Annotated in this window: 93 protein-coding genes, 1 pseudogene and 1 riboswitch (2 of these 95 running past the window's edge); of the genes and pseudogenes, 34 read left to right on the forward strand and 60 right to left on the reverse strand. The window is 33.0% G+C overall.

Translation table 11 applies throughout. The annotated features are described in order from the left end of the window. From ACYSNV_RS05500 to ACYSNV_RS05520, 5 genes are all read right to left on the reverse strand, one after another. Nucleotides 1–90, reverse strand: partial view of a DNA-3-methyladenine glycosylase I gene (locus ACYSNV_RS05500; protein ID WP_461761560.1) — the 5' end (the start) only. Its footprint begins 438 nt before the window's first position; only the first 90 of its 528 coding nucleotides appear in the window; it begins with the start codon at nt 88–90; its stop codon lies beyond the left edge, outside the window. A 2-nt stretch (nt 91–92) separates the two neighbouring features. Then, the gene (locus ACYSNV_RS05505; RefSeq protein WP_461761561.1) at nt 93–491 is read right to left on the reverse strand and encodes a hypothetical protein; all 399 of its coding nucleotides are present in this window, start codon (nt 489–491) and stop codon (nt 93–95) included. Between the two features lie 192 nt (nt 492–683). Next, nucleotides 684–2,087, reverse strand: coding sequence for a dihydrolipoyl dehydrogenase (gene lpdA, locus ACYSNV_RS05510; protein ID WP_461761562.1), 1,404 nt, complete (start codon nt 2,085–2,087; stop codon nt 684–686). A gap of 110 nt (nt 2,088–2,197) precedes the next feature. Further along, complete coding sequence (locus ACYSNV_RS05515) at nt 2,198–3,076, reverse strand: diacylglycerol/lipid kinase family protein (protein WP_461761563.1); 879 nt, start codon at nt 3,074–3,076, stop codon at nt 2,198–2,200. A gap of 134 nt (nt 3,077–3,210) precedes the next feature. Next, nucleotides 3,211–3,522 carry a rhodanese-like domain-containing protein gene (locus tag ACYSNV_RS05520; RefSeq protein ID WP_461761564.1) on the reverse strand — a complete coding sequence of 104 codons (312 nt, stop codon included), beginning with the start codon at nt 3,520–3,522 and terminating at the stop codon, nt 3,211–3,213. Nucleotides 3,523–3,644: 122 nt separating this feature from the next. Here ACYSNV_RS05520 and ACYSNV_RS05525 point away from each other — a divergent pair, with 122 nt between their 5' ends. Continuing rightward, a complete protein-coding gene (locus ACYSNV_RS05525; protein ID WP_461761565.1) occupies nt 3,645–4,307 on the forward strand; it encodes a thiamine diphosphokinase in 663 nt (220 codons plus the stop codon). A gap of 69 nt (nt 4,308–4,376) precedes the next feature. Here the strand turns inward: ACYSNV_RS05525 and ACYSNV_RS05530 are convergent, their stop codons facing one another. The 4 genes from ACYSNV_RS05530 to rocD all read right to left on the reverse strand — a co-directional run bounded on the left by ACYSNV_RS05530 (nt 4,377) and on the right by rocD (nt 7,685). Further along, the gene (locus ACYSNV_RS05530) at nt 4,377–4,958 is read right to left on the reverse strand and encodes a hypothetical protein (protein WP_461761566.1); all 582 of its coding nucleotides are present in this window, start codon (nt 4,956–4,958) and stop codon (nt 4,377–4,379) included. Between the two features lie 40 nt (nt 4,959–4,998). Then, nucleotides 4,999–5,538, reverse strand: coding sequence for a hypothetical protein (locus tag ACYSNV_RS05535; protein WP_461761567.1), 540 nt, complete (start codon nt 5,536–5,538; stop codon nt 4,999–5,001). Nucleotides 5,539–5,545: 7 nt separating this feature from the next. Then, nucleotides 5,546–6,163 (reverse strand): bifunctional nicotinamidase/pyrazinamidase, encoded by a 618-nt coding sequence (pncA, locus tag ACYSNV_RS05540; RefSeq protein WP_461761568.1) that lies wholly within the window; start codon nt 6,161–6,163, stop codon nt 5,546–5,548. A gap of 280 nt (nt 6,164–6,443) precedes the next feature. Beyond that, on the reverse strand, nt 6,444–7,685 hold the full coding sequence (rocD, locus tag ACYSNV_RS05545; RefSeq protein ID WP_461761735.1) for an ornithine--oxo-acid transaminase: 1,242 nt from the start codon (nt 7,683–7,685) through the stop codon (nt 6,444–6,446). A gap of 344 nt (nt 7,686–8,029) precedes the next feature. Between rocD and rlmD the strand changes: the two genes are divergently transcribed. After that, nucleotides 8,030–9,442: a 23S rRNA (uracil(1939)-C(5))-methyltransferase RlmD gene (gene rlmD, locus ACYSNV_RS05550; RefSeq protein ID WP_461761569.1), complete on the forward strand. Its 1,413-nt coding sequence runs from the start codon at nt 8,030–8,032 to the stop codon at nt 9,440–9,442. Nucleotides 9,443–9,498: 56 nt separating this feature from the next. On the opposite strand, the gene ACYSNV_RS05555 is transcribed toward rlmD, so the two are convergent. Next, a complete protein-coding gene (locus tag ACYSNV_RS05555; RefSeq protein ID WP_461761570.1) occupies nt 9,499–10,632 on the reverse strand; it encodes an aspartyl protease family protein in 1,134 nt (377 codons plus the stop codon). 368 nt (nt 10,633–11,000) lie between these two features. Between ACYSNV_RS05555 and ACYSNV_RS05560 the strand changes: the two genes are divergently transcribed. Continuing rightward, a complete protein-coding gene (locus ACYSNV_RS05560) occupies nt 11,001–11,516 on the forward strand; it encodes a DUF6452 family protein (protein ID WP_461761571.1) in 516 nt (171 codons plus the stop codon). Then, the gene (locus ACYSNV_RS05565; RefSeq protein ID WP_461761572.1) at nt 11,470–12,345 is read left to right on the forward strand and encodes a DUF6048 family protein; all 876 of its coding nucleotides are present in this window, start codon (nt 11,470–11,472) and stop codon (nt 12,343–12,345) included. The genes ACYSNV_RS05560 and ACYSNV_RS05565 overlap by 47 nt, the downstream gene beginning before the upstream one ends. Before the next feature lie 832 nt (nt 12,346–13,177). On the opposite strand, the gene fabG is transcribed toward ACYSNV_RS05565, so the two are convergent. Both fabG and ACYSNV_RS05575 read right to left on the reverse strand, forming a co-directional pair. Beyond that, on the reverse strand, nt 13,178–13,924 hold the full coding sequence (gene fabG, locus ACYSNV_RS05570) for a 3-oxoacyl-[acyl-carrier-protein] reductase (RefSeq protein ID WP_461761573.1): 747 nt from the start codon (nt 13,922–13,924) through the stop codon (nt 13,178–13,180). A 70-nt stretch (nt 13,925–13,994) separates the two neighbouring features. Further along, on the reverse strand, nt 13,995–15,287 hold the full coding sequence (locus tag ACYSNV_RS05575) for a Na+/H+ antiporter NhaC family protein (protein ID WP_461761574.1): 1,293 nt from the start codon (nt 15,285–15,287) through the stop codon (nt 13,995–13,997). Nucleotides 15,288–15,352: 65 nt separating this feature from the next. Further along, nucleotides 15,353–15,453: riboswitch (SAM-I-IV-variant riboswitch) on the reverse strand. Between the two features lie 142 nt (nt 15,454–15,595). Here ACYSNV_RS05575 and ACYSNV_RS05580 point away from each other — a divergent pair. Continuing rightward, nucleotides 15,596–16,090 carry a hypothetical protein gene (locus ACYSNV_RS05580; protein WP_461761736.1) on the forward strand — a complete coding sequence of 165 codons (495 nt, stop codon included), beginning with the start codon at nt 15,596–15,598 and terminating at the stop codon, nt 16,088–16,090. Between the two features lie 188 nt (nt 16,091–16,278). On the opposite strand, the gene ACYSNV_RS05585 is transcribed toward ACYSNV_RS05580, so the two are convergent. The 4 genes from ACYSNV_RS05585 to ACYSNV_RS05600 all read right to left on the reverse strand — a co-directional run bounded on the left by ACYSNV_RS05585 (nt 16,279) and on the right by ACYSNV_RS05600 (nt 20,969). Beyond that, nucleotides 16,279–18,060: an ABC transporter ATP-binding protein gene (locus tag ACYSNV_RS05585; protein WP_461761575.1), complete on the reverse strand. Its 1,782-nt coding sequence runs from the start codon at nt 18,058–18,060 to the stop codon at nt 16,279–16,281. Between the two features lie 333 nt (nt 18,061–18,393). Beyond that, the gene (locus tag ACYSNV_RS05590; protein ID WP_461761576.1) at nt 18,394–18,921 is read right to left on the reverse strand and encodes a GDYXXLXY domain-containing protein; all 528 of its coding nucleotides are present in this window, start codon (nt 18,919–18,921) and stop codon (nt 18,394–18,396) included. Then, nucleotides 18,881–19,993: a DUF4401 domain-containing protein gene (locus ACYSNV_RS05595; protein ID WP_461761577.1), complete on the reverse strand. Its 1,113-nt coding sequence runs from the start codon at nt 19,991–19,993 to the stop codon at nt 18,881–18,883. The genes ACYSNV_RS05590 and ACYSNV_RS05595 overlap by 41 nt, the downstream gene beginning before the upstream one ends. Beyond that, complete coding sequence (locus ACYSNV_RS05600) at nt 19,983–20,969, reverse strand: DUF2157 domain-containing protein (RefSeq protein WP_461761578.1); 987 nt, start codon at nt 20,967–20,969, stop codon at nt 19,983–19,985. Before ACYSNV_RS05600 ends, ACYSNV_RS05595 begins: the two co-directional genes overlap by 11 nt. Before the next feature lie 211 nt (nt 20,970–21,180). Here ACYSNV_RS05600 and ACYSNV_RS05605 point away from each other — a divergent pair, with 211 nt between their 5' ends. Next, a complete protein-coding gene (locus ACYSNV_RS05605; RefSeq protein ID WP_461761579.1) occupies nt 21,181–22,431 on the forward strand; it encodes a cation:proton antiporter in 1,251 nt (416 codons plus the stop codon). Between the two features lie 179 nt (nt 22,432–22,610). Here ACYSNV_RS05605 and bcp read toward each other — a convergent pair whose 3' ends face one another. Beyond that, the gene (gene bcp, locus ACYSNV_RS05610) at nt 22,611–23,072 is read right to left on the reverse strand and encodes a thioredoxin-dependent thiol peroxidase (RefSeq protein WP_461761580.1); all 462 of its coding nucleotides are present in this window, start codon (nt 23,070–23,072) and stop codon (nt 22,611–22,613) included. Between the two features lie 177 nt (nt 23,073–23,249). Between bcp and ACYSNV_RS05615 the strand changes: the two genes are divergently transcribed. Continuing rightward, nucleotides 23,250–23,348 carry a 30S ribosomal protein THX gene (locus ACYSNV_RS05615; protein ID WP_461761581.1) on the forward strand — a complete coding sequence of 33 codons (99 nt, stop codon included), beginning with the start codon at nt 23,250–23,252 and terminating at the stop codon, nt 23,346–23,348. A 54-nt stretch (nt 23,349–23,402) separates the two neighbouring features. Here ACYSNV_RS05615 and ACYSNV_RS05620 read toward each other — a convergent pair whose 3' ends face one another. Further along, on the reverse strand, nt 23,403–24,815 hold the full coding sequence (locus tag ACYSNV_RS05620) for a serine hydrolase (protein ID WP_461761582.1): 1,413 nt from the start codon (nt 24,813–24,815) through the stop codon (nt 23,403–23,405). 195 nt (nt 24,816–25,010) lie between these two features. Between ACYSNV_RS05620 and ACYSNV_RS05625 the strand changes: the two genes are divergently transcribed. Further along, nucleotides 25,011–25,685: an endonuclease III domain-containing protein gene (locus ACYSNV_RS05625; RefSeq protein ID WP_461761583.1), complete on the forward strand. Its 675-nt coding sequence runs from the start codon at nt 25,011–25,013 to the stop codon at nt 25,683–25,685. Nucleotides 25,686–25,729: 44 nt separating this feature from the next. Here the strand turns inward: ACYSNV_RS05625 and ACYSNV_RS05630 are convergent, their stop codons facing one another. Both ACYSNV_RS05630 and ACYSNV_RS05635 read right to left on the reverse strand, forming a co-directional pair. Continuing rightward, entirely contained in the window at nt 25,730–25,879 is a 150-nt protein-coding gene (locus ACYSNV_RS05630; protein WP_461761584.1) for a hypothetical protein, read from the reverse strand. A 48-nt stretch (nt 25,880–25,927) separates the two neighbouring features. Then, nucleotides 25,928–26,515: an RNA polymerase sigma factor gene (locus ACYSNV_RS05635; RefSeq protein WP_461761585.1), complete on the reverse strand. Its 588-nt coding sequence runs from the start codon at nt 26,513–26,515 to the stop codon at nt 25,928–25,930. Nucleotides 26,516–26,946: 431 nt separating this feature from the next. On the opposite strand from ACYSNV_RS05635, the gene uvrA reads away from it, so the two are divergent. After that, nucleotides 26,947–29,766 carry an excinuclease ABC subunit UvrA gene (gene uvrA, locus ACYSNV_RS05640; RefSeq protein WP_461761586.1) on the forward strand — a complete coding sequence of 940 codons (2,820 nt, stop codon included), beginning with the start codon at nt 26,947–26,949 and terminating at the stop codon, nt 29,764–29,766. Between the two features lie 427 nt (nt 29,767–30,193). On the opposite strand, the gene ACYSNV_RS05645 is transcribed toward uvrA, so the two are convergent. From ACYSNV_RS05645 to ACYSNV_RS05660, 4 genes are all read right to left on the reverse strand, one after another. Continuing rightward, a complete protein-coding gene (locus ACYSNV_RS05645; protein ID WP_461761587.1) occupies nt 30,194–31,492 on the reverse strand; it encodes a glycosyltransferase family protein in 1,299 nt (432 codons plus the stop codon). Then, nucleotides 31,493–33,928 (reverse strand): YfhO family protein, encoded by a 2,436-nt coding sequence (locus ACYSNV_RS05650; RefSeq protein WP_461761588.1) that lies wholly within the window; start codon nt 33,926–33,928, stop codon nt 31,493–31,495. Nucleotides 33,929–34,140: 212 nt separating this feature from the next. Continuing rightward, a complete protein-coding gene (locus ACYSNV_RS05655; RefSeq protein WP_461761589.1) occupies nt 34,141–34,428 on the reverse strand; it encodes a DUF4834 family protein in 288 nt (95 codons plus the stop codon). Between the two features lie 110 nt (nt 34,429–34,538). After that, nucleotides 34,539–34,913 (reverse strand): rhodanese-like domain-containing protein, encoded by a 375-nt coding sequence (locus ACYSNV_RS05660; protein ID WP_461761590.1) that lies wholly within the window; start codon nt 34,911–34,913, stop codon nt 34,539–34,541. A 100-nt stretch (nt 34,914–35,013) separates the two neighbouring features. Between ACYSNV_RS05660 and hemN the strand changes: the two genes are divergently transcribed. Together hemN and ACYSNV_RS05670 are read left to right on the forward strand one after the other, a co-directional pair. Next, nucleotides 35,014–36,369, forward strand: a complete 1,356-nt coding sequence (gene hemN / locus ACYSNV_RS05665) for an oxygen-independent coproporphyrinogen III oxidase (protein ID WP_461761591.1) — start codon at nt 35,014–35,016, stop codon at nt 36,367–36,369. 11 nt (nt 36,370–36,380) lie between these two features. Beyond that, nucleotides 36,381–36,578 carry a hypothetical protein gene (locus ACYSNV_RS05670; protein WP_461761592.1) on the forward strand — a complete coding sequence of 66 codons (198 nt, stop codon included), beginning with the start codon at nt 36,381–36,383 and terminating at the stop codon, nt 36,576–36,578. A gap of 38 nt (nt 36,579–36,616) precedes the next feature. On the opposite strand, the gene ACYSNV_RS05675 is transcribed toward ACYSNV_RS05670, so the two are convergent. From ACYSNV_RS05675 to aroB, 9 genes and pseudogenes are all read right to left on the reverse strand, one after another. Further along, entirely contained in the window at nt 36,617–37,543 is a 927-nt protein-coding gene (locus tag ACYSNV_RS05675; RefSeq protein WP_461761593.1) for a phospholipase A, read from the reverse strand. A 17-nt stretch (nt 37,544–37,560) separates the two neighbouring features. Then, a complete protein-coding gene (locus tag ACYSNV_RS05680; RefSeq protein ID WP_461761594.1) occupies nt 37,561–40,209 on the reverse strand; it encodes a DNA gyrase/topoisomerase IV subunit A in 2,649 nt (882 codons plus the stop codon). A 2-nt stretch (nt 40,210–40,211) separates the two neighbouring features. Beyond that, the gene (locus tag ACYSNV_RS05685; protein WP_461761595.1) at nt 40,212–42,065 is read right to left on the reverse strand and encodes a DNA topoisomerase IV subunit B; all 1,854 of its coding nucleotides are present in this window, start codon (nt 42,063–42,065) and stop codon (nt 40,212–40,214) included. A gap of 86 nt (nt 42,066–42,151) precedes the next feature. Beyond that, entirely contained in the window at nt 42,152–43,021 is an 870-nt protein-coding gene (locus tag ACYSNV_RS05690) for a YihY/virulence factor BrkB family protein (protein WP_461761596.1), read from the reverse strand. Nucleotides 43,022–43,337: 316 nt separating this feature from the next. Next, on the reverse strand, nt 43,338–44,432 hold the full coding sequence (gene ychF, locus ACYSNV_RS05695) for a redox-regulated ATPase YchF (protein WP_461761597.1): 1,095 nt from the start codon (nt 44,430–44,432) through the stop codon (nt 43,338–43,340). A gap of 133 nt (nt 44,433–44,565) precedes the next feature. Next, a pseudogene (locus ACYSNV_RS05700) lies at nt 44,566–44,859 on the reverse strand (hypothetical protein); the annotation flags it as partial. 93 nt (nt 44,860–44,952) lie between these two features. Further along, the gene (locus ACYSNV_RS05705) at nt 44,953–45,927 is read right to left on the reverse strand and encodes a deoxyhypusine synthase family protein (protein WP_461761598.1); all 975 of its coding nucleotides are present in this window, start codon (nt 45,925–45,927) and stop codon (nt 44,953–44,955) included. A 65-nt stretch (nt 45,928–45,992) separates the two neighbouring features. After that, nucleotides 45,993–47,393, reverse strand: a complete 1,401-nt coding sequence (locus ACYSNV_RS05710) for a type III PLP-dependent enzyme domain-containing protein (RefSeq protein ID WP_461761599.1) — start codon at nt 47,391–47,393, stop codon at nt 45,993–45,995. Between the two features lie 303 nt (nt 47,394–47,696). After that, nucleotides 47,697–48,764 (reverse strand): 3-dehydroquinate synthase, encoded by a 1,068-nt coding sequence (gene aroB / locus ACYSNV_RS05715; protein WP_461761600.1) that lies wholly within the window; start codon nt 48,762–48,764, stop codon nt 47,697–47,699. Nucleotides 48,765–49,122: 358 nt separating this feature from the next. Here aroB and ACYSNV_RS05720 point away from each other — a divergent pair, with 358 nt between their 5' ends. Further along, complete coding sequence (locus tag ACYSNV_RS05720) at nt 49,123–50,295, forward strand: proline dehydrogenase family protein (RefSeq protein ID WP_461761601.1); 1,173 nt, start codon at nt 49,123–49,125, stop codon at nt 50,293–50,295. A 103-nt stretch (nt 50,296–50,398) separates the two neighbouring features. On the opposite strand, the gene ACYSNV_RS05725 is transcribed toward ACYSNV_RS05720, so the two are convergent. After that, entirely contained in the window at nt 50,399–51,067 is a 669-nt protein-coding gene (locus ACYSNV_RS05725) for a uracil-DNA glycosylase (protein ID WP_461761602.1), read from the reverse strand. 49 nt (nt 51,068–51,116) lie between these two features. After that, complete coding sequence (locus ACYSNV_RS05730; protein WP_461761603.1) at nt 51,117–51,755, reverse strand: helix-turn-helix domain-containing protein; 639 nt, start codon at nt 51,753–51,755, stop codon at nt 51,117–51,119. 481 nt (nt 51,756–52,236) lie between these two features. Between ACYSNV_RS05730 and ACYSNV_RS05735 the strand changes: the two genes are divergently transcribed. The 4 genes from ACYSNV_RS05735 (at nt 52,237) to ACYSNV_RS05750 (ending at nt 59,196) form a co-directional block, all read left to right on the forward strand. Beyond that, the gene (locus ACYSNV_RS05735) at nt 52,237–53,073 is read left to right on the forward strand and encodes an META domain-containing protein (RefSeq protein WP_461761604.1); all 837 of its coding nucleotides are present in this window, start codon (nt 52,237–52,239) and stop codon (nt 53,071–53,073) included. Nucleotides 53,074–53,705: 632 nt separating this feature from the next. Continuing rightward, complete coding sequence (locus ACYSNV_RS05740; RefSeq protein WP_461761605.1) at nt 53,706–54,977, forward strand: TolC family protein; 1,272 nt, start codon at nt 53,706–53,708, stop codon at nt 54,975–54,977. 19 nt (nt 54,978–54,996) lie between these two features. Beyond that, on the forward strand, nt 54,997–56,091 hold the full coding sequence (locus ACYSNV_RS05745; protein ID WP_461761606.1) for an efflux RND transporter periplasmic adaptor subunit: 1,095 nt from the start codon (nt 54,997–54,999) through the stop codon (nt 56,089–56,091). A 12-nt stretch (nt 56,092–56,103) separates the two neighbouring features. Continuing rightward, nucleotides 56,104–59,196 carry an efflux RND transporter permease subunit gene (locus ACYSNV_RS05750; RefSeq protein WP_461761607.1) on the forward strand — a complete coding sequence of 1,031 codons (3,093 nt, stop codon included), beginning with the start codon at nt 56,104–56,106 and terminating at the stop codon, nt 59,194–59,196. A 92-nt stretch (nt 59,197–59,288) separates the two neighbouring features. Here ACYSNV_RS05750 and ACYSNV_RS05755 read toward each other — a convergent pair whose 3' ends face one another. The 4 genes from ACYSNV_RS05755 to ACYSNV_RS05770 all read right to left on the reverse strand — a co-directional run bounded on the left by ACYSNV_RS05755 (nt 59,289) and on the right by ACYSNV_RS05770 (nt 63,966). Further along, on the reverse strand, nt 59,289–60,062 hold the full coding sequence (locus tag ACYSNV_RS05755) for a hypothetical protein (RefSeq protein WP_461761608.1): 774 nt from the start codon (nt 60,060–60,062) through the stop codon (nt 59,289–59,291). Nucleotides 60,063–60,229: 167 nt separating this feature from the next. Further along, complete coding sequence (locus ACYSNV_RS05760; RefSeq protein WP_461761609.1) at nt 60,230–62,416, reverse strand: glutamine synthetase III family protein; 2,187 nt, start codon at nt 62,414–62,416, stop codon at nt 60,230–60,232. Between the two features lie 208 nt (nt 62,417–62,624). After that, a complete protein-coding gene (locus ACYSNV_RS05765; RefSeq protein ID WP_461761610.1) occupies nt 62,625–63,245 on the reverse strand; it encodes a hypothetical protein in 621 nt (206 codons plus the stop codon). Nucleotides 63,246–63,330: 85 nt separating this feature from the next. After that, entirely contained in the window at nt 63,331–63,966 is a 636-nt protein-coding gene (locus tag ACYSNV_RS05770; protein WP_461761611.1) for an HdeD family acid-resistance protein, read from the reverse strand. Between the two features lie 125 nt (nt 63,967–64,091). Between ACYSNV_RS05770 and ACYSNV_RS05775 the strand changes: the two genes are divergently transcribed. Continuing rightward, entirely contained in the window at nt 64,092–65,189 is a 1,098-nt protein-coding gene (locus tag ACYSNV_RS05775; RefSeq protein WP_461761612.1) for a lipase family protein, read from the forward strand. Between the two features lie 430 nt (nt 65,190–65,619). Here the strand turns inward: ACYSNV_RS05775 and ACYSNV_RS05780 are convergent, their stop codons facing one another. Beyond that, a complete protein-coding gene (locus ACYSNV_RS05780; RefSeq protein ID WP_461761613.1) occupies nt 65,620–69,054 on the reverse strand; it encodes a methylmalonyl-CoA mutase family protein in 3,435 nt (1,144 codons plus the stop codon). Nucleotides 69,055–69,465: 411 nt separating this feature from the next. Between ACYSNV_RS05780 and ACYSNV_RS05785 the strand changes: the two genes are divergently transcribed. Continuing rightward, complete coding sequence (locus ACYSNV_RS05785) at nt 69,466–70,320, forward strand: hypothetical protein (protein ID WP_461761614.1); 855 nt, start codon at nt 69,466–69,468, stop codon at nt 70,318–70,320. Nucleotides 70,321–70,368: 48 nt separating this feature from the next. Here the strand turns inward: ACYSNV_RS05785 and ACYSNV_RS05790 are convergent, their stop codons facing one another. From ACYSNV_RS05790 to ACYSNV_RS05805, 4 genes are all read right to left on the reverse strand, one after another. Further along, nucleotides 70,369–72,147, reverse strand: a complete 1,779-nt coding sequence (locus tag ACYSNV_RS05790) for an aminopeptidase P family protein (RefSeq protein ID WP_461761615.1) — start codon at nt 72,145–72,147, stop codon at nt 70,369–70,371. 111 nt (nt 72,148–72,258) lie between these two features. After that, complete coding sequence (locus tag ACYSNV_RS05795; protein ID WP_461761616.1) at nt 72,259–73,350, reverse strand: hypothetical protein; 1,092 nt, start codon at nt 73,348–73,350, stop codon at nt 72,259–72,261. A gap of 112 nt (nt 73,351–73,462) precedes the next feature. After that, the gene (locus tag ACYSNV_RS05800) at nt 73,463–74,158 is read right to left on the reverse strand and encodes a sterol desaturase family protein (RefSeq protein WP_461761617.1); all 696 of its coding nucleotides are present in this window, start codon (nt 74,156–74,158) and stop codon (nt 73,463–73,465) included. A 13-nt stretch (nt 74,159–74,171) separates the two neighbouring features. Next, a complete protein-coding gene (locus tag ACYSNV_RS05805; protein ID WP_461761618.1) occupies nt 74,172–75,707 on the reverse strand; it encodes a SulP family inorganic anion transporter in 1,536 nt (511 codons plus the stop codon). Between the two features lie 286 nt (nt 75,708–75,993). Here ACYSNV_RS05805 and ACYSNV_RS05810 point away from each other — a divergent pair, with 286 nt between their 5' ends. Both ACYSNV_RS05810 and ACYSNV_RS05815 read left to right on the forward strand, forming a co-directional pair. Beyond that, nucleotides 75,994–76,839, forward strand: a complete 846-nt coding sequence (locus tag ACYSNV_RS05810) for an EamA family transporter (protein WP_461761619.1) — start codon at nt 75,994–75,996, stop codon at nt 76,837–76,839. A gap of 595 nt (nt 76,840–77,434) precedes the next feature. Then, nucleotides 77,435–78,010 (forward strand): hypothetical protein, encoded by a 576-nt coding sequence (locus ACYSNV_RS05815; protein WP_461761620.1) that lies wholly within the window; start codon nt 77,435–77,437, stop codon nt 78,008–78,010. A gap of 38 nt (nt 78,011–78,048) precedes the next feature. Here ACYSNV_RS05815 and ACYSNV_RS05820 read toward each other — a convergent pair whose 3' ends face one another. Then, nucleotides 78,049–78,597, reverse strand: a complete 549-nt coding sequence (locus ACYSNV_RS05820; protein ID WP_461761621.1) for a hypothetical protein — start codon at nt 78,595–78,597, stop codon at nt 78,049–78,051. Between the two features lie 249 nt (nt 78,598–78,846). Here ACYSNV_RS05820 and ACYSNV_RS05825 point away from each other — a divergent pair, with 249 nt between their 5' ends. The 6 genes from ACYSNV_RS05825 to ACYSNV_RS05850 all read left to right on the forward strand — a co-directional run bounded on the left by ACYSNV_RS05825 (nt 78,847) and on the right by ACYSNV_RS05850 (nt 84,127). Beyond that, on the forward strand, nt 78,847–79,071 hold the full coding sequence (locus ACYSNV_RS05825; RefSeq protein ID WP_461761622.1) for a hypothetical protein: 225 nt from the start codon (nt 78,847–78,849) through the stop codon (nt 79,069–79,071). A 387-nt stretch (nt 79,072–79,458) separates the two neighbouring features. Further along, on the forward strand, nt 79,459–80,130 hold the full coding sequence (folE, locus tag ACYSNV_RS05830; protein ID WP_461761623.1) for a GTP cyclohydrolase I FolE: 672 nt from the start codon (nt 79,459–79,461) through the stop codon (nt 80,128–80,130). A gap of 23 nt (nt 80,131–80,153) precedes the next feature. Continuing rightward, nucleotides 80,154–81,632 (forward strand): cysteine--tRNA ligase, encoded by a 1,479-nt coding sequence (gene cysS, locus ACYSNV_RS05835; RefSeq protein WP_461761624.1) that lies wholly within the window; start codon nt 80,154–80,156, stop codon nt 81,630–81,632. Between the two features lie 48 nt (nt 81,633–81,680). Next, nucleotides 81,681–81,905 (forward strand): membrane protein insertion efficiency factor YidD, encoded by a 225-nt coding sequence (yidD, locus tag ACYSNV_RS05840; protein ID WP_461761625.1) that lies wholly within the window; start codon nt 81,681–81,683, stop codon nt 81,903–81,905. A gap of 62 nt (nt 81,906–81,967) precedes the next feature. Then, nucleotides 81,968–82,894, forward strand: coding sequence for a prolipoprotein diacylglyceryl transferase (gene lgt, locus ACYSNV_RS05845; RefSeq protein WP_461761626.1), 927 nt, complete (start codon nt 81,968–81,970; stop codon nt 82,892–82,894). 543 nt (nt 82,895–83,437) lie between these two features. After that, entirely contained in the window at nt 83,438–84,127 is a 690-nt protein-coding gene (locus tag ACYSNV_RS05850) for an HAD family hydrolase (protein ID WP_461761627.1), read from the forward strand. Between the two features lie 711 nt (nt 84,128–84,838). Here the strand turns inward: ACYSNV_RS05850 and secDF are convergent. From secDF to ACYSNV_RS05890, 8 genes are all read right to left on the reverse strand, one after another. Next, nucleotides 84,839–87,829 carry a protein translocase subunit SecDF gene (secDF, locus tag ACYSNV_RS05855; protein WP_461761628.1) on the reverse strand — a complete coding sequence of 997 codons (2,991 nt, stop codon included), beginning with the start codon at nt 87,827–87,829 and terminating at the stop codon, nt 84,839–84,841. A gap of 136 nt (nt 87,830–87,965) precedes the next feature. Then, entirely contained in the window at nt 87,966–88,901 is a 936-nt protein-coding gene (locus ACYSNV_RS05860) for a malate dehydrogenase (RefSeq protein WP_461761629.1), read from the reverse strand. An 80-nt stretch (nt 88,902–88,981) separates the two neighbouring features. Next, nucleotides 88,982–90,922, reverse strand: coding sequence for a DNA topoisomerase (ATP-hydrolyzing) subunit B (gene gyrB, locus ACYSNV_RS05865; protein WP_461761630.1), 1,941 nt, complete (start codon nt 90,920–90,922; stop codon nt 88,982–88,984). A 171-nt stretch (nt 90,923–91,093) separates the two neighbouring features. Beyond that, nucleotides 91,094–91,543, reverse strand: coding sequence for a hypothetical protein (locus ACYSNV_RS05870; RefSeq protein WP_461761631.1), 450 nt, complete (start codon nt 91,541–91,543; stop codon nt 91,094–91,096). A gap of 132 nt (nt 91,544–91,675) precedes the next feature. Then, on the reverse strand, nt 91,676–93,490 hold the full coding sequence (locus tag ACYSNV_RS05875; protein WP_461761632.1) for a TonB-dependent receptor domain-containing protein: 1,815 nt from the start codon (nt 93,488–93,490) through the stop codon (nt 91,676–91,678). Between the two features lie 23 nt (nt 93,491–93,513). Continuing rightward, the gene (locus ACYSNV_RS05880; protein ID WP_461761633.1) at nt 93,514–96,540 is read right to left on the reverse strand and encodes a tetratricopeptide repeat protein; all 3,027 of its coding nucleotides are present in this window, start codon (nt 96,538–96,540) and stop codon (nt 93,514–93,516) included. A 128-nt stretch (nt 96,541–96,668) separates the two neighbouring features. Beyond that, the gene (locus ACYSNV_RS05885) at nt 96,669–97,370 is read right to left on the reverse strand and encodes an LrgB family protein (protein WP_461761634.1); all 702 of its coding nucleotides are present in this window, start codon (nt 97,368–97,370) and stop codon (nt 96,669–96,671) included. Beyond that, the gene (locus ACYSNV_RS05890) at nt 97,367–97,711 is read right to left on the reverse strand and encodes a CidA/LrgA family protein (RefSeq protein ID WP_461761635.1); all 345 of its coding nucleotides are present in this window, start codon (nt 97,709–97,711) and stop codon (nt 97,367–97,369) included. Before ACYSNV_RS05890 ends, ACYSNV_RS05885 begins: the two co-directional genes overlap by 4 nt. A 537-nt stretch (nt 97,712–98,248) precedes the next feature. Here ACYSNV_RS05890 and ACYSNV_RS05895 point away from each other — a divergent pair. The 5 genes from ACYSNV_RS05895 to rplT all read left to right on the forward strand — a co-directional run bounded on the left by ACYSNV_RS05895 (nt 98,249) and on the right by rplT (nt 102,450). Next, a complete protein-coding gene (locus ACYSNV_RS05895) occupies nt 98,249–98,932 on the forward strand; it encodes a cell division ATP-binding protein FtsE (RefSeq protein WP_461761636.1) in 684 nt (227 codons plus the stop codon). Between the two features lie 241 nt (nt 98,933–99,173). Continuing rightward, a complete protein-coding gene (gene thrS, locus ACYSNV_RS05900; RefSeq protein WP_461761637.1) occupies nt 99,174–101,126 on the forward strand; it encodes a threonine--tRNA ligase in 1,953 nt (650 codons plus the stop codon). Nucleotides 101,127–101,171: 45 nt separating this feature from the next. Continuing rightward, a complete protein-coding gene (gene infC, locus ACYSNV_RS05905) occupies nt 101,172–101,729 on the forward strand; it encodes a translation initiation factor IF-3 (protein ID WP_461761737.1) in 558 nt (185 codons plus the stop codon). A gap of 59 nt (nt 101,730–101,788) precedes the next feature. Continuing rightward, entirely contained in the window at nt 101,789–101,986 is a 198-nt protein-coding gene (gene rpmI, locus ACYSNV_RS05910; protein WP_461761638.1) for a 50S ribosomal protein L35, read from the forward strand. A gap of 119 nt (nt 101,987–102,105) precedes the next feature. Next, the gene (gene rplT / locus ACYSNV_RS05915) at nt 102,106–102,450 is read left to right on the forward strand and encodes a 50S ribosomal protein L20 (protein ID WP_461761639.1); all 345 of its coding nucleotides are present in this window, start codon (nt 102,106–102,108) and stop codon (nt 102,448–102,450) included. A 73-nt stretch (nt 102,451–102,523) separates the two neighbouring features. On the opposite strand, the gene ACYSNV_RS05920 is transcribed toward rplT, so the two are convergent. Further along, nucleotides 102,524–103,360 carry a transporter gene (locus tag ACYSNV_RS05920; protein ID WP_461761640.1) on the reverse strand — a complete coding sequence of 279 codons (837 nt, stop codon included), beginning with the start codon at nt 103,358–103,360 and terminating at the stop codon, nt 102,524–102,526. A 208-nt stretch (nt 103,361–103,568) separates the two neighbouring features. Between ACYSNV_RS05920 and ACYSNV_RS05925 the strand changes: the two genes are divergently transcribed. After that, entirely contained in the window at nt 103,569–104,186 is a 618-nt protein-coding gene (locus tag ACYSNV_RS05925) for a methyltransferase domain-containing protein (protein WP_461761641.1), read from the forward strand. Nucleotides 104,187–104,899: 713 nt separating this feature from the next. Here ACYSNV_RS05925 and ACYSNV_RS05930 read toward each other — a convergent pair. From ACYSNV_RS05930 to ACYSNV_RS05950, 5 genes are all read right to left on the reverse strand, one after another. Further along, on the reverse strand, nt 104,900–106,657 hold the full coding sequence (locus tag ACYSNV_RS05930; protein ID WP_461761642.1) for an autotransporter outer membrane beta-barrel domain-containing protein: 1,758 nt from the start codon (nt 106,655–106,657) through the stop codon (nt 104,900–104,902). 1,029 nt (nt 106,658–107,686) lie between these two features. Further along, nucleotides 107,687–108,376: a potassium channel family protein gene (locus tag ACYSNV_RS05935; RefSeq protein WP_461761643.1), complete on the reverse strand. Its 690-nt coding sequence runs from the start codon at nt 108,374–108,376 to the stop codon at nt 107,687–107,689. Nucleotides 108,377–108,383: 7 nt separating this feature from the next. Next, nucleotides 108,384–110,120 carry a TrkH family potassium uptake protein gene (locus ACYSNV_RS05940; RefSeq protein WP_461761644.1) on the reverse strand — a complete coding sequence of 579 codons (1,737 nt, stop codon included), beginning with the start codon at nt 110,118–110,120 and terminating at the stop codon, nt 108,384–108,386. A 359-nt stretch (nt 110,121–110,479) separates the two neighbouring features. Continuing rightward, nucleotides 110,480–110,692, reverse strand: a complete 213-nt coding sequence (locus tag ACYSNV_RS05945; protein ID WP_461761645.1) for a hypothetical protein — start codon at nt 110,690–110,692, stop codon at nt 110,480–110,482. Further along, on the reverse strand, nt 110,673–111,287 hold the full coding sequence (locus ACYSNV_RS05950) for a class I SAM-dependent methyltransferase (protein ID WP_461761646.1): 615 nt from the start codon (nt 111,285–111,287) through the stop codon (nt 110,673–110,675). Before ACYSNV_RS05950 ends, ACYSNV_RS05945 begins: the two co-directional genes overlap by 20 nt. A gap of 430 nt (nt 111,288–111,717) precedes the next feature. On the opposite strand from ACYSNV_RS05950, the gene ACYSNV_RS05955 reads away from it, so the two are divergent. Both ACYSNV_RS05955 and ACYSNV_RS05960 read left to right on the forward strand, forming a co-directional pair. Further along, nucleotides 111,718–111,924: a hypothetical protein gene (locus ACYSNV_RS05955; RefSeq protein ID WP_461761647.1), complete on the forward strand. Its 207-nt coding sequence runs from the start codon at nt 111,718–111,720 to the stop codon at nt 111,922–111,924. 285 nt (nt 111,925–112,209) lie between these two features. Further along, nucleotides 112,210–113,526 carry a DEAD/DEAH box helicase gene (locus ACYSNV_RS05960; protein ID WP_461761648.1) on the forward strand — a complete coding sequence of 439 codons (1,317 nt, stop codon included), beginning with the start codon at nt 112,210–112,212 and terminating at the stop codon, nt 113,524–113,526. 630 nt (nt 113,527–114,156) lie between these two features. Here the strand turns inward: ACYSNV_RS05960 and ACYSNV_RS05965 are convergent. Next, on the reverse strand, nt 114,157–115,343 hold the 3' portion of the coding sequence (locus ACYSNV_RS05965) for a tetratricopeptide repeat protein (protein ID WP_461761649.1). Its footprint extends 316 nt past the window's final position; only the last 1,187 of its 1,503 coding nucleotides appear in the window; its start codon lies beyond the right edge, outside the window — the gene reads right to left on this strand; the stop codon is at nt 114,157–114,159.

Consider the following 115,343-nt stretch of genomic DNA (forward strand, 5'->3'; position numbering starts at 1 on the left):
TATCTCAAAGCCATACTCACAGTCATGATAATATTTATTGGGATCTTTGGTTTGGGAATCTAAAGTAGCCACAAAATCACAGTAGGTCATTTTTAAAGAATTCTAATTTTTGCATTATTAATTACTTTACGGAACTCTTCTCTAGCCTTAGGGTTTTTTAAGCCATAAACATCTCTTGTTTTTCCGTTATTAAGCTTAATTACAGCCTTAGTAGCTAAAGCTTTTGGCATTTTTACATATTTTATCTGAAACTTCTCAATTTTACTTATAGATGTATTAATAAAGAAATTTTTATATACCAGATAGCTAAAAACAGCCACTATAATAAAAAATAAATAATCCAGCTCTGTAAGATTTGCATAATCCATAATAGTAATCTTACCTATAGAAAGCAATAAAATGGCCACAGACATAATTCGGCTACTTTGTAAACGAGACTTGTAATTATCTGTAATATCTAATTCTTTAGTTTGGTTATTAAATGTAATCATATAAAAAGGCTTTGTTATACGTACAAATCTACTAATAAAACTAAAACAATATAGCCAATACTTTGTTAGATTATCTAATACATATATAATTTTATTGGTAACTGTTTATGTTAATCTATATCCTTGCTTATCTAATTAAAAAAGGGCTAGAAACATATCTAGCCCTTTGTATATTTAGTTATAATTAAAAAATTAAACGTGTAATGCTCTATTATCTGTAGCTGCTAAAGCCGCTTCTTTTATTGCCTCTGCAAATGTTGGGTGAGCATGAGACATTCTAGAGATATCCTCTGCCGATGCTCTGAATTCCATTGCTGTTACAGCCTCTGCAATTAAATCCGCAGCACGAGCTCCAACCATATGTACTCCTAAAACTTCATCGGTATTTTTATCGGCTAATATTTTCACAAATCCATTAGTATCGGCACTTGCTCTAGCACGACCTAAGGCTTTAAAAGGGAAGTTTCCAACTTTGTAATCTACCCCTTCTGCTTTTAATTGCTCCTCTGTTTTTCCAACCGCAGCAACCTCTGGCCATGTGTAAACAACCCCAGGAATTAAATTATAATCAATATGTGGTTTTTGACCCGCTAGATGCTCAGCAACTAAAACTCCTTCTTCTTCTGCTTTATGTGCAAGCATTGCTCCTCTTACTACATCTCCAATTGCATAGATATTAGCAGCACTTGTTTGTAACTGGTCATTTACCTCAACTTGTCCTCTTTCTGTTAATTTAACCCCAGCAGCCTCAGCGTTTAATCCCTGTGTGTAAGCACGACGACCAACTGCTACTAAAGCATAGTCTCCCTCAAGGGTAACTAATTCTCCTTTTTTATCCTCTGCGGTTACCTTCACTAGATCTCCTTGTCTTTCTACACCTTGAACTTTGTGAGATAAGTAGAATTTCATTCCTTGTTTCTTAAGTACTTTTGTCAATTCTTTTGATACAGCACCATCCATAGTAGGTAAAATTCTATCTGCATATTCAACCACAGAAACCTTAGCTCCTAAACGTAAATACACCTGACCTAATTCAAGTCCGATTACTCCACCACCAATAATAATTAAATGATTTGGAACCTCTGGTAACTCTAAAGCTTCTGTTGAAGTAATGATACGTTGTTTATCTAATTTAATAAAAGGTAAACTACTTGGTTTACTTCCAGTGGCGATAATTGTATATTTTGCTTGAATTTTCTCTACTGAACCATCATTTTTAGTAACATTTAAAGTAGTTGCGTTTTCAAATGAACCAACTCCCTGAAAAACTGTAATTTGGTTTTTGTCCATTAAATACTTAACCCCACCACATGTTTGATCAACAACCGCTTGTTTTCTAGCAATCATTTTAGCTAAGTCTACTTTTACATCGCCACCAATTTCAATTCCATGTTCTGCAAAATGCGCCATTTCTTCAACAAGATGAGAAGAAGCCAATAAAGCTTTTGATGGAATACATCCTACGTTAAGACAAGTTCCCCCCAAAGTAGAATACTTTTCGATAATTGCTGTTTTAAATCCTAATTGTGCACAACGAATTGCCGACACATATCCACCAGGTCCTGAACCAATTACTACTACGTCAAATGAATTCATAATATTTTTTTATTTTTTTATGTTGTTATTATCTAAAATACAAAGTTACACTTTTTTACAAAATTCCCTTTAAAAACCCTTTAAACTTTAGGCTTAAGAACAATTTAGCTTTAACAAATTACCTTCAGAGCTCCAGGATGTACTTGAATTTTAAAAACATTTGTATCAAATTCGTAAAATTCCCCATCTAATTGCAAACCATTTTTTTGTTTATCTAATACTTCGACCTGAATTTGATCGGTTTGTAGATAATCTGTTTTCCTAAATTTATTTGTTTTTTTCAATAAAACATAGATTCCAAAAGTAAGTTGTTTCCATAAACTTATCTTAGGAACCATTAAATAGTCTAACAATCCATCGTTTAAGCTAGCCAAAGGAGTTAAACTCATCTTATATCCCATTTCATTAGAGTTTGAAATAAAAAGTAACAAGGGATTCACTAGTTTTGTTTGCCCATTATAACTTACTCGCATTTGTTTAGCTTTATAATGTTTGGCCGATTCTAAAGCAGCTTTAATATAAGAGGATAATTTTCTTTTGCCTGACTTCTCATAATTAGCAATAATAGTGGCATCTATACCAAAGCCCATATTACTAAAAAAATACTCCCCATTAACAGAGCCTACATCCATTTTAAAAACACTTCCCTTTGCAATATGCTCCAATGCTTTTGGGATATCTTTAGGGATACACAAATTAGAGGCCAATCCATTTCCTGAACCAACAGGAACTATGGCAAACTCAATTTGTTTATCTATTAACTCAGTTGCCACCTCGTGAATGGTACCATCTCCTCCACAGGCCACAATAATATCTGCCTGTTGCTCAATGGCCAAATGCGTTAAAGCTATAGCATGCTTTTTATACTGGGTATAACTCACATTAATTTGATATAAATCAGAATTGAAATAGATTTTTATCAAATCTAAAGTAATTTTATGCTTGGCATTACCAGAGATAGGGTTTACAATAAAATGAATTTTTCTCATATCTATTAAAGATCGGAATATGTTGAGGTTTGTAACACATATGTTTTAACAAAGCCAAGGATGCTAGAAATAAAAATAATAATTAAGCTCTGGCATCCTTGAAAAACAAATGTTTATCTTTTAAAACAGCTATTTTACAGAGTCGTTGGCCCTTCCCATTCGGTAATTCCCCCAAGTAGGTTATAGGTATTATCAAATCCAAGTTGCCCCATTAACAAACAAGCTTGATTACTTCTGCCCCCTGATTTACAATACACATAATAGGATTTTGTTTTATCTAATTGTTCCAATTGATCTAAAAACTCTTGACCTAGATAAATATCAATATTAATTGCATTAGGAATAGCTTTTTCTTGTACTTCTTCACTTGTGCGAACATCAAGAATCACTGCATTTTGGTCTTGATTGTATTGTTCCCACCATTGTTCTTGTGATAAATTCATCATTGTATTGTTTTTTGTTAAAGCCCAAAGATAATGCTATTCTTGCTACAAGCATTAATAATTGAAAAAAAATGCTGTATTATCTACTGGTTTTATTTATTTTGTAAAAAACTAAATTCATCCCTATGTCATCACATCATATTGTTCGAGATGATCAAGAACCAGCATTAATTATTGCCAATGGAGCAGCTTGTTCCATAGAACTTTTAAATCAAATCTTAGAATGGTCCCCTTTAGTGGTTGTATTAGACTCGGCTATGCAAAGAGTCATGGAGTTAGGCATCAAAGTGGATGTCCTTTTAGGCGATTTTGATCGCGATTTTGATCCTAATTTTTACTTAGAAAAGCAGTATCCTTTAGAGATTGTAATTGCCCAGGATCAAAACCTTACTGACTTAGAGAAAGCTTTAGATTATTTAATAAAAAGAAAAATTCCTAGTGTTAACATAGTTTGGGCTACTGGAAAAAGGGCCGATCATACCATAAACAACATGGCCAATATGGTGCGATTTAAAGACCAAATAAAAATGGTGATGTTAGATGATCATTCAAAAATATTCCCTTTAGGTCCCACGTATAAAAAATGGTATGAAAAAGACACTATATTATCTTTAATCCCTATTACTGAAGTACAGGGAATAACAAGTTCAAACTTGCGGTATCCTTTAAATAATAGCTGCTTAAAATTAGGGTATCAAAACGGCACAAGTAATAGTGTACTTGAAGATGGTATTGTTTGTATTACCCATAAAAATGGTGATTTACTTTTAATTGAAGCTAACGATTAAATTAATCCCATAAAAAAGAGTCAACTAGTACTAGTTGACTCTTTTTTTGTATAAAGCGATTATTCTTTGTTATTTCCCTAAGAAAATTTGGAATCCTACAGCTATTCCAAGACCACTTTGAGATTCAGCATTAGCTAAATTACTTTTACTGTAATTATACCCAATCATCCCCTCTAAAGCTACGTTCTTACTTACAAAGTGTGAGTATCCAGCGTTAACTCCAAAGGCAAAAGATGTCTCACTTTTGTCATTCCCTTTTTGATCAAATCCAGAAATACCAATTGCACCTTGTCCAAAGAAACGTCCTGTTTCACTAGATCCTTCCGGGAAGTAATATCTGGCAAAAGGCATTACGCTATAATTCCAAATATTTTTACCTCCATCTACAGTTTGAAAACCAGCTCCGATTTGCGCACCAACAGCAACACCATCTGCTACAAAGTACCCTGCGTTTGGCAAGATGTTGATGTTAAAGCTTTTTTGTTCAAAACTGTATCCCATCGAACCAATAGCGGTACCAACCATCCAGTTTCCTTTTTGAATTGGTGTTGTCCCTACCTTTTCAGATAATTTTGGTTTTTCAACATGTTGTGCATTAGAGGTAAAAATACCTCCTACTAATAATGCTGCTAATAATGTAATCTTTTTCATAGTATATTTAATTTTAATTAAATTCATTTTTAGCTCTATGCTATGGGCTTAATAACTTTTTTTTAATACTCACAAACTCCTCATTACTATAAATGAGTTGATTTATAATAAAGTCTTTTGCTTTTTGATAATCCATATGCTCTAAGTGTTTGTACCAAGAATCATCTTGTATTATCTGTTTAATTTTTGCTATTCGTTTACTTGTTTGACTAGCATTCCTAAATAGCATATCGCCTTGTGTAATTTGCTGCTTGTGCGCAAAATCAACACTTTGATTCTCTGGATTATATATTATAGCAAATAGATCTGATTTCTCATCATTTGGATAAAAATCCACCCATTTTGCATAACCTAGAAAAAACCCCTTGTTATTTTTATCCTCTTTTATAAGTCTCCATCTGCAATTGGCAGCTCTTCCCCAATGGTCAGAATACCTAGCCAATCCTTGCTCATCAAAATAATAAGCACTTCCGGTTTGACTCTTGTAATCAGGTGTTTTATCTTTTATAAAGGACTGATCAATAAGTTTCCAATCACAAAAAGTGTGTTTAAAAAAATTGAATCTATTGTATTTTTTCATTTTTATGTTAATCAAGAAAAAGACTTTGCTGGCTTTTTACGATTTCTACATTTGCGTTTTTTAAACTTTGGTAAACCTCTTGCAAAGTCTGTTGACTTATTGCCTTGCTTGCAAAGTCCAAAAAATAAGTTTTAATCTTTGCCTTGGCCGCGTCCATACAACTATAATAAACGCAATAATCAGCTGCCAACCCACATACATAAAGTTCGGTAACGTTCATGTGCTGTAAATAACCTAATAACCCAGTGCTTTGCAAATGTCCATTATCAAAAAAAGCGCTATAAGAATCTATCTGCGGATTCATTCCTTTTCTAAAAATGGCACTCACTAAACGTGAATCCCATTTAGGGCTAAACTCTGCTCCTGGAGTGTTTTGCACACAGTGATCGGGCCATAACACTTGATTAAGTCCATTTAAATCTATTTGTTCAAAGAGCTTTTTACCCTGATGTGCACTTGCAAAACTTTGATGTGTTTTTGGATGCCAATCTTGGGAGGCTATAACCAAATCAAATTTTGTTTGAATTTGATTTATAATAGGTATAATACTATCTGAATCCTTTACTTGCAACGCTCCACCTGGTAAGAAATCATTTTGTAAATCCACTACTAATAGTGCTTTCATATATAATATACTAAATAACTTATTAAAATATAATTGCTTTTTTGGTTAAAAAACTGCCTATTTATTTCATAACGAAAATACAAAAAAACTAACAGTTAAAAAAAAAATTACTGAGTTATTTTCACCTGCCTACCTATATTAAGAATAATTTATCATAAAAAATAGGTTAACCACATAGATTTAAATAATTATTAACAAATGTTTAATTAGGTTACATTTATATCAAAAAAAACCCTTTATCAAAAAATAAAGGGTTTTTTTTAAATTATTTTGGTTTTGTTTATTTTTCAAATTCTTTAAGAGTTTTAATTATAATCTGCACACATTCCAGCAATTGTTCTTTTGTTATAACCAGCGGGGGTGCAAATCTAATTATATTTCCATGGGTTGGTTTGGCTAATAGACCATTATCTCTTAGTGCCAAACATATATTCCATGCGGTTTGACTATCTGGCGAATCATTAATAACAATAGCATTTAAAAGTCCTTTTCCTCGAACTAAACTACAAATGGTACTACTATCAATGTACTTTTGTAATTCTTGTCTAAATAAGTCTCCAAGTTCTTGTGCATTTTGGGCTAGATTTTCTGAAATAACAACATCAAGAGCTGCAGTTGCAATAGCCGCTGACATTGGATTTCCACCAAAAGTAGAACCATGTTGACCTGGTTTGATGACTCCCATTATAGTATTATTTGCCAACACAGCTGAAATTGGATATGCTCCCCCAGATAAAGCTTTCCCTAAAATTAAAATATCAGGATGAACATCCTCGTGATCAACGGCCAACATTTTACCTGTTCGAGCAATACCGGTTTGTACCTCATCGGCTATGAAAAGAATATTATACTTCTCACACAATGCTTTGGCTTTACTAAGGTATCCTGGTTCAGGCACGTAAACTCCAGCCTCTCCTTGAATTGGTTCAACCAAAAATCCTGCTATACTATTATGGTGTTGTTCAAACACTTTTTCCAGCTCTTGTAAATTATCATAATCTACTTTTAAGAACCCTTTTGTAAATGGTCCGAAATCATTCCTAGCATCGGGATCATTTGAAAAGGAAATAATAGTGGTTGTTCGACCGTGAAAGTTATTTTCACATACCACAATTTGCGCTTGATTTTCCGGAATCCCTTTGCATTGATAGCCCCATTTTCTAGCAATCTTTAAAGCCGTTTCCACAGCCTCAGCGCCAGAATTCATAGGAAGTACTTTATCGTAACCAAAAAGCTCGGTAATTTTTTTCTCGTAAGGACCTAATTTATCATTGTAAAACGCTCTAGAGGTTAAACTAAGGGTGTTTGCTTGTTCCACCACAGCCTGGATAATCTTAGGGTGAGAATGCCCTTGGTTTACCGCTGAGTACGCCGACAAGAAATCGAAATACTTCTTACCCTCTACATCCCACACATACACACCTTTTCCTTTGGTAAGAACCACAGGTAGAGGATGATAGTTATGAGCTCCATATTTATTTTCTAAATCGATTATTTGTTGTGAATTCATGTCCATTGTCATGTTTTGTTTTGTTTTTGCTAGGTTATCAGCCACTAAGATACTGCTTTTTGTCAAAAACAGCACCTTTTATATGGGTTATCTTAGCTCTGAACACATTTTCAAGTAAGATATTTAATGAATTTTAAAAGAATTTACATGCCCTAATATGGCAAGAAACTATAGCTTACTTACCGTGATTGGTTAGGGGGTATAAAAGTCTTTGGTTTATTTAAATTAGATTTAATATAAATTATATTGCGAAAAACAACAACGCACTAACAATCAATAAAATACAAGTTATTTTGATTGTTTATTTTTATTTTATCCCTCTACAATAATATCAAAAATAAGATTACTTTTGCCCTATGAGTAGAAAGAAAACAGAAAGAATCGTATTTCAAAACGTAGAAGTCCTTGATGCAGGTGCAAAAGGCGTTTCGGTAGCTAAAGCTCCAGATGGCAAGGTAATTTTTATTACCAATGTAGTTCCGGGAGATGTGGTTGATGTGCAAACTGTTAAAAAGCGTAAGGCGTTTTATGAAGGTAAGCCCATTAAAATCCACAAACTTTCTCCACATAGAATACAACCCGTATGTGAGCACTTTGGAGCTTGTGGGGGGTGTAAGTGGCAAAACATGGATTACAGTCAGCAATTATTTTATAAAAACCAAGAGGTTTACAACAACTTAAAACGTTTAGGGAAAATTGAACTTCCGGAGTTTGAACCTATTTTAGGATCGGAAAAAACATTTTTTTACCGCAATAAAATGGAGTTCTCCTTCTCTAATGCACGTTGGTTAACTCCTGAAGAAATTCAAAGTGGCCAACCAATCGGACAGGAAAATGCTTTAGGATTTCATATTCCTCGCATGTGGGATAAAATCTTGGATATCAACAAGTGTTATTTGCAACAAGATCCTTCTAATGCAATTAGAAACGCAATTAGAGACTTTGCAAATAAAAATAACTTATCTTTCTTTAATCCAAGAGAGCAACATGGCCTACTTCGAACTTTAATGATTCGTACGGCCTCCACTGGGGAGATTATGGTTATGATTCAATTCTTTGAAGACGATGCCCCAAAAAGAGAACTACTTTTAGATTACATTAAACAGGAGTTTCCACAGATAACTTCCTTACAATACGTAATTAATGGTAAGGCTAATGATACCATATATGACCAAGAGGTTATTTTATACCATGGTAGAGATTATATCTTAGAGCAAATGGAAGGTTTACAATTTAGTGTAAATGCTAAATCATTTTATCAAACCAATTCCGATCAGGCCTATGAGTTATATAAAATCACAAGAGATTATGCTGATTTAACAGGTAACGAACTAGTATATGATTTATATACTGGAACAGGAACCATTGCCCAATTTGTTAGTAAAAAAGCGGGGAAGGTTATTGGAGTTGAGGCCGTTCCTGAAGCTATTGAGGATGCCAAATTAAATGCAAAAAGAAATAACATAACCAATTGTGAATTCTTTGTCGGGGACATGAAAAATGTTTTCAACGATGAGTTTATTCAAACACATGGACATCCAGATGTTATTATCACAGACCCACCACGAGATGGTATGCATAAAGATGTGGTGGAAATGATTTTAAAAATCGCACCCAACCGTGTGGTTTACGTTAGTTGTAACTCAGCTACCCAGGCTAGAGACCTTGCTTTATTAGATCAAAAATATAAAGTAATTCGAGTTCGTCCGGTGGATATGTTCCCACAAACACATCATGTGGAGAATGTAGTTTTATTAGAATTAAAATAACTTTAAGCCATAAAAAAATCCTTTGTAATAATTTACAAAGGATTTTTTTTACTTATTTATTTGGGGGTTATTTGCATTTCTTGACCATTTCTATAGATAGTTAAAACTGGTGGAGTTTGTAGATTTCGAAAATAAATTCGGTAATCACACAAATCTTTCATTGCAATGCCATCAATTTCTAATACTACATCCCCTAATTGTAGATCTTTTTGATTTTCTGATATTGCAGCAATTGTATAATATCCTTGTAAAAAAGCAATCCCGAAATTCATCTTTTCTAAAGTAGAGACCGGTTGTTTAAAATCTTTTATGGGTTTTAAAAATAGCTGGGCTTTTCGAGGTATGTAAACCAAGTGAAACTGCTTGATAAACTCTACTCCTAATTGACTCACATGAGCCTTGGGCGTGAAGTTTACCTCTTGATTTTCCAAAACTATATTTTGCATCTTTATCGTTTGATTATCGGAAATAAAAGTTTGACTAAGCCGATCATCCACCCCAAAGGCTCCCACGCTACCTATACCAACATATTTATTAAAGTCTATGGTGGCTAAATAATCAACCACTTGCCTATCTACTCCCAAGGAAATATATCCTGTGTCCCCAGTATCCAGTAAAAAATCTTTTTTAACACCAGCTATTTCCATGGGGATATAAATACGGTTTTGATTACTTTTATTGGCATTTTTAATCATAACAAAGCCATCTTGTTGTAGCTCTTTGGCCAAATGTGGCTCCGGATCTTTTAGTATTATTTTCTTATTCACCGGATCAATCTCTAGGACTCGATCTCGGTATACCAAATTCCCTAGTATACCGTCAATTTGATAACAATCAAAAATAGGATCCTGTAACATAGGAAAACTCTCTAGATCGGTAAAGTATAGGTTATAAAATGTATAATTACCTACCTTTAAACTATCCACTTTTAAAGTTTGTATTTCCTGAATTACATTATTGGCATCAACGGCCTGTATTTGACTACTATCCTTATAGGTATCTAATAAACTTTTTCGCACCGCTAGTCCGTCCCATCCTGTATCAAAAATAAAATTCATTGGCTTCCCATTTACATGAAGGTTTACAATCATCCACCCAGCTTTATCCTGGTATGGAATCTCAATGGTTTGAGCCCAAGTGGTCAAGGGAATTAATATAAATAAATAGAGAACATATCGAAATCTTGCCATTTTTTTTATTATTGTTTATAGTCCTAATTTAATGCATTTTTTCTCCATTAATTCTTTTTTTAAGATATAGCTTGTTGTTTTTTAACAATTTAAAAAAAACACTACCTATTTCACCTTTATTCAAGGGATTTACCCATCAGATTAATGGACTGATTTACACTATCTATATTTGTAGGATTTAATAACATCGGGATATGAGGGTTTTTAAGACTATTTGTTTTGTTGGCTATGTTAATATTTTTATAAAACCTCTAGATAGTCTACTCTAAGGACCACTTTGGTATTGTAAAGGGCAAGTTTTTTAAAAACTTATGAATTAGTTTTAGTATTTTTGAGCCTTAATACATATAGCTCAATAAATCGCTTCTATGAAAAAAACATTATTTGCAGCTCTTATTCTTGGTATTTCTTGCTTTGTAGTAAGTAGTTGTGAGAAAGATGATATCTGTTCACAAGAGGAACCAACAACCCCGAGTTTGGTGGTTGAATTCTTTGATTATTTAGATCAAGAGGTCCCTAATAACGGATTGGTTCGCGCCTATGTGGTGGGTGAGCCCGATCATATTATACAGAGCAACTCCAATAAAATCATTCTTCCCTTGCGTTTAGATGCCTCTACCACTTCATGGGTTTTAGAGATTAGCAAGCAAGACCAAGACCAGGTAAGTGTTTTTAAAGACACTTTAAGCTTTGCCTACCAGGTCCACACCAAGTATTTAAACAAAGCATGTGGTTATGTTTCTACTTTTTCTTTAAATCAAGATGGCAGTTCCCCTTTATTAAATGGTAAAAAACAAAGCACCGGAAATTGGATTAAACAATATCAGACTCAAAAAAATGAAATTACAGATCAAAACGAAGCACATCTTAAAATCTTTTATTAGCCTTGGTTTATTCCTTGCAACGAGCATAAGCGCTGTTGGTCAACAAGTTGAAATTCAAACCCAGAAGGAAATACTTCCTGAGTCGGATTCTAAAAAGCAATTCATAACGGTTTACCCACAACGTTATGGATTAAATGTTGGTATTGATCTTTATCGCTTAACCCGTTCGATGTATGATAAGAGCTACAATGGCTTTGAATTAGTTGGTGATTATAGATTAACTAAAAACTGGTACCTAGCCGCGGAGATTGGAAATGAGAAAAGCACAAGAAATAATAATACTTTTGGTTATAGCGCCTCGGGTAGTTTTATAAAACTAGGAGCCAATTTTAATTTATATGAAAACTGGTTAAATGCCGAGGATCAAATCTATATCGGGTTTCGTTATGGATTTAGTAATTTCTCCCAAACATTAGACTGGTATAAAATATATACAACCGATCCTTATTTTCCTAGTCAGCGTATTGATGCCAATAAAAAGTATTCGGGTTTATCCGCTCATTGGGTAGAATTTGTTACTGGAATTCAAACGCGCTTATTTAACAATGTTTTTATGGGCTTTAGCCTTCGTTTAAACGGCTTATTAACCCAAAAACAACCACAAGACTTTGAAAACTTATATATACCAGGGTTTAACAAAAAACACAGTGGTTCTATAGGTGTTGGTTTTAATTATACCCTAACTTATTTTATACCATTGTATAAATCTAAAATTAAAAAGCCAGTCGAGGTTCCTTTTGTGGAACCAAAATACGATTTACAAGGTAATGAGATACAGGCTCAAGAGATACAGTACATTGAAAATAACAAAAAACAAATAAAGCAATAAAAGCAATTATTTCACAAAATAAAACATGTGATAGATATAAAAGCGAAAGGGTAAAAAGCCAATCACATAGCTGTTAATCTTTTGCATAAAAAAAGACTATCTTTAGACAAGCCCCAAAAAGTAAGACCCTTTTTGGGGCTTTTTTATGCAGAAAAAACATACTATTATATCTTTATACTATCTTGGTAACTATATTCTAAAAAGGGAGTTATCACCTAGATAAACTTTTGCTAGAGTAGAATTAAGTATGAGAATTAAATCTAACATTTTTCATTAAACTTGACAAGACCTAGAAAAAAATAGGCCTTACAAAGAATTTGCAATGACAAAATTTTGATAAAAGATTCAATGACACATTTTTAAATAATAAAAATCGGCCATAAATAAGTACCTTTAAAATTAGATCATCTAAAAAATTGAATGTTATGGTTTACAACAAGCCAAAAACAAAAATCCCCAATAATTACAAAGCCAAGAAGGCCCTAGGGATAAACTAGAGTAATTACGACATTCTCCCAGGCTCACTTATAGGGGTTATTATTACCATACCAAGGGGTTAACTTTTTTGGATAAACATTGGTAGATTAGCTAACGCACCTTTAATTAAAACAAGAGGCTTTTGTTGGAAATAAAAAGAGTGGTATAACTACCAGAAAATAGCTAAAAACACCTATAAAATAACTTAATAACCAACCAGTAGAAATTAATTTAAACAAAATGAGCCCGGTAGAATACCGAGCTCATTTTATTTAAAAGACTTTTTAACTTTTTTCCAATTTTTTGGTCTGAGTCTAGAATTATCTTTTTTATATGGATAGATAAGTATCTAATTTTAAGTCAACATACCACCGTCTACGTTAATTACCTGACCTGTGATATACAAGGACATATCACTTGCTAAAAACACACAAGTATTAGCGATATCCTCAGGTGTACCACCACGTTTTAATGGAATCGCGTCTGTCCAAGCTTTAACTACATCTTGTCCAAGTTTTCCGGTCATTTCTGTTTCAATAAATCCAGGAGCTACCACATTACAACGAATATTTCTTGAGCCCAATTCCAAGGCAATACTCTTAGAGAAACCTATTACACCTGCTTTTGATGCCGCATAATTTGCTTGTCCTGCATTTCCTTTAACCCCAACAACACTACTCATATTAATAATCGAACCTTTACGGTTTTTAAGCATAGTACGTTGAACTGCCTTTGTCATGTTAAATACAGACTTTAAGTTAACCTGTATCACACTATCGAAATCTGCCTCACTCATGCGCATTAACAAATTATCTTTGGTGATTCCCGCATTGTTAACCAAGATATCAATATTTCCAAATTCCTTTAAAATTTGCTCTGTTAACTCTTGGGCTGCGTCAAAATCTGCTGCATTGGATTGATACCCTTTAGCCTTTACACCTAAAGCAATTAATTCTTGTTCTAACTCTAGAGCTGCCGCAGCAGAAGAGCTATAAGTAAATGCTACATCTGCACCTTGCTTTGCAAATGCCAATGCTACTCCTCTACCGATTCCTCTAGTTGCTCCGGTGATAATAGCTATTTTACCTTCTAATAATTTCATCTGTAAATTCAATTTTAATTTTTGAACCAATCGCAAATATAGTCAATTTGTATTTTGTTTGACTTTAAATTTAGTTGGTTTGTGGATATTTTCGTATAAATAACATAAATACAACGGTTACAACCAATAAAATTCCGATATAAAAACTGTTTACAAGTAAATCTAAGTAACCTAATTTGCCATTTGTAAAACTCAATAAAATCAATACTTGTGCGCCATATGGTAAGATTCCTTGCACAACACAGGCAAAAATATCTAAAATAGAGGCTACATTTGGTTTATTTAACTTATAGGTCTGTGTAATGTCTTTGGAAAGATTTCCCGCCATTAAAATTGCCACTGTGTTATTGGCCATACAAAGATTAATGGAACTAACCAACACAGCGATACCATATTCAGCATTTCTAGGGGTTTTAATTATTTCATGCATCTTTTTCAAAAGCCACTTAATCCCCCCTTGTTGCTCCACTAGTGCAGCTAAGGCCCCGGTTAACATGGAAAGTAAAAATATGTCTGTCATGGAGGTAAAACCACTATAAATAATATTGGTCAATTCAATTACATCAAAGTTCACTTGTAAAAGTCCGATTAATCCAGCTAGAATAATACCAACTACCAAAGCCACAAATACTTGAACTCCTAATAAAGCTAAAACAATAATAACCACATAGGGTATAATCACCCAATAATTAGAATTTTGTGTCAAAACCAGATCCATCTCTGGGCTAGCCTGTGATTGAAATAATAAGACCAAAATAGTTAAAAATGCGGCAGGCATCGCATACTTTAAGTTGGCTCGGAACTTATCGCGCATATTACATCCAATGGTTTGTGTTGCGGTAATAGTAGTATCGGAAATAATCGATAAATTATCTCCAAACATACTCCCCCCTAGTAAAGCACCACATAAAAGTCCCATGGGCATATTGGTTTTTTCAGCCAATGCCACCACTATGGGGCCAAGTGCTACAATGCTACCCACAGAGGTACCTATGGATAGGGATAAAAAACAAGCAATCACAAATACCCCTAGAGCTAAGAATTTTGCCGGAATCACACTTAATCCTAAATCAACCATTGCATCTACTCCACCAATTGCTGAGGTCACCCCGGCAAAGGCCCCGGCTAGAAGGTAGATCAAACACATTGTTATAATTCTACTATCTCCACACCCTTGTACAAGGGCAATGATTTTTTGATCGATTGGAGTTTTACGATAGATTACAAATGCCGAAATAATGGCCAAACTCATGGCAATGGGCGCTGGAAATTTATAGAAATCTTTTAAAAAGATACCAGCTCCTAGAAAAATTGCTACGAAAATAAAAAATGGGATGAAAGAATAAAACTTACTTTGACTCATTTGTTTTTAAAAATATATGTATTAATTAACAGCTTTTGAAAACAATGAGAAAACTTCTAATTTAGGAATGCAACATTGTTTCCATCGCTGGCTTATCATTTTAAGCACCTTGCTTGTTGATGCAGGTTGCTATTCTCTGATAAAAGAGAAATTCTGGATAATAGAGGGCAAATATATTTATTGTTTTCCACAAAGACAAAACCAATGGCATTGTTTTTGAATGTTTTACCTTTTAGAGCTAAAACTTTAACTTTTTACCTATTATTTAAAGACTTAGCTTTGTCTAAAATTAATGCTTTTATACTATGATTAGAAAAAACTTTTTCGCTGCAATATTGTCCTTAGGGGCCGTATTTACTGCTTTTGCACAATCTTCTGACAAAAACGCAATTGGACTGCGTTTTGGGGGAAACAGCGGACTAGGAACAGAGATTTCTTACCAACGAAAACTACAGGCTAACAACCGTTTAGAATTAGGTTTAGGATGGAAGAACAAAAGAGATACCGATGCTTTTAAGCTAACAGGTATTTATCAGTGGATGTGGAACTTAGACCATGGATTTAAATGGTACGCAGGTCCTGGAGCTGCTATTGGAACTTGGAATTATAGCGAATCTGTAAAAGGACACAGATACTCGGATAACGGTACTTTTGTATTACTTACCGGTAGTGTTGGATTAGAGTACACTTTTGATATTCCGCTTCAAATTGCTGTGGATGTTCGTCCAGAACTTTATTTAAATGACAGTTACCGCGATGGACTTCATTTAGATCTTGGTTTAGCCTTACGCTATAAGTTCTAAACAAATCCTTTTAAACAAAATTTGTTAACACCTTATAAACAAAACCCTTGCTAAAAAATCAGCAAGGGTTTTTTTATTTATAACTAGTCTTACCTGGTCCATATCAGATAAATAATCACCTATTTGTTTGTTTGTTTTTAAATTTATTTGAAAGGTTAGTTTGTTTGGTTTAAAAAAGAAAAAAATGCTTAATGATTGATGGTTTGGGTGATTTTCTGTAAATTTAAACTAGTAGCCATTGCACTAAAAATATCATAATACACCCCTTGATTGTGGTATAAATCCTCATGTCGTCCAGTCTCTACCACTTTTCCCTTTTGCATAACTATGATTTGTTGTGCATCTAAAATCTGCGAGATACTATGTGAAATAATAATTACGGTACGATTTTTCTTTATTGCGTCTAAACTCTTTTTTATCTCTTGCGTTGCTATGGCATCTAGACTGGCTGTTGGTTCATCTAAAAAGATAATAGCAGGATCTTTTAAAAACAATCTAGCAATAGCGATACGTTGCATTTGTCCACCTGATAAATCTCTAGCATCCGAATCATACCCAAGGGGGAGGTCCATAATTTGATCGTGTATATAAGCATCTTTGGCAGCTTGAACAATGCGCTGTTTGTTTGCCAAAGGGTCTCCGTAGGCAATATTTTCTAAAATTGATCCTTGAAAAATATGATTTTTTTGAAGCACAATTCCAATATGTTTTCGCAAATACGTTGTGTTATAATCTGCAAGATCCACCCCGTCTAGAAATATCTGCCCTTTTTGTGGCGCATAGAATTTATCCAACAGATTAATTACCGTACTCTTACCCGCACCACTTAATCCAACTAAGGCAGTGGTTTGATTTGGTTTAATATCCATAGAGATATTTTTCAGTGCTTGGGTATGATTGGGATAACTAAAACTAACCTCTTTAATTTGCAGGTGTCCATAAATATGTTGGGGTTTATAATCTCCTGAATTCTCCACTTGATCGTGGGCTTGAATAATCTCGAAAAAACCTTCACTGTAAATCATCGCATCGTTTACATCATCATAAATACGATGTAATTGCCTAATTGGGGCAGTAACGTTGTTAAAAAGTAGCACAACAAACATAATAGAGCCTATACCCATTTTACCTTGTAACACAAAGTAGCAGCTCACCAAAACAATGGCAACCAAGCCGAATTGTTCCACGAAACCTTTGGCCGCGTCAAAGACAAAACTAGTTTTGCGAATCTCTAACTGATTTTGGGTCATTTGCAGTTGAATCTGCTTATGTCTGTTGGATTCTAATTTTTCTCTTACAAAGCTTTTTATAACAACAATAGAATTTATCAAGGTAATGATACTATTGTTTTTATTCTCCCTGTAACTTCGCATCTTTCTTCGAAATCCTTGCAATTTATTGGCCTGAAACTGACTAATATAAAAATACAAAGGCACAGTTGCTGTGGAAACAAGACCAATTACCCAATTAAATCGAAATAAGATAAAAAGGGCTACCGCTGCATTTAAAAAAAGAGGAAGAATCTCTATAAAGAAGTTCTGTACCAATCTAGTTATACTACTAATCCCTTGGTCAATTCTGGTTTGTAACTTACCTGTATCACTGGAGTCTTGACTAAAAAAAGCCATTTTGTAGGTTAAGATACGATCCACTACAGTTTGTGAAATATCTCTAGAGATAAATATGCGCAGTTTTTCCGCATAAAATCGCTGACCAAAACCTATAAAAGCATTTGCTACTTCTTTTAAGATAAGTAAAACACTACATATTAATAGCATTTTAAAACCCCAGTTACTTGTTTTACTTTGATCAATCACCAGACTTAATCCATCGATCATATATCCAATGACAAAAGCATTTACCTGTACCACTAAAGAACCTACTCCGGTTAGAATCAATGTGGCTAAAACCAATTTTCTATACGGATAGACATATGGTCTTATTTGATTTAAAATAGTCTTTAAATTCATAAAGACAAAGATAATTTATAATTGGAAAATACAAATTGACCTAGATTAACAGTAAATAATTACTTCAAGTATTTTACTTGGTATTTTATTAATTTATGTTATATTTTTAACTACATTTATACCTGTTAATCTAAAAAATAGTATTTTTTGATACTATTTTATTTATTTGTGTTTTTTATAAAAATAAGTTAAACGTTTTTTTTATGTTTTATCTGGTTATCTGTAAGAACAAAACGGTAAGTTTTGTAATTTTAAGAACGTCCGAGAAATTTTGCGCCTAGAGAGTTAATTTTTTTTAAAAATCTACTTCGAAAAGATTTTATATAATTTTCATCAGGGAATTTTGTTTAAATCCTGGTCATACAGACCTATTAATACGCTATTGCCTTTGTTATCTATTGCAAGAGCTCCATATTTTGCTTTTTCATATAGTTCAGCTTTTGTTTCTTGAAAAAAGAAACTCTCCGCCCCGATATTAAATAGGCCTTGATTAAAGTTATAATACTTTAAGAGGTAGTTATCTGGGGGTAAATCACTTTTATCTCTAGGATACAAACCAAGTAATGTTGCCACCCCTAGAGAATCTACTTTTATTTGTAAATATCCATTTTTCGATGGGATAGTATTTACAGAATCCGAGTTTTGATACCAAGCTCTAGAATAATCACTAGCTATTTTATATTTCAAATCCATGTAATCGCCCTGAATTAAAGATCGGGGATCCACGGGAACTAATTCTAAAAATACGATTTTTCCATTTGTAACAATTTTCTGTTTTTCAACCACAGCAAGGGTAAAAAACACTAATATACCTAGTAAGCTAATTAGTATTACTAGTGACCTTGTTTTGTTTGTTTTCATAATTTGTCTTTTGAAATAAAATAAATAATCCCATAAAAATCACACCACTAATAAACAGGCTAATACTTTTTTGTAATAGATTAACCTGTAGATTATAATAATATAATACCAAGGTGATTATTAAAAAGACCCCGCTTAAAACTAGGTCAACTTTATCTTTTTGATTAAAACTCCATAAGATATATAGATAAGATATAGCAAATCCAGTATAAACTCTACCTACCAAAAAAATAAACAAACTTGTGGTTAATAAAAGTGCTATTAAAATGAATTTACTTGTTATATGTTTGGATTTAAAGAGTATTAAAATACTCCAAAAATTCAAGGCTATAAGCCCATAAACAACAATATCTAAGAATATTAAATCACTTGGATTTTGACTATTTAAAAACCAATCGCTTCGAAACCATATAGCAATGGCTAAAGAGCCATAAAGACTTGCTTTGTAAAAAGGGTAATATAAAAAACTAAGCTTACTGACAAAAATTCGCGCCATAGTTCGCGGATAACTCAGTATTACAACCCCTAATACCATTAAAAATTCCAATGCCAGAGTTGATTTTATCCCTAGATTATTAAAAACAAGCATATAAAGGCCCACGTAAAGGCCGCATATGGTTAAAAATAAGATAATAGGCTGGCGATAAAAAACAATACTAATCAAACAAAGTCCTATTATAACAAAAGCCAAAATAGTATGGATTTGTGAATACTTCACATGAAGGGCTATTCCTATGGTTATTAATAAAAAACCTGTTATAAACAAACTCACTCCCATGGACTGGGATATAGCCTGATCGTTTCTTTTATTCATAAAATAGGCAACGGTTAAAAAACCACCTCCTAGAATTAAAAAAGTTAGTAAGTAATCAAGTAAATCCCTTAGGGCAAGGCTTATAAAAAGTAGGAAAAATCCACATGCTAATAACCCAGCAACAATGGTAACAATGTTTATTAAACTACTTTTTATTCCTTGATTTTCCAATTGCTTTTCGTAGGCGTCCTTATTGATTACAACACCTTGATTTTGTAGTTTTTCCACAAGGGAATTGGTGGTGGATTTAAGATTCATTTTGCCAAATTTTTTTTTGTTGAGTTGTTTTTTTTATTAGCAATAACACTGCTAAAATACAGTATACACTAAAAAGTAGACTTGAAATAATGGATAAATCAAACACTCTTAACAATACCAAGAGAACAACCACAAGAATACTTAAAATAAATAAAGCATATTTAGTGGTGCTTTTGGTCTTAAAAGCAATCTTATACTGGATAATTAACCAAACACAACTTAAAACTAACAAAAAAGAGTTAGGTAAAATTTGTTTTTGTAAAACAATCCATATATCAGGAGTGAAAATAAAATTCCCAATACCCACAAGTGCTAAATAGGATAATAAAAAACTAAATAGGTTACTATAATAGTCTTTAATTGGGTAATTCAATACCTTACTATGAAAATATACAATTAGATACAATAAGGCATTTACTATAAGTAAACTTGTTACAATAAACCACAAACTATCGGGCTTATCACTTATTTGCTGAATCCATAAAACCATGCAGGTATTGGCCAATATAGTGTAAAACAACCACTGGAAACTAAATCTACTCACCAAAGTCCATGGGCTTATGGCCAGTAACCAAATTATAAACAGATCGTAAGCATTAGCTCCGGTTTGATATACCTGTCCATAAACCCCAAAGAGTACTCCTACTAAAATACTGGCCAATAAAACAGATAAGTCTTTAACCAAAACAGAGCTTTTTTTATAAAGGCTACATCCGATAGAGATACATAACACAGATATAATTACAAAAAACTTAACAAAACCAGGTAGTTCTTGCCAATTATAAGCAAAAAAGAAAATCACTCCACAAGCCATCAGGCCAAAGCCACATAAGGCCAAAAAATAATACATGAATTTTTTCCAATCACCAGAGGTACTCAAACTATTTTCTTGAATTAGTTCTAATACCTTTTTCTTATCTAAATCACTATTTTGTGCAAGTGTTAAGATGTCCTTGGGCCAGAGTCCTTTTAGCATATTTTTTTTTAAAATTAAAGTGAAGATACTGCTTTTCCGTTAGAGATTATCTCTGTAGGCTAAAAATCCCTAAAAACAGTGATATTCAAAGTTGCTTTACAATTCTAGATATATTGGTACTAAAAAACTACATTTTTTAGTACCAATCTTACTTTTATATACAATATTTTACGTATTTTTTGTACCTTAATTAAAATTATTAAGCTTATTTATGGAATTATATTATTCTTTTTCAATTCTGATTGTTTTAGCTGCAGTGTTCTCCTATGTGAATTTGAGATTCCTAAAACTACCCGGTACTATTGGTATTATGCTAATTGCTCTGTTAATATCAGTGGCCATACGGGTTTTGGGAGATAATTACTTTCCGGAAACAACCCGGGATTTCTTCACCTTATTTAATAGCTTGGATTTCAATGAAATACTAATGGGAGCTATGCTTAATTTTTTACTTTTTGCAGGAGCCATGCATGTACGAGTAAGGGATTTAAAATCTTTAGCCTACACCATTGCAACATATGCCACTATATCGGTTGTCATCTCGGCTTTTATTATCTCGGGGTTGTTGTTTTATATTGCTCCTATGGTAGGTATTGAGATACCTTATATATATTGCTTGCTTTTCGGTACCCTTATCTCCCCCACTGATCCCATTGTGGTTATGGGGATACTTAAACAGGCTAAAGTTCCCAAACGCGTAGAGACAAAAATAACCGGTGAATCCTTATTTAACGATGGTGTTGCGGTTGTGATGTTTGCCGTGGTACTTCAAATTGCAACAAATCCTGATTTCAATGTCGATTTTTTTAGTGTGTCTAAGTTATTTTTATTAGAGGCCGGTGGCGGTATTATCTTAGGGCTTATACTTGGTTTTACCGGTTCTCGTGCCATTAAGCAAGTTAATGACTATAAAACATCAGCCTTAATAACCTTATCCATTGTAATGGGAGGTTTTTTGGTGGCCAACCAATTTCATATCAGTAGTCCTTTAGCTATGGTTATTGCTGGTTTGATTATCGGAAATTATGGAAAAAGAGTTGCAATGGATGATACTACGGAGGATTACTTGACAAAATTTTGGGAGTTGGTAGATGATATTATGAATGCCATTCTTTTTTTATTTATAGGTTTCGAATTATTAATTATCCCTAATATTATAAGTCAGATTCATTTGGGAATCATCTGTGTTTTTCTTGTGTTATTTGCTCGTGGTTTGTCTATTGTTATTCCTGCGGTTAGTATTCTTCGAAAAAACACTTTTTCAAAAGGCTCCTTGCCTGTAATGATTTGGGGTGGAATAAGAGGAGGTGTATCCATTGCATTGGTGTTATCTTTACCTAATTCTATTTATAAAGATATCCTCTTAGAGATAACCTACATTGTGGTACTCTTTAGTATTGTTGTTCAAGGTTTAAGTGTAGGTAAATTAGCCCAGTGGTGTTTTAAAGACCAAAAAGAGTAATATTTGTTACCTTTTAAGTCTAAAACGTACCAATAAAAAGTCTCTATTGATAGAAATCAATGTAAGATAACATCCAACAAGGACCTGATTAATAAAGATTCTTGTGGAAAAATTAGTAATTAAAAAAGAGCCTTTTCTTACCGGGTAAGAAAAGGCTCTTTTTTTTTAATAAATTAAATCTACTGCTGAGAATTTAATATTTGACTAGCGTGATCTTTAGTCTTTACCTTTGAGATAATATCGCTAATTATACCATTTTGATCAATAACAAAAGTAGTACGGTGAATACCATCGTATGTTCTTCCCATAAATTTCTTAGGTCCCCAAACCCCATAAGCATTCAAAACTTGGTGGTCTTGATCGGCTAATAAATCATAAGGTAAATTGTTTTTTTCAATAAACCTTTGTTGTCTCTCTGGTGAATCTGCACTTACACCTAATATAGCGTACCCTTTTTCTAAAAGTAAACTGTAATTATCTTTTAAATTACACGCCTCTGCGGTACACCCTGGTGTACTTGCCTTGGGATAGAAAAATAAAATTAATTTTTTTCCTTTGTAATCCGATAAACGATGTTGCTTTGCGTTTTGATCTAAAGCAATAAAATCGGGTGCTTTGTCTCCTATTTGTAAACTAACCATGTTTTTTGTTTTAAATAGTAAATATAAGTTAATTCCCTCACAGTACATAATTTGGGCAACAAGTAAGCAGGTAATTTAATTTTTTTTTGTATATTAGGGATTCTCTTAGATAACACTACTAATATGTATGGTTATCTTTTTTTTAAAAACAATTTTTAATCTTAAAACAAAAAAATTATGGGTAAAGGTGATCTTAAAACCAGAAGAGGAAAAATCGTAAATAAAAGCTATGGTGTAAAAAGACCAAAAAATAAAGATAAAGCTTCTAAGAATTAAATAAAAATGGCTCCAAAATTATCTAAAGATGATAACTCTGGAGCCATTTTTTTTTCAAATTCCCAAGGCAGTATCTTTCCCATAAAGAAGCTTAATCATTAAAAGATTAGCTAAATCAAAGAGTTGCTCTTGTTGGGCTTCTTGGTTTATATTAGACAGGAGCACTAAACCTTTTTTTGCCTTTGGATCAAAGACCACAATATTGACAAACGATGCAGATAATCCTGTATTGAAAAACACCCTGTCTTTATTATAAAAGGTGTGTTCTAATTTCCATGCTATACTTGCTAAAATGGAATTAGAAATAATAGTGGTTGGCCTTTGGCTAAAGCCAATATAGGAATCCTTAGAAAATTGCCCTTGTATAAATTTAGCTAAATCCTCGGTGGTTGAATAAGCCCCTATACTAGGGATAAATGCATCGGATTGATTTAAATAAACATATGGCCTTTGATCGGTATTAGCCACTACATTTCTTTTTCTTTTTGGCAATTCTATAAAAGTATTTTTCATTTCAAAAGGTTCTAAAATTACCTTTTGTAAAAGCTCTTTATACGATTTATCATAATGTTTTTGTAGAACATCTGCTATTATAGCTCCGTTTATATAGGAATATGCCGAAGCATTTGTAGAATCTTTTTGAATATAGTTTTCCAAGTAATTTTCTAAATCCTGCTTTAAAAATACTGTTCCGTGTTTTGTTTGCATGTTTTCAAGGGAAACCGACACATCGGGCAATATAGGCAAAGAAGTAGTTTGATTACTTAATGCAACTAAGTTTAATTCTAAATTTTTATTAAACTTAAAATCATAAAAATCATTAGCCACGGCTCCCAATCCAATTTCTTTATCCCAAATAGCTTTAGATAACATAGTGTTAGTAAAGACGTCGGTTAGATTTAAAATAGAATATATTTTGCTTTTATCCTGGGTAATTACCAATTTTTTCTTGGTTTGATTAATATCTAAAAAATCGACGTGTTGATCGTTTATTAAAGCAACTGAAATATTAGTTCCTGGAACTAGTGAATCTACATTCTGCAAAATAGTTTGCGCGTAATCTGCGTCTAAAAACTCTATTTGATTTTGGGTTTTAGGTAAATTAAAAATTTGGAAATAATCTACCTCTGCCTCTGGGGTTAATTCTATTTGGAACAAAAAGATATCCCCACTTGAGAAGTATACCTTATAGATGTAGTAATTATCCTTTGGCTGGTTATAAAGTTCAAAGTTAGTGATATCACCAAAGCCTTGAGACAACGAAAAAGCTAGGTCAGCGCTTTTTTGCATATCTACTTTACTTTTCAAAGCAGGTGAATACAGGCTATGAAATCCCGTAAAATCCTTTTGCTGGTAATAATTAAAGAACTCTTGCATGGGATCAATTACCTTAGATAGATCTTGAGACAGAGCCTTATTATGGAAAATAATTCCTATAAAAAGGGCTAAAATAATTTGTTTCATCATGTATTAATACTTAGTTTTTTAAATGTATTAGTTTATAACGAATTACCTTGCTTTTTTAACAAATTGATTATTATTTTTAAGTTTTTTCTCTATTTAGAGCCACACATGTGTTTAAAATGGGCTTGGTTTAGAAAAAAATCACTTGAAAATACTTGCCATTTTTGGTATCTTCGCTTATTGTAAAATAATCCTATTATGAGAAAAGCAGAAAAAGTTCAATTTATTATTGAAACCTTAGATGCCTTGTATCCCGAAATTCCAGTTCCTTTAGATCATAAAGACCCTTATACGCTTTTAATTGCTGTATTACTCTCGGCACAGTGTACAGATGAACGTGTTAATAAAATCACTCCAATTTTATTTAGCAAGGCTGATAATCCTTACGATATGGTAAAATTAACTGTCGAGCAAATTCAAGATATAATAAGACCCTGTGGGCTTTCGCCAATGAAAAGCAAAGGAATTCACGGGCTATCACAAATTTTAATCGATAAATATAACGGGCAGGTCCCTTGTGACCTTGAGGCTTTAAAAACCCTTCCTGCAGTTGGGCATAAAACAGCTAGTGTGGTAATGACACAGGCCTTTAAAGTCCCTGCTTTTCCAGTAGACACCCATATTCATCGTTTATTGTATCGATGGAATTTATCTAACGGAAAAAGTGTGGAGCAAACCGAGAAGGATGCCAAACGCTTATTTCCAGAGCAAAACTGGATAGATCTACATCTTCAAATGGTTTGGTATGGTAGACAATATAGTCCAGCTAGAGCCTGGGATCTTGAATTAGATATCATTACAAGTGTTATTGGACGAAAAAGTGTCATAAATGATTATTACAAGAAAAAACAAGCCAAAGCCAAAAAGAAATAAACAAAAATAAAACTCCAAGATGTACATCACCTTGGAGTTTTTTATTAATTTTTATGACCTGGTTTGCTATATTGTATTTCGGAATCATTTAAATAAAACATCGAGAGCTTTTTTGAATACATAATAAGGCTCTGAATAGTTTCTTTTTTAGGCAAACCAATAGTTTGTCCTTGGGCTTTGTAAATATTCTTCATATAAGGGAGTTTAAAATGTTCTCCTTTATAACGACAAGTATTATTATATTATTGTTGGGTTAAACTAATATTTCTCTCTTGAATAAGTTTTCTTAAATTTAATAAGGCATAACGCATCCTGCCCAAAGCAGTGTTAATACTTACATTGGTTTGCTCGGCAATCTCCTTAAAACTTAAATCTTGATAAATTCTCATGATAATTACTTGTTTTTGATCATTGGGTAATTCTTGGATTAAGACCTGTATGTCTTTGTGAATCTGCTCTTGAATCATTAACGATTCCACGGAATCTCCTACATCTTTTAAAAATGCAAAAATTGGCATTTGCTCACTATCATTGATAATTTGTGTGCGCTTTGCTTTACGATAAAAATCCATTACTAAGTTATGAGCTATGCGAATAACCCAAGGTAGAAACTTCCCTTCCTCGTTGTATTTCCCACCTTTTAAAGTGTGAATTACCTTTATAAATGTGTCTTGAAATATATCATCCGCTAGATCAGCGTCGGTAACTTTCGAATATATAAAGCCATATATTTTTGCTTGATGCCTTTTAATAAGCACCTCTAATGCTTGTTCAGCACCTGCTATATATAATTTAATTAATACAGCATCTGGAGTTTGACTATAACCCATAACAATTCCTTTTAAAAACAATAATTTATTTTAAACTAAAAGTAATTTTATGCTATAGGCTATTTTTTTTTGAAATGAAACTAGGGCAAATATATATATAATTTGTTAAACAAAATAAAAAATTTCTAAAAAAGAGAACTTAATTAATTAATAATATACCAACACTGTGTTTTTAGCTTACTTTCTTCTAATTTGCAGCTAATTCAAAACCCAACCTATTTTTATCTATAGTACTTTATAAGCCTTTATAGGATTAATACTTTTTAATTTACAAGTCTAAAAAGTTAAAAACCAGGCTGCTAATAAGGAAGTTTATTAGTTATTTGCCCCTTTGTAGATAAAGCTAATTACCCTTTGTATTGAGTAGGAAAAGGCATTTTTAAAACAAAAGAAAAACGTATCTTTGTATATTAAAATTTTTTTTAAGGTATATGAACAAATTAGACCTATCTACAATAGATCCCAAAAAAAATATAATAATAAAAGGTGCCCAAATCCATAACTTAAAAGATTTAGATGTGGTAATACCACGAAATCAATTAGTTGTAATAACGGGTCTATCTGGCTCTGGAAAGTCTAGTTTAGCCTTTGATACACTCTATGCCGAGGGTCAAAGAAGATATGTAGAAAGTTTATCCTCATATGCCAGACAATTTTTAGGTAGAATTGACAAACCAAAGGTAGAATATATAAAGGGGATTGCCCCGGCAATTGCTATTGAGCAAAAAGTCAATACCACAAATGCTAGAAGTACCGTTGGAACCTCTACCGAGATATATGATTATATCAAGCTTTTATATGCACGTATTGGACAGACCTACTCCCCTGTTAGTGGACAAATTGTTAAAAAAGACACCACTAGTGATGTTGTGGATTTTATCAAACAACAGGAATTAGATTCCAAATGGATGTTACTTGCTAATATTGAACTACAAAATCAAAGACTCTTGCATGAGCATTTAACTTTACTTCTTCAACAGGGATTTGCAAGAATTTTAGTGGATGGTAAAGTACATAGGTTGGATCAATTTTTAGAACAAAATACTACTCAACAAATTGATTCATTAGATTTAACGAGAGTTTTTTTAGTTGTAGACCGTTTGGTTATCAAACAAGACCAGGAGTTCTACAACCGTTTAGCTGACGCTATTAATGTTGCGTTTTTTGAAGGCAAAGGACAATGTGTTTTACACGATATACAAACCAATACTAATTACCGTTTTAGCAATAGTTTTGAATTAGACGGTATTACCTTTTTAGAGCCCAACGTACACCTTTTTAGCTTCAACAATCCTTATGGAGCATGTCCTAGTTGTGATGGATATGGTAGTATAATTGGTATTGACCAAGAGTTAGTAATTCCTAACACCGGTTTGTCGGTATATGAAAATGCTATCTTCCCTTGGCGAGGTGAAAGTATGAGTGCTTTTAAAGATTTACTGGTTAACAATGCCTATAAATTTGATTTTCCAATTCACAAACCAATTTTTGAGCTTACCAAAGATCAAAGAGAATTGCTTTGGACAGGTAATAGTTACTTCACAGGGCTAAATAGTTTCTTTGAAGAATTAGAGTCAAAAAACTACAAAATTCAAAACAGAGTATTACTCTCTAGATATCGCGGTAAAACCAAATGTCCAACTTGTCATGGGACAAGACTAAGAAAAGAGGCAAATTATGTAAAGATTGCAGATAAAACAATAAGTGAACTTGTTGATTTACCGATTAAAAATTTGAAGGAATTTTTCAATAATTTACAGTTAACCCCTTATCAAATCCAAGTAGCCAAACGCTTATTATTGGAGATAAACAATCGCTTAGATTTTCTAAGCAATGTAGGCTTGGACTATTTAACAATCAATAGAAATTCTGCTACTTTATCTGGAGGAGAATCACAACGTATTAATCTAGCTACTTCCTTGGGTAGTAGTTTGGTGGGCTCCATGTACATTTTAGATGAACCTAGCATTGGGTTGCATCCCAAAGATACAAAACGCTTGATCGAGGTTCTAAAAGATCTAAAGAAACTTGGAAATACAGTTATTGTAGTGGAACACGATGAGGATATTATGAAGGCCTCAGATCAAATTATAGATATTGGTCCACAAGCAGGTAGCCAAGGTGGAGAGTTAGTTGCACAAGGAAGTTTTAAAGAAATTTTAAAACAAGATTCCCTTACCTCTGGGTATTTAAATGGAACATTACAAATTCCAGTACCACTTAAAAGAAGAACCTACAAACATTGCTTACAAATTATTGGGGCCCGCGAGAATAACTTAAAGAACATTGATGTTACCTTCCCCTTAGAGTGCTTAACGGTAATTACAGGAGTCTCTGGAAGTGGTAAAAGTACCTTGGTGAAAAAAATTCTATATCCCGCTTTACAAAAAAGACTAACTGGAACTGGAGATAAACCAGGTCAATTCAGTGATCTTCTAGGAGACTTTGAAGTTATTAAACAAGTAGAGTATGTGGATCAAAATCCTATTGGAAGAAGCTCCCGATCCAATCCGGTTACCTACATAAAGGCCTATGACGAGATTAGAGATTTATATGCTAAACAGCAACTATCTAAATTGCGAAATTACCAACCTAAACATTTTTCTTTTAATGTAGAGGGTGGACGATGTGAAACCTGTAAAGGAGAAGGTAGTGTAACGGTGCAGATGCAGTTTATGGCCGATGTTCATTTACCATGTGAAACATGTGGTGGTAAGCGATTTAAAAAGGAAATCCTGGAAGTTAATTTTCAACAGAAAAATATCGATCAGATACTAAAGATGACCATTGACCAGGCTGTTGATTTCTTCCAAGAAAACAAACAAGAAAAAATTGCCATTAAATTAAAGGCTTTACAAGAGGTAGGTTTAGGTTATGTACAACTTGGACAATCCTCCTCTACTCTTTCCGGAGGTGAGGCCCAAAGAATTAAGTTAGCTTCGTTTTTATTGGCTGGGACTACCAGAGAAAAGATGTTGTTTGTTTTTGACGAGCCAACAACCGGCTTACATTTTCATGATATCCATAAGCTTTTAAAATCCTTCAATGCTTTAATTGACAAAGGACATTCCATTATTGTTATCGAGCATAATTTGGATCTAATTAAATCAGCTGACTATATTATCGATATTGGACCTGGTGGTGGGGAATATGGAGGTAATTTAGTTGGCTTTGGAACCCCTGAACAAATAGCTAATAATCCGGAATCTTCAACAGGTAAGTTCTTAAAAGAAAAACTTGAAATAAAATAAAAATCAGAATTCAAAAGGTTTGATAGCCAAAGAATTAATATTAAAAAAACGATTGTAAAATAAACCTTTTACAATCGTTTTTTTAATTCTATAAAACAAGATATCCGCGTAAAACTAACTAATTCAGGCTTTATTTATTCAACAAAAAACAAAGTGAGATGCTATTTTTTTTAAAGAGTCATCTACGGTCTGTTTTTTTTTACCGGATTAATTGCTTTGATTTAACAGTTAATAAACAGTACATCTTATTAAAAATCAATAGGAAATTCGGTTTGAACACACTTGTTAGATACACTTTGTTATCCAACTTATTTGACTACTGTTTTGAATGTCTAAGTTTTTAATAGCCTATTTTTCCTTCTGTAAAAAAAGGCCAGAAGAATCATCTACTGGCCATTATTCTATAGGTTGGTTAAGGGCTACGAAATTACATTTTATCCATATCCTTTATTATGTTGGCTAAATTTTGGGTTAATCTGTATCTACTATAGTGTTGTAATCCTATCCCATGAACAGATAACTTACCTTGTTGGTAGGCCTTAAAGTAATCCAAAATAATTTCTTTTATCTGCTCTTTTTGGGTATATAGAGCCGACTTGCCTGTATTTGTCGCTTGAATAATTTCGAAAAAGTCAGCCTGTTCAGGACCAATTGCCAATATAGGTCGTTCCGAGGCCATATACTCAAAGAGTTTTCCCGGTATGATACACTTACTTTGGTCTGAATCAATTTCTATTAAAAGTAATACCCAAGAGGCTTTCATTTGCATGTATGCTTTTGTGTGACTTAAATACCCCATATTAATGCAGACCTGGTCCAATTTGAACTCTGCAATGGTATCTAAAATCTCTTGACTAACCTTTCCTACTAACTTTAATTCAAAAGCTTGCTTGAAGCTTGGATTTTCTTTACGTAACTCACAAATTGCCTTCCATAATACCCGAGGGTTTCTATCGGATAAAAAAGAGCCAATATGAGCTAAAGTGAATTTTTGATCTAATTCAACTTTTCCTACATCCATGGTATCATACCCATTGGTAATAACACTTATTGGTTTACTTGTTTTTTGGCTAAACTCGTGTTGAGTAGACTTACTTGTAACAATAATATGATCTGCTTTTTGCAAGACTTTTTTCTCTAAATCTATATGTTTTTTAGCGGCAAACCCTAAGAGTTTTAGATCCTTATGATAACCTATAGTTGTCCAGGGATCCCGAAAATCAGCTATCCAATTCACATCAAAACACTGCTTTAACCCCAATCCTATCAAATGCATACTATGAGGGGGGCCTGTGGTAATTATAGTCTTAATATCTTTGTTTTGAGCTAAATAATTACTCAAGTAATTCACAGAGGAGTTCACCCACCCCACCCTTGCATCGGGAATAAATAGATTTCCTCTTGTCCAAAGTAAAAGCTTATCTACCTTGGTTTGCTTGCGCTTGGCTGGAATCATCCCGGCACTTAAGTTATTACTTTTTGCAGGCCAAAATAATTTTGCAAATTTGTAAGGTTCACTGATTTTGTTTTTCAAAATAGTCACACCAGGATCCATTTGTTCTAACAAATTACTATCCTGTAGTGGATAGGTTGGATTAAGGGGAACATAAACAACTGGCTGAATATCAAACTTAGGTAAATACTTAACAAACTTAAGCCATCGTTGAACTCCAGGTCCCCCGGCCGGAGGCCAATAATAACTAATAATTAAAACTCTTTGTTTCATTTAAACCTCTGATTTGTTTTGTTTTTTTCTAATCAGTACAATACTACCTATAGATAACACTACCATTATAATAAAGCTAATCAACGCAATTCTAGAACCTTTTTTAATAACTTGTGGTTCAAAAATAAATTCTACTTGATGATTTCCTTTTGGCAGTTCCAAGGCTCTTAATACATAATTGACACTTAAAATATCTGCTTTTTCACCATCAATATATGCATTCCAACCATAAGGATAATACATCTCAGAGAAAACCCCTAGTCCATCATTGGCATTATTGGTTTGATAAACAAGTTTATTTGGCAAATAAGAAACAAGTTTAATTTGGCTTAAACTATCCAATACATAGTTATCCTTTAATGTGGTGCTTTTAAATGCATTGGTATTAATTACCGCTGTAGTTTTTGTGTTTATTTGACTTAGCTTTTCAAATTCCTGATCTGGATTATCTACCTTGTCTAGGGATGTAACAAACCAAGCATTTCCATTATGGTCTTGATTTAACAATGGAACCAATTGCTGATTTTCATCTTGTGAAATAACATATTTAACATTAAACATATTTAAAACCTGCATATTGGATTGTAGTAAACCATAATCAAAAAGCTCTTGAATACGACGAGGCTTAGCTGCATGGTAACCATTAATACTTTGATGAAAGAAACTACTTCTTGCACTATTTAAACCAGCCTGCATTTCATAAACACGAAACACTTCTTTGTCCTGTAAAATAGTTTTATCAGCAGGAGTTGCAATAAAAGGAGTTGTCATTTGCGATTTGGTTACAAAATTGGAATCATTAACATATCCTTTGTCCACTAAGACCAAATCAAAAACCATCAATCCACCAATTGTCACAAGGACAACTATTTGTTTTAATTTATTTTTACTTTGTAGGTAAAGAACTAAACTAGTTACAGCCACAAGAATCAAACTACGCCATATATCATCAGAGTACATTTGTTTACGATCTTGTATTACCGCACGAATAAATCCTGGACCTATTTCTCCATAGGCCTGGGCGTAATAATTATCATTAGCTCCAGTAAAACTTAAAGAGGCTTTAGCTATAAATAAAAATATAAAAGTCCCTGCAAAAATATACAAGGTGTAGAGTAAAGATTTATATTGTGTGCTACTATTGGATTTACTGTAGCTATATAATCCCAACACCGCTAAAGCTGGCACACACATCTCCAATAGGACTTGTATGGATGATACGGCTCTGAATTTATTATAAAAAGGAAAATAGTGAATGAAAAAATCCGTTAATATCGAAAAATTCTTTCCCCATGAGAGTAGCAATGAAAACACTGCACCTGCAATAAAAATGTACTTTATCTTTCTTTTCTCAACAAAACATCCCAAGACAAACAAGAACACAACCACAGCACCCACATAAGCTGGAGCCGCTACAATAGGCTGATCTGCCCAATAGGTTGGAACTCGTTCCACAAAAGAAAGAGCCTCTTGGTCACTTGCTCCTAATCCTTTTACAAATTTTGCAGTATTAGACTCTAAATCTAAGGCTTGGTTATTGGCCCCACCGGTTAAACCAGGAACAAACAAGTTTAAACTCTCAAAAATCCCATAACTATACTCGGTAATATAATCATAACTCAATGAGGAGCCTTGTCCGGGTGTGTTTTTTATATTAGTGGTGGTTAAATCACTTTTTCCCCTTGTGGAAAAGCTTGCATACTCAGCGGTTGCCATTAAGTTTGTAGCATTACTTCCAAGAGCCAATATCCCAGAGAGTATCAAAATACCAAACATACAACCTAGAGATTTATACTGCTTTTCTTTAATATATTTAACGCTATACACCACAGCTACAATTAGTAAGAGCAATAAAAGATAATAGGTCATTTGAAAGTGATTCGCACTGATTTCTAAAGCACCTGCAAAACAAGCTAAAATCCCTCCCCAGAGATAGCGTTTATTGAAAACCATTAAAACCCCGGCTAAAACCATAGGCATATAAGCTATCGCATGAGCCTTGGCGTTATGTCCTACCCCTAAAATGATTATTAAATAAGTAGAAAATCCAAAAGCTAAAGCTCCTATAAATGCACGTAAAGGACTTACCCTTAAGGAAATCATTAAAACATAAAACCCTAAAAAATATAAAAACAAATAATCCGCAGGTCTTGGCAAAAAGCGTAGTGCACTATCTATATCCTTTATGAAATTATAGGGATATTTGGCACCTAACTGGTAAGTCGGCATTCCTCCAAAGGCACTATTTGTCCAATATGGCTCACTTGCGTTTTGAATTCTAAAATCAATTTGCTCTTGGGCCATGCCTGTATATTGAACAATGTCAGACTGATAAATAACTTTACCTGAGAGAACAGGTGAAAAATAAGCCAAAGAAACAAGTATAAAACCAACCAATACTAGTAGGTGTGGTAGAAATTTCTTATAAATATTCATTTTTTATGTAGCATTTACTTTTTATAATAGGCTAAATTAACCAATTAAAATGACGCAAGCTTTACCTTTATAAAAAATTCATACCATAATTTTACCGATTTACCATATTGTTGTATTTTCAAATTAGGGTAATGTTTATTTGGCACAAAAAAAAATGATCACAACCATTGTGATCATCTTATAGATTCCTTAAATTAATTCAACGCAATAGATTACTTACTATCTATCTCTTCAAACTCGATGTACTCTCCTACTACTTTCTTGCTTTTAGGCACCTGTTTATTGGAAGCTTCTTGTCCACTGTAATTAGTATTTGAGTTATATGAATTTTGTTGTTGATAATAGGCTTGTTGTTTTTGTTGAAAATCTGCTTGGGCTTTCTTTGCTACCTTCACCACTAATAAAGGAAGTAAAAAGCGCATAGCGAATTTAAATGCATAATAAACCAATATTATTATACACAGAGTTTTTATAAAACCGGTTAAAGATGCTGTGTCCATAAGCTTTGTTTTTTTTCAAAAATAATAATTTTATTGTCTTAAAAAGAGTAATATTTCTTAAAATATTGATAAAAGCGATTATATTGCCCTTAAAAGCATCAATAAACAAGTTATTGTTGGCTCCAATTCAAATATCCACCCTCTAATTCAAAAACTTGCGTAAAACCATGTTTGTTTAACTCTTGTCTGGCCTTAGCACTTCTTTTACCGCTTTTACAAAAAATATATACCGGTTTGTCTTTATCCAAACTATCCGCTTTTTGCAAGAAATCAGAAGCTAAAAAATCTATATTTATAGCCTTATCTATAGTACCTTGCTCAAATTCTTGTGGGGTTCTAACATCAACTAACTGAATTAGTGAGTCTTTTAGGGTTTCTTGAAAAGCATGTTTACTTAATAAGGGATTCTCTTGGGTAACTTGTCCCAAAGCAGCGCTGTAAACAAATAAACTTAACAAGGGGATTAAAAAAAATTTATTCTTCATCTTAAAAGTGTTAATGCAATCTTAAATTACAGATATGACAATTATCATATCCTAATTCTCATTGGTGTTTTACATTTGTTACAAATATAATCATTTCCACATGTCTTTAATACAAAAATACAATGTTCCGGGACCAAGATACACAAGTTATCCTAGTGTACCGTATTGGGATGTAACAAATTTCACATCATCTTTGTGGCTACAAACCGTCAAAAAAACATTTGAGCTAACCAACCAAGAACAAGGTATTAGTTTATATATACATCTACCCTTTTGCGAGAGTCTATGTACCTTTTGTGGATGTCATAAAAAAGTAACCAAAAGACATGAATTGGAAATGCCCTATATAAAAGCTGTGTTAAAAGAATGGTCTTTGTATTGTAAAGAATTCACACAAATCCCCATTATTAAAGAAATTCACCTTGGTGGTGGAACCCCAACATTTTTTAGCCCAGATAACCTAAAGTTTCTATTACAACAAATTTACGCAACATGTAAAATTGCCAGTAATCCGGAATTTAGTTTTGAAGGACACCCTTGCAATACTACCAAAGCACACCTACAAACCTTATATGATCTAGGATTTAGACGCGTTAGTTTTGGCGTACAAGATTACAGCCCACAGATACAACGTGCTATTAATCGAAACCAAAACTTTCATGATGTAGCAAAAGTTACTCTTTGGGCAAAAGAAATAGGTTATAGCTCTATATCACATGATGTAATTTATGGACTACCATTTCAAAAAATGTCGGATATAATCGATACAATGGAAAAAACAAATAGTCTTAAACCGGACCGATTAGCTTTTTATAGTTATGCCCATGTTCCTTGGGTTAAAGGTAACGGACAAAGAGGCTTTAAAGAAAAGGATATCCCATGTGGTGAATTAAAACAAGATTACTATCAAACCGGAAAAAAATTATTATTAAAAAATGGTTACACTGAGATAGGAATGGATCATTTTGCTTTAAAAACAGATTCGTTATACAAGGCGCTGAACAATGGTCAGATTCACCGAAATTTCATGGGCTATACCTCGTCGAAAACGCAATTATTAATTGGTCTAGGTGTATCTTCCATTGGAGATAGTTGGCTTGGTTTTGCACAAAATGAAAAAGATTTAGATAAATATTACCAACTAATTTCCCAAGATAAGATCCCGGTGGTAAAAGGTCATATTTTAAGTCAAGAAGATTTGATTATTCGCAAACATATCTTAAATTTAATGTGTAATTTACAGACAGATTTACAAGGTGATGTAAAGCACATTGATGTGGATTTAATATTTAAAAATCTAGATGAAATGAAAAAAGATCTTTTAATACAAACTCAAGACTACCAAATTAAGGTAACGCGAAAGGGACGAGCTTTTATAAGAAACATTTGCATGGCTTTAGATTTGCAATATCAAAGAAATAAACCAACAGCACCATTGTTTTCAATGACTATTTAACTTAATTGATTATGAAATTTCAAAAAATACTAACTTACATTGTTTTAACAGGCCTGGTGTATGGCATTTTCAATTTTGATGTATCCAATATGTGGTCTTTACAAGCAAATTGGCTCTCTTTTCTAGGATTTATCATCTTTTTAATCTACCTAGCATATAGTTTAAAACAGGCTGCTAAAAAACAAGATTTTCAAAACAATAAAGATTAAAAAAAGCAAACTTATAATAAGTTTGCTTTTTTTAATCTTTACCACTCCACTAGTGATATACCTAATCCTATATTGGTTTGACTCCAATTATAATCAATTAAAGAGTCTCCATATCCGTTACTGGCGGTAAAGTAAAACTTTAAATTATCTTTAATGGGGTAAGCCCATGTGAATTCTACATATCCCTTATATCTTGGATTAAAGCGCAAATTGCTACGAACCAGCAGGCTATAAACATGTCCTTTATCTTTATAAATGGCCATAAATTCAGCTTTACCTACATAGTCTTGAATTCGCGGATTATCATCATCTTTGCCCTTTTCTTTTAATCGCAACCAAGGTTTAGCACTAAAAGTCCAATTTTTATATTCCATTCCAAGATGGAAAATTACGCGATTCCAGCTTCGTGATTCCGGCCTACTCTTTCCGTTACTTTGATGATTAAATCCGATTCCACCCATTACAAACCTAAATTGATTTATTCTCCAATTCAAAGGATAATTAAAAATAACTTCAGGTTCATAATTTAATTCTCTAAAAGGTCTAGATAGCTTTTCATTATAAGCCTGCCAATTAGCCGTTTGGGTAAAGGCAAGCCAAATATCTCCCTTACCCTTAAAGAGTCCTTGAGCAACCTTGGTTTTAAAACTAATTTGAAATTTTATTTCCCAAGGCTCATAAGGCAAAGCCTCTTGGCTAACATTATTTGCATTAAAACTAGTAGGTTTTGTATTTGGCCTATTAGACCATCTCCCTGGTAAAAGGTAAATTGGCTTATACGGGGCAATGGTAAATGTACTTCTTTTTTGCTGAGCACTTAAATCCCATCTTTGCACAAGGGTATTATTATCTTGCCAATGCTTTGATTGAAACAACAAATCTTCTTTTTCTTGTCCTTGTAGGTTAATGCTTATAAAAAAGATACAAACCAAAGCCAACTGGTGACCCATTACTTTGTTTACCATAATTTCTGCCTTGCTGCTTATAACAATAAAGTGGCCTGTCCGTCATCATCGATACTAATATCGGGATCTATATCTTGAATATCTGAATCCCCTACTAAGTCCTGTTCTTCGGACTGAATTTCATAGGGTAAAGGTTCTAAGATATTAACCTGTCTTACTTTATCGGTTGTTAATTGATTACCTAATGCTTTAATTCCTCTAACAGTTATAAAAGCCTCCACATCTACAAATAAAGATTCTTTTTGAACTCCTTTTATTTTACTGAAAACAACTTCTATATTTGGTCGGTAGTCCGTTGAGACAATCTCTAAACGCGATTTCTCGTTATCTGAAATAAATACCTCTTCCTTATTCTCATTCTCTACCAAGAAACGCTTTAAGTAATAACGCTCTTTCTCGCCATCATAATAAACGGCAGAAATAGGCTTACTAGGTATAAATTTTTCCAAAACAATCATATCTTGTTCAAAATGCGTACTTAATTCAGGTACAATTGTTTTTATTTTACCACTTTGTGTAATAATCAACAACCTGTCTTCTGCTTTAAATTCACCCAATAAATCACCTCTACCATCAACGTTTAAACGCCCAACACTGGAATCAAACCAAATTTTTCTTGGTCGAAGGGTACTAATACCTTTTTCCTTTAATTCTATTTTTTTTATGGCATATTTAGTTACTAAATTTCCCTTGGCAGCTCTACCTTTAATTAGTAATTCTGCAAAATCTATATCAAATTTAAGTTTCTTAACATTGGATAATTGACGCAATATAATGGTAATGATTTCTGCCTCTCCATTAGGGTTAGCCGAAAAGTATAATATCTGAGAACCTGGCTTACCTTGGGTTAAACTATAAACTTTATCTCTTGTAACTCCCTTAACATTAAAGCGTTTTATAAAGCTAGACCCTGATTTGCCATCCCTATAAATAAGATTATAAATGGTCCTATTGTCATTTTTATCCCAAATACCTATGTAAATGATATCCTTTCCAACAAACTTCTTATCCTCCACCTTGGACACCACTACCGAACCATCGCGTAAGAAAACAATAATATCATCAATATCCGAACAATCACAAACATATTGGTCTCTTCGAAGTCCGGTACCAAAGAAACCTTCCTCTTTATTTACATAAAGCTTAGAGTTTCTTAAAACAACTTTAGTAGCCTCAATTGTATCAAAGCTTCTAAGTTCGGTTTGCCTTTTTTTATCCTTACCATACTTGAGTTTTAAATTAGTAAAGTAATCAATAGCAAACTCAATTAAATTGGCTAAATGATGTTTAACTTTTTCTATATCAGTCTCTAAAGCAAGAATATTCTCTACCGCTTTATCAATGTCAAAACGGGAGATACGTTTGATTCGTATCTCTGTTAATCGAACAATATCCTCTTGTGTAACTGCACGTTTTAAATGTCCAATAAAAGGTTCTAAACCAAGCTCAATGGCAGAAATAACACCTTCCCATGTTTCTTGTTCCTCTATTAATCGATAAACTCTTTCTTCTATAAATATTCGCTCCAAACAAAGAAAGTGCCATTTTTCCTCCAGTTCGAAAAGTTCAATCTCTAACTCTCTGCGCAACAATTCTACTGTTCTTTTAGTAGATGTTTTTAACATATGAGTAACCCCTGTAAAAAGAGGCTTATTATCTTCAATCACACAGCCCAAAGGAGCAATAGATGTCTCGCATGCAGTAAAGGCATACAAAGCATCAATTGTCTTATCAGGAGAAGTACCACTTGGTAAGTGAATCAAAATCTCTACTTCAGCAGCCGTGTTATCTTCAATCTTCTTAATCTTAATCTTACCTTTTTCATTGGCCTTTAATACACTATCAATAAGACTTGTGGTAGTGGTTGAAAAAGGAATTTCAGTAATCACTAATGTGTTTTTATCTAAAGGAGCAATACGCGCTCTTACTCGTACTCTACCACCGCGAAGACCATCGTTGTAATTAGATACATCTGCAATACCTCCAGTTGGAAAATCTGGGTAGATACTAAATGGTTTTCCTTTTAATATTTTTATAGAAGCATCAATTAACTCATTGAAGTTATGCGGGAGAATTTTAGTAGATAAACCAACAGCAATCCCCTCTCCTCCTTGGGCTAATAGCAAAGGGAACTTCACTGGTAAATTAACCGGTTCATTTCTCCTACCATCATATGAGGCTTGCCAGGTGGTAATCTTAGGTGAATATAAAACCTCTAGGGCAAACTTACTTAATCTAGCCTCAATGTATCTAGAGGCAGCTGCTCCATCACCAGTTAGAATATTACCCCAGTTACCTTGCATATCAATAAGAAGATCCTTCTGGCCAATCTGTACCATAGCATCGCCAATAGATGCGTCCCCATGTGGATGATACTGCATGGTATGTCCAACGATATTTGCAACCTTGTTATAACGTCCATCGTCTAATTCACGCATCGAATGCATTATACGACGTTGAACAGGCTTAAACCCATCCTCAATAGCAGGAACTGCTCTTTCTAAAATCACATATGAGGCATAATCTAAGAACCAGTCTTTATACATACCGGTCACTTTGGTGATTGTCTCTTGAGCCGAAAGCTCCTGTTGCTCTTGGGTGAAGTCTTGTATTGGTTGGGAGTTTTCTTTATTTAAATCAGGATTCAAATTATCTTCGTGGCTCATATCTATTGTTCTACAACATCAAGTTCAACTTTCAAATTCTCTATGATAAACTCTTGTCTATCAGGGGTGTTTTTACCCATATAAAATTCCAGCATTTTTTCAATAGGCATGCTCTTATCAAGCATCACTGGATCCAATCGAATATCCTCCCCAATAAAGTATTTAAACTCATCTGGGGAAATCTCTCCTAGTCCTTTAAATCGTGTTATCTCCGGTTTAGGTTTTAATTTTTCAATTGCATCTAAACGCTCTTGTTCACTATAACAATAAATAGTGTGCTTTTTATTTCTAACTCTAAATAAAGGAGTTTGAAGAATATATAAGTGTCCATCTTTTATAAGTTCCGGGAAGAACTGTAAAAAGAAAGTAATTAACAATAATCTAATATGCATTCCATCCACATCGGCATCGGTTGCTATTACAATATTATTATATCTTAAATTCTCAAAGTCATCTTCAATATTCAATGCAGCTTGAAGAAGGTTAAACTCTTCGTTTTCATAAACAATCTTTTTGGTCATTCCAAAAGAGTTCAACGGCTTACCTCTTAATGAAAATACTGCTTGGGTATTCACATCGCGACTTTTTGTAATTGATCCCGATGCAGAGTCCCCTTCGGTAATAAATAAAGTGCTCTCTAAATAGCGTGGATTTTTAATATCATTAAAATGCACTCTACAATCTCTTAATTTACGATTATGCAAACTGGCTTTCTTGGCTCTTTCTTTTGCTAATTTACGTATACCTGATAGCTCTTTTCTTTCTTTTTCGGCTTGTAGAATCTTTTTTAATAAAATTTCAGCAATATCGGGATTCTTATGCAAATAATTATCCAAATAGGTCTTAACAAAATCATTAACGTAGGTTCTTACCGTTGGCATATTGGGCCCCATATCGGTAGAACCTAACTTTGTTTTTGTCTGACTTTCAAAAACAGGTTCTTCAACCTTAACTGATATTGCGGCAACAATACTTTTTCGAACATCAGAGGCATCGAAATTTTTATTGTAGAACTCTTTTATAGTCCTAACCACTCCCTCTCTAAAAGCCGCTAAATGGGTTCCTCCTTGGGTGGTATTTTGACCATTTACAAAAGAATAATACTCCTCTGAGTATTGTGTTCTACTATGGGTCATAGCCACTTCGATGTCTTGTCCTATTAAATGGATAATTGGATAAACTTGATCTTCTTGATCAATATTTTCACTTAATAAATCTTGTAGCCCATTGTCTGAATAAAACTTCTCACCATTGAAATAAATTGTAAGTCCTTTATTTAAATAGCAGTAATTTTTGAGCATTCGCTCGATGTATTCCTTTCTATACTTGTAGTTTTTAAATATCGTTTCATCGGCAATAAAAGAAACCTTGGTTCCCTTTCGCTTAGTGGTCTCTATTACCTCTTGTTCTAGCACTAAATTTCCAGCACTAAATTCAGCGGCTTTAATTTGCCCATCTCTAATGGATTCAACTTTAAAGAAAGAACTCAATGCGTTTACAGCTTTAGTTCCCACACCATTTAACCCTACTGACTTTTTAAAAGCTCTAGAATCGTATTTCCCCCCTGTGTTCATCTTAGAGACAACATCTACAACCTTACCCAAGGGTATACCACGTCCATAATCCCTAACACTCACCACTTTATCCTTTAGAGTTACCTCAATGGTTTTACCAGTACCCATAACAAACTCATCGATACTGTTATCTATAACCTCTTTTAGTAAAATATAAATACCATCATCTGGTGAGGATCCATCTCCTAATTTTCCAATGTACATACCCGGACGCATACGAATATGTTCTTTCCAATCTAGTGAACGAATATTATCTTCGGTATATTGATTTTGATTTTGCATATAAAAAGTAAGGAATTTGCGCTAAATTACTATTATTTAGCTTAAAATAAAAATGGTTAAAGTATTGGAATTAGTATAAATTGAATTTATTCTGCTTTATCTGAATTTTTAATAACATTTTTACGTATTTCCACAGAATCCACTCCAGGTTTTATCTTATTACCGAATAAAATCGCATAGTTCTTTGTGAATTCAGCACCAAAATACAAGATCATAGCAGAATAATATACCCAGATAAGCATTACAATCAACGATCCAGCAGCTCCATAAAGTGATGAGGTTGCACTACTGCCAAGGTAAAATCCTATTGCAAATTTTCCAATCATAAATAAGACGGCGGTAAAACCAGCTCCCACGGTAGTCTCTCTCCACCCTATTTTACCGTTTGGCAGAGCCTTAAAAATTAAAGCAAATAAAAAAGTTATTATAATAAAAACAATTACATTGTTTAATAAGTTAATTACAAACAAAATATCATGGCTCACCAAAGTTGTCAAATACTCGTAAAGTAAACTTATTAAAGAGTTAATCAACAAAGTGACAAGTAGCAAGAACCCCACCGAGGCTATCATAGAGAACGACATTAATCGGTTTCGAACAAATTGAGCCAAACTTTTATGTGGCGCAGCGGCAAACCCCCAAATATAGTTGATAGAGCTTTGTATCTCGGCAAAAACCCCTGAGGCACTAAACAATAACATACCAATGCTAATAAGAGTTGCTAAACTCCCCGAGCGGTTCACATTGACATTTTCCATAACCGAGCGCAGTTCCCGCGAGGTATTCACCCCTACCATTTCACTTAATTGGGTATAAAAAAAATCAGCTACTTGCTGTTTTTCAAAGAAAACTCCACTCAAAGAAATTATCAAAATAAGCAGTGGAGGAAAAGCAAAAATGGTATAATAGGATAACGCGGCACTAAATTTCATCGCATTATCGTCTAAAAAATCCATTATAGATTGTTTTAATAGCACAAATACTTTTATTCCTAAGGCTTTATTTAACATGATTGTTTTTTAAAATGAGCAAAATACCTAATAAATTAATCCTATAAATCTATTTCAGAACTCTTTAAGGATATAAATAAATAATTTATCGCAGTGACTAAAATACAATATTGTTTTTAAATAACCCTTTTAAATAGTGGTTATATTCCAGTAATAAAACCTATTTATTTCATGCCAAAGCTCAAAAAAAAAATTTATTGCATAAAAAAAGGCGTTCTTGAGTAATTCAAAAACGCCTTTTTTATAACTTATAGAATTTGATTTATACGTTAAAACGGAAATGCATTACATCACCATCTTTAACTATATACTCTTTACCCTCTACTCTTAATTTACCAGCTTCTTTAACTTTGGACTCTGATCCGTAGTTTACAAAATCCTCATAGGATATAACCTCTGCACGAATAAAACCTTTCTCAAAATCACTATGGATAACACCTGCTGCTTGTGGAGCTGTATCTCCTACATTGATAGTCCAAGCGCGCACCTCTTTTACACCCGCTGTAAAATAGGTCTGTAAGTTTAACAACTTATAAGCCGAACGAATTAATTTAGATACACCCGGTTCACTTAAACCGATATCCTCTAAAAACATTTGACGTTCCTCAAAACTTTCAAGCTCTGTAATATCTGCCTCTGTACCCACTGCAAGAGTTATTACCTCTGCGTGCTCATCTTTTACTAATTCTTTGATTTGTTGTACATAAGCATTTCCTGTTGCTGCGGCAGATTCATCTACATTACAAACATATAAAACAGGTTTGGCTGTAATTAACTGAAATGCATCAAAAAGCTCTTGTTCATCTTGATTGTCAACCTGAATTACTCTAGCGGATTTCCCCTCTAATAATGCCTGGCGGATTCGCTCTAATAATCCAGCTTCAACTTGCGCTTCTTTATTACCGGTTTTAGCAGCTTTTTTAACTTTTTCTAAGCGTTTTTCTACCGTATCTAAATCCTTTAATTGTAACTCAATGTCAATAGTTTCTTTATCTCTAACAGGATTAACATTACCATCAACGTGAACTATATTATCGTTATCAAAACAACGCAACACATGGATAATAGCATTACACTCACGGATATTTCCTAAAAATTGATTTCCTAACCCTTCTCCTTTACTGGCCCCTTTTACTAAACCTGCAATATCTACAATTTCAACTGTAGCTGGTAAAACCCTTTCTGGATTAACCAATTCTTCCAACTTTAGTAATCTTGGATCCGGAACGTTTACCACCCCAATATTTGGTTCAATGGTACAAAAAGGAAAGTTTGCACTTTGCGCCTTTGCGTTAGATAAACAATTAAATAAAGTTGACTTACCCACGTTTGGTAATCCTACAATACCTGCTTTCATATTTCTAATTATTTCAGTCTATTTTAATGCTGGCAAATATATTGAAAATAAACCTACAATACATCTACTATGGTTAACAAAAAATAAAAAAACCACCCCATTTGGGGTGGTTTTTCATATATAGATTAGATTAATCTTCATCATCAGCGATCTCCAGATCTTTCAATGCATCTAGTGAGTCATCTGCAGTATCTGGGTAATCCTCTTCTTCATCATCAAAATTCTCAATTCTATCGGCTAATTTAGTACTTACCTTAACTAAGTAGATTGTATCCTCGGTGCGAACTTCAACCGCTTCGATAGTTTCGTTTTTTTGATTTTTAAAGCGAATTATATCTGCATCATCGTATCCATCAGGAAATTTATCCACTAAAAGTGCTAAAATTTCGTTAGTTAACTTGGCGTAATCAACAATTACTCTTTTCATTCTTTTATTGCTTTATTTCTTTTCAAATGTAGTAGCAAATTAGTAATAATCAAATAAAATTATTCACTATTTTTAAAAAAAAATCACTACTTATTAATTACCAAGAACATACGCAAACACCAATGGAGCTACGATAGTTGCGTCAGATTCAATTACGAATTTAGGTGTATCGACATCTAATTTACCCCATGTAATTTTCTCATTAGGAACAGCTCCAGAATAAGATCCATAAGAAGTTGTAGAATCGGAAATCTGACAGAAATATGCCCAGAAAGGAACATCTTCCCATTCTAAATCTTGATACATCATTGGAACAACACAAATTGGGAAATCTCCAGAGATTCCACCTGCAATTTGGAAGAAACCTACTCCTTTACCTGCTGAATTTGCACGGTACCATTCTGTTAAATAAATCATATATTCAATTCCAGATTTAACTGTATGAACATTTAATTTACCTTTAATTACATTGGAAGTAAAGATATTTCCACAAGTTGAATCTTCCCATCCTGGACAAACTATAGGCAAGTTTTTCTCTGCCGCTGCAACAATCCAAGAATCCTTAGGATCAATTTCATAGTATTGCTCTAATACTCCAGAATTCACAACTTGATATAGGTATTCATGCGGGAAGTATCTCTCTCCTTTAGCCTCAGCTGCATGCCAAACATCTTCTAGGTGTTTTTGTAAACGACGAAACGCCTCTTCCTCTGGAATACATGTATCGGTTACACGATTATAGTGATTATCTAAAAGCTCACGCTCTTGTTCTGGTGTTAAATCTCTGTAGTTAGGAACTCTTTTATAATGAGAGTGAGCCACAAGGTTCATTACGTCTTCTTCTAAGTTTGCACCAGTACATGAAATAAAGTGAACTTTATCTTGACGAATCATCTCGGCTAAAGAAATACCTAATTCAGCAGTACTCATAGCACCACCCATAGAAATTAGCATCTTACCTCCATCGGCTAATTGTGCCTCATATCCTTTTGCAGCATCTACTAAAGCCGCTGCGTTAAAGTGTCTATAATGATGCTCTAAAAACTGACTAATTGGTCCTTTACTCATTTTTAAATCTTATTTAATATTAATAAATGATCTGTTTTGATCTTGTTTGTAATTCTATCGTTTTATTATTTTTGGTTATATCCTAAGATATCTAAAACCTGTTCAGCGGTTTGTTGTTCCGAGAACAACTCTGTAGCAATAATACCGTTTTCATCCTTGTCAATTAAAATATGTTTTGGTTGCGGAATCAAACAGTGGTGAATACCTCCGAATCCACCAATAGTATCTTGATAGGCTCCGGTGTTAAAGAATCCAATATAAAGTGGCTTCTCTTTACTATACTTAGGTAAATAAATAGCATTTAGATTTTGCTCTGAATTGTAATAATCATCACTATCACAAGTTAACCCTCCAAGTAATATTCGTTCATAGGTATCGTTCCATCTATTGATAGGAAGCATAATAAACTTCTTATTAATTGCCCAAGAATCTGGTAGTGTTGTGATAAAAGAAGAATCTATCATATTCCACTTCTCCCTATCATTTTGTTGTTTTTGATACAAAATCTGATAGATTGCTCCTCCACTCTCACCCACGGTGTAAGATCCAAATTCTGTAAAAATATTTGGCACAGCAACTCCTGCTTCATCACAAGATATTTTTATTTGATTTATAATCTCATCGATCATATATTGGTAATCAAATTCGAAAGCTAGTGAATTTTTAATAGGAAACCCTCCTCCAATATTTAAACTATCTAAGGTTGGACATTCTTTTTTCAAAGCAATGTAAACTTTCAAACATTTTAAAAGCTCATTCCAATAGTACGATGTATCGCGAATCCCTGTATTGATAAAAAAGTGTAACATTTTTAATTCAACTTGTGGATTATCGGCAATTTGCTTTCTATAAAAAGGCACTATATTCTTATATCCGATACCCAATCTAGAGGTATAAAACTCGAACTTTGGCTCTTCCTCAGAAGCAATACGAATACCGATTTTAAACTTCTTATCAATTTGCTCTTGCAATAAGTCAAGCTCTTCGTAATTATCGATAATTGGAATCGTATTATCATGCTTTTCATTGATTAATCTAGCGATGTTATCAATATAAGCTTCTCTTTTAAATCCATTGCAGATCACAAAAGTGTCTTCATTGATTTTCCCTGTTTCCAATAACTTCTCTACAATATTTATATCAAAAGCCGAAGAAGTCTCTACATGAATATCATTTTTAAAGGCTTCATCTAAAACATAAGAAAAATGAGAACTTTTTGTACAATAACAATAATAATAATTTGCTTTATATTTATTTTTCTCCATTGCCTTTCTAAACATATCCTTAGCCTTGCTAATATTGTTTGAAATTTGGGGCAAATAAGTGAATTTTAAAGGTGTTCCATATTTTTCAACTAACCCCATTAGGTCAATGTTGTGAAATGTAAGATTATCCTTATTTAATTTAAATTCTTCTTGTGGAAAGTAAAAAGTTTGATTTATTAAATCGACATATTTAGTGTTCATCTGAAATATCAATTTTAAAATAGTTAAAAAATGTAAGTTATAAAAGGCCTAATAAAAAACCATTTTTCAAACTCTAATATTAGCAAACATTATAGGTAACCTATGCCTGAATCGAAACGAATTTAAGGCTTCCTTAAAATATTTAATAATAGTATATACAAAATCAGCTTTTTGTTTTCTAACAAAAGGCTCTAATACCTTTAATTTACTAAGGCAAAATCTAATATATAAAATGTCCTTTTTCACGTGGCAAATGTAATAAAATAAACAAACGAAAAAAGAAAATGAATGTTATTTTAGTTCTTATTGCAAATAGGCATCAAACCCCTTTAAAATCAAGTCTTTACTCAATACAATATCATAGACCGGCTCACCTATTTGTTTAAGCAATACACAACGAACATTACCTTGCGAATTTTTCTTGTCAAACTTAAGCCATTGTAAAATATTCTCTATGTCGTTTTGGGAAATATCTACTTGGCCAAAAATCCCCTGAATATTATCTTTAATATCTTTAAATGCTTCTTTAGACAAACCACATAACTCTGTGGATAAATAGGCCTCTATTACCATCCCAATGGCTATGGCCTGTCCATGTAATAAAGTTTCTTTATCCTGTTGACTTAAAAAATAACTCTCTATGGCATGACCTATTGTATGTCCATAGTTTAGAATCTTTCGCAGACCCGATTCTTTAGGATCTTGACTCACTACTTGATTTTTAATATTTACCGAATGTTTGACAAGATTTTCTAAATCTGCCAGATCTACATTTGATATATCTTTTAAAAAATCATAATAAGAACCATCGTAAATTAAACCATGCTTTAACATCTCTGCGTAACCACTTTTAATTTGATCCACAGGCAGAGTTTCCAGATAATGAACATCAACCACCACCATTTTAGGCATACTAAAGGTTCCAATACAATTTTTCACCCCATTGCAATCTACTCCTGTTTTACCCCCAACAGAGGCATCCACCATAGACAACAAGGTAGTAGGTATATTATAACAATCTATACCTCTCATATATATAGAAGAAATAAAGCCTCCTAAATCCGTTATCACTCCACCCCCAACAGTAAGCATCGCACTGTTACGATCAGCTGCTAATTCCAACATAGATTCAATTACTCCTTGAGCGGTTTCCAAAACCTTATTTTCTTCCCCTGGCTCTACCTCTATTATTTCAAAATCTATTTCTATTGGTAGATGAGCTAAGAAATAAGGCATACAATACTCATTTGTATTGGTATCACACAAAATAAAGAGCTTGGTGTATTGCTTTTGGTTTAATACCTCGCCTAAATACGTGTAGCTATCTTTTCCAAATACGATATCATAGCCTTGCGCTTGAATTTTTTCCATTTTTGTTTATTGATTGTACAAAACAAAGTAACTTATAATTATTTTAAAAAACACTTTAAAAGTTAATTAAAAGAACTTTTTTTCACCACTTACTTTGTCATAGACTTAAGTTTTTGGCTTTAAAAAAGCAACAAAATTGTCAAACTTGTAATAAAGTTAAGCTTTATCTTTAATTTACGCCCATAATATTATCATTTAAATTGTCTTTTTAAATCTATTTCGGGCTCTTTTTACCACAAATAGGCCTATTTTAATAACTAGTATATCCCAAATTAGGATTAATGAACATTAAAGATAAAACAATTAAGATATTAAAAAAAGAGTAATTATATTTGTAGCATTGATTTTACTTATAATAATGGAAAAATTATTTAACAACACAGAGGTAGCTTTTGCCTTAAAGAACAACAAAGAATTACGAAGAGCTCACTTCCTTTTTAAAATGATAAGTAAGCCTACTTTGGTTAAAATGGGATCTTCATTGGCTAACTTCGCTATTAAAACACATTTACCAGTAACGGGACTTATCCGTGCTACTGTTTTTGATCATTTTTGTGGTGGGGTAAGTGAAGAGGACTGTTTATCGGTAGTTGACACTATGTGGTCAAAAGGTAGAGTGGCGTCTGTTTTAGATTATTCGGTAGAAGGTAAAGAGACCGAAGAACAATTTGATGCAGCTTTAAATATGACTTTAAAAACAATCAAGTTTGCAAAAGAACGCCCAGAGGCAATTCCATTTGCTGTTTTCAAACCAACTGGCTTTGGACGCTTTGATATGTTTGTTAAAAAAGGAGAAGGTTTAGAGTTTACACCAGATGAGCAACAAGAGTGGGAACGTATCTTATACCGTTTTAACATGGCTTGTAAATATGCCTATGATAACGATGTTCTACTATTGATTGATGCCGAACATAGCTGGATGCAAGATGCAGCTGATGCTATTTGCCTGGACATGATGCGCAAATACAACAAAGAGAAGGCTATTATTTACAATACAGCTCAAATGTATCGTTGGGATCGTTTACAATGGTTAAAGGACTTACATCAGATTGCTACCCAAGAAGGTTTTCACGTTGGAATGAAAGTTGTTCGCGGTGCATACATGGAAATAGAAAGACAAAGAGCTTTAGAAAAAGGTTACAAGTCTCCTATTTGTGTGGACAAGCAAGCAACTGATATTAATTACAACTCAGGTATTCGCTTTATGATCGATCATATTGATGTTATGGCTTTATTTGCAGGTACTCACAATGAGGATAGTTCATATTTAATTATGGACTTAATGCAAGAGCACAATATATCACATCATGATAAAAGATTGTTTTTTGGGCAACTTTACGGAATGAGTGACAATATCAGCTTTAACTTAGCAAAGTTAGATTATAATGTTGCTAAATACCTTCCTTTTGGCCCTGTAAAAGATGTAATACCTTATTTAATTCGTCGTGCTCAAGAAAACACTTCTGTTGAAGGACAAACCACACGTGAATTAGACTTAATTACCACAGAAATGAAAAGAAGAAAACTATAAGTTTTAAAATATTTTTTCTTTAGCAAAATATAAAGTGGTAAAACATTTGAAGTTTTTCAAATGTTTTACCACTTATTTTTTATCCCATAATTTAAAAGTTTAACTATAACTTCCAGTCTATGGGCTCTTTACCTATAGCTTTTAAGTAATCATTGGTTTTCGAGAAAGGCTTACTGCCATAAAACCCACGATAAACCGATAAAGGTGATGGATGAGCAGAGCTAATAACTAAATGTTTAGAAGCATCAATATTTTTGCCTTTTTTTTGAGCATAACTACCCCATAAAATAAACACCACACCATCTAATTTAGTAGATATCTCTTGGATGATTTTGTCGGTAAAAATCTCCCATCCTTTATTTTGATGGGATCCTGGAGATTTTTGTTTCACCGTTAGAGTTGCATTTAAAAGCAACACGCCTTGTTTGGCCCAAGGGCTTAAATCCCCATTTACTAAATTTCTAATTCCTAAATCATTTTCTAACTCCTTGAATATATTGGTTAAACTAGGAGGAGTTTTGACTCCTTTATTAACTGAAAAACTCAATCCATTAGCCTGAAACTCTCCATGATAAGGATCTTGGCCTAAAATAACGACTTTAACTTGTTTAAAAGGGGTCAATTCTAAGGCCTTGAAAATATCCTCTTGTTTTGGATAAGTAGTGAAGTTTTGATATTGATCGCTGACAAAACTCTGCAAGTCACAAAAGTATTGTTTTTGCATTTCTTGTTCTAAAAGATTGCTCCAGCATGGTCGTTGTATAATCTGCATAGTGATTCAATGTCGGTATCCTTAGATTAGGACAATCTTAAAATGAATATTATTGATCTCCAATATGTTTTAAATTTGGACTAAATAATGCTTTAACCTCATATATTTCACGTATCTGCGATGGATCCACTTCGGTATTTCCAATATTGGGATTATCGGATGTAAAAAGCAAATTACACTCTTGGGTTAAGCGCTTAAAGCGAAACATAAAAATTCCTTTACCTTGTAGAATATAAAGATATATATGAAAAGGTTGTACGCTTTGCACTTCTACTTTTTTAAGCAAAACATAAGATGAAACACGTATGGTTGGATACATATTCTCTGAGGCAACTTGAACTGCAAAGTCAACAGGTTCGGTTGTTGGAAACACATAACTGGGTGCATTTCTTAAAACCTCCTCCGGATTTAAAAAATATTCCAAGTGCTGATCCACGGTAATCATCTTAACACGCCCATGCACATGTGCCCCTGTGGAAACCTTGTGATAGTCGCTAAAAAACAACTCATTTAGATCTATTTTATATTTAGCACATAGCTCAATTATGGCTTCATATTGTAAACTATTTCTTTTTTTCCATGATGAAATCGTATTTGGCTTTACGTTTAATAACTTTGAGAGCTCCAAATCTGTCTTAATTCCAACCATTTTTTTAACTCTACGTAAAATTTTCGAAGTATCTAACATGTCGTTATAATTTTTCAAGTTCAACTAGTATCTATTGACACACAAATAGATAAGTATTTATAATTCGCAAAAAACTTATTTATTTCTATTTACTGCCATTTTTCTTCTCTTACATACAAATAATGTAAAAAATCTTATGGATACCATACAAATATATAATTTTTATATACTTAGCAGAACTAAATTAATTCAAATAAGTCATTTTAATAAAATAAACATACTCATTTTTAAAATACCATTAAAATAGCTTACTTAAATAACTAAGTAATTTACAATAAAATCCGTTTATAGATAATAATTTACCACCACTTAGCAAGTTTTAACAATCAATTCTTAGTTGATGTATGAAAGTCTGTAATTCAATGTTTTAATTAAAATTTAGGTAAGAAAAAAAAATTATTTCTATTTTTTGAGTAATTATTAACATATCCATACAACTGAATTTGCTTATATTTGGATAAACAAATACAAAAAAAACAAAATGAAAAGAAACTTAATTTTATTAGCCGCTGTTCTATCTCTTTCTGTAATTAGTTGTAAAACAGCATCCAATGCTACTATGGATAAACAAGAACAAGTACAAAGTAAACATAACCAGCTTCAAGGAGAATGGGTTTTAAGTTCGGTAGATGAATCTTTAAGTCAAGGAAAAAGCTTAAAAGATTTATTCCCAGGAAAAACTCCTTTTGTAATTTTTGATACAGAAAACCAAACTTTAAGTGGAAATGATGGGTGTAATAATATCTTTGGAGGATATACGATTACCGGAACCACTGGAGTTTCAATTGGCAACAACCTTGGCTCAACAATGATGGCTTGTCAAGGAGTTAGTGATTACCTATTTAAACAAGGTTTATCCGAAATGACAAACTTTTCTGTTCAGGATAACATCTTAGTTATTTATGCTAAAGATAAACCTTTAATGAGCTTTACCTTGAAAGATGAAAAACAATCTTCAAAGCAAAACACACAAATCAACTTAGATAAAACTAAATGGGTATTAACTTTTATCCAACCAAAAGACAGAAGTATTCAATCTTTACAGGAGCGTTTTCCAATGGAATTGCCAACCATTAATTTTGAAGAAAATCGTATTAACGGAACAACAGGATGTAACGTATATAATGGTGAGTATAGCGAAGATAACGATCAAATCACCTTTGATAAAGTAGCCATGACAAGAAGATTCTGTAATGACGTACAAGAACATTTATTTACCGAGAACTTAAACTCAGTGGCTAAGTTTAAAGTAGAAAATGATGAATTAGTGTTATCAACCCAAGATGATTTAGTTGTTTTGCGTTTTAAACAAAAATAAATTCAACCCCCAATACATTTAGCTCTTTAAGCTAATAAAACACCCTAAAGAATATAATTATTTTTTTAGGGTGTTTTTTTATTGCCCTTTTTTTCTTACCAGATCAACATCTAGTATTATTAACTATCTCAACGGGAAAGGGAAATAATCCGTTTTTCTTTTTTTTTGCTCTCCCCCTTGAGCCCAATTTGACAATGGTCTATATTTACAAATTAGCAAAAGATAATTTGTAAGTCTTATTAGCTACCTTGTCTAATTTCGGGTAAACTCATCACAGCATATAATCTTATTTTGCCTCATATCCTGGCTATTTTCACTACTTTCAAATTAAATAAATTAGAAAATTCTTAAAATCTATCTTTATTTAGCTCTACTAGCTTTTTTTGTTTTACCTACAAGAAATAAAAGCATCTTAACCTAATTAAATACTTATTTACTAAAAAAGGTTACAAATCATGTGCTTAAAGTGTTTTTAAAAAAAGCGACAAAACCACTACGCTTTTTATATTTATTTGTTGGAAGTCCAAAGTCTCTAATCAGATTCTAATCTAATTCTAAGGTAAAACTAATCTAGTTCCAAGATAGTATTAACACTAAAGCAATAGGTTTGTATTTCAAACTTTTACTAGGTTATGTTAAAAAGAATCACCCTTATAACAACAATGTTTTACACCCTGATTGGTATAGGACAAAACAAAGAGCAAACAATCTCTAGAGTGGAAATAGAAAGTATGTTCTTGGCTCAAAACATGGAGCTATTAGCCTCGGAATTAGAAATAAGTCAGGCTCAGGCACAAGTTATTCAAAGCAAGCTATGGCCTAATCCTAGTTTTGAAATATCTGAGGTAAACTTCTGGAAAACAACAGACGTAGAACAACAACCTATATTAATGGGAAACTGGGGTAAATCTCAGCAGATTTCTCTTCATTTAGAACAAGAAATTAAAACCGCAGGCAAAAGACGTAAAAACATTGAATTACAAAAACTTACTCAAGAACAAAAACAACAAGAATTTGCCACAATATTGGCCCAAAGTAAATTAGATTTACGTCTTTTACTCAATGATTTAGAATTCACCCAAACCCAATTGGTTCTTTATGCAAATCAAATCAGTTATACAAAGAGTTTACTTCTAGGTTATAAAAAACAACTTGAGAAAGGTAATATCAGTCAGGCGGAATATATCCGTTTAAAAGCAGCTCAATTCCAATTTCAAAAGCAATATATTGAACTATCTCAACAAGAGCAAGAGTATTTAAAGGAATTGAAAAACTTTTTAAACATATCAAATACCACCCACTTTAAAATCACCAAATCTATTGATTTACCTAAAGCTGAAATTAATGAACTAATGGTAGAGCATTGGATCGTTGAAGCCACCCAGAATCGTGCCGATGTATGGTTACATCGTAATTTAGAATTACAAAGCAAAAAGCAGCTCGAAATTTATAAAGCTGAACGCACCCCTGATTTAACCATAGGGGTTGACTTTGATCGAGGTGGAAATATCATGAGAAACTTTATTGGTTTTGGAATTGGCTTTGACTTACCAATTTTAGACCGAAATAAAGGAAATATTATGGATGCTAAATTAGAAATACAAAAAAACGAACTTCAAACTCAAGCCTTGCAAAACAATATCGCCAATGATATTCTAGAATCATTTAAAAACTACCAACAAAGCATTGCTTTACTGCAAGATATTGATTTGAATTACGAGAATCAATTAGAAATGTTACTTATTTCCCATCAAGAAAATTTTAAAAATAGAAATCTCAGTTTAATTCAATATTTGGACTTTGTAGAAGCTTATTTGGATAATAAAACACTAATACTAGAGACAAAAAAGCAAATTGTTGATCAATTTGAAAATCTACAACATGCCATTGGCAAAGAATTATAACCTTAAAAGTTTTTAAATTATGTATAAATACTATCTTCCCCTTGTTAGTTTGGTTTTGCTATTAACTAGTTGCGCACAACAAAATCCTGATTCACAAAACACAACTATTTCTTCCTGTTTAGATCAAAAAATAATAGCGGATTTGGGAATTGAGAACACAAAACAAAGTCAAATTCAGCAAACCTTCACTTTAACAGGTCAGGTTTCTTACAATAAAGATAAAACATTAATGTACAACACTTTAATAGAAGGGGTTGTAGAAAAAACTTATTTTGAGCTAGGAGATTTTGTTCAAAAAGGCCAAGTTTTAGCTCTAGTGCAAAGTGTGGATTTAAATGACAGGTATCAAGAATTGCAAAATGCCAAAGCACAACTAGTAGTTGCTCAAAGAGAATTTGATTCTTTTCAACAAATGTATGAAGATGGATTATTGTCTGAAAAAGAGTTTTTACAAAGCAAAAGTGAATTAAAAATAGTCCAAAACACGATTAATTCTTTAACGCAAAATTTATCGAAATACAATGTGGGTAAGACCCCGGGTAGCTATCAAATAAAGGCTCCTATTACGGGTTATATTGTAGAGAAGGATTTAACAACTGGAATGAATATTAGCCCTTCGGAGCAACCTCTTTTTACAATCGCGGACTTATCTGATGTTTGGGTAATGGCAAATGTCTATACCATTAATATGGCTCATATACACCAGGGACAATCGGTTTTAGTTAACACCATGGCTTATCCAGAGGATTACTTTGCGGGAAAGGTCAATAAAATCAGTCGCGTTTTAGATCAAGAACAACGTGTATTAAAGGCGCAAATAACCTTAGATAATACAGACTTTAAATTGCGTCCAGGTATGACAGCTGACATAATTGTACAGGTAGAATCTCAAGGCGAGTTAGCCGTTGCAGTTCCCAACAGGGCCATTATTTTTGATAACAATCAAAACTATGTTGTGGTTTATAAAGATTCATGCAATCAAGAGGTTGTTCGTATTGAACCTGTAGGAAAAAACAAAGACTTTACTTACACCAAAATTGGTTTAAAAGGCAATGAGCGCATTATCACTAATAACGCTCTTTTTATATACCAAGAGATTAATAATCCTTTTTAAAGCTAACTTTCCATGCAGAAATTTGTAAAAAATATCGTTGCTTTCTCTTTAAAGAACTCCTTTTTTGTTCTTTTTGGGGTATTAATATTATTGGTCGCGGGAATATATTCCTATATCAAAATGCCCATTGAGGCTTTTCCTGATGTAACAAATACACGTGCCAGAATCATTACACAATGGCCTGGTAGAAGTGCGGAAGAAATAGAAAAATTCATCACCCTTCCCATTACCAAGCAAATGAATACCATACCTAATAAGACCGAATTAAGATCTATTTCTTTGTTTGGTTTATCGGTTGTTACAGTTATTTTCGATGATCATATTGATGACTTTTATGCCCAACAGTATGCCAATAATCGCATGGGGCGTGTAGAACTCCCAGGTAATGCGGAATTTGAAATAGAGGCACCATCGGGTGCAACAGGAGAAATTTTTCGTTATATAATTGAAAGTGATTTACCTATTAAAGAAACAAGTGCCATACAAGAATGGGTCATTGAACGTGAATTATTAGCCGTTGCAGGAGTTGCAGATGTGGTGAGTTTTGGAGGTGAGCAAAAAATATACGAAATACAAATAAATCCAACAGAGCTTTTAAATTACGATTTAAGCGCCTTAGATGTCTTTGATGCGGTAGAGAAAAGTAATATCAACGTTGGTGGGGATATTATTCAAAGGGCCGATCAAGCATATGTTGTAAGAGGGGTTGGACTTTTAGACAATATAGAAGATATTGAAAACATCTTAATTGATGTAAAAGGTAATACACCTATTTTAGTTAAGCATGTGGCAAAGGTAGAACTAGCAGCTAAACCTAGACTTGGTCAAGTTGGCTTTCAAGACCAAGATGATCTTGTTCAAGGTATAGTAATTATGTTAAGAGGAGAGAATCCTAATCAAGTCATTAAAAACCTTAAGGTAACCATTGAGGATTTAAATCAAAGGATTCTACCCAAGGGTGTTCGCATCAAACCCATTATTGATCGAACCGATTTAGTAAACAATACGGTTAATACAGTAACCAAGAATTTAACAGAAGGGGTAATTTTAGTTTCGATAATCGTATTCATTTTTCTATACAATTGGAGAACTACTTTTATTGTAGCCTCGGTTATTCCTTTATCATTTCTTTTCGCCATTATCATGCTTTCCCTACAAGGCTTACCTGCAAATTTAATATCCATGGGTGCTTTGGATTTTGGATTGTTATTAGAGGGTACTTTAGTGATTGTCGAACACGTCTTTGTTGGATTAGAGAAAAGGGCCAAAGTAGTTGGTATGCGTAGATTCAATAAAATGTCAAAACTTGGGACTATTAGAAAAAGTGCCAGTAGTGTGGCAGGTTATATTTTCTTTGCTCTTTTAATTCTTATAGTAGCATTACTTCCTATTTTTTCCTTTCAAAAAGTTGAAGGTAAGATGTTCTCTCCCCTAGCCTTCACATTAGGTTATGCCTTGTTAGGATCACTGATCTTAAGTTTAACTTATGTGCCGGTGATGTGTAAATTATTACTAACGAAAAACATTCGTGAAAAAGAAAATTTCTTTTCTAGATTTTTCAAGGTCTACGTTTACAAAATGTTTGAATTTTGCTTTCGTAGAAAAAGAGCCACTATCATAACTTTTATTGGTTTGCTTGTTATTTGTGGAGTTAAATTTCATTTCTATGGCTCCGAATTTTTACCTAAATTAAACGAAGGTGCCATTTATATTAGAGCAACTCTACCAAGTAGTGTAAGTTTACAAGAATCTGTTGAGTTAACCCAAAAGATGAAAGCAGATTTAAGAGATTTTCAGCAAGTTGAATTTGTTTTAACCCAAACAGGAAGACCCAATGATGGAACCGATCCAACTGGTTTTTTCAACATTGAGTTTCACACGCAATTAAAACCAACTAAAGATTGGGTCTCTAAAATTTCTAAAGAAGAGTTACTGGAACAAATGCGAGAGAAACTCGAGAAGTATCCAGGGGTAAATTTTGGTTTTAGTCAACCTATTCAAGATAATGTCGAGGAATATGTAGCTGGGGTAAAAAGCGCATTGGTTATTAAGATTTTTGGTGATGATCTCTTTGAGTTAGAAAAGTACGCCAATCAAGTAGCTCAAAGCATACAAGATGTTCCTGGGATAACAGATTTAAATGTTTTTAAAAATATTGGACAACCTGAATTACGAATAGCTTTAGATGAACTAAAGATGGCTAAATATGCTGTTACAACAGCAGATGCTCAGGCTGTAATTGCCATGACCATAGGTGGAGAAACAGCCACTACTTTTTATCAAAATGAAAGAATGTTCGATGTGGTAATTAGGTATGATAAAGACTACAGAGATTCCTCTGAGAAAATTAGTGAGATTCTAATTCCCACTCTTGACAACAAGCTTGTTCCTTTAAAGGAAATAGCTACAATAGATTATCACAGTGGTCCGGCATTTATTTATCGAGAAGGATCAAGTAGATATATCGCTGTTGGTTTTAGTATTCAAGGCAGAGATTTAGCAAGTACAATAGCAGAGGCTAAGCAAAAAGTGGCTGAAAATGTGGTTATTCCAAGAACTCACAAAGTAGAATGGGCAGGTGAGTTTGAAAGTAAAGAAAGGGCTGCTAGGCAGTTAGCTCTTGTGATTCCAATTTCCCTTACCTTAATCCTAATGCTGCTTTACTTTAACTTCGGAAACGTTAAAGATACCTGTATTGCAGCCTGTACAATGGCCTTTGCTTTTATAGGTGGTTTTATTTCACTTTGGATAACCAATACAACATTTGGTATATCTGCTGGTATTGGTTTTATTATTTTATTTGGAGTAGCAACAATTGACGGTATTGTTTTAATTGGCGAGATCCAAGAGAATCGTCGAAATAAAATCCCCCTACAACAAGCAATTCAAAGTGGGGTATCAAGTAGAATTCGTCCAGTTATAATGATTGCTTTAATGGGATCAATGGGTCTTTTACCAGCCGCGTTATCAAACGGTATGGGCTCTGAGATTCAAAAACCGCTTGCCATTATGATAGTAGGTGGTTTGATAATTTGCATGATACTCTCCTTTACAGTACTGCCGATTTTGTTTTATTATGCATATAAAAAGCAAGCAGTCAAATAATAAATAAAGTTTTTCATTAAATATAGTTAGGTTTGGTTTGTTTGGCTAGAAGCAGCTCTTTTACGCTGCTTCTAGCCTTTTTTATTACCAGGCTATCTTTGAAAAAATCCTTTTAAAAAAAGTATAAAACCTTTTATTACACTATTGGTATACTCTAGATCAGAGTCAAAGGATGCTTTGCGCTTTCCTTTTAAATCATACGACTGGGTAGCTGTATTTATAGTTGCCACAAAATTATCCTGATCTATAAATTCACCACAGAATAAAAAAGGTTGCGAACTATGAAATGATGCCATTTTAAATCCTTTTGAAGTTAAAACTCCCTGGAATCCCTGCACGGCCGAAGATGGTGTATAAGCTCTTGCCAGGGCTATATGATCAGAGCTATACATATCTATTTGTTTTATTTGACGTATATCATAATCCAAAGAAAACTTGTCTGGTAGTTTTTCAAATTCCAATTCCCATGTTCCTTGTATATTAATCTTTGTGAGATTAGAACATCCCACAAGGTCTTGTTTGTTACTTTTATAAATTACAAAGGGTGTTTTTGTTTTGTTTTTTCCAATACCGTTTTGTAATTCTCCGGCAATAAGAGAATCATGTAAAAAAACACCTTTTAAAAAACCATGCATTCCCGATTTCATTATAAAAGAGTCTTTCTTTTTAGTGATATACTCCCTTGTTAGTTGATCACCACTAACTATATATCCTTCGATAATCTGACTATCTGGATTATCCTGACGAATTCCCAATTGCAAAGGAATTTTTATCGAGTCTTTTGTTAGAAAATACCCTTGATATAGTTGTCCTCCGTGAATAACGGGATCTAAAAGTTCTATTTTACTGGCTTTAGTACAACCCAAGAGAATAAAGCTTAAAACACCACAGTAAACTAATTTACTTATCCTTTTAAAACATCGCATATTAAAAAACATTAAATCAAACAACTATACCCTAAGATATAAAAAAGGTTTTACCCGTGGGTAAAACCTTTTTATAAATGCGTGTTGTTATAGTGATAGTGTGTATCCTAATTAATAAATAATAATTCTCTGTATTTGGCCAAAGTCCATATTTCATTATCCACTAATAATTCTAATTTATCACTGTGATAACGAATTACATCAAAAAATGGTTTGACTTGATGACAGTAACTATGAGCCTGTTGGTAAGGATCTTGTATCAAATTAGTCTGTTTTCTTTGATTAATCATCTCTGTAACTTGATTATTAATCTGAGAAATATGATATGAAATTTTCTTGATAATTTGCAATTGTTCATGGGCTACATCATCAAAATCTTTAGCCGCAAAAATCTCTTTTAATCCCTTTACATTTTCAATTACTAAGTTTTGATATTTAATTGCTGTTGGAATAACATGATTTCTAGCCATATCGCCAAGAACGCGAGATTCGATTTGAATTTTTTTCACATACTCTTCCAATTCAATTTCATAGCGAGCTTTCATTTCAACTTTACTCATTACTCCCATTTGCTGAAAAATATCTAATGATTTCTCAGAAATACGAATCTGAAGAGCCTCAGGCGTGGTCTTGTTATTACTTAAACCACGTTTAATAGCTTCATTTTCCCAATCCTGACTATACCCATCTCCTTCAAATAAAATTCGCTCACTATCTTTTATATATTCTCTTAAAACATTAAAAATAGCTTCATCTTTTTTAAGGCCCTCTTTTTCTACTAAAGAATCAACCTGTTTTTTAAACTCCTGTAACTGTCTGGCTACAATTGTATTTAAAACTGTCATTGGACCCGCACAGTTTTGCGTAGATCCTACGGCGCGAAATTCGAATTTATTTCCGGTAAAAGCAAATGGAGATGTACGGTTTCTATCGGTATTGTCTAATAATAAATCAGGTATTTTTCCTACCACATTTAGTTTTAGGTCTGTTTTCTCCTCTGGTGATAATTTACCATCGGTAACTTCTTTTAATTCTTGTAATACTTTAGTTAACTGTTGACCAATAAACACACTCATAATAGCTGGAGGAGCTTCATTTGCACCCAAACGATGATCATTGCTGGCCGATGCAATGTATGAACGTAGTAATTCCTCATTATCATTTACCGCCTTGATAGTATTTATAAAAAAAGTCAAAAACTGTAAGTTACTCTTTGGTGTTTTACTTGGGCTCAGTAAATTAACTCCTGTATCAGTGGCTAAAGACCAGTTATTATGCTTACCTGAACCATTAATTCCCTTAAATGGCTTTTCATGAAATAAAACTTTGAAATGGTGCTTTTCTGCAACTTTTTTCATCACATCCATCAATAGTGAATTGTGATCTACCGCTAGATTAGCCTCTTCAAATATAGGAGCTAATTCAAATTGATTAGGTGCAACTTCATTATGTCTGGTTTTTACCGGAATTCCCAGTAAAATACAATGATTCTCTAAATCTTGCATATATTTCAATACACGAGTTGGAATAGAACCAAAGTAATGATCGTCTAATTGTTGTCCCTTAGCCGCGGTATGCCCCAAAAGAGTTCTTCCGGTAATTAGTAAATCAGGTCGTGATCCAGCAAGAGCGGAATCTACCAAAAAATACTCTTGCTCCCATCCAAGAGTTGTGGTTACTTTCTTTACGTTTTTATCAAAATATCTAGCAACCTCTGTAGCCGCCTCATCCATTGCGGTGATGGCTTTAATTAAAGGAGTTTTATTATCTAAAGCTTCCCCTGTATAAGAAATAAACACCGTTGGAATACATAAAGTGGATCCAAATATAAATGCTGGAGAGGTTGGATCCCAAGCAGTATACCCTCTTGCCTCAAAGGTATTTCGGATTCCACCGTTTGGAAAACTCGAAGCATCCGGCTCTTGTTGCACTAATTGACTTCCATTGAATTTCTCCACAGGATCTCCATCGAATTGTGTTTCAAAAAACGCATCGTGCTTCTCTGCAGTTGTACCAGTTAGGGGCTGAAACCAGTGGGTGTAATGAGTCACTCCTTTAGACATAGCCCACTCTTTCATACCCAGGGCAATGTAATCTGCTAAACGTCTATCTATCTTAATTCCCAATTGCACGTTTTTAACAGCTTGGTAAGTCTCGGGTGTAAGAAACTGTCGCATTGCTTTATCATTAAAAACATGATCTCCAAAAATTAATGATTTTCTACCCAGTTCCTCTACGTTCACAACTTCTCTAGAAGCTGCTTTTTCAATTGCTCGAAAACGAAATGTTGACATAATTTTAGTTTTTTTGGAAGGTACCCCCTCTTTTTGATGATGCAAATATACAAAAAATCAAAAAAAACATAACACACCCCCTGTTTTTTTATACAAAAAAAATAATTATTTATTTTTACTGACATACAATACTGTAAAAAAGAGCTGAAAAACAAAAAAGGCGAGTATAAACAACTCGCCTTTTCTGGTAATAATCCTTGTAATTATATTACTGATTGTTATAGTCAATATATCTCTCCTCTACTTTGTCTAAATTATATAACTTACTCAAAGCCTCATAAGAAATTGGCTCAGCTTGTGCATTAGCATCTTTGTTTAATAAAGAAGCTGCCTTAACATTTTTTGGATCCTCTCCTGGAATATAAACGACTTTAAATCTTAAATTCTCTAGAAAACCAGGATGATTAGCGGTCTTTCCAAAATATCTTAAAAAATCCGCACTATGAGCTACTAAACTAACATCATACGCACCATAATCGTATTCATAAGTAATAGAAGCCTCACGAGTTTGGTTACCTTGAACTAAATCTATGTAATAAGTTTTAGGCAATGGCACCCATATTGGTGTAGTTTGTCCATTGTTTGTTTGCGTGCCATCTTCAAAAAACACAAATACAGCATCTCCCAGGTATAAATCCTGTTGATGGTTAAATATTACCCTTTGTGATACTTTATCATCTGGGTTTTTTGTAGTGAACTTAACATTTGAATAAACATAAGAGGTTGGCATAGGTCCTCCTTCAACAATATAGTATTCGTCTTTTTTGTCACATGAGCCAAATATTGCTGCCGCAGCAACAAATAGTGTAATTCCAAGTAATTTTCTCATAGTAATCTATTTTTTTTATTTTTGGAAAAGTACTATTTTATTCTATATAAAAACCAATTTTAAGACTTTATTAGCTTTTTTATAATTATTCTAATTCTCTTTTTATTTCTTCCTGGATGTCTTGGTAACGTTTTACAAGGTCATCGCTTATTAATTGACCTTTTCTTTTTAATTTACGCAATTCAAATCCAAAGTAAATACTCATAGCTCCTAGAAAAACAAATGTAAAACTAGTCCAGTAAACCACTGTAAATGCGCCGAAGGTTAAGTTTGAGATCATAAAGAAAGAAAAAACTACTCCAACTATAGCAAAAAACATTAAACTACCCCATCCTTTAACATGCATACTTTGCATATCAAAAGCGATAGCTACTCCTCGAATGGAACGAAACATCAATACAATTCCCACAAATAAAGGCAATACTTCCATGGATAAAGCTGGCGAACTAACCAAGAATGCTCCCAGTACAAAATCTACAATTCCACAGGCCAGCATCCAGCCCCAACCTTTGATTTGATTCTTGTTGGAGAATGCGAAAATAATTTCCATAAACCCAGAACAAAGAAAAATAACACTAAACAAAATGGCTAATGACATATAAGATGCCAAAGGAGTCATAAAAATATAGATTCCTGCTACAATAAAAAACACCCCTACCAATACAGGGAGATACCAATGATTAACATTTCTTCTAATGTTGTCGATAACTGAACTTGTCATAATTTAAAATTTTTTGTAATTCAAACTAATTTACAAAATATTAACTTAAAAAAATCATTTAAATATATATTTTTACAAAAAAATCAACGTTATGCTTTTTTAAAATTTTAAATATTTATTTTTTAATGAAACAACTTCTAATAGTCCTAATACTTTGCTGTGCAAGTATTGCTAGTTACGGTCAAAATTCGAAGGCAATAGTGGACAAAAAGCAAATTAAAATTAGCCTACAACTAGCTTTGGATATTTACAACAATACCCCTAGTGATTCCATTTATGCTCTTACTGATTTCAAACAAATTTATAAAAGCCCAGAAGTAGGCTTTAAAAATTTATGGGCACTGTATTACAATGACTCCCTTGAGGTTTATCAATTTGTAATAAGAGGTACTGTCAATGAGTCATTGAGTTGGTTGGCAAATTATTACAGTCCTATGATAGCGGCAAAAGGAAGCCTTGAACTAGCAAAAGATAACCTAGTTGATTATGAGTTCTCTAGTGATCCTAGAGCCAAGGTACACGCTGGTTGGAGTATGGCAAGTATGTTTCTTTTACCCGATATTGAGCATAAATTAGACAGTATATATAATAAAGGTGCAAAGCAAGTTATCATAAGTGGTCACAGTCAAGGAGCAGCTATAGCTACTTTAATTACGGCGGCTTTAAACCAAAAACAACTAAATAAACAGCTTCCAACAGATTTACAAATAAAAACCTATGCCTTGGCAGCTCCAAAAGTGGGTGACACTTATTTTAGTTATGATTACCTAGCAAAAATGAACTTCCGAAGCTTTAGTATTATTAATGCGCAAGATTGGGTAGCCCAGGTTCCTTTAACTTCTCAACAATTAACAGATATTAATCCTATCAGCCCCTTTAATGTCGAGAATATAAAACATTCGCTACAGAAAATACCATGGCCTAAAAGATGGATTGCTAGAAGTATTGTCAATCAAATAAAAAAACCCTCGAAAAAGGCAGTAAAAAAATATCAAAAATACTTAGGCAATATGGTATTTGGGTTTATTAAAAAAGATCTACCTGATCTTAAGGAGCCAACCTATGAATTAGACAGCAACTACCAAACCACAGGAATTCCAATAATTTTAAATGGTTTTGACATAAAATCTTATCAGGATCAGTTTAATAATGCAAATCAAATAATGTCTCATCACAACCCCGATGCGTATTTATTTTTACTAGACTATATAGATATACCATAAAAAAAACCAATAGCTAAGCTATTGGTTTTTTTATTTTTCAAAAGAAGCATTTGGCCGCTTCTTTTTAGAACACTTCCAAAACGGAATTGTCCCTTTATAGTTTTGGTTAGGGTTAGTTACAATATGAATTTTTTTTTTAAATCAATCCGACTTTAATATCTAAAGACTTAGACTTAAAGACAGTAGCAATATACATATCTTTTCTTATTATTGATAATCATTATATTGATTTTTCTTAATTTTATCATAACTAAAACCTAATTAACAGATTATTAATTATAGTATAAGTTTTTTAAAAATATAATTTATTTAATCAACTAATTTAACATTTTTAAATAAAGCTTTTACCAAAAAAAAAGCCCCAACTAGATATTTGAAATCCAGTTAGGGCTTAAAAAATTATTTTACTTAAGAAAAAAACTACTTTTTCTTACATGTTTCTACGATATTGGCCTCCTACCTCAAACAAAGCAGATGTAATTTGCCCTAGTGAACAAATTTTTGTTGCTTCCATTAAAGCTTCAAAAATATTTCCATTATTTATAGCTATTTGTTGAATGTGAGCTAATTGCTTTTCTACCTGATCTTGATTGGCCTTATTTAAGTTTTCTTTGGTTTGGATTTGAAATTCTTTCTCTTGCTCGGTTGCACGGATTACCTCTGCAGGAATTACCGTTGGTGAACCTTTAGAACTTAAAAAAGTATTTACCCCAATAATAGGAAACTCTCCGTTATGTTTTAATGTTTCATAATAAAGAGATTCTTCTTGAATTTTGGAACGTTGATACATCGTTTCCATAGCTCCAAGAACCCCTCCTCTTTCTGTAATTCGATCAAACTCACTTAATACGGCCTGTTCCACTAAGTCGGTTAATTCCTCGATAATAAAAGATCCTTGGATAGGGTTTTCATTTTTAGCGAGTCCTAATTCTTTATTTATAATCAACTGAATAGCCATCGCTCGTCTTACAGATTCCTCTGTTGGAGTCGTAATTGCTTCGTCATATGCATTGGTATGCAATGAATTACAGTTGTCATATATAGCGTATAAAGCTTGCAGGGTAGTTCTAATATCATTAAAATCTATTTCTTGAGCGTGTAAAGATCTACCTGAGGTTTGAATATGATATTTCAACATTTGAGCACGTTCATTTGCACCATATTTCAATTTTAATGCCTTGGCCCAGATTCGACGTGCCACTCTACCTATCACCGCATATTCTGGATCAATACCATTGCTAAAGAAAAAAGAAAGGTTTGGTCCAAAGGCATTGATATCCATGCCTCTGCTTAAATAATACTCCACATAGGTAAAACCATTGGCCAATGTAAAGGCAAGTTGTGTTATAGGATTTGCTCCTGCCTCTGCAATGTGGTATCCGGAAATAGAAACCGAATAGAAATTCCTTACATTTTCTTGAATAAAATATTCTTGTACATCTCCCATTAATCGCAAAGCAAATTCAGTTGAGAATATACATGTGTTTTGAGCTTGGTCTTCTTTTAATATATCAGCCTGTACGGTTCCTCTTACCTGAGAAAGAGTCTCTTTTTTGATCTTCTGATATACTTCTTTAGGAAGAACTTGATCTCCGGTCACCCCTAAAAGCATCAGTCCTAATCCGTCATTACCCTTTGGAAGTTCACCATTGTAAACTGGTCGTTGAACTCCTTTTTGTTTATAAATCTGTTTTATTTTTGCCTCTACTTCTTGTTCTAACCCATGCTCTTTTATGTATAGTTCACATTGCTGATCAATTGCAGCATTCATAAAAAATCCTAGTAGCATTGGCGCTGGACCATTAATGGTCATCGAAACCGAAGTCATAGCATGAGCTAAATTAAAGCCTGAATAAAGCTTTTTAGCATCATCTAAACAACATATTGAAACTCCAGCATTTCCAATCTTTCCATATATATCAGGACGATACCCTGGATCATTACCATAAAGAGTCACCGAGTCAAATGCCGTTGATAGTCTCTTTGCAGGCATACCCAATGATACGTAGTGGAATCTACGATTTGTACGCTCAGGTCCTCCCTCTCCTGCAAACATACGGGTTGGATCTTCACCTTCTCGTTTAAAAGGATATAATCCTGCGGTAAATGGAAACTCTCCCGGAACGTTCTCTTGTAAAACCCAAGCCAGAATATCTCCCCAAGCCTTGTATTTAGGCAAAGCAATCTTCGGAATATCTATATGTGATAGACTCTTCGAGTGGGTTTGAATCTTTATTTCCTTATCTCTAACTTTAAAGCTATACTCCGGGTTTTTATATTTAGCAAGTTTAACTGGCCAATCTAAAATAGTTAACCAATTATAGGGATCCAAATTCATTTTCACCTTATCAAACTCCTTTAATAAAAGACCTACCAATAATGTATCTTCCTGCTTTTCACAAAGTACACTATGTTCAACAATACCGCTTTTATCCAATTTTGGAGTTTTATTACAAACTGTTTCGATTGCTTTATAAATACCATAAAGTTTTTGCGCAACTTCACTTTGAGATAAACTAGTTTGATCATATTTACGATTAGACTCTGCAATTTCCGATAAGTAACGAACTCTACTTGGTGGAATCACATAAACCTTCTCACTCATTTGTTCAGTGATTTGAAAATTCGACTTCAAATCCGCTTGCGTTTTATCTTGTATTTTATCCATAATTGCCCTGTACAACTTATTGGTTCCCGGATCATTAAATTGAGAAGCGATTGTACCGAAAACAGGCATTTCATTAGGATCTTGATCCCAAAGATTATGGTTTCTTTGATATTGCTTTTTCACATCACGGATTGCATCTAAAGCACCTCTTTTATCAAATTTGTTCAAAGCTACTATATCTGCAAAATCAAGCATATCGATTTTCTCCAATTGCGTAGCTGCACCAAATTCTGGCGTCATAATATATAAAGACACATCCGAATGATCTAAGATTTCGGTATCACTTTGTCCAATTCCAGAGGTCTCTAAAATAATTAAATCATAATTGGCAGCTTGTAGAACTTGTAGGGTTTCCTCCACGTAACGAGATAGTGCTAAGTTAGACTGTCTAGTTGCTAAAGAGCGCATAAAAACACGAGGATTATCAATAGAATTCATACGTATTCTGTCTCCTAAAAGGGCTCCTCCTGTCTTCCTTTTTGAAGGGTCCACAGAAACTAAAGCTACAGTTTTATCTGGAAAATCTATTAAAAATCTGCGCACTAGCTCATCTACCATCGAACTCTTCCCTGCTCCTCCGGTACCGGTAATACCTAGAACAGGACTATTTTTATGTTTCTTTGGATCGTATTTAAATATTTTCAAAAAGTCTTCTTCTCGATTCTCCGCTAAGGATATTAACCTAGAGATGGTTAGAATATCTTTGTCTTTTAAAGACTCATAGATATCTTTGCCTTGTGGAAGTTGTAGATCCATTGTAGGAAAATCAGCTCTTTGAACCATATCATTAATCATTCCTTGTAACCCTAAAGCTCGTCCGTCATCCGGGGAATATAAACGACTAATTCCGTAGTCCATCAATTCTTTGATTTCCGATGGCAAAATCACCCCACCTCCACCGCCAAGAATGCGAATGTGACCTGCTCCTCTTTCTTGTAGTAGATCATACATGTATTTAAAATACTCATTGTGACCACCTTGATAAGAACTCACTGCAATTGCGTTGGCATCTTCTTGAATAGCAGTATTAACTACCTCTTCTACACTCTTATCGTGTCCCAAATGAATAACTTCACATCCAGTTGCTTGAATAATACGACGCATAATATTAATTGCAGCATCGTGCCCATCGAACAAAGCCGCAGCAGTTACAATACGAACCTTGTTATTAGGAACATATGGTGTATTTTGTTGCATAATTTAAAAGTTTTTTTAGTTTTTTAGTCATCTAGCAATATAGTAAAATAATCTATACAACAAAGCTTTTTTATGATTGTCGTTTCTAGCCAAACTTTTAAAAAAGCAGATATATATTATAAAAGCATACAATGTATAAGACTAACTAACAAGATTTTACACAAATAACAAAACTAGTTAAGTGTGCTAAAAAACACTTTTAAATATGTGAAACTTTAACACCAAAACCATATATTTAAAGATGAATTTCCCCATAACAAAGTTGTTACCTGTCCCTTGAAACACAGAGAATTTAAATCTTGGGAAATTCCTTTTTACACAAAGCTTTTTATAAATAGCTACTATTGCTTTTGTATTTGTGTGGTTTTTTTTCTACATTGGCAAGCATTAACTAACCTAATTAAACACTTTATGAAAACTTCACCGTACCATACCTTAGCTAATAAGGTAGATACATTTATGGCTCTTTTTGAGAAAGTCCCCATAAACAATCACAAACAAGCACTACCCTGGGAATATTTTTATTATAACTATTTTACATCTATGTCTCAGACTTTAATTAATTCCCTTTTTCAAGTGGATTATGCAAAGGCCAAATCTCATTTTAAAATTCCTTCTAAAATTGATACAATTAGCATTAGCTTTGATAGTAACTTTAATTTAGTTCGAAATATAAATTTTAGTCCTGAAAAAAATTTACATCACCAAAGTATTTTAAATTATATAAGAAAAGAACTTGCTTATTTTAGTTGTTTAACACCAAAAGACACCTATAAACAGATTAACGCAAGCTTGGTTAACGCCAAAGAACAAGATATCTTATTAAGCGGGGTACTGTATCACAATAGCCTTACCAATCAGATGACCTTTAACCTTGTAAGCTTTACCATTTACTTGGAAGAAAATTTGCAACCCGTTAGATCAAAAAAGGACAGTTATTTGGATTTAGATATATCTAAAGATTTAAAGGCTACCCTAACCAAAGACTATTTACAAAGCATGCTTTGTATTTGTGAAAAGTACACAATACAACCAGAAGAATTAGAGAATTATATCATGCAACAATACGGGCAAGACTGGAAAATGGTTCATCGAAATGAAAAATTGCTAAAATGTTTAGAATTGGTGCTTTTTTCCGATATGGATTTACACAAAATAGCAGTAAATCACTCTTTTGATTCCTGGCATGAACTAAAATCCGAATTAGAGGCTATAATAGATTTTCAAAAACCATTGATTCGATATACCCAAAAAAGCTTTTGTTAAAACAAAAAGCGGCTTAAATGCCGCTTTTTGTTTTTTAATCTCTATAAATTAGATTGCTTTAGTTTTATCTTTAAGCCAATCTTTTTCTGATTGATCTAAAGAATCTTGTAGCTTTTCATACACCCACGCATTATAATTATTAAGCCAATCAATATGCTCTTGAGCCAATAATGTCTTATCTACTAAATCAGTGGCAATATAACAAATCGTTAGTGTCTCAAAGTCCATAAAGTCCCCAAATTCGGTAGTCTCCAAATCTCTAGCTAAAACAAGGTTCTCAATACGTATTCCATATTTACCCTCTCTGTATAATCCTGGTTCAATTGAACTTATCATCCCCACTTGAATCGGAATATCTAGAGCTGTACCATTAAAGGTATGTGGTCCTTCATGTACATTTAAAAAGAAACCTACCCCATGCCCTGTACCATGCAGATAATTCCTTTTTGTTGCCCAAATTGGTCGTCTAACAATAGCATCTATTTGATAGCCTCTAATACCTTTTAGAAAAATTGCCATAGATCCCTCTATCATCCCTTTTAGCACAATAGTATAATCCTGTTTTTCCTGTTGTGTAATATTTCCTAGAGAAACTACACGAGTAATATCAGTGGTACCAGTTAGATACTGACCTCCAGAATCAACCAATAATAAGCCCTGAGGCTCTAACATAGAATTACTACTAGGTTCTGCCTTATAATGAGGCAAAGCGCCATGGGCTTTATAACCCGCAATAGTATCAAAGCTAATTGATTTAAAACCAGGTTGATTACCTCGTAGTTCTTCAAGATACTGCGCAATACTTATCTCGCTTAATTCACCACTGGCTACATTTTGTTCAATCCAACGGAAAAATTTTGTCATCGCCACACCATCATAGATCATCGTTTGTCTGGTATGTTCAATTTCTACCTGGTTTTTTACAGCCTTAAAATGAGTAGTTGGATTAATATCCATTACGATTTCCATATGTTCTGGAACTGCATCAAAGGTGGCAAAACAAGTCTTTTTAGGATCTAGCAAAATTCGTTTTTCTTGTCTAAGAGCTTTTAAAAACGGCTGTACTTGCTCATAGGGTAATATATCAACTCCATGAGTTTTTAATTCTTGGGCAAGCTCTGCGCTCACCTTTTTACTGTCTATAAACAAAATAGCTTGTTTTTCAGATATAAAGACAAATCCTAAAGTAACTGGATTACACTTCACATCGGTACCGCGAAGGTTTAAAAGCCAAGCTAGATCATCTAAAGATGATATTAAATGAGAGTCTATCGATTTTTGGTCAAGAGCCTCACGAACTCGTTTAATTTTATCACTTGTTGATTCCCCTGTAGCCTTTACATCCAAACTATAAACCTGTTGAAGCGGAAGTGCTGGTCTATCTTGCCAGATTTCATCTAATAAGTCTTGATTACCATCTACATGAACACCTAAAGGCTTTAATACCTGATCTACATAATTGGCCATAGCCAATGAAGCTAAATTTCCATCAAATGCCACAGTTTGTCCAGGTTTTAAAACCGTAGCTAACCAATCAACAAATTCAGGCGCATATTGAACCTTAACCTTAACCAATTCAAATCCAGTATCTTTAAGTTGTTCATTAGCTTGAACAAAATATCTTGAATCTGTCCATAAACCTGCAAAATCATGTGTTATAGTTAATGTCCCAGCACTACCTGTAAAGCCACTTAACCAAGCTATACATTTATAATGATCCGGTAGGTATTCACTAATATGAGGGTCTGATGATGGTATAATGTATGCATCAATCGATTTTTTTTTCATCCAAGCGCGTAATTGCGCTAATTTTTCTAAATGTGTCATTTTTATTTAGTTTATATTCTCTAGATATTCTTTCTTTTAAAATTACTACCTCCGGATCTGAAAAATTCAAAATAAAGTAGATTTTATGAAAGTATTCCTCTAGATTTTTGGTTATGGTTTTTTTATATAAGTTTCTTTAAAGTCACTTGTCATTGGCAGAATTTGATTATTGCAAAGCTGCTGAAAATCTATATCAATTAAACCAGTAGTTAATTTAAACAACTCTGGATTTTGACTTAAGGATAACAACAAATTAAATTCTGGGGATTCCAAAGAAGTATCTTTATCTACAACTACCCTTGCAGATATATTTTTCTTATCACTTTTGCGCAAAAAGTCAAATATGAATTGATTTGGCTGCTCCCAAGGTGAGTTTCTAGTAGGCTCAAAATAAACTCCCCAGATTTGAATTGGTTTATTTAACGGTTCTATAATTATTCTTTTTTGATCAAATCCTATATTACTTATCGTAGTTTTCTTAAAGTCAACTATTTTAAGTTTATCTTTTGGTGTCACAAAACTATAAAGATGAATAAGACTGTTTTTCTTGCCCAAAACATACCATATACTAGTATCTGAATCTTGTTTTGTCAAGATAAGAGTTTCTGTAAAATTATTTTTTTCCAGTGGTTTTTCATAACTCAACACTTGCAAACAAGAATCTGGGTAAGCCCAAGGTAAGGACAAAGCTGTATCTTTATTAACTCTATCAATCAAGAGTGGTTGCAAATTATCAAGCTGAATTTCTTGTTTATTATCAACCGAAAATCCTTGTTTTACAAATTCCTTACTTTTTTCCAGTAATGTTCTTTGCATATCAAAAACATAACTATTAATTAGCTCCCCATTTTGATATAAATTATAAATAGGATTACTGTTTTGATGTAGATCTACTTCAACCCCATTTAATATTCCTTGTTGGGTTCCTATTTGATAAACCTTACTACCTTGAATAGAATCTATCTGTAGATAGTCTGCAAATTTTGAATCATATTGTTTTAAGGCATTCAACTCTTTGTTAATCTGAACAAACCAATAAGGAAATTCATAAACTTTTTGCAAATCTCCTAAGTCCGTTTCACTGGTATACTCGCAATAAGGCATTTGCTGTAAATAGTGTGTTTGAATTTTTTGAACCAAACTATCTTGAGCTTGCAAGGAAAGATTAATGGCAAAAAAAACAAACAAAAAAAACTTTTTCATACTTTATTTTTTTACTCGATAAATTTAACCAATAAAAATACGCCAAACAATTACCTACTGGAATTCTTATTGTTTTTCTTGACAAAAAAAAGAAATTTTTAGTAACAGGTTGTTATCCACCTATACTATTAAATAATTTATCCCATAAAGTAGTATAAAAACCATAATTGCAATTCTCCTTTAAATGGTGTGTATTGTGAAAATCACTCAATGCGATCCATTTACTATTAATCATTACTTTGTTTACATGACCTACTGTTCCCCAAATAACATTAATTAACCCATAGGTTATTACTGCATAAATATTCAAGTTTACAATAACCAATATTGCTATTATTAGAAAACCAAAGCCAATTGCTTCAAATGGGCTTAAAACAAATAAACTTAAACAATTTACGCTTTTATGGCTATGGTGCTTTTTATGCACCAAAGTATAAAAGGTCTTTTGGTGTGCTAATCGATGGGTTAAGTACATTAAAAGATCCATAATTATAATCAAAAATAAGCTGTGGGTTAACCAATTCCACCAATTAGGGGCGTGGTGAAAACTAACCCAGTTGTTTTTTATCAAATAAGTAGTTAAATTAAACAACAGGGTATTACATAAAACCACAAGAATTACAACCGTGAAATCTTCTAGGGTTACCCTTTGAGTTTCAAATTGTATATCTGTGGTTTTTAAAAGACTATTTAGTAAAAAGTAACATAAAAAAGAAACACATAAAATACTAAGATTTATTGCTAAACCTAGGTAAAAAACAGTCAGAAAATCTCCTTGTATTATTTGCTGTAATATGAAACCTTCCATAGTCTAGAAATTTTTAGGGCATTACTTTATAAGTAGGGTCAGTTTGTAGGTTTATCTGCACCACATCTTTTGCATTATCCAAAAGCAAACAACAATCCGCACTTAAGGAGCGTAAGACAATATTTTTATTGGAATCCTTATAGAGTTTGGTAACTTTATTTAAAGCTTCAATGGCGCTCATATCACATACCTTTGAATTTCTAAAATCAATTATTACCTGTTGCGAATCTTCTTTAGGATTAAAGTTTTCCAAAAAGCTAGTAACTGAACCAAAAAACAATGGCCCCTGACAATAGTATACAACTTGGTTATTCTCGATTTTTTTCAACACTTTTATATTCTGTGCATTTTGCCAAGCAAACACCAAGGCTGATATAATAACACCTGTGAAAACTGCCAAGGCTAAATTATGTAGAAAAATAGTAATTAAAGCAACTAAGATCCCCGTTATAACATCCGCCTTAGGCATGGTAAAGATTAATTTAAAGCTCGCCCATTTAAAAGTAGTAATAGCCACAACCACCATTACACCTATTAATGCTGCAACCGGAATTTGTCCAATCACGGGTCCAGCTAAAACCAAAACCAGTAAAATTACTAATCCGCTAACAATAGCAGAAAGCCTTGTTCTCCCATTACTATTTAAATTTACCATGGTTTGGGCCACCATGGCACATCCTCCCATTGCTCCAAAAAAACCGCACAGTACATTACCATATCCTTGTGCCTTAGCCTCTTTATTTGCATTTCCTTTACTATAGGTTATCTCATCAACCATTTGAAGGGTTAATAAAGATTCCAATAATCCCACGCAAGCCATAACAACAGAATAAGGTAAGATAATATAAATAGTCTGCCAACTCAGAGGTAGTTTTGGAATATGAAATCCAGGCAGACCCGCATTTATTGGTGCAATATCTACCACTTTCTTTGTGTCAATAGACAACAACAACACCAATACCGTTACCATAAAAATTCCTACCAACGACGCGGGAATGGCTTTGTTAACTAATGGCCATAATAAAATAATCAAAATAGTTAAACAACTCAATCCCAACATAATCCACGTAGAATCAGGTACTTGAAAAAAAGCATCACTATTTAAAGAATTGAATCCTAGTTGTTGCAATTGTGCCAAAAAAATCACCACTGCCAATCCATTTAAAAAACCATACATTACTGGTTGAGGAATAAGTCTTATAAATTTTCCAAAACCCATAACTCCTGTTATAATTTGAAGAATACCAGCTAAAACAACAGCACCTAGAAGATATTCAACACCATGATCTTGAATCAAAGCTATCATAACAATAATGGTGGCACCCGCACCTCCAGAAATCATTCCTGGTCGCCCACCTAAAACTGCTGTTACAAGTCCCATAATTAAAGCTGCATAAAGTCCCATTACCGGAGCAAGACCTGCAATAATTGCAAAAGATAGGCTCTCGGGCATCATAGTCATAGCGCTTGTTATTCCGGCCAATAACTCATTTATCTTTTGCTTATTAGAAAGCTTTCTAATACTAGAAAAAAACATATCACCTTTCATGAAAAAATAGTATAAAACACCTTGAATCTAGCCTCTTAAAACAACATGGCGCAACGTGCTGAAAATTAACCAACTAAATCAAATAAGTGAAGTTTAAAAAATTATATTTTGCAAATCTACGCATAAAACCGGTGGCTTTATTCATATTTTTACACTAGTTTTGGCCATTGCTAACAAAGTAAAGTTTATTTTTTTCGCGAAATTTCCTTTGTAATTCATTACAATGAAATTAGATGCGTAAAAAAGATCCCAGTTTTATTTGACCAATCTAACCCTATAAAAAACAATGAAACAACAAAGTAATGCCAAGGCTATCGGCGCTGCACTAAGTGCTATGCTATGCGTTCAAGGTGGCGCTTCAATTGCCAAGCGTTTATTCCCAGTACTAGGTCCTACCGGAACCACTACCCTTAGAATTGGATTATCGGCCATTTTACTTAATTTAATAATTCGTCCCAAAATTTCTACCTTCACTAAAAAAGAATGGAAATATTCTTTTTATTATGGAGCGTCGATTGCTTTGATGAATTTAATATTTTATATGGCTATCCAACGAATTCCTCTAGGACTTGGAGTCACTATTGAGTTTATAGGTCCTTTATTTCTAGCTTTGTATTTTTCAAAAAAACTCTTAGATATCCTCTGGGCCTTATTTGCATGTATTGGCATACTTTTAATTGTCCCATGGAATACTGGTGATGTGGATATTATCGGATTAGCTCTCGCATTTTTAGCTGGTACATTCTGGGCCTGTTACATTGTAATGGGAAGTAAGGTATCTCGTGAGATGGATACCAAAAACGCCTTGGCCGTAGGTATGTTTTTTGCAACTCTTATTATCTTGCCAGTTGTTATTTACACCGGTGAATTAAAAAACCTTACAACAGGCACTTTATTATTAGGTTTAGCTGTGGCTGTATTATCAAGTGCTTTACCATTTTCTTTAGACCTAGTGGCTTTAAGACGATTACCAGCAAAGACTTTTAGTATTTTAACCAGTTTACAACCTGCCTTTGCGGCCCTTTCAGGCTTATTATTTTTAAAAGAGCAATTAACCTTTTTACAATGGATCTCCATACTTTGCGTTATCACAGCTAGCCTTGGAACAACTATTTTTAGCCAAAAGGAATAATCAAAAATACCCAATTAATTAAAAAGGATAAATTTTGTTAATTTTGGACACATACACGTATCTGTTTTCCTCAAATTGTGGAAAATTTCCCCAAAACAATCTATTCAAAAGACAAAATACTCTTTTTATCCGCATAATTACATATGGCACAAGAATTGCTTTACACCATCTATAAAGGTTATTTAAAATAAAGTTCTACAGAAAGACTTTTGCTTTTAGTTTTTATCCTTTTTTTAAAATTTAATTTTTATAGTTCATAGATAGTTTCTTGAAATAGATTCTTTTAAAAATGCTTTTAGTGCATTAATAAATAGAATCAGTACAACTCCCTAGAGAGAATAATCACTTTCAAACAACAACAAAACTCACTCACAATTACAAATTTTTAGGGAGTTGTTTTCAAGGAAAATCTACCTTTTTGTACAATTCTCACCTTCAAGGGCACCCAGAAAAAACCTACAAACAAACAAAATCTTAAAAAAAGGTTAATTTTATCTAAATACCATACTTAGATAAAAAAAAATTAGCATTCTATTTCATTATAGCCTTATATTAGCCTTTGACAATGAAATGAAAAAAATCTAACTATTAATTAATGAAAAGACAATTAATTCTAACAGCCTCCCTATTAACACTTACAACAACGATCAGCATTGCTCAAAATCAACCTTCTATTGTAGAGCAATTCAACAAATTAATACAAGAATCAACAAATTATCAAACTTATAAGGTAGTTAAAAAAGATAACTTAGAATTATTACAACGCAACGTCTCGGATTCCTTAGATTCCTTTAAAAATGAAATTCAGACCAACAATGCTGAAATCTTAAAGCAAAAAGCTAGCGTTGATAGTCTTTCTCAAGAATTGCAACAAGTTCAAGATGAATTGAACATTGCCCTACAAAGAGAAAATAATTTAGAGGTTTTGGGTGTTTCCACCAATAAAACAACTTATCAAACTTTAGTATGGACCATCATAGCGGTATTACTTTCTAGTTTGGTGGTTTTGTTTTTTCGATTCAAGAAAAGCCATATAGATACAAAGGAAGCTATCAAGAAGCTACATGAAACTGAAAACGAATTAGAAGATTTAAGGAGATTATCTTTAGAACGAGAACAAAAAATTCGCCGTCAACTTCAAGATGAAATAAATAAAAATAAAGTAGAATAAAAAAAGAGCTGTAAGAATCACTTACAGCTCTTTTTTTTTTACCATGGACGTTTATCGGTTTCAATAGGTTTTGATAAGTCAAATACAACGTTAAATTCATTGGGCGATGTTACCCTTTTTAAATTATAACTAAATACTTGATCATCTATGGTTACCCACCACAGGTTTGCCGCTGCCCCACTAATCATATCAGCGGTAAATTGATCGGCGGGAAAGTATTGGACATTGGAACTCCCAGAGTTAGATGTTGTCCCCCCATACATGGTTACTTGATCTGGTGTTCCGTCATTTTTTCTATGATCGTGCTTTAATTCAATCTGATTTCCATTTTGTGTAAATACCCAAGTACGCGATAAATCCTCTCCCACAAAAAAAGGTATTTTTACTTGATCATCGGTACATTGCATTACATACATAATCAACTCTTTATTTTCAAAGTCTTTTGGGACGGGTGAACTAACAATTTTCCCTTTATATGCCTTACCACAATGTTTATGTAACTCTTGCATAAACGAGCTTGTACTTTCTTGGGCTTGAACCAAATAGGTAGCACATAAGCTCAAAACAGATAATAAATACTTAGTCATAATTAGTTTTTAAGATATTAATAATGGGTTAAATCTAAACTAATTTTTATACAATTACTACTTACAGCACTTTTAAGGCTAAATTTCTAGAGCAAAACAAATGATTTTAAGCAATTAGCACACCCCTAGGTTCTTAAAGCTCCCTTAAATACATACAAATCCAAAAATAAACAGTATTTCATTAGGCTCTATCAAAGTAAAAACGTACATTGTAAATAACTATAAACAACTATTAATCTATCGTTTAACATGAAACCAATTCGAACCACAGAAGACTATCACTTAGCTTTGACAAAAATCCAGCTCCTACAGGAATCAGAACTTGATATCCAGCAAAAGGATGAACTAGAAGTTTTACAGATACTTGTGGAACATTATGAACGCGAAAATGCCCCAATGGGTATGCCTGACCCATTAGATAGCATCAAAATTTTTAATGAGTTTTTAAGTGACAATGACACAAATCAAAAATAAATTAAGTCATACTTTGTAAAGTTGAAAATTATAAATTGAGATTTTTGCATAAATCCTTGTCATTATTTGTTATAGTGACCTGAAAGCATCCTGAGAAAAGCGCGTTTTTCAGGATGTTTTTTTATATCACTAAAACACAAAACCCAACCAATGAGAACTTGTAAAAACTTGGCAAAACTTAGTTAGGTGATTTGTTTTAAAGCCCCTAAAACAGTCCAATATTCATCTTTGAATCAGCCCGAAAATCAATTTAACTACTAATAATTATAGTATTACTCTAAAAAACAAGTATGCGAAGGTTTTTATAGAAGACCTATCCCTCTTTATCTATAATTATTATTTATATTTGTATCGAAATTAAAACAATTTGCATAAAATAAAACTAGAATGAATAACAACGAAAAGTTTCACGATGAAATGGGTGACAACCATATTGCATCGAGTGATGCTACCCCGGTAAGAGGAGATGCATTTGATCGCACGGATGAGGAAAAAATCGAGATAATAAAAAAGGATGTAGAGAACATTTTAAACACACTTGGTTTAGACTTAACCGATGATAGTTTAAAAGGAACTCCTAACCGCGTGGCCAAGATGTTTGTTAAAGAGATTTTTGGGGGGTTAAATCCTGCTAAAAAACCTAGCTCATCAACTTTTGAAAATAAATATAAATACAGTGAGATGTTAGTGGAGAAGAACATCGTAGTTTATTCCACTTGTGAACATCACTTATTGCCAATTGTAGGGAGAGCCCACGTAGCTTATATTTCAAATGGTAATGTTGTTGGTTTATCTAAAATGAACCGCATTGTTGATTATTATTCAAAGCGCCCTCAAGTACAAGAAAGACTAACTATTCAAATTGTAAATGAATTAAAGCGTGTATTAAATACCCAAGATGTAGCCTGTATTATAGATGCAAAACATCTTTGTGTAAACTCTCGTGGAATTCGCGATATTGAAAGCAGTACAGTTACGGCTGAATTCGGAGGGAAATTTCAAGATGAGAATGTTCGCAAAGAATTCTTAGACTACATTAAACTAGATACAAAATTCTAAATTAATTTTAGATTATTATAATTATGGCATTATATCAAGAACAACAATTAAAAGTTTATAATTCCCTTACTTCCCAAAAGGAAGTATTTACCCCTATCCATCCTGGAAAAGTAGGTATGTACGTATGTGGTCCAACCGTATATAGTTATGTGCATCTTGGAAACTGTAGAACTTTTATCTCTTTTGACTTGGTATATCGCTACTTAAAGCACTTGGGATACCAGGTGCGTTATGTTCGCAATATTACCGATGTTGGACACATGGTAGATGATGTGGACCAAGGCGAGGATAAAATTGCTAAAAGAGCTCGAATCGAACAAATTGAGCCAATGGAAATTGTGCAAAAATACACAGTGAATTTTCATCATATTTTAAAACAATTTAACAACCTTGAACCAAGCATTGAACCTACGGCCACTGGACACATAATAGAACAAATCCAAGTCATCCAACAAATAATTGACAATGGTTATGCTTATGAGATCAACGGTTCTGTTTACTTTGATGTTCAAAAGTATAATACCGATCATAACTATGGAATCTTAAGTGGTCGCAAGATTGAAGATTTAATATCTAACACAAGAGATTTAGATGGTCAAAGCGATAAAAGAAATCCTTTGGATTTTGCATTATGGAAAAATGCAGAATCTCAACATATAATGCGTTGGCCTTCTCCTTGGGGAGATGGTTTTCCTGGATGGCATTTAGAATGTACGGCAATGAGTACTAAGTACCTTGGTAATCATTTTGATATTCACGGAGGTGGTATGGATTTAAAATTCCCTCACCATGAATGTGAGATTGCTCAAAACCAAGCTTGTACAGGTAACTCACCTGTTAATTATTGGATGCATGCCAATATGCTTACACTAAACGGTAAAAAGATGGCTAAATCCACAGGTAATAACATCTTACCTGATGAACTGTTTTCAGGAGAGAACAGTATTTTAAGTAAAGCTTTCTCTGCTAGTGTTGCTCGATTCTTTATCTTACAAGCCCACTATAGAAGTGTTCTTGATTTTTCGGATGATGCTATTTTAGCCTCTGAAAAAGGTTTTCAACGATTAATGGAGGCCATAAAGATTATCAATGATCTCCCTAGTGGTAAAACTAGTAGTTTAGATATTGCTACTTGGAGACAGGCTTGTTATCAAGCTATGAATGACGATTTTAATAGTCCAGTTCTAATAGCCCATTTATTTGAAGGTGTTAGAATGATAAACTTAATTAAAGAAGGCAAAGAAACTCTTTGTGCAAGTGATCTAACACTACTAGGACAAACCATGCATGACTTTGCATTTGATGTTTTAGGTTTAGTTGAACCTGGAGATAATCAAGATAACAATGAAAAGCTGGAAGGTACAGTTAAGATGTTAATCGAAATGAGAAAATTAGCCAGAGCTAACAAAGATTTTGCCATGAGTGATCACATCCGAGATGAGCTTGCAAAATTAGGCATATCTTTAAAAGATGGTAAAGAAGGAACTACATTCACAATTTAATTAAAAAAGCTATAAGATTTCTTATAGCTTTTTCTAATAAGAACCTTTATGCTAAATAAAATATTAATTTTTCCATTTCTACTTCTAGTTAGATTCTATCAAGTGGCCATCTCTCCTTTTTTTCCACCTGCCTGTAGATATAGTCCAACTTGCTCTAGCTATACAATTCAAGCATTAAAAAAGCATGGCCTTTTTAAAGGCGGATACTTAGCAGCTAAGAGAATCTTAAGTTGTCATCCTTGGGGAGGAAAAGGATATGATCCAGTTCCTTAATAGAAAATTAGTCAACTAATAAAAAAATTATTACTTTTAGCCCTTAACTCTAGAAATTATCTATGATACACACTTTGTCAATTATTTGGAATCCTACCGAAGGAATTAATTTAGGACCACTTCCGTTAAGATACTACAGTTTAATGTTTGTTATAGCCTTTGGTTTAGGCTGGTTTATAATGAAAAAAATCTATGACAGGGAGGGTTTAAGTGTAGAGCAATTAGACAAGCTATTTATTTATACAGTTTTAGCTACATTAATTGGAGCTAGGCTTGGACACGTTTTGTTTTATGATTGGGCATATTATAAAGACCATCTATTTGAAATTATTTCACCAGTTAGATTCACACCTAAATTTGAAATAGTTGGCTTTAGTGGTTTAGCAAGCCATGGTGCAGCAATTGCAATAATTATAACGATGTATTATTATAGTAAAAAAGTGATACATAAGCCTATTTTATGGATTTTAGATCGAGTAGTAATACCTATAACTATAGGTGGTGTTTTTGTACGTTTGGGAAATTTTTTCAATTCCGAGATTGTGGGAATACCTACAAATAGTTCCATGGGGATTCGATTTATTAGAGATCAAATAACTCCTGGTCAAGCTATGCAAATAACTGGAATTAATGATCACAATCAGGCTTATGCACAAATCCAAACTAATCCAAATTTCGCGCAATACTTGGATTTAGTTGTAGCTAAGCATCCGGCGCAACTTTATGAAGCCGCAGGGTATATTATTGTGTTTGCTATATTATATTACCTTTACTGGAAAACAAATGCTAGAAAAAAACTTGGTTATATTTTTGGAATTTTCCTAGTTCTTTTATGGGTTGTACGCTTTTTGGTAGAATATGTAAAAGAGAGCCAAGGTGGCTTTGAAGAGTCTCTAGGGTTATTCTCCACAGGTCAATGGCTAAGTCTACCTTTTATTATCATAGGTATCTATCTTTGGGCTACAGCAAAAAATAGACCAACGACATAGAAAATTAATTTATTAATTATATAAAACTTAGGTTCTCTTTTTTTTAAAAGGGAACCTTTTTTTTAAAGCTAGCTTTTAAAAATAAACAAGAATTAGAAAAACAGTAAAGCCTTTACAAATAATCACTTGCTTTTGGATTTTTCGACTTTTTAATAATTTAATTAAGCAAGAACCTGCAATAATTAACAAAACAAAAAAAGCTAAACATTAGTTTTAAAAATTTAAGAAAATATCTTTAACCTGCGTTTTTTACCTTAAATATTATCGGGCTATAGACCTTTTTTAATTGGGTAATAATACGAAATTTGTTACCTAGAAAATCTTTTAGTAATCCTATTTTTTTTAGGCATTACCTTGTATTATTTGGTAATAAAAATACATTATATCCTTGTTTGTATTTTCTTAGTTATACTGTATAGCTATTTTTATGAGTTATAAATTCCAAAATCACTAGTTTACCATAGAGATTAATCTAGACAAATGTCCTTTTTATAAATCATCCTTTTCTAGAATTTTGCGTCATAAAAAACATCTAAAAAAGAAATGAAAAATAATATAAAAACGATTGCCCTTGATGCAGATGATACCCTGTGGGTAAACGAGGCCTATTTCCAGCAAGCAGAAAAAAAATTTTGCCAATTACTTGAGCCCTACCAGTGTAACCAAGTGGTATCACAGGCGCTATTTAAAACCGAAATGAAAAACCTGCATTTGTACGGTTATGGAGTAAAAGGCTTTATTTTGTGCATGATTGAAACTGCAAGTAATATTTCAAATGGCACTATTTCTTTAGAATTGATTAATAAAATTATAGCTCTTGGACACGAACTTTTACAAAAACCTATTGAATTATTACATGGCGTGGCTGAAACTCTGGATAAGCTAAAGGGTAAATATAAATTGATATTAGCCACTAAAGGCGATTTATTAGATCAACAACGTAAACTCAAAAAATCGGGATTAGAAGGCTATTTTCATCATATCGAAATAATGAGCGACAAGAAAGTGAGTGACTATCAAAAGTTATTAAAACAATTGGACTGTAAGCCTGAAAATTTTCTAATGTTAGGCAATTCCATTAAATCCGATATATTACCAGTCTTAGAGTTAGGTGGATACGCCGCACATATTCCATATCACCTAACATGGACCTATGAACAACACCAAAGTAATTTAAAACATCAAAATTTTATAGAATTGGAAAGTATTGACAATATTCTCCATTATTTATAAAACTAAAACAGTATAGCGAAAAATCAAAACACATTTTATATTGCACTTACCCATTAAAGAAGCTTTTTTTTGATACAAATAAAATGATAGCCAAAAAGAATATAAAATTAGTAAGAGCAAAAAATAACTATTTTTTTCATACTACATTATTCATATAGTTATAAAAAAGGCAATCTATAACACCAAGTTTAGACGTGCTAGAAAAAGGCTTAACCTTTTTATTTTTACAATTGTCTTATTTACCATTAACCCTTAAAGGGTACTTGAAGGGGTACTTAAATGGTGTATTGTTAAATCAAAACAATCTTAATAAGATAGCATTATACGAAATTCACGAGCTACAGCAGCACCTTGAATTTGAAGGTTTCCACTTTTTATGCAAACGAAATTTATTTTTGAAATATACTGTTTGTCCACAAATTACAAATCAAAACCTATACTACTTTGTGACAAACACCACAATCTATTTTAACGATTAGGTACTTTCAAAAAACAACCAAGGAAAATATTTAAATACAAAACTAACTTAATATACTCTCAAAAGCCTTTTTAAGACCTTACAGTACATAATTTTCAGGGTTTTATATAAATATATCTTTTCAAAAAAAACTTTAAAATCTCAAGCAATAACAAATTAGGGTTAAACGCAAAAAAGGTCACTAAAAAACATTAGTGACCTTTTTCTGTATAATAAAAAAACGTATTACATCTTTATTGAGCTTGCTCAATTTCTTGTTCGTTCATTAATTTATGTCTTCTTTCAATCTCCTCTTTATCCTTTTTAGGCATTGTATCCACCAATACAGGCGTTGCCAAGAATAATGAAGAATACGTACCTACAATAATACCAATTAGCATTGCAAAGATAAATCCTCTTATAGAATCACCTCCAAATACAAACATGATTAATAAAACCATAATTAAAGTAAGCGACGTGTTAATTGTTCTAGATAAAGTAGTATTAACCGAATCATTAACAATAGTATTGAAATTTCCAATTGTATTACCAGCTATGTATTCACGAACACGGTCAAAAACAATTACTGTATCATTCATCGAATAACCTATCACGGTTAAAATAGCAGCAATAAAATGCTGATCTATTTCCATATGCCAAGGCATAAACTTATAAGTCAAAGAGTAAACACCCAGTACAAAAATCACATCATGGGCTACCGAAACAATTGCCCCTAGTGAATACTGCCATTTACGGAATGAAATAACTAAATAAACAAAAATAGCAGCCATGGATCCTAGTACAGCCCAATATGCATTTTGCTTAACGTCTTTAGCCATTGAAGGTCCGATTTTAGAGGCTTGTATAACTCCAACACTTACTGTTGCATCTACAGGGTTTACAAATTGCTCATAAGTCAAGTCTGTTTTATAATATGGTTTTAAAGCTTGATAAAGCATCTTGTTAACTTCTAAATCTACATCAGCTCCCTCTTGCTCTACTTTGTATTTAGTCGTGATTTTCAACTGTTCTTTATTACCAAAAACTTTAGCCTCTACGTTAACCCCAAAAGCATCACCTAGAGTACCACTAACTTCACTAGCAACTACCTCTTGATCAAACTTAACTTGAAATGTACGTCCTCCAACAAAATCCGTTCCTTCATCAAATCCATTGATAAAAAACGATCCGAAAGAAACCACAACGATTATTGCCGATAAACCATAAGTGTACTTTTTAACCCCTAAGAAATCAAAGTGGAAATTAGTAAACCAATTTTTAGTAATTGGCGTACTAAAAACTAATTTTTTTCCTTTAGCCACATCGCGATCCATAAAGATACGTGCGATAAAGATGGAAGTAAATAACGAGGTTGCAATACCTATTAATAAAGTTGTCGCAAATCCTTTAATAGGTCCCGAACCAAAAGCAAATAGAATTACACCTGTTAAAATATGAGTAACGTTTGCATCTACAATTGGACGCATAGCACCTTTCCAAGAATAAGCCTCTTTTACTGTTTCGGCTAAACTCATTCCCTTTCGTAGACATTCCTTTGCCCTCTCGGAAATAATAATATTCGCATCGACTGCTGTTCCCATTGTTAGTACAATTCCCGCAATACCAGGAAGGGTTAATACCGCTCCTAAACTAGCTAGAATTCCAAACATAAACAGTAAGTTTGCTAGAAGTGCAATATCCGCATACCAACCTGCTTTACCGTAATAAAAGATCATCCATCCGGCAACTAAAATAAGTCCTACAACAGCCGATAACATACCTGCATCAATGGCTTGCTGTCCTAATGATGGTCCTACAATCTCACTTTGAACAATATCTGCTCCAGCTGGTAGCTTACCTGCACGAAGAATATTGGCTAAATCTTTAGCCTCTGCTAAGGTAAAATCTCCAGAGATAGAGGATCTACCACCAGAAATAGGTCCAGATGTCACTCCTGGCGCTGAATACACAATGTTATCTAAAACAATTGCAATATTACCACCTTCCGTATAAGCCTTACCTGTTAACTCCTCCCAAGTCTTAGCACCTTTAGGATTCATTTGCATGCTAACTGTTGGTTTACTATACTGGTCAAATTCTTCATGAGCACCAGTAACCACACTACCACTTAAAGGTGGTATTCCTTCGCGGTTTGTCTTTAACGCATATAGTTCTACTATACCCTGAGCGTTACTTTTTGGTTTACCCCATACAAATCTAGCATATTTTGAGTTTGCTGGTAGTAAAGCACGAACATCTGCACGTTTAAGGTAACTATTAATTTTTACTGTATCCTTAGAATGGAAATAACCTAAAATAGGACTCTCTGGATGCCCTCCACTTACAATTAAGTCGAAAATTGGTCCATTTGAAGCATTTTGCTCCTTAGCCAGGGTATCTGATGAGGCTCCTAATAATGCATCAATCTCTGAAATTTCTTCTTGATTATCTTGTTGCGCAACTGGTTGGATCTCCACAATCTCAGTAGTCATTAAATACTGATTTACTGTAGCAAGATAGTTTCCTAACTCTTTACCTTTGTAAGTTTCCCAAAACTCAAGTTGAGCGGTGCTTTGTAGTAAATTTTTTATACGATCAACATCTTTTGCTCCTGGAAGCTCCACTAGAATTCTTCCAGTATCTCCTAACATCTGGATATTAGGTTGACTCACCCCGAATTTATCGATACGCTCTCTAAATACACGGTATGCACTCTCAATTGATTCTTTTACTTTGACATTTAAAATAGCCTTTACTTGACTATCTGTCATTCCTACTGTAATCTCACTTAAATTTCTATTAGCGAAAATATCGCCAGAGGCTAATTTTACTTTTCCTGCTGATACTTTTTCAAATGAATTATAAAAAGCATCTAAGTAAGTTTGATTACCTTGACGTGTAGTTTCTGCCTCGGCTAAAGCCTGTACAAAAACTGGGTTTTTCGAATTATTTGCTAATCCTTTTAAGATATCTTTAATAGAAATTTGGAGAGTTACATTAATTCCTCCTTCAAGATCCAAACCTTTGTTAATTTGTTTGGCCCTTACTTCATTAAAGGTCTGTCCTAAAAAAACCTTTTCATTACCAATTGAGTCTAAATATTGTAATTCTTTAAAAGAATCTCCATCGGCATATGCCTTGGCTTTATCCTCATAATGACTGGCAACAAAGGTAAATGATAATTGGTAAATACTTACCAAAGCAAATATGATCGCAAAAAATTTAACGAGTCCTTTATTCTGCATTATTACTAAAAATTAATTATTTACTATTTTAAAAACGAGCAAATATAAAATATGCCAAAGGATTAACCAATATTTTATAAAAGAATATCAGCAAATTTCCTGGCATATCTTATATTTTATTTAACAATATACGTTTTTACGATAAAAACTTGGCTAACTCCGCGTTTGTTTGATTAACCAATATGGCACTTTGCTTAAATTTTTCCTGATCTTGCTGGTTTAATTTAATATCCACAATTTCTTTTAAACCTTGCTTACCCAAAATACAAGGAACCCCAATATATAAATCCCTATGGGCATATTCGCCCTCTAAGAAAACTGAACATGGTATCATTTTATTTTTATCGTGTAAAATACTATCTACCATATAGGCTACAGAAGCTCCCGGCGCATACCATGCAGAGGTCCCCAATAGTTTGGTAAGTGTAGCTCCACCCACCATAGTTTGGGCCACAACTTGCTCTTGTTGTTCACTAGTTAAAAGGCTAGTAACGGGAATTCCTTTATAAGTTGCATAGTTTATCAATGGAATCATTGTTGTATCACCATGCCCACCAATTACCATAGCTTGTATATCACTCATTGGCTTGTCAAGAGCCTGGCTTAAGAAGTAAGTGAATCGCGAAGAATCCAAAGCTCCTCCCATGCCAATAACGCGGCGTTTATCTAATCCACTAATTTTCAAAGCAGCCAAAGCCATGGTATCTAAAGGATTAGTAACGATAATAAAAATAGCATTAGGGGAATATTCTAAAGCACTTTGCATTACCGTTTTTACAATGGATGCATTTGTTGCTATAAGTTCCTCACGTGTCATACCTGGTTTACGTGGAATACCTGAGGTTACAACTACAATATCACTATCTTTAGTTGGAAGATAATCATTAGTTGTACCTGTAATTACAGTATCAAAGCCTAAAGTAGCAGCACACTGCATTAAATCCATTGCTTTACCCTGAGCTAAGCCTGGAGCAATATCCACGATTACAACTTCTGAGGCAATTTGACCATTTGCAATAATCTGCGCGCAACTAGCACCTACGTTGCCCGCTCCAATAATTGTTACTTTCATAATTGTTTTTTTTTGGTTATTAATAAAAAAAGGTCAACACAAATAATTGTCTTGACCTTTTGCTATGATTTTATCTTATACTAGGCATCAATCTTAGCATATGTAGCGTTTTGTTCGATAAATTCCCTACGAGGTGGTACTTCATCTCCCATTAACATTGAAAATACGCGATCGGCCTCTTGCATACTATTAATTGTTACTTGACGCAAAATACGGTGTTCTGGATTCATAGTAGTATCCCATAACTGCTCGGCATTCATCTCTCCAAGACCTTTATAACGTTGAACACTTACTCCCCCGCCCATTTGTTCTACTAAAGCTGCACGCTCTTCATCATCCCAGGCATATTCTTTGCGTTGTCCTTTTTTAACCATATACAAAGGAGGAGTGGCTATATAAACATAACCATTTTCTATTAATCCTCGCATATAACGGAAAAAGAAAGTCAAAATAAGAGTTGCAATGTGACTACCATCCACATCGGCATCACACATAATAACAACTTTATGATAACGTAATTTTTCTAAGTTTAAGGCTTTACTATCTTCCTCGGTTCCTATTGTAACACCCAAGGCTGTAAAAATATTTTTAATTTCCTCACTTTCAAAAACTTTGTGACCCATTGCTTTCTCCACATTAAGAATCTTACCTCTTAGAGGTAAAATAGCTTGAAACTGGCGATCACGTCCTTGTTTTGCTGTTCCACCTGCCGAATCCCCCTCGACAAGAAAAACTTCACACTTAGCTGGGTCTTGCTCAGAACAATCAGATAACTTTCCTGGTAATCCACCACCGGTCATTACTGTTTTTCTTTGTACCATTTCTCTGGCCTTTTTAGCAGCATGACGAGCCTGGGCGGCCAAAATAACTTTTTGTACAATTATTTTTGCATCGTTTGGATGCTCCTCTAGATAGTTTTCAAGCATTTCTGCCACAGCTTGACTAACAGGAGAAACCACTTCTCTGTTTCCTAATTTAGTCTTTGTTTGACCTTCAAACTGGGGCTCCATCACTTTAACAGAAATAATGGCAGTTAATCCCTCGCGGAAGTCATCTCCGGTAATTTCAAATTTTAATTTTTCTAACAATCCAGAATTATCGGCATATTTCTTTAAAGTACGAGTTAATCCCATACGAAACCCTTGAAGGTGTGTTCCCCCTTCATGGGTATTGATATTATTCACATAGGAATAAATGTTTTCAGAGTAAGTATCATTATATACCAAAGCAACCTCCACAGGAACATCTCCCTTATCGGTTTCCATTGAAATGACGTGTTCGATAATCGGGGTACGATTTCCATCTAAAAATTTGATGAATTCTTTTAATCCCTCTTCCGAATAAAATTTCTCTGCTTTAAAATTACCATCCTTATCGGTCTGTCTTTGATCAGTAAGATTAATAGTTAAGCCCTTATTTAAGTATGCTAACTCTCTTAAACGTCCTGCTAAAGTTTCGTATGAATATTCTAAAACCTGAGTAAAGATTGTTGAATCTGGTTTAAAAGTAACCATTGTCCCTTTATGCTGAGTCTCACCAATTACTTTTACTGGATGTAAGGCCTTACCGCGAGAATATTCCTGTTGGTATACTTTACCCTCGCGATGAACCGTTGCAATTAAAGTTTCAGACAATGCATTCACACAAGATACTCCAACTCCATGAAGTCCCCCAGAAACTTTGTAGGAATCTTTATCGAATTTACCTCCAGCACCAATTTTTGTCATTACAACCTCAAGGGCAGAAACTCCCTCTTTTTTGTGGATATCCACTGGTATTCCACGTCCATTATCCTCTACAGTAATTGAGTTATCTGGATTTATAATTACATTAATGGTATCGCAATAGCCTGCAAGTGCCTCATCAATAGAGTTGTCCACCACTTCATAAACTAAATGGTGAAGCCCTCTAACCCCAACATCTCCAATATACATGGAAGGACGCATCCTTACGTGCTCCATTCCCTCTAAGGCTTGTATGCTATCTGCCGAATAATTATTCTTATTTGTTTCCTGGCTCATAATATTTTTCTAAAATAAGTAACGTACAAATATACACTATTTGAGGCAGTATATCAAACCAGAAAAGGCTTTATTGGTCATTAAATGCCAAAAAAAAACAATCTTAATACAAAAAAAGCGCCAATAAGCATTTTGCCTATTAGCGCCTTATTTATTAAATAATAAGTATTCTTATTCCAGATGATTAACTTTAAATTCACAATTATTAAAAACAAATGAGTCATGAAGTTTTCTTCCAATTAATTGCTTGGCAATCGGAGCATCCATGGAGATGGCTAAAACAGAATCTTGTTCTAAAGCTATTTTGGGCAATGCAGCACTTAAAAACAAGTATACAGTATTTAATTTAACCACACTACCAAACTCGACTTGTTGGCTAACGCGTTTATCATCGATTTTACGGACTATTTCGCGTAACGCAATATTCTCCTGTATCTTTTTGCTGATATTCTCCTGTTCGATATGCATCATAGATAAAGACGTTTCATGCTTATCTCCAGCAGAACTTTTCGCATCACTTTGAGCATCAAGTGCTAAATCTTCAATAATACTTTGAAACGCTTCAATTTTATCATTTAATCGCTCAAGACAAATTCTTTTTAAGTTTTCTTTAAGAGTCATGTTTGGTTTGTTGTTTGTTGTTTGTAAACACAAAAGTAAACCTTATTTTAAATAAAAAAATTAATAATAGAAGTTTTAACTATTAAAAAACTAATAAATACGTATTTTTTAGATGGTATTAATAAAACGTAACTAAAAGTCAAATTTATACATAGCACCTGCAGCAAGTTGAATTCCTTGTACTTGATAATTCACAAAACGATCGTATTTTGAATTAAACAGGTTATTTCCTTTTACAAAAACAGTCCAGTTTTTGGTAGGCCTATACCCTACCTTTATATTTACATCCACAAAACCTTTTAGTTTTGAAATAAAATTTTCTACCCCATTGCTTTGTCCTTGTATATCAGTTAGTGGATTATATACACCAAAGCGATCAAAGCGTTCACCTATATAAAACACTTCTAACTCTGCAAACCAATCTTGTTCAAACTCAAATCGAGCATCGGCTCCTGCTTTAAATCTGGGTAAATTCCATGGTTTTTGCTGATTTGTATCATAATGGTTATACTGGGCATGAATACCTAAAGATGTTTGACTTTCAAACTCATATCTCATTTCACCATATAGATTAAGTGTTTTAATATTTTGATACTCCACAACAAAAGCATTACCAAATCCATAAGACGGAATCTCTTTGGTTAACATAGAAGGAAATATTCCTGAGACAAATGTTGCCTGATTTTGTTGATCTTTATAAGATCCCTTTATATTAAAAGACAAGTTATTATCTAATTTCCCTCTAAATCCAAGATATAAATCGTATCGTTGACTTGTTGGAGTAATGTCTAAATTTGGAGAAACAAATGGGTTTAAACCAACAAAATCTTTATAAGAGTTTTGCTTTAACCCACCTTCAATTCCAGCATAAGCTACCAAAATATTATCCACTAAATTATAAGTGGCCTTAACCTGGGGATATACATAAAATTTATTATCACTACCTCTTTGTGGGTTTTCTATACCTTTAGATGTTGTTTTTCCATCATTATAAAAAATACCCAAACCTAATTGAAGCGTATAATTATCCTCTACAAACTTCACATTGGGCTGAATTCCAAGATTAAGGTTCTTATAACTTAAATTATCATAGCTAATAGCTTTTTGATTAAATAACATCCCATTTTTATATTCGCTGGAAACATAATCAACCACTATATCTACATTCAAATCACTCACATAACCAACCCGAGTGGTTAACCTTGGACGTAACCAAAAACGATTTTCTTGTGTTTTATAATCATCCCAAAATTTATCATATCCCAAATCTACAGAAGTAAAAGGAGAGTTTTCAAATTCTAAAGTGGCATTAAAATATACATCATTGTACTTGTGTTTAGGATCTATATTAGCTAAAATTGATTCGGTAAAATCAAAGCGATTAGTTGGTAGTCCGTACCAATTCCTTGTCTGAAAATCACCACCTAACTCTGCTTTCCAGGTTAAGCCATTTTTATTACCAAAATAGAAAACATTAAAGTCTGTTTTTGAGAAACTATCATCTAAAAGCACATTTTTCACACCTCCTTGCGAGGATCTATATCTAGCAAATCCCCCAAGAGTTGAAAACTTATTGAGTTTTTCACTTAAAAAGGCCTCGGCATGTAAGTTTGTGTAATTACCTATGGAGGCCAATGCGTAGTTAGCAAAAGGTCTTAAACGTACACTTTGTTGAATATCTGCAACATCCCCTTTCTCTGGCACAAAGGTAGAGGCCACTGGAAAAGAACTTATGGTATATTCGACTTGCTTTTTTTGTTGATTCTCCTGGGTTTCTAAAAAAGGATCTTCTTTTAATTTAAATGCTTCATTAACAACCGCATCATATCCACGAACCACAGTAACTTCTTCGGTTCCCAAATCCGGTTTTTGCTTTTTTTCTTGCCCCTGAACTCCAATAGTAGCTAAAGACAGGACAAACAAGGTATATATATTTTTATTTTTCATTTTTATTCGAAGTTATAGAGTGGTTATTGGCTAACAGATGAATTACGTTTAGCCTCTTGGCTTTGGATAAAATCCAATTCTTTTTTAGCCTCAAAAACAACATCCTTATATTGTGAAAAGTTTTTTATCACACTATCTAAAATATAAGTAGCTTGATATGAATCATTTAGTTGATAGAAGTTTTTAGCCATTAATACTAAACCTTTAGCACCGTAATAAGGGTAGCTAGAGTAATCTTTAGCTAAAACTTGGATACTTTGATTTGACTCTTGGTAGTTGCCGTCTTGATTTAAAAAGTAGGCCTGGTAATAAAGGGCCTCGGCGGCAAGTTCTCCACTACTTGAGGATAATACTAACTCGTAGGCTTGCTTGGCTTTTTCAATATTATTTGTATAAAAAGAACTTCTAGCCACAATCAACTGCGCATCACTTTTAACTCTGTTATCAACCTTAGGTTTATCTAACACCTTTTGAGCATATTCTAAAGCCTGACTATAATTTTTTTGGTCATAATACAGCTTCATTAAATTTGACATGGCAAAAATTTGATTTTGCACTTGTGAGGCCTCATTTTCTAAACGAACTAAAAGTTTCATACTGTTTTGAAGATCTTTTTTCTTTAAATATATTTCTGCTGATTTAGCCAAAGAAACTTCTGTAAATTCATTATTACCATAGTTTAAAACAGCATTATAATATTTTAAGGCTTGATCTTGATCTTGTTGCGCCATATAAATTTGGGCAAGGTAAAAATTGGCTTGTAAAGCATTCTTACCTGATGGGAACTCTCTTAAATATTGTTTATAACCAGCTATAGCTTCGGGTGTATTGTCTTGTAAAGATTGTCTTTGGGCAGAATCAAAAGAATCATTGTCTAATTCAGAATCAGACACATCAACAAAGGACAACCCCTTAACCCATTGTGCATATAAATCCACCTGACCTTTATCTATGTATATTAATCGAGCATTTTGTACTGCCTCTATAGCCTCGGGAGTACTTGGTGATTCATTAACTATTTGTTTAAATTTAGCTAAAGCCTTGTCACTTTGACCAGTATTATAATAAATCAATCCTTGACGTAAAGCCGCTCTGGCTTTTTTATTGGAGTTCGGATAATTTTGGATTAATTTTTCAAAAGCAGCTAAGGCATTTTGATCTTGTTTTTGTAATTCATAGGCTACCCCTAACTCATATTGTGCTTGATCGGCTAAATTGGACCCAGGGAAATCCTGTACAAAATCGATCAACTCTTTCTGCTTCTGGTTTTGTCTGTCCACAAAACCGTAAGAAATTGCTTTTTGGTAACGAGCATACTCTTGATCCCCAGCATTGGCATTAATAATCACGTTATAAGCATCCATTGCTGGCCAATATTTACCATTAACAAAATTACAATCTCCAATACGCAGATAAGCATCGTATTTACGGGTTTGATCAACACCTTTAGTATTAACAAAGTCATTAAAATAGACAAGAGCTTGGGTGTAATTTTTCATTTTAAAGTAAGCATACCCTATGTTATAATCCACATTGATAAACTCCGGGGTGCTTGGCGCCTTTGGCGAGCTTTTATAGTCTAAAAAAGATTCGATACCTTGGCTATACTTTTGTAAAGCCACTAGTGTTTCTGCCTTCCAATATAAAGCTCTAGCGGTAAAATATAAATCTTGTTTTTCTGCTAAAGACTTATTAAAAAGACTTAGCGCTTGTTGATAGTCATTTTCGGCATATAATTCCAAAGCTCTATAAAAGCTTACTTTTTGGTAAACCTGAGCGTTGCCAATTGATTTATTTTTTTCTAAAAGTGAAAGAGCATCCTTATAGTTTTTAGATGTGACATAGGAATCTATCAGTAACTCTTGTATCTCATGTTTATAGGGTGAATTGGGGTATTTGTCTAAAAATTCACTCAAGACAGAAGGCGCGCTTTGATAAGCATTTCCTATTTCATAACTTAATTTTGCATAGTTTAAAAAAGCATCTTGCTGAATTTCCGCATCAAAACGCATTTCAGAGGCATTTTTAAAGGCATTTAAAGCTTGAATTTTTTGATCTGTATTTAAATAACTTTCCCCTAAATGATAGTAGGCATTTTGTGCCACACTGTTATTACCCTGAATAATTTTATTAAACTGTTCAATAGCATTTTGATACTCTCCCTTTTTATAGTAAGCATACCCTAATTGGTAATAATCGGTGTTACTCCATTTCCCATCCTTACCTTGATATTGTTGCAAATATCCCAATGCCTTATCGTATTGTTCAAGATTAAAATAACTCTCTCCTACAATTTTTGATAACTCAGAACGTTCAGCTTGCTCACTGGCCTTATCCAATTGAGCTAAACCTTCGGTTAATGAATTCTGAAAGTTTCCGCTTTTAAAGTTCATGTCGGCTTTATAATACCCCATTTTATCTTGATAGGAAGAGGAAATATCTATTTTCTCAAAATGTTTTTTGGCGTCTTCATAATTATTGTTAGAATAGGCCATATATCCCAAATAGTAGGTAGCTTGATCCCCCCATTGACTATTTGGACGTACTTTTTGTAACGTTTTTTTTGCCTCCTTAGGGTTTTTCACATAAAAGAAACTGTATCCTTTTTGAAATAAAAAACGATCTTGTTTACTATTCTCAAGGATATTGATATTCTTGACCTTAGTAGCATACTGCAGGGCTTTAGCATATTGTCCCTTTAAAAAGTAATAATCTGTCACATCTACGTATGCTTGATTTTGCTTTGCACTTGTGGGATAGTTTTTAACAAAATCATCTATTTTTTTCTCAGCTCCTGGCTGATCTAATCGAATAGCACAATTTGCAATATAATAAGCACAGTCAGCTTCCACTTCGGTATTTTGTGCTAAAGAAGTTTTCTTAACTTTTTCAAACAAGACTTGAGCAGCTAAATACTGCTCCTCATTATATAGAAACACTGCGTGATTAAATTCTGCTAAACCATTGGTATAAATCTCTGTCTCTTGAGCTGAAACCGCTAGGCTACTAAAGCCCAAGGCAAGAAAGGCTAATCTATTAATTTTACGCATCTAATTTTTTTTTATTTATTTTCAAATATATCATTTTATAACATTATAACTGTAAATCACTATCAAATATACTAAGTCATACACAGCCTTTAACATTAATTTAAACAATTTTATTAACATTTATCACTCTACGACAAATACCCTTGTAACCATTGCAAAACTAATGGCGCTAAAACGGCCGTAATAATACCATTAAAAATCATGCCAACACTTGCAAAAGCAGCAAATTTATCGCTTATTTCCATTGCTTTCATGGTTCCCATGGCATGAGCTGAAGTTCCCATGGCGATACCTTGAGAAACAGGATTGGTTATTTTCATTAAATGCAAAAACTTAAAACCAAACATACTACCTATCATACCGGTTAACATTACAGCAGTTGCTGTAATTGAAGGTACCCCACCAATGGTTTTAGAAACTTCCAACGCAATTGGTGTACTTATACTTTTGGGTATTAACGAAAGAATAATTTCTTGATCTGCACCGGTAATTTTAGCAAAAAAAACAACCGAAAGGATTCCAACAACGCATCCTACAAACTGACTAGCTAAAATGGGGAATAATTGCTTTTTAATTTTGTCCCAATAACCGTATAAAGGAACAGCTAAAGCTACTATAGAGGGTTGTAAGAAAAAATCAATATACTGTCCTGCTTGGCTATAATTTTGATACGGAATCTCTAACAACATTAAATAACTCAATAAAATACCCACTGATAAAAGTATAGGGTTAAACAAAACCCATTTTGTCTTTGCAAACAAACCAATACCTATACTATAGGAAAATAGGGTTAGAAATAATAAAAATGCTGGACTTGATAAAAAACTCATTTCTTTTTTCTTAAAATTTGGTGGGTTAATGCCGTTGTGGAAATAACAAGTGCAGTACTAGCAATTGTTGCAACTATAATAGGAAGCAATGCGCTTGTTATCACATCAAAATAATTTAACATCGCCACACAGGGAGGTACAAAGAAAATACCCATATTTTGAAGTAAAAATTCACTAACTGACTTTATAGATTCTACTTTTATCCACTGTAATTTTAGCAAGGACCATAAAAGTCCTAAACCAATTATACTTGAGGGCAAAGGTATTTTTGTTAGATAAATTATTAATTCCCCAAAGGCCAAGCATCCGGCTATAACAGCAAGCTGTTTAATTAAGTTCATAGTATTGTTGATATTTTCTACAAATTTAATAACAACTCATTACAAGTCCTTGAAAAACTTACTATTTTAAATCAAGCTCAAAAAACACCAAACACGAAGCTAAACCAAATCCCAATTCCAATTCCATTTTTTTATTAGCATTTTGCTATCTATTTAATAACCTTTAGATAAACTAACTAGCAAAATAATATCCTAGATTTGCCCTAGTAAAATAAAAAATATGAGTTAAAACCCCAGAAAAAAACACACAAAATAATTGGTTAGTTAGAAAAATCAAGATAGCACATTTTTTGGCTATCTTTTTTTTATAGAAATCACAACTCTTTCACACCATGCTTAAAACCTTGTAAAGCGATAGGCTAAATAAAGAAAAAGATTTACATGTATAAGATTTTTTTACTTGCCTTATTTTCAAATCTCTGGATAAAACAACAGGTGTTATAATTAATAGATAATCTTTTTTAAGTTTTCCTTAACCTAAAATATGGTAAGAATCAATTAAGTTAGTATTTTTACACCATATTTTGCGCAACTCATATGTCAAAAACAGTTTTATCTCTTCAGGGAGTCGATATCTATCAGAACAAACACAAAGTCCTTTCCAATGTAAATTTACAGGTAGAAAAGGGCGACTTTATCTATATTATTGGTAAAACAGGAGCAGGTAAAAGTAGCTTTATGAAGACTCTTTACGCAGATCTACCCCTTACAAATGGTTATGGAACTATTGTGGATTATAATTTGCGTGAATTAAAAGAAAAAGACATTCCTTATCTTCGCAGATCTCTTGGAATCGTCTTTCAAGACTTCAAGCTTCTCCCTGATCGCACAGTTTACGGTAACCTGCACTTTGCCTTACGAGCCACCGGATGGACGGAACCTCAAGGAATTCGTCGAAAAATAGAAGAAGTTTTAAACTCGGTGGGTATGATTAATCACATTGAGAAAATGCCTCATCAACTATCGGGAGGGGAACAACAACGCATTGCCATAGCTAGAGCACTTTTAAACGATCCGGATCTGATTTTAGCCGATGAACCTACTGGTAATTTAGATCCCCAAACCAGCGCGGAGGTAATGGAGCTTTTACGAGCTATTAACCAAAACGGGAGAACAATTATTATGGTAACTCATGATTATGCACTTTTGTTAAAATATCCTGCAAAGACTTTAAAATGCGATGAAGGCAGTTTATTTGAGGTAGTTTATAAAACCAGCTAACCTTTAATTAATCAACAAAACACTTACGCCCTTTTTTTTCATCTTTTCCAAGACTACCTTTACTTTATTGTATTAGCTTAAATCTGTTGAAAACTTTGAGATTAACCCCTGGTAATAACCATATAGATTAAATAGTTAGTTTAAAAGAAATAGGCAATACAAAAAAAAGATTTCTTCTTAAGAATTTATTGTAATTCTCTGGTAATTTCAGTATATTTGCCTTTTATTTTTGAAATTTATTATGATTAAAATTACATTACCAGACGGTTCAGTAAAAGAGTTTGCCTCGGGGGTAACTCCTTTGGATGTTGCAAAAAGTATAAGTGAAGGCTTAGCTAGAAATATTATCTCTGCAAGCTTCAATGGTACCACCATCGAAACAACCACCGAACTGACCCAGGATGGTAGTTTAGTTTTATACACTTGGAATGATCCTCAAGGTAAGCAAGCCTTTTGGCATTCCTCTTCTCACGTTATGGCTCAAGCTCTTCAAGAGTTATACCCTGGAGTAATATTAACCATAGGACCTTCTATTGAAAGTGGGTTTTATTATGATGTTGATTTTGGTGAACACAAAGTAACAGATGCTGACTTTAAAGCAATCGAGCAAAAAGTACTTGAGATAGCCAAAGAAAAACATGATTTTAAAATGCGTTCTAGTACGAAAGCAGACGCTTTAGCCTACTACAAACAACACAATAACCCATACAAAGTTGAGTTGATTGAAAATCTTGAAGATGGAACCATTACATTTTGTGATCATGCAACTTTCACAGATTTATGTCGTGGCGGACATATACCTAATACGGGTATTATCAAAGCCTTTAAAATACTTTCTATTGCAGGGGCCTATTGGAGAGGTAATGAGAATAATAAACAACTAACTCGTGTTTATGGGATTTCATTCCCAAAACAAAAAGATTTAACGGAGTACTTAGCCCTACTAGAGGAAGCTAAAAAACGTGACCACCGTAAATTAGGTAAAGAGTTAGAATTATTCACTTTTTCTCAAAAAGTTGGTCAAGGTTTACCTTTATGGCTTCCCAAAGGTGCAGCTTTAAGAGAAAGATTAGAGCAATTTTTAAGAAAAGCTCAAAAAAAGGCTGGTTACGAACAAGTAGTTACCCCACATATAGGGCAAAAAGAATTGTATGTAACTTCTGGCCACTATGCTAAATATGGAGCAGATAGTTTTCAACCTATTAATACACCAGTTGATGGAGAGGAGTTCCTATTAAAACCAATGAACTGCCCACATCATTGTGAAATATACAATGCTAAACCATGGTCATATAAGGACTTACCAAAACGATTCGCAGAATTTGGAACGGTATATAGATATGAACAATCTGGAGAATTACACGGTTTAACTCGTGTACGTGGTTTTACCCAAGATGACGCTCATATTTTTTGTACACCAGAACAATTAGACGAAGAGTTCAAAAAAGTAATCGACCTTGTTCTTTATGTTTTCGGTTCATTAGGATTTGAAAACTTTACAGCTCAAGTTTCGGTACGTGATTTAAATAATCCTGATAAATATATAGGTTCTGTTGAAAACTGGGAAAAAGCTGAAAATGCCATTATTAACGCTGCAAAAGACAAAGGTCTAAACTATGTTATAGAAAGTGGAGAAGCTGCCTTTTACGGACCTAAGCTTGACTTTATGGTAAAAGATGCTTTAGGTAGAAGTTGGCAACTTGGAACCATTCAAGTTGATTATAACTTACCCGAACGTTTTGATTTAAATTATAAAGGTTCTGACAATGAGCTTCATCGCCCTGTTATGATCCACCGCGCTCCGTTTGGTTCAATGGAAAGATTTATTGCAATTCTTCTTGAGCATACAGCTGGAAACTTCCCACTTTGGTTAGTCCCAGAGCAAGCTATCATATTGTCTTTAAGTGAGAAATATGAAAATTATGCCAAAAAAGTTTTAGATTTGCTAGAAAATCACGAAATTCGCGCCTTGGTAGATAACCGTAACGAAACTATCGGTAAAAAGATCCGTGAAGCAGAGGTTCAAAAGTTCCCTTACATGTTAATTGTAGGAGAGGATGAACAAAACAATGGAACAGTTTCTGTTAGGAAACATGGAGATTCTGGAAAATCAAACCAAACCATGAAAATAGAGGATTTTGTATCTTTAGTACAAGAACAAATTAAAGCCTCTGTTAGAGAGTTTGGACAATAAAATATGTATAACGCTTGGTAAGACAAGCAAAAAACTTTTAAAGCCATAGCAGTAAGACAAAACAGAGGTTATAGACCTCGCGAAGAAAAAAAAGATGCGCATAGAATTAACAATGCCATCCGCGTTCCTGAAGTTCGACTTGTTGGTGACAATGTAGAACTTGGTGTATATAAGCTTGCAGACGCAATGCGTATTGCGGAAGAGTTAGAATTGGACTTGGTTGAAATTTCGCCAAATGCAGAACCACCTGTTTGTAAAGTAATTGATTATAAAAAATTCCTTTACGAGCAAAAGAAGCGTGAAAAAATGCTAAAGGCTAAATCAACTCAAATTACCGTTAAAGAAATTCGTTTTGGTCCACAAACAGATGAGCACGATTATGAATTCAAAAAGAAAAATGCAGAGAAGTTCTTAAAAGAAGGCTCTAAATTAAAAGCATTTGTTTTCTTTAAAGGTCGTTCTATTATTTATAAAGATCAAGGACAAATCTTGTTATTAAGATTAGCTCAAGATTTAGAAGAATATGGTAAAGTTGAATCCATGCCTGTACTGGAAGGAAAGCGTATGACTATGTTCATTGCACCAAAAAAGAAAAAAGCTTAATTCTGACTAAGAATTTTAAAAATAGTTAAGTAAGATAATCATTAATACCTAGGAAAGAAATGCCTAAAATGAAAACTAAATCTAGTGCTAAGAAACGTTTCAAACTAACTGGCTCTGGAAAAATCAAAAGAAAACACGCTTTTAAAAGTCACATTTTGACTAAAAAATCTAAAAAGCGTAAATTAGCTTTAACTCACTCTGGATTAGTGTCTAAAGCAGATACAGCAAGTATCAAAGATCAATTAAGATTATTATAGTCTTAAAACAGATTTTAAATAACTTCGGTTAAATTAATTTAATAACCCTGGAGTGGTGCAAACTAAACATTTGAAAGTACTTTTAAGAGAGTCGCCCACTACAAAAAACATTTAAAGAAATGGCAAGATCAGTAAATGCAGTAGCTTCAAGAGCAAGAAGAAAAAGAATTTTGAAGCAAGCCAAAGGTTACTTTGGAAGACGTAAAAACGTTTATACAGTAGCTAAAAACGCGGTAGAAAAAGCAATGGTATATGCTTACCGTGACAGAAAACAAAAGAAAAGAAACTTCCGTTCATTATGGATCATGCGTATCAACGCTGGTGCTAGACAACACGGACTTAGCTATTCTCAGTTCATAGGGAAAGTAAAAGCTAATAACATCGAATTGAACCGTAAAGTTCTTGCAGATTTAGCTATGAACCACCCTGCAGCTTTTGCAGCTATCGTGAATAAAGTAAAATAATAAACGTTTGTCAAATCTGATTTATCTTACTTAATATAAAAAAGCCTTACATTTTTATGTAAGGCTTTTTCTATTATTTAATAAAAGGAAGAGTAATTCCTCCTGTTATACCAAAATCTGAACGCATCGCACTTGGTCCAAATACAGTAAAACGCGGTCCGAATAAAATTTGAATTTTTTGCTTACCTATAGCGGTGATACCTGTTAAACTGGCCTGTAGTATCATACTACTTCTATGGTGTTCCCAATCCTGGGTATACTCGCCAACGACCATTACCCCTGCTCCACTATCCCATTGGTAGCTTGCAAAGGGCTCAACAAACATTTGATTAATATCATCTCTATGTCTATCCCCAGCAACACTCCATACCTGATTAACCATCGCTCCATATGTCCAACCGTCTTTTTGAAATAAACCTACTAAAGAAGGTCCAACACCCCATTTCTTTGTTGTTAAATAGTCGTTGGTTCCTGTTGGCATGGAGATAATTGGTCCCCCTCCCCAAAGAAAACCATCTTTATTATCCGAAATAGGACTCAAAAAAGCACTTACTTGCGTATCACTTAATCCGCGTTGTCTTGTACCGGGCCCAGTAATATCGTATTGCATTACAATTGGTAAAACAACACGTGTGATAAGATTCCATTTTTCTGAAATTTGAAATGGAATTACAGGTTGAATATTAGTGGTATTTCTAGCACCTCGAAACTCTCCAATACCAAAATCTACATCATTTTCAATGGGTACACTTATTAACTTAGCCACCGGATTTGCCAACTTTCTAGCTAATTCTCCTGCTGACAAATCCTTGTCAGAGGTAGGTGCTTTGGTTGTTTTACTTTGAGCCCCTACATGGATAGCCGACAAACCTGTGAAGGCTAAAGCTACAAATAAAGAAATTTTTTTCATAGTTTTCGTTTTTTATTAAAAATGCATTATCTATAAGTTTGTATTTAATTCAACTTGCTATATGTTAAATTTAAGAAATTATTATTTATTTTTAACAAAAATATATTTATTTATTTCAAATCACATAGAATTACTTACTCTCCCGCTGTTTAAATGAATCCTTAGTATCAAAAATTAGCTGTATTTTCGCTTTAAATTTCTATTTCTAATGAATTGTCCTTTATGTAATTTTAAACTCGAATTAAGAGCTACAAGCACGTTTTATCTTTGTAAACAATGCCATAGTTATGTCAAAGACAAACAATATTACTTTTCAAGTTTGCAAGAGCATCAGCATTATAAAAAACATAACAATGATATCAATGATTTAGGTTACAAAAATTTCTCTAGTGACTTAACAAAAGCTATTGTAGATTTATGTCCATCCAATAATTTAGGGTTAGACTTTGGTTGTGGATCCGCGCCTATAATTACACATCAATTAAAAAGCCTGGGCTATACAGTAAATATCTTTGATATTTATTTTTTCCCACAAACCTGCTATAAAAATTATAAGTATGATTTTATATTCTCCTGTGAAGTTTTTGAACACTTACATCAACCTAATTTAGAGTTAACAAATCTTCTTAATCTTTTAAAAACCGATGGTTATTTATTTATTAAAACTCACCTATATGATAATCAAACGCCATTTGATAATTGGTACTACATAAAAGACCAAACTCATGTTTTTATCTATACCAAAAAGACAATGAGATATATCGCAGAGAAGTTCAATTTACAAGTTATTTACCTAGGAGAAAGGGTTATTATTTTTAAAAAATAAAGAGTTGATATTAATACAAATTACGTGATCTCCCCCCCAATGGCTTGCATTATTAATAGGTTTAGGTATAATTATCCTAACAGGGGTTAATCAGTGTTAATTTTCATATTTTTTTAAGTATTGGCTATTTGTTTTACTCAATAGGCTTGTTTGGTGAAATTTAAACACTTAAAAACATAGCCCCTGTACGGCACTGTTATAAAGCAAAAGAAGGGTCTTTCCACTACCCTTTACTTTTCATGTTTTTATTTTTTTTCACCCCTATGGTTCTACTTTTTATCTGTGTAATATAAATTTAAAATGACATACTAATTTCCAAGTTGACTTTATCTAGATCTTAATTTTTACTTTCACTTATTTGTTGGGTTATTTTTTTGGGAATTGTTAAAAACCTTTACTCGATCCATAAAATATCGGTAAGTTTCTTTTTAAAACACCCTTAGTTTCTCTAAAGACTAACCAATGTTTTTTAAAACTCATTAAAATTTGCAACCTAGTAAAATTCTTATTTTTTTTGTGTTGTATGAATGCTTTTTTATCAAAAATCTGTTATTTTTTTCTCTACTTAGTAAACCCTTTTTTCTCTTACTAACTAATATGAAAAGTTATAGTTTTATTTTTTCCATCGTATAGTTACTTGCTATTAAACAAAAAAAAAGATACTACCGGTTATAGGTAATATCTTTTTATAAATATTCAAAAAGCTAATAAAGTTATTTCTTTTCCAAAACTAATCTTTCTAACTCCAATAATCTTGCTTCCATATTATTTAAATTTGCTTTTAAATCATCTATTTGACTTTGTTGCTCGATAGTATAAAGATATAACTCCTCTATTTTCTCTAATTGCTCAATAGATAATCTATTAAAATCCACCACGTAATTACCATTCTCATCCATTGGTAAATCAGCAATTTTAGTTACCCCTGGTAAGTGATTATAAGCCTTTACAAATGCCTCTACATAAGCCAAATCGCGAAATTCGTAGTCTTCTTTTAAATCGGAGCTTCCTGTATAATATTTTTCAAAAACATAATCTGGATACACGGAAGTAGCCGAATAGATTGCACCTTTAATAAAAGCATTTCCATCCACATGTAACTTAGCCGTGGCGGTAACACCACTTATTGCAATTACTTCTTCACCTCCTATTACCACAGTTCCACTGGTATAAATATCATCGCCTTCAGTAACCGATGTACTAGTTGTTCCTATCTTATTAAATGGGTTTTTGCTTCCCGCAACAGCTATATTGGTAATCTCCTCTTTAACTGTTTCGTTTTTTAAAATAACACTTACGTCATTGATAAAATCCTGCGAAGGAGTTATTTCCTTATCAATACCCCCTTCATCTGTATAGGTGTACTTTGTAAATGTAGCATTTCCGTCACCAACTTCTTTAATCATTGTAGTTAGTGTCTCTGGAAAAAAAACGGAATTAGAGTTGGGCGCACCGTCATTAAACTCCAAACGAAGTTTCACACTACCTGTCGCTGTCTCAGGGGTATTCTTTAAAAAGGCCTTAGATCCATTTACATTGGTGATGCTTACAATTTTATTTTTGATTGTTTCGCTATTGAAAATATAGTCCGAATCATCAATAATATCTTGTCCTGGTACAATCACATTTTCTTTGGCCGTACCTGTCTCATCAATATAAGAATAAGAGATTTTTGGCTTATCAGTTTCTGAACCTACTTCTCTGCCTATGGAAGTTAGGGTTTCAAGAATACTTTTATTATTAGCCGCGGCTACACCATCAAAAAATTCTAAAGCTAGTTGAACTCCGTCTGTATTTCCAGCAGCACCTAAATCTGTTAAAGTAGGAGCGTTTACTGAGGTGGATATAAAGGTTTGTAAAATAGTAGTTACATCCGGATCATTTACAATAGTTTGAAAACTATTAATTACATCCTGAGTGAGTGTGATCTCTACTTCACTTAGAGCTTCATTTAGCAATGTGTATTTGATATCACCATCATTGTCAGTACCTGTTGGCATTCCATCTTTAGTTAATTCTACAATACTTTCGGAAAAAGAGCCTACTGCAGTATTATCTCCTTTGATCAACTTCACTACTTGTCCACTTGTTCCCTCAACTGCCGCTGTAGTTTCCAATTTGTATGCAGCTAGGGTTGTAATGTAGTTATTAATATCTGCGCTTGAAACTATTTGATTCCATTGGTCCGTGGTGCCATCTGCACCTTTACCCCAGTAGTAAAATCCTTTTTTTAGATCCCCAGTACTGTTGGTATTAAAAACAGTCAATCCCTCAGGCTTAGTACCACTAATAGTTTCTGTATCTGCTATACTTTTTAAACCAACCCTTGGAAATAAAACCCCTTTATCTGTAGATTTTATATCAAGAATTGCTGTGGGATCTGGCGAATGGGTGCCTATCCCCATACCTATTTGTTGTGCTTGCATCATTCCACAACTAAGTAGAAATGAAAATAGTAGTGTTTTTTTCATAATTCATTAGATTAATAATTTTAATAAATTTATGAAATTATTTTTAATAAAATAACAGTATTTAACATATATAGCCAAAAAGAAAGTGCATTAAGGGAAATTTTATTTAAATTAAAGTTAATTTTATTCGACTTTTAAAGTATTAATCTTAAAAAAAATATGTTTTTTCTTATAAATTATTATTTTAAATAAAAAAAAATAGTGTTTCAACTCATTTGATAAATTTTGGATTTTATTTAATTATGTCAACTTATTCCCTTAATAACACCATCTCAAACCCCATTAGACACAACTAATTATGTTAATTATTAAGTATATATTAAAATATTAATATAATTAACTAATTAAAATCACATAAAAACCGATATAACCTTGAGCGAAGTGGAAAAACAAATCGTTTTACCTCTGTTCTTAAATTACAAGATTTGTCTATAGTGTTTATCCAATGACTCAAGCCTATTTATTTTTCCTATACTAAGAACAGCTACTATTTTGTTAGCTTATTGCGTCTTAGTAACCACAAGCTACAGGTTTTATCCTACAGCTACTAAGAGCTATAATTCTAATGGAGAGTATTTTAACTCACAGGGCTATCGGTTTGATTTTTATTAAAAAACACAGGGGCTCTATACTAATACTAGTTCTTGTAACTAACCATGTACTGGGTTGTAAAAAAATAACGTGTTATAAAATTTATTTAAAAAAATTTCTAGGTAGGTTATTTCTACATAAAACACCCTGTTGTTAAAGTAACAGCTTGTATAGAGCAATAGCTAATCTACTTATAAAGTTTTTACCAGTCATGTAGTTATTTGTAATTGAAATAGTCCGTTTTAATTTTATTTAAACCAAATTATTACGACATTATTTTTATTCCTGGCACTTATAAAAACGCTATCCCATAAAGCTTACTTCATTTGCATTTAAGAATAGTTTATTAGCGATAGTTTACATTTTAGAATAACTAAGTAAAATATACTACATGGTATAAAAAAAAAGCTGCCTTTAATTGTGAGACAGCCTCATATTCTAATAATATTTCTTTACAAATTTAAATATATCATGGTTTGCTCCATAAATTACTAAAACATCATCTTTAGCAATAGTGGTTTGTGGATTTGGAAAACCTTGTACTTTAGGGACTATTTCACATTGTCCTAAAAAACTCTTTTGTTGCTGATTTTTAATTACAGTCATCACAAGAATATTATATTTCTTTTTGAATTGAATTTGTTCAAAACTCATTCCAATTAATGCCTGTGGAGTCAGCACCTCAATAATACTATATTCATTATTTAATTCAAATGAATCTATAATTCCATTAGAATTTAATTTTTTAGTCCACCGCTCCGCAGACTCCTCCTCAGGACGAATTATTTGATACACTCCAATGGCTTGTAAAACCTTTTCATGTACCTGATTAATTGCTCGGCTAATTAATTGATTTACGTTTTTATTTTTAAAATTAGCTGTAGCCATGATATTAGCACCTTGATCCTCGCCTATTGCAACAAGCACAATATCTGTATTTTTTAAAGGTAATTTATCTAAGGCTATTTCGTCGGTTGCATCCAGACAAATCGTATGAGACAACTTATCTTTTAGTGATTCTACCTTTGCCATATTTTTATCCACCCCCATTACCTCATGGCCTAATTTAGTCATCTTTATTCCCAAAGAGGCTCCGAAATTTCCTAACCCAATAATTATTAACTTCATATCTGTATTATATTAAAATATCCCCACTGGGATATGTATGTTTTAAAGAACTGCTTTTTTTAAAAAAAGCGGTTAAAATAGTAATCATCGATACTCTACCAATAAACATAACAATTATCAGTACTAACTTACTTGGCTCAGAGAGCAATCCGGTGATATTCAAAGATAAACCAACGGTAGAATAAGCAGAAAAAACCTCAAAAGCTATGTCTACTAGCCCCAATTGATTATCAAATTTACTCAACAAGAAAATTCCAGAACCAATAACAAGAAAAGATAGAGTCATTGTAGCAAAAGCTTTCTTAATAATACTCGAATCGATTCTCCTGTTAAAAATCTCCATTTCTTGCTTGCCCCTAGCAATATTTATAAAATTAAGTATTGCCAAGGCAAATGTGCTAGTTTTTATCCCTCCTCCAGTTGAAGTAGGTGATGCACCAATCCACATTAAAAGAATAATTAAAATAATGGTAGAGAACTTTAATTCTGCAAAATCTATCGTATTAAAACCCGCAGTTCTAGCAGTCATACTTGTAAAGGTAGCTGTTACCATCTTGCCAATTGTAGAATGAGGGCTTAAAGTATTAGAAAACTCTTCAAAGTAAATGATAAGACTTGAGATACCCAATATTAGTAAAGAGGTTATTAAGTTAACCTTTGAATTTAAAGTAAATACCCAGGTCTTTTGCTCCATTTTTTTTAAAAATAGCTTTTTCAAGAAATTTAGAAAAACGTATTTTATATATTTTAAAATATTCACAAGAATTGGGAAACCTATTCCGCCTAAAAATATTAAAGCAATTAAAACCACTTGGACATTATAATTGTTTATCATTATGGTATTCATCATTCCACTGGGCAAGGTGGAAAAACCAGCATTACAAAAAGCCGATACCGAATGGAAAATGGCAATAAATATTTTATGAGAAACACTGTAATCAACCTGATCCAAGGATATAAAAATAATTCCAGCACCTAAGAGTTCAATGGATATGCTTATAAAAATAATACGTCCTAAAAATAAAAAAACGTCACTAAAGGCATCATTATTGGCAATATTCCCTAAAGTTATCTGGTATTCAAATGAACTATTACCTTTGAAAAAATAGGCTATATAGGCTGCAAAGGTTAAAATTCCAAGTCCTCCTAATTGAATCAAAATAAGTAATATACTCTGCCCTAAGAGCGTAAAAGTACTAGAGACATCAACAACAGTTAATCCAGTTACGCAAACTGCACTAGTAGAGCTAAAAAGTGCATCTAGAAAGCCAATGGGTATATTTGTTGATTTTGGAAGTAATAAAAGAAAAGTACCGGTGAAAACCAGCAAAAAAAAGCTAATTACAAATAACTGAGGTGGAGTAATATAACTTCTTTTAAAAGTAAAGCTAGGGGTAGCAAACTCTCGTATTAGTTTAACAAAAATAGCAACTTGTAACAATACGCTTACCTTATAAAGGGGATAATTATAAAGTTGTGTAAAAACACAAAAACAAATAAATACAATACTTAACAAGTCAAAGACAAAAACACGAGTCATTATTTGAGTACTACTTGTAGTATACTTTAAAATAGTTTTTAATATACCTATGGCCAGTATGAAAATAAAAAATAGGCTTATCCAAGGTTTATATTGATTTGGAAACCCAAATCCTAACATAGTTACAATTAAAATAATAGCTAAAATCAAAGCAGGTTTTAATACATTACCCAAACTTGTTTTTAAATAGTAGACTTTTTTCATATCTCTAATTCCTTTTACAATTTGCACTTCCTATTGTATTTATACATGTTTAAAAAAAACATAATTCATTTGGATTATTTCTCAATAAAAGCCAACTCTAATATGAAATTAGTATTTTTTATTTAATCAAAAATCAACTTTAACACAATTTATTTTTCAATATAAAACCAGTTAAAAAACAAATGTTATTAACTCTTACTCCAAACAATACCTCACTTATATTACTAAAGACAATATTTTAATGTACAGCTTGATTTCTTAGATACAACTAGTTTGTTTATAATTATAAAAAAAATGCCTAGGATTAATATTTTTCATAATCCCAGACATTTTTTATTTCTTTTTTGTCAATCAAAAAATCATTGATTTAAAGAACAACTATTCAGACAACATTGCTTTTTAAACAAGGTAAAAATCATAAACACTAAACCAGCTATGATTAGAAATACATCCTTGGATTCCACACCCTGTAACAAGGCTGATAGGGCAATTAAAAAACGTAAAAATCTTAGCAAATTCCAAGATTTCACATAGGTATAAACCTTTTGATTACTAAGATTTTTTCTTTGCATATATACGGATTATATCGCTTAAACCTTGATGAAATTCCCCTTCTTGTAAAACTACTTGTAGTTGTGCTGTTTCCAGAAAATCAAAATCTTTAAAATCCTGTTTTAAACAACTAAGCTCGTAAAGCATCTGATGATCCTTTGGTCCACCTGCTTTTTTTGAATTTAATTGGTTTTGATGATGCTCTTTACTAAATCCCTCAAGAATCAATAATCCTCCTGGCTTTAAAAAGCCTATTAATTTTTTATGATATGTGATTTGCTCTTGTCTGGGTAAATGCGCATATATTAAAACCAATACATCGAAACTCTGCTCTGGATAAGAAACTTGTTCTAAGGATAAAACCTCATAATTAATAGTTACTTTGTTCTCTTTGGCCAATAACATTGCCTTATTCTTTGCCATTACACTAAAGTCAAAGGCATGCACTTGAAACCCCTTTTTTGCGGCATACACCGCATTTCTTGCTTCGCCTTCACAAGCAAATAGAATTTTACCAGGTGAAATATTTTGTAATTTCTGTTTAAAATACACATTAGGTTCCTTGCCATATGCCCAAGATTGTTCCTGATATCTTTGATTCCAAAAATCCTCCATTTTTTTATTTTTATTATAAATCTAGGCATAGATAAGCATTAAGAGATCATTATACTGCTATATATGTTACACAAGCCTATTATTTTTTTATGGTAATGGTAGTTCATTTATTTTACGTAAATTTTACTTTACCTAAAATCAATAAATGAAATTTCTCACATGTATTTTAGATATCATAAAAAATTAAATAGAAATATTCACCGTAATTAGCTACCCTTTTTCTGTAAAAAAAGGGCATAACAGAAATTGATCAGCTAGGTTTTAATAAAAACATACCAATTAATATAAGAGATTAATGGTAGTATAATTTAGCCCCTACATCTACCGACTTAAATAAAAAATATGTAATAAACTATAAATAACATACCCACAAGCCAGGCAAACCAGGTATAAACATATTTGCAAAAGGGCCAGTAAAATAGGTTTTGCAATGGATTTTAAAATTAGGATCTCAACCAATACAAAAAACCTTGCTCCTTTAAGATTGATTTTATTACCACAAAACAATCACCATGATTATAAACTCAAAGACTTGCAGTTTAAGACACCATTTGCTGGAGAATTAAGTATACCACAGATCACTAAGTTTACGGTACATAATTCAACATGCGTGGTTAGTGTCGAATCTTTTTTTTAAAAAAAATTACAATCCAAAAAATCATGCGGAGATTTATCCAAAAAAAAGAATTCTAGGTTCCAGTTTTCCTTTTTGTTTTTGATTATAATCTGATTTTCTACCAACGAAGAATTTTAGGATTACTAAACACTTTTAAACAAGGTAAACGCTATATACAAACCTATAAATCAAAGCTATTGTGCTTTGGGTAAAAGGGACTAGATTCTAGTATATTAAAAAAATTAACCTGCTATAAAAAACCGTTACAAATTAATAATCTTGATTAAATACCTGTACATTTACAACATGAATATAGAAAGAATTTTAAGCAATTTATCCATCGATAAACTCAATGCCATGCAAGATAAAACTCTTGAAGTGGCTTTAAATAATAACCAAGTTGTTTTATTATCGCCAACCGGCAGTGGGAAAACTTTGGCTTTTTTGCTACCTATTATATCTAAACTAAAAAAAGATAAAACGGGTGTTCAAGCATTAATAATAGTACCTACCCGTGAACTTGCCCAGCAAATTGAAATGGTATTTAAGTCCATTAAAACAGGTTATAAAATAAATGCCATTTATGGAGGACACTCTACCCAAACTCAAATTAAAAATTTTTCCACCCCTGCCAGTGTTCTTGTGGGGACTCCAGGGCGTATTGTGTTTCATCTAGCACATCATTCATTTGATCCTAGTTCAATTACCCAAGTGGTTATTGATGAGTTTGACAAGGCATTAGAAATGGGATTTGAACAACAAATGATCTCTATTTTTTCACATCTTAAGCATGTTAAATTTAAGATGCTAACCTCGGCTACAACTTTAAAGGATATACCTGAATTTGTACAAATAAATAATCCTGTTTATATAGACTTTTTACATATCCTTGAAAATAAACCAAAATTAAGTTACAGCAAGGTACTTAGTGAAGATACCCAAAAGCTAGATGATTTAATTAAATTAATAGCTAAAATACCAAAAGGACTAATTATAATTTTTTGCAACCATAGAGATGCCGTAGATAGAATAAGTGAAACTTTATCCAAAAATAAAGTAGCCAATAGCCCTTTTCATGGAGCTTTAGATCAAGACACACGCCAAAGAGCTTTAACTAGGTTCAAAAATGGAAGCTCTAGAATTCTAATTTGTACTGATTTAGCTTCAAGAGGATTAGATATCCCAGAAATCTCTAATGTTATTCATTATCAAATGCCATTAGATAAACAAACCTTTATTCACCGCAATGGTAGGACAGCAAGAATGAGTGCCACAGGGAGTGTACATCTGATGCTTAATGAACACAACCAAAATAGTTTTGATTATTTAGATTCAAATATTGCTTTGGAAGTTTTAGACCACAAGGCCAGTATTAATAATCGTACAGAATTTCAGACCATATACATTAGTGCTGGTAAAAAGGATAAAATAAACAAAGTAGATATAGTAGGATACTTTATCAAAACCCTTAATTTAGATAGCCAAGATTTAGGGTTGATTCAACTTAACGACCACCAGGCCTTTGTTGCGATTCGCTGGTCTAAGGTGAATTCTATTTTGAAATCTAAGACCCAACACCGCATAAAAAATAAGAAAGTAAAAATAGCTCTTGCCAAAGAATAAAGGATTTGATACCGAATTTAATTACTTAATTATCCTGGTTCTAGAATCTAGTTACAATCTTAGTCTATTTTTTTAAGTGGACTTAGAGGTAATTTAAAAAGCTGTTTTTTTTTTTGATTTGTTATTCAAAGGCTCCCTTATCTATCCCGGATTTCAATCCTTTGACAGCTATCTTTGCGGATTGGTTTTTACATCAATTTACTTTCTAGTGTAGTTCTTAAGACTCAATAATTGATGTTCAAAAAAAAATTTAAAAATAATTGCTTTAATTCTATTTATTACTTGAATGTAGGCTATATTAAAAGCTCCCGTATTACCATAGTTTAGAAATACTATATAACCCTGAGACTGCCTGTAGCATCTATACAAAAAAAGAAATCCGATATATTTTTAATTTATATCGGATTTTTTGATTTAAAAAAAAACAACCTTGTCTTTACATGGTAAATGTATATTGATGTTTGTTAATTAAATCTATTTCTATTACTTATTCTATTGGTAAGTAGTTAGGCTTTTTGTTTTAATACTGCTTTAAAATTTGATATTTACCTTGACTTTAAAACAAAACTATTTTGTATAAAACAAATCAATAAGGTTCTTTTTTATAACTAGACCAGTTTTTTTTATTTATCACTTATCAACAGATACCTCAAATGCCTTCCAGCCCCACTGCTTTCTTTTTTTATTAAATATTAAAAAGGCTTTGTAATTTACTGTACTTTGATTACTAATTGCGTTTTGCTCTATTAGGTCTTTTTCAAAATAAACATCTCCTATAAAACCAATTCCCTCTGGTAAAACATGTATAATTCCGCTACCGGTTTTAAGAGCCTCACTTTGTTGCTCTTTTGCTTTGTCAAGGGTTAAAACAATATAAAATCCGTTATCTCCCTCTTTTTGCAATCTTACACTTAACAACTCCCCTACTTTAGGTTGTTTGATAAATCCTTGGTATTTAAAAAAACCTCTATTTTGTTTATTTTTCACAAAGTGAATAATTTTTTTATCACTATGTACAAATTCTACCACAACAACCCACGGCTCAATATCACTATAGAGTAATCCCTCTGCAATGGAACGGTATCTTTTATATAAAATATGGTTATCATCATTTGCTCTAACCATTTCATACCAGGGTTGTTGTTGCCACTGCAAAACACTATTGGGAATATTATAATTCATTTGCTGGGAACTTTGTACGATATTTTGGATTTCGGTACGTGCCTCGACATACATTTTACTTTCTACTAACAATTCACAAAATCCTAATCTTACTTTTATCAAAAACTCATCTTTAGTTCCCAGTGATAAAGCCTTGCAATAACAACTAAAAGCATATGGTCCATTATCGCTATAAATTTGGGCTAAAAATTCCCAAACCCAATAATTTCTACGTTTAAGTCGGGCAAAGGGCAAAAATGCCATTAAGGCTTGGTTTTTTTTACCTAATTCCAATAAGATTTTAGCCTTATAAAAACACGGATATACATAATTGGGATGCGCCTGAATTAATTCTTCTAGTTTATGTAAAAATTCCTGCAAATCACTGGTGTATTTTTCTTTAGGAACCTGTTGGGATAAAGAAAGAAGGTTTTTTGCATAGTTAATATATATTTGCTCCACTAAACTTAAATACTTTCTACCATTTACAAAAGGTTCGATGTAATCTTGCGCTTCAAAATTATCCAACCCGCACCAGTTAATTACCTCGATAAAATTATTATAATTTTGAAACCCTTGATTTAAAGCCTTTATAAGTATACTAAAAGTTTCACTTGGTCGTGTAAATTCGATGTCCTTAATCAACAAAAAAAGTT

Source organism: Myroides sp. LJL119 (assembly GCF_054871605.1).

Excerpts from the sequence above, each read along its gene's own strand:
- ACYSNV_RS05960 (WP_461761648.1), top strand. The coding sequence starts at position 112,210 with ATGAATATAGAAAGAATTTTAAGCAATTTATCCATCGATAAACTCAAT.
- ACYSNV_RS05790 (WP_461761615.1), bottom strand. The coding sequence starts at position 72,147 with ATGACACATTTAGAAAAATTAGCGCAATTACGCGCTTGGATGAAAAAA.
- ACYSNV_RS05625 (WP_461761583.1), top strand. The coding sequence starts at position 25,011 with ATGAGAAAAGCAGAAAAAGTTCAATTTATTATTGAAACCTTAGATGCC.
- aroB (WP_461761600.1), bottom strand. The coding sequence starts at position 48,764 with ATGGAAAAAATTCAAGCGCAAGGCTATGATATCGTATTTGGAAAAGAT.
- ACYSNV_RS05950 (WP_461761646.1), bottom strand. The coding sequence starts at position 111,287 with ATGGAGGATTTTTGGAATCAAAGATATCAGGAACAATCTTGGGCATAT.
- ACYSNV_RS05885 (WP_461761634.1), bottom strand. The coding sequence starts at position 97,370 with ATGAGTTTTTTATCAAGTCCAGCATTTTTATTATTTCTAACCCTATTT.
- ACYSNV_RS05660 (WP_461761590.1), bottom strand. The coding sequence starts at position 34,913 with ATGAAGAATAAATTTTTTTTAATCCCCTTGTTAAGTTTATTTGTTTAC.
- secDF (WP_461761628.1), bottom strand. The coding sequence starts at position 87,829 with ATGCAGAATAAAGGACTCGTTAAATTTTTTGCGATCATATTTGCTTTG.
- rocD (WP_461761735.1), bottom strand. The coding sequence starts at position 7,685 with ATGACAATGGACATGAATTCACAACAAATAATCGATTTAGAAAATAAA.
- ACYSNV_RS05670 (WP_461761592.1), top strand. The coding sequence starts at position 36,381 with ATGAAATTTCAAAAAATACTAACTTACATTGTTTTAACAGGCCTGGTG.
- ACYSNV_RS05650 (WP_461761588.1), bottom strand. The coding sequence starts at position 33,928 with ATGAATATTTATAAGAAATTTCTACCACACCTACTAGTATTGGTTGGT.
- ACYSNV_RS05615 (WP_461761581.1), top strand. The coding sequence starts at position 23,250 with ATGGGTAAAGGTGATCTTAAAACCAGAAGAGGAAAAATCGTAAATAAA.
- ACYSNV_RS05725 (WP_461761602.1), bottom strand. The coding sequence starts at position 51,067 with ATGCAGATTATACAACGACCATGCTGGAGCAATCTTTTAGAACAAGAA.
- ACYSNV_RS05825 (WP_461761622.1), top strand. The coding sequence starts at position 78,847 with ATGAAACCAATTCGAACCACAGAAGACTATCACTTAGCTTTGACAAAA.
- ACYSNV_RS05560 (WP_461761571.1), top strand. The coding sequence starts at position 11,001 with ATGAAAAAAACATTATTTGCAGCTCTTATTCTTGGTATTTCTTGCTTT.
- ACYSNV_RS05940 (WP_461761644.1), bottom strand. The coding sequence starts at position 110,120 with ATGAAAAAAGTCTACTATTTAAAAACAAGTTTGGGTAATGTATTAAAA.
- ACYSNV_RS05815 (WP_461761620.1), top strand. The coding sequence starts at position 77,435 with ATGAAAAGACAATTAATTCTAACAGCCTCCCTATTAACACTTACAACA.
- ACYSNV_RS05785 (WP_461761614.1), top strand. The coding sequence starts at position 69,466 with ATGAAAACTTCACCGTACCATACCTTAGCTAATAAGGTAGATACATTT.
- fabG (WP_461761573.1), bottom strand. The coding sequence starts at position 13,924 with ATGAAATTATTAGAAGGTAAAATAGCTATTATCACCGGAGCAACTAGA.
- rplT (WP_461761639.1), top strand. The coding sequence starts at position 102,106 with ATGGCAAGATCAGTAAATGCAGTAGCTTCAAGAGCAAGAAGAAAAAGA.
- ACYSNV_RS05710 (WP_461761599.1), bottom strand. The coding sequence starts at position 47,393 with ATGAACACTAAATATGTCGATTTAATAAATCAAACTTTTTACTTTCCA.
- ACYSNV_RS05645 (WP_461761587.1), bottom strand. The coding sequence starts at position 31,492 with ATGAAACAAAGAGTTTTAATTATTAGTTATTATTGGCCTCCGGCCGGG.
- ACYSNV_RS05620 (WP_461761582.1), bottom strand. The coding sequence starts at position 24,815 with ATGATGAAACAAATTATTTTAGCCCTTTTTATAGGAATTATTTTCCAT.
- ACYSNV_RS05515 (WP_461761563.1), bottom strand. The coding sequence starts at position 3,076 with ATGAGAAAAATTCATTTTATTGTAAACCCTATCTCTGGTAATGCCAAG.
- ACYSNV_RS05770 (WP_461761611.1), bottom strand. The coding sequence starts at position 63,966 with ATGACAAGTTCAGTTATCGACAACATTAGAAGAAATGTTAATCATTGG.
- rpmI (WP_461761638.1), top strand. The coding sequence starts at position 101,789 with ATGCCTAAAATGAAAACTAAATCTAGTGCTAAGAAACGTTTCAAACTA.
- ACYSNV_RS05600 (WP_461761578.1), bottom strand. The coding sequence starts at position 20,969 with ATGCTAAAAGGACTCTGGCCCAAGGACATCTTAACACTTGCACAAAAT.
- ACYSNV_RS05765 (WP_461761610.1), bottom strand. The coding sequence starts at position 63,245 with ATGAGAAAATTACTTGGAATTACACTATTTGTTGCTGCGGCAGCAATA.
- uvrA (WP_461761586.1), top strand. The coding sequence starts at position 26,947 with ATGAACAAATTAGACCTATCTACAATAGATCCCAAAAAAAATATAATA.
- ACYSNV_RS05930 (WP_461761642.1), bottom strand. The coding sequence starts at position 106,657 with ATGAAAAAAACACTACTATTTTCATTTCTACTTAGTTGTGGAATGATG.
- gyrB (WP_461761630.1), bottom strand. The coding sequence starts at position 90,922 with ATGAGCCAGGAAACAAATAAGAATAATTATTCGGCAGATAGCATACAA.
- ACYSNV_RS05740 (WP_461761605.1), top strand. The coding sequence starts at position 53,706 with ATGTTAAAAAGAATCACCCTTATAACAACAATGTTTTACACCCTGATT.
- ACYSNV_RS05705 (WP_461761598.1), bottom strand. The coding sequence starts at position 45,927 with ATGAGTAAAGGACCAATTAGTCAGTTTTTAGAGCATCATTATAGACAC.
- ACYSNV_RS05820 (WP_461761621.1), bottom strand. The coding sequence starts at position 78,597 with ATGACTAAGTATTTATTATCTGTTTTGAGCTTATGTGCTACCTATTTG.
- folE (WP_461761623.1), top strand. The coding sequence starts at position 79,459 with ATGAATAACAACGAAAAGTTTCACGATGAAATGGGTGACAACCATATT.
- lpdA (WP_461761562.1), bottom strand. The coding sequence starts at position 2,087 with ATGAATTCATTTGACGTAGTAGTAATTGGTTCAGGACCTGGTGGATAT.
- ACYSNV_RS05860 (WP_461761629.1), bottom strand. The coding sequence starts at position 88,901 with ATGAAAGTAACAATTATTGGAGCGGGCAACGTAGGTGCTAGTTGCGCG.
- ychF (WP_461761597.1), bottom strand. The coding sequence starts at position 44,432 with ATGAAAGCAGGTATTGTAGGATTACCAAACGTGGGTAAGTCAACTTTA.
- ACYSNV_RS05895 (WP_461761636.1), top strand. The coding sequence starts at position 98,249 with ATGTCAAAAACAGTTTTATCTCTTCAGGGAGTCGATATCTATCAGAAC.
- ACYSNV_RS05795 (WP_461761616.1), bottom strand. The coding sequence starts at position 73,350 with ATGAAAAAGTTTTTTTTGTTTGTTTTTTTTGCCATTAATCTTTCCTTG.
- ACYSNV_RS05605 (WP_461761579.1), top strand. The coding sequence starts at position 21,181 with ATGGAATTATATTATTCTTTTTCAATTCTGATTGTTTTAGCTGCAGTG.
- ACYSNV_RS05655 (WP_461761589.1), bottom strand. The coding sequence starts at position 34,428 with ATGGACACAGCATCTTTAACCGGTTTTATAAAAACTCTGTGTATAATA.
- ACYSNV_RS05775 (WP_461761612.1), top strand. The coding sequence starts at position 64,092 with ATGAAACAACTTCTAATAGTCCTAATACTTTGCTGTGCAAGTATTGCT.
- ACYSNV_RS05875 (WP_461761632.1), bottom strand. The coding sequence starts at position 93,490 with ATGAAAAATAAAAATATATATACCTTGTTTGTCCTGTCTTTAGCTACT.
- ACYSNV_RS05750 (WP_461761607.1), top strand. The coding sequence starts at position 56,104 with ATGCAGAAATTTGTAAAAAATATCGTTGCTTTCTCTTTAAAGAACTCC.
- ACYSNV_RS05745 (WP_461761606.1), top strand. The coding sequence starts at position 54,997 with ATGTATAAATACTATCTTCCCCTTGTTAGTTTGGTTTTGCTATTAACT.
- ACYSNV_RS05720 (WP_461761601.1), top strand. The coding sequence starts at position 49,123 with ATGGAAAAATTATTTAACAACACAGAGGTAGCTTTTGCCTTAAAGAAC.
- ACYSNV_RS05735 (WP_461761604.1), top strand. The coding sequence starts at position 52,237 with ATGAAAAGAAACTTAATTTTATTAGCCGCTGTTCTATCTCTTTCTGTA.
- ACYSNV_RS05520 (WP_461761564.1), bottom strand. The coding sequence starts at position 3,522 with ATGATGAATTTATCACAAGAACAATGGTGGGAACAATACAATCAAGAC.
- ACYSNV_RS05535 (WP_461761567.1), bottom strand. The coding sequence starts at position 5,538 with ATGAAAAAATACAATAGATTCAATTTTTTTAAACACACTTTTTGTGAT.
- ACYSNV_RS05590 (WP_461761576.1), bottom strand. The coding sequence starts at position 18,921 with ATGAAAACAAACAAAACAAGGTCACTAGTAATACTAATTAGCTTACTA.
- ACYSNV_RS05760 (WP_461761609.1), bottom strand. The coding sequence starts at position 62,416 with ATGTCAACATTTCGTTTTCGAGCAATTGAAAAAGCAGCTTCTAGAGAA.
- hemN (WP_461761591.1), top strand. The coding sequence starts at position 35,014 with ATGTCTTTAATACAAAAATACAATGTTCCGGGACCAAGATACACAAGT.
- ACYSNV_RS05920 (WP_461761640.1), bottom strand. The coding sequence starts at position 103,360 with ATGAAAAAAATTTCTTTATTTGTAGCTTTAGCCTTCACAGGTTTGTCG.
- ACYSNV_RS05555 (WP_461761570.1), bottom strand. The coding sequence starts at position 10,632 with ATGGCAAGATTTCGATATGTTCTCTATTTATTTATATTAATTCCCTTG.
- yidD (WP_461761625.1), top strand. The coding sequence starts at position 81,681 with ATGCTAAATAAAATATTAATTTTTCCATTTCTACTTCTAGTTAGATTC.
- ACYSNV_RS05890 (WP_461761635.1), bottom strand. The coding sequence starts at position 97,711 with ATGAACTTAATTAAACAGCTTGCTGTTATAGCCGGATGCTTGGCCTTT.
- ACYSNV_RS05585 (WP_461761575.1), bottom strand. The coding sequence starts at position 18,060 with ATGAATTTAAAGACTATTTTAAATCAAATAAGACCATATGTCTATCCG.
- ACYSNV_RS05925 (WP_461761641.1), top strand. The coding sequence starts at position 103,569 with ATGAATTGTCCTTTATGTAATTTTAAACTCGAATTAAGAGCTACAAGC.
- ACYSNV_RS05565 (WP_461761572.1), top strand. The coding sequence starts at position 11,470 with ATGAAATTACAGATCAAAACGAAGCACATCTTAAAATCTTTTATTAGC.
- ACYSNV_RS05805 (WP_461761618.1), bottom strand. The coding sequence starts at position 75,707 with ATGAAAGGTGATATGTTTTTTTCTAGTATTAGAAAGCTTTCTAATAAG.
- bcp (WP_461761580.1), bottom strand. The coding sequence starts at position 23,072 with ATGGTTAGTTTACAAATAGGAGACAAAGCACCCGATTTTATTGCTTTA.
- ACYSNV_RS05505 (WP_461761561.1), bottom strand. The coding sequence starts at position 491 with ATGATTACATTTAATAACCAAACTAAAGAATTAGATATTACAGATAAT.
- ACYSNV_RS05630 (WP_461761584.1), bottom strand. The coding sequence starts at position 25,879 with ATGAAGAATATTTACAAAGCCCAAGGACAAACTATTGGTTTGCCTAAA.
- ACYSNV_RS05880 (WP_461761633.1), bottom strand. The coding sequence starts at position 96,540 with ATGCGTAAAATTAATAGATTAGCCTTTCTTGCCTTGGGCTTTAGTAGC.
- ACYSNV_RS05530 (WP_461761566.1), bottom strand. The coding sequence starts at position 4,958 with ATGAAAAAGATTACATTATTAGCAGCATTATTAGTAGGAGGTATTTTT.
- ACYSNV_RS05690 (WP_461761596.1), bottom strand. The coding sequence starts at position 43,021 with ATGGATTTTTTAGACGATAATGCGATGAAATTTAGTGCCGCGTTATCC.
- ACYSNV_RS05680 (WP_461761594.1), bottom strand. The coding sequence starts at position 40,209 with ATGAGCCACGAAGATAATTTGAATCCTGATTTAAATAAAGAAAACTCC.
- ACYSNV_RS05635 (WP_461761585.1), bottom strand. The coding sequence starts at position 26,515 with ATGGGTTATAGTCAAACTCCAGATGCTGTATTAATTAAATTATATATA.
- pncA (WP_461761568.1), bottom strand. The coding sequence starts at position 6,163 with ATGAAAGCACTATTAGTAGTGGATTTACAAAATGATTTCTTACCAGGT.
- rlmD (WP_461761569.1), top strand. The coding sequence starts at position 8,030 with ATGAGTAGAAAGAAAACAGAAAGAATCGTATTTCAAAACGTAGAAGTC.
- ACYSNV_RS05730 (WP_461761603.1), bottom strand. The coding sequence starts at position 51,755 with ATGTTAGATACTTCGAAAATTTTACGTAGAGTTAAAAAAATGGTTGGA.
- ACYSNV_RS05685 (WP_461761595.1), bottom strand. The coding sequence starts at position 42,065 with ATGCAAAATCAAAATCAATATACCGAAGATAATATTCGTTCACTAGAT.
- thrS (WP_461761637.1), top strand. The coding sequence starts at position 99,174 with ATGATTAAAATTACATTACCAGACGGTTCAGTAAAAGAGTTTGCCTCG.
- lgt (WP_461761626.1), top strand. The coding sequence starts at position 81,968 with ATGATACACACTTTGTCAATTATTTGGAATCCTACCGAAGGAATTAAT.
- ACYSNV_RS05675 (WP_461761593.1), bottom strand. The coding sequence starts at position 37,543 with ATGGTAAACAAAGTAATGGGTCACCAGTTGGCTTTGGTTTGTATCTTT.
- ACYSNV_RS05810 (WP_461761619.1), top strand. The coding sequence starts at position 75,994 with ATGAAACAACAAAGTAATGCCAAGGCTATCGGCGCTGCACTAAGTGCT.
- ACYSNV_RS05595 (WP_461761577.1), bottom strand. The coding sequence starts at position 19,993 with ATGAATCTTAAATCCACCACCAATTCCCTTGTGGAAAAACTACAAAAT.
- ACYSNV_RS05575 (WP_461761574.1), bottom strand. The coding sequence starts at position 15,287 with ATGAGTCAAAGTAAGTTTTATTCTTTCATCCCATTTTTTATTTTCGTA.
- ACYSNV_RS05945 (WP_461761645.1), bottom strand. The coding sequence starts at position 110,692 with ATGCAAAGAAAAAATCTTAGTAATCAAAAGGTTTATACCTATGTGAAA.
- ACYSNV_RS05955 (WP_461761647.1), top strand. The coding sequence starts at position 111,718 with ATGGATTTTAAAATTAGGATCTCAACCAATACAAAAAACCTTGCTCCT.
- ACYSNV_RS05525 (WP_461761565.1), top strand. The coding sequence starts at position 3,645 with ATGTCATCACATCATATTGTTCGAGATGATCAAGAACCAGCATTAATT.
- ACYSNV_RS05850 (WP_461761627.1), top strand. The coding sequence starts at position 83,438 with ATGAAAAATAATATAAAAACGATTGCCCTTGATGCAGATGATACCCTG.
- ACYSNV_RS05780 (WP_461761613.1), bottom strand. The coding sequence starts at position 69,054 with ATGCAACAAAATACACCATATGTTCCTAATAACAAGGTTCGTATTGTA.
- ACYSNV_RS05800 (WP_461761617.1), bottom strand. The coding sequence starts at position 74,158 with ATGGAAGGTTTCATATTACAGCAAATAATACAAGGAGATTTTCTGACT.
- ACYSNV_RS05935 (WP_461761643.1), bottom strand. The coding sequence starts at position 108,376 with ATGAAGTTAATAATTATTGGGTTAGGAAATTTCGGAGCCTCTTTGGGA.
- cysS (WP_461761624.1), top strand. The coding sequence starts at position 80,154 with ATGGCATTATATCAAGAACAACAATTAAAAGTTTATAATTCCCTTACT.
- ACYSNV_RS05870 (WP_461761631.1), bottom strand. The coding sequence starts at position 91,543 with ATGACTCTTAAAGAAAACTTAAAAAGAATTTGTCTTGAGCGATTAAAT.